The sequence below is a fragment of the Aquirufa echingensis genome, assembly GCF_042714525.1.
In the GTDB taxonomy this organism is placed as follows: Bacteria; Bacteroidota; Bacteroidia; order Cytophagales; family Spirosomataceae; genus Aquirufa; species Aquirufa echingensis.
The window spans coordinates 115,343-230,685 of record NZ_JBBKYA010000002.1; the positions used below are offsets into that span (position 1 = coordinate 115,343).

The following is a 115,343-nucleotide window of genomic DNA, read 5'->3' on the forward strand; positions in this document are numbered from 1 at the left end:
TGATCGTAACCAGATAATTGATTTTTAAGGTAGGCATTCGCGGCTAATGTCGTCGTGAAATCAGCGATTTTTTGCGCATCTACTTGATTCGTTTTCAGCAAATCCCAAACAGCAGGCAAGCCCTTTGCTCCTTGCACATGAAGTTGAGCAATGATTTGTTCCGTTTTGAAATTCGAATTTTGAATAAGCGGTAAAGCCCACGCAGCTTTGTAAGTCCCAACGGAGATAATGAAAGCTTTTTGATGTGCTGCATCCCAGGATTTCAACGTGATATTGATTCGCGGTTTAGCCAATAATTGCTTCAAAATAAAAGCGCTTACTTGTGGTTTTGAATTTGGATACTTCGCCAGCAAGATACTTTCATCTTGTTTGGCTATCAGTCCAATGATTTGACATTGCGTTGCCTCCGGAAGATCTGCACGTAAAAAGGCTTTTAACTCTGTGATGTTTTTGGCATTTGCCAAAATGAAGGCTTCTGTCGCTTGCGTGGGTTCGTAAATTCCTTTGCTAGCATAGGCAGCCGCTTTTAATTCTGAGGTGGCACCCTTTGTGCGGAAATTCAATTGCTGCTCGCGAGTTGATTGCGCGAGGGCTTGCCAACTAACTAATAATAAAACTAAATATTTCATGATGTTTAGAGGATATAAGGTGCGCGCATCGGCTGATTGATCAGGCTATTCGCCTCAGGATCACCGATGAATTCTTGTTTAATGGGATCAAATTTAAGGTTGCGGTGCAAACGCATCGCAATTAAACCCATGTTGATCAGCGTACATGACCGATGGCCATTTTCCTCATTCAAGGCAAATTGCGTCCTATTTTTCACCGAGTCCACAAAGTCCATTTGTTGGGCCGGCGGCTCTGGAAACTCCGCTAATTTGCGTTCTAAATCAGGAATGTCCGACTTGAAATTGCGATATAACTTTCCTTTTGGCCCTTCGATATAGGCTACTTTCTCGTCTTTGGCTTCGCCATCGAGAACGATTTGGCATCCATCTGCATAGGTGTAGGTGATTCGATTGAAAATTCCAACGGCATCTTTGTCTTGAACTGGAGCATCCACTTCGACATACACGGGACTTTCGTTGTCTTTGCCCAACATATATTGAATCGGATCCATGTAATGTTGGCCCATGTCGCCTAAGGCTCCCCCATCGTAATCCCAATAGCCCCGGAAAGTTTGGTGGGTCCGATGAACGTTATAAGGTTTATACGGCGCTGGTCCGAGCCAAGCGTCGTAATCTAATTCAGGAGGTACAGGTTGAGGTGTCAAATCCGTTTTGCCCACCCAGTAAAATTTCCAATCGAAACCCGTGTGTTTGCTTACGGTGAATTTCAAAGGCCATCCCAAAAGTCCCGAATCCACTAATTTTTTCATGGGTTTCACGGGACAATTCAATCCATAAAAATTGCCTTCAAAACGGAACCAGGTGTTTAGTCGGAAAATTCGACCATGCTGCTGAATCGCTTCTTTTAATTTCTGTCCTTCCCCGATGGTCCGAGTCATTGGTTTTTCACACCAAACATCTTTTCCTGCACGTGCTGCATCTGCAGCCATAATGCCATGCCAATGTGGTGGAGTAGCTACGTGAACGATGTCCACTTCGGGGAGCTGAATCATCTCACGGTAATCGGAGAATGCCTTCACCCCTTTCTCTACTTTGTCTAAGCCGAGTTGGAGGTTTTTCTTATCGACATCACATAAGGCGACAACGCGTGTACCCGCATAGGGGATATGACCGCGGCCCATGCCGCCGGTACCGATGATCGCTTTGGTGAGTTGGTCTGAAGGAGCTATAAAGCCCTTCCCGAGTACATGGCGGGGTACGATGCTAAATGCCGCTAAGGATAGGACGGATTGCCCGAGGAATTTTCTTCTGGAAACTGACATAATTGAATAGGTTTTCGTCCCCAAGATAGGAAATTTTTCGGATAGACGCTGCCGGGGTCTGCGACCCCGGCAGCGTCACCTCAAACCACCGTTAAAGTACAGCAAATCAAGCCAAATTATCAGCTTTCACGAAAAAATATCAAGTTCCTGAACGAATAAACGGGTATCTTTCGCTTCGAAAATTTGACGCTGCCAGGGAGTCTACGACCCTGGCAGCGTTCAAATTCTGATAACGACGGTTAAACTTCGCGCACCATGTGCACCAATCACGAGCGATTGCTCAATGTCTGCGGTCTTCGATGGACCGGCTAAAAACAAACCAAACCCCGAATTGACTCCTCCCAAGCGCTCATATGCTGCATGCATCGTAGGAACAATTTCAGAAACATTAATAACTAAATGTTGGCAAATAAACGGCGCTACCCGATGCGGCATCGCCTCTTCGGTCAACCAAATCGCCCCATTTTCCGCGACGCCAAACTCCCCATCAATTTCCAATACTTCCACGTCAGCTAAACTCAAGCCATCCATGGTTTTGTCAAAACGTCTCCGACCAGGAAATAAAACTTCTAATTCCTCAGGACTCACCACGCGTGCTCCCACCACTTCCAAGGAAGCTTTGAAATCAAAATCCGAAGAAGCTCCTTGAAAAGCTTCCGGATGTTTCACGGTTTCCTGAGCACCGATTTTCCCCAATATTTCTTCTCTTGCGCTCATCGTTTTTGGTACCATTCTTGAAAACTCTCCTTCGGCGCAACAGGCATTTCCCGCTGTTTGTACCAAGGATTTAAACGTGTATTTAGGATAGGTGCGAATTTGCGAACTAGTGATCCACCTAACAGATACAAGACAGGATTAGCTAAAACAAAGGCCATCAGCTTCATTCCGATCGTTTTGCTAACCGGCGCTAAACCGGCAGCCATCAAATCCTGCCGCCAAAACCACAATTGCTCATGTATATTAATCTTCACGGGACATACATTCGAACAGGATCCGCAAAGCGTACTCGCAAAAGGCAAATCCGCATTGGCCTTTTTATCGATATTCGGGGCTAAAATGGAGCCAATAGGACCAGCCACCGGTTGGTGATAACTATGTCCCCCACTCCTACGATACACCGGACAGGTATTAAAACAAGCCGCACAGCGGATGCATTTCAAGGAATTCTTGTATTTAGGGTCAGCGAGCTGACGCGTCCTACCGTTATCCAACAACACAATGTGCATTTCCTGGCCCTGACGCGGTTGGTGAAAATGCGAGGAATACGTCGTGATTAATTGACCCGTGGCGCTTCTTGCAAGTAATCGTAAAAACACTGCTAAATCTGCTCGTTTAGGAATAATCTTTTCTATCCCCATGCAGGCAATATGTACTTTCGCCAAATGCGCGCCCATATCTGCATTCCCCTCATTCGTACACACCACGAATTCGCCTGTTTCGGCCACGGCAAAATTCACACCGGTAATCGCCACTTCTGAAGCGAGAAAATGCCCACGAAGATGTTGGCGTGCCGCCTCCGTTAAAAACTGGGGATCTTTATTACCTTTCGGGGTACCTAAATGCTGGTGAAATGTCTCCCCTACATCCTCTTTTTTCAGGTGGATTGCAGGTAATACAATGTGACTTGGAGCTTCTTTTCTGAATTGAACGATGCGTTCCCCTAAATCCGTATCAACGACTTCAATACCATTTTTGGCCAAATAATCGTTCAAATGACATTCTTCGGTCAACATGGACTTACTCTTAACTAGCAATTGTGAACCCTGTGCCGCAATAATTCCATGCACAATGGCATTATGCTCCGCCGCGTCTTTCGCCCAATGTACTTTAATACCATTTGCTTGCGCTTTGGCTTCAAAGGCCTGCAAATAGCTTCCTAAATTCGCTAAGGTATGATCTTTGATTTGTGAAGCGTGTTCACGCAAGGCTTCCCATTCGGGTAAAACTTTCGATGCCTTATCCCGCTTAGCACGCACAAACCACAAGGTTTCATCATGCCAGTCGGTCCGCTCAGCATCCGCAATAAATTTCTCTGAAGCCTCCGCGTGACTATGCATGATTCAATATTTCGACAATGTGTTTCACCTGAACTTTGGAACCTTGTCGGCGCAAAATCCCTTCCAAATGCATCAAACAAGAAGTATCCGCACCTATAATGTATTCCACCCCATTCGCATCATGTTCTCGGATTCGATCCTGTCCCATCTTCACCGAAACGGCTTCTTCCGTCACACAAAACGTTCCGCCAAAACCGCAGCATTCATCTACACGAGTCGGCATCACCACTTCGACACCATCTACAAGACTTAGTAAATCTTGCAATTTGGAAAAGGGTTTTTCATTGCGCTCCGACATCGAACTTAAGCGCAAACCGCGCTGCCCATGGCAACTTTGATGCAATCCTACCCGGTGAGGGAACGACGCATTTAACGAAGAAACATTAAGTACATCCGTCAAAAACTCACAAATCTCGTAAACCGAATTCCTGATTTTCTCTGATGGATGATGCTCCTTCAAATGCAATACGCAAGAACCCGAAGGTCCTACGATGTAATCAAATCCCTCAAAATTATTCGAAAAATTGGTATCACAACCTGCTGTGGACGATGCAAAACCGGAATTGGCCATCGGTTGGCCGCAACAAGTTTGATCTTTGGGAACAACAACTTCGCATCCCAGTTTTTCCAACAATTCTAAACTCGCCACCGCGACTTGGGGGTAGAATTGGTCAATGTAACAAGGAACAAACAGGGCTACGCGCATCCTAATATCGTTTCAATTGAATTAAATCTTTTGGGGTATCACCCGCATAAACCATCAAAGCCGCTCCTAAAGCACTCGCTTGGGCAACTTCCGCGGCATAAACCTCCAGCCCTGGAAAGGCCCGCGCTAATAAGCGCATGTACCATTCGTTCTTGCTAAAACCACCGTCCACAAGCAATTGTTTGACAGGTGCATCTTTCAACAGCAAGTTCAAACTAAAGATTTGTTGGCCTACCAAATCTACCATGAATTGATCATATGCCGAAGCCAAATCTGTAAAATCAGCAAAATTCCGCGAGGCAAAGGCACATTCGAAAACGGATGAAGCACTCGGTTTCAATTCATAAACAGAATCACTGAATCGACAATCCTTGAACGAACCGCCAAAATGCTTTTCCATCCGAGCCACTTGCTCCTCATGAAAATGTCCCCCAAACAAACGAGACGCTTTGACGGGCTTTCCATTTGGCTGTAAATAACACAAGACATCATTCGCTAATTCGTCAGAAGTCAAGGGCGAATCATTGAACGGATGCATGGCAATGCACCAGGTACCCGTCGACAAAAGCACAAATTCCTCCGAAATACTCCGCAAATAGGGAACCAAAGCGGCCGATGAATCATGCAATCCCATACCGTAATGAATACCATCAATTTTGTCAAAAGCTACTTCAGAAATGGGTGCCAAGCGATCCTCGATAGCTGAAACCCAGGGATGATACTGACCTAAATCAAAATCCCAAAGCGCCGTATGGCAACCGATGGACGTGATCTCAGAAAAAAATTTTCCTGTGAATAATGAAGCTAGGTAATTAGGGAAATGTAAGGCCTGGTGAACCTCAGGCCAAAATGCTTTGAATTGAGCAGCATACACCTGCAATCCCGAATTCAAATTCCCCAAGATGGGTGATGCCGTTTTGCGAGCAAACTCCGATTCACCGCCAAAATCCGCATAGGGAAATGGCACAGTTGCAGGTTTCAAATAATTATACAAAGGCGCCACGGGTTCTCCCATGCGATCTACATAAACAAACGACGCACCATAGGCCGAGAAATTCAATCCGATGAGTTCGAATTCGGGCATTTGGCAAATCTCTGTAAATGTCGATATGATCCATTGCTGGAGCGCCGCTAAATCCTCACAGGCAAATCCATCTTCGTCCACAATCTCCGCAAAACTCTGCTGTTTCTCGAACACGATCTCAAATGCAGTATTCCACAGAAAGACCTTTTTATTGGTCTTCCCGATATCAAATACGGCGATTACTGGCGTCCTCAAACTCATTTTACAATCCTGTCGCTACCGTTTTTGCTCCACGTGCCTTGATTAAATGATCACGCAATTTCTCCTGACGGAACAAGGCGATCGGATCCAAAGCTCCACCTAATTCCAAACGTGCTTGCGCCACTAATGCGCGCACATCCGTACGGAAAACGGCCTGCAATATTTCTTGACAACGAACTACATCATTCGCTTCACGAGCTGTTTCTAAGGCTGCGCGGTCCACCAATAAAGCTTGCGCATAGGCAATTTGAATGGCTTCCACCGATTGCAATAAATCTTCCAGAGGATCCTTCACATTGTGTGAAGCGTCGATCATCCAACCTAAATCTTTGGCATGATTCATTCCTTTGGCATCCATTCCGTCTACCAATTCATTGAAGATCAAGAACAATTGATACGGTTTAATCGAACCTGCCGTCAAATCATCATCGCCGTATTTCGAATCATTGAAGTGGAAACCACCCAATTTACCTTCCATCAAGAGAATGGAAACGATTTGCTCGATGTTGGCATTCGGCAAATGGTGCCCTAAATCGACCAAAGTTTTTGCCTGTGGCCCTAATTTATTTACCATCGAATACGATGCACCCCAATCTCCCACAGTAGTTGAATAGAAGTTCGGCTCGTAAGCCTTGTATTCCAAATACAAAGACCAGTCGGCTGGTAGCGCCGCATAAATCTCCCGCAAACTATCCACCGTGCGCTCATAGGCGTGACGGAAGTTTAATTGGCCTGGAAAACAAGAACCATCCGATAACCAAACAGTCAATGCCTTCGATCCAAGCGAGACACCTTGCTTAATCACTTCAATGTTGTGATCAATCGCTTGTTTCCGAGTCGCCGCAGAAACATGTTGCAAAGAGCCAAATTTATACGAATGTGCTTGATCCGTTTGATCCTGAAAAGTATTTGAATTCACGGCATCGAATGCCAAACCGTGTTGGGCAGCCAACGTGCGAATCGCCGCAGGATCCGTAGGAATATCCCAAGGAATGTGCAAAGAAATCGCACCTGAAGACTGATTTAAGGCATGCAATAAACCCACATCCGCGATTTTTTCTTCCAAATTACGCGGTTCGCCTCCGCCAGAAAAGCGGCCAAAACGGGTTCCTCCCGTGCCTAAAGCCCATGAAGGAATCGCGATTTGAAAATCTTTTAATTTCTGCAAAATGCCGGAAGGCAAGTTCACCTCAGATTTCAAGAAATCCAGTCGGCGGGTATGTTGGGCTAAAAGTGCCTCGTTGTGATTTGAAATATTCATGCTTCTTATCTTAAAAATCCTGCAGCTACACCACCATCTACATTTAACGCATTTCCGGTCGACTTATTTAATAAGCCTCCTACGAATGCAAAACATGCGTTGGCAATATCATCTGGCAAAATAGATTCGTTCAAAAGGGTACGTTTCGCGTAATATGCGGGTAATTCAGCTACCGTGATGCCATAGGCTTTTGCACGACCTTCGGCCCAGCCACCAGCCCAGATATTGGAATCTGCGATCACCGCATCTGGGTTAACAGAATTTACACGGATATGATCCGGTCCTAATTCCGCGGCTAACAAACGGGTCATGTGCGCCTGAGCTGCTTTGGCTGAACCATAACCTACATTGTTCGGTCCTGCAACAAAAGCATTCTTCGACACGATGTTCACGATGTCGCCACCCAATCCCTGCTTGCGCATCACAGCAATTGCCGCTTGCGAAACCAAGTATTGTCCCTTCACTAAAATGTCATATAACTTATCCCAGTCGGCCTGCGTATGCTCCAAAATCCCTTTCGAAATCGAGATCCCCGCATTATTCACGATTAAATCCACCCCACCAAAATCCAAGCAAGCCTGCTTCATCGCCGCCTCAATGGATTCCTGATTCGTTACATCAGCAATGACCGTAGATACCACATCTTTCCCGAACAAGCTCACAAACTCTGCTTTCGCCTCTGCTAAACGATCCGCGTTCACGTCATTTAAAATCACGCAAGCACCTTCTTGAGCCATTTTTTTGGCAATCGCCTTACCGATTCCCCCACCCGATCCAGTCACAAATGCGATACGGCCAGATAAAGCTTTGGGCTTCGGCATGCGTTGGAGTTTGGCTTCTTCCAACAACCAATATTCAATATCAAAAGCTTCTTGACGAGGCAAGGAAGTATAAGACGAAATCGCCTCCGCTCCGCGCATTACGTTGATTGCATTCGTATAAAACTCGGCGGCAACGCGAGCCGTTTGTTTGTCTTTGGCAAAGGTAAACATCCCCACACCCGGATATAAAATCACCACTGGATTTGGATCACGCATCGCTGGGGAATTCGCATGTTTGCAAGAATCGTAATAAGATCCGTACATGATGCGGTAATCCTCAAATAAAGGCGTCAAGGCCTCCACGGAAACATCCGAACCTAACACCAATGGCGAAATTTTCGTCCGCAAGAAGTGATCTGGGCAAGAGGTTCCTAAAGGTGCCAAACGATCTAAATCATTCGAATTGATGAATTGCAAGACACGCTCATCGTCGGAGAAATGACCCACCATCTGCACATGTGACGAACAAAATCCACGTAAAATGGGTGCTAACGCTGCTGCCTTAGCGGCTCTTTCTTCAGCAGAAAACGATGACATGCGCGCACCGCCAAAAACCGTTTTGGTTTTCGATTCAATGTATTCCGCACATTTTTCAATGACCTCGAGGGTGTTAACATAACACTCGTAAGAAGTGTCGCCCCAGGTAAATAAACCGTGCGAGCCCAACATGATGCCACGTAATTGGACACCGCGTGAAGCTGCCTCGTCCAAACAAGCTTTTAATTGCAGGCCAAGGTCAAAGCCAGGACGTTGCCAGCCCACCCAGCCAATTAATCCACCGAACAAGTCTTTGGTAATTTGCTCACCATCTTTTGATGCCGCAATCGCAATGGCCGCATCAGGATGCAAGTGATCGATGTGCTTGAAAGGTAAAAATCCGTGCAATGGTGTATCGATGGACGGGGCTTTGGATGACAAATCAAAAATGCAATGATTGAATAATTCAACCATCTCATCTTCGTGTTCCAAACCGCGGTAAACATTTGTCAACGAACGTAAGCGATCCACGTACAAAGCGGCACAGCCTGACTTCTTCAAGGTCCCGATATCGCCACCGGAGCCTTTGATCCACATCACTTCCGTTTCCGAACCTGTCAACGGGTCTTTGTCTTGTAATTTCACCGAGGTATTTCCACCGCCGTAATTCGTGATGCGTAAATCCGCTCCTAAAATGTTCGAACGGTAGATGAATAGGTCGACTTCATTCCCTGCGAGTGCCGCTGCTTTGGCATCATCCCAAAGGTAAGATACGTGTTTGTACATGTTGCTTTTTTATTTTTTCCAAAACTACGCTTGCAAAAGCGCCTAACCGTCCTATCCGTGATAGGGATAGTCAAATTATTTTTGGGTATTTATACTATTCTTTCCGGCTTTTAATGGATATTTTTTCCCTTTCCAAACAAAGGTTCCATTCACTGTTCCCGGCAAGGTGATCGAGGCACTCCCTGATTTGTATTGCACTTGAATTTCCCCCTGCGGATGCGGTACAATGCCTTCCACTTCTTTGAGCTCTCCTAGATGTGGTTCGATCTTAACTTTGGCAAAAGCCGGCGCATCTGAATCTACGCCCAAAACGATGCGGAAGAATTCAATGTTAGGACTTGCGCCCCATGCATGGCAATCCGATCTGGACGTGGAAATATCCGAGGTTTCCGCCCAAGTCGACAAGCCCATATCGATGTTTTCCTTCCATTTATCAAGCCATTTCATATAATCATTGCCTTGACCAGCTTTCGTTAAGGCTAAGTGTAAGTAGTATTTAAAGTAGATAGACGCAGGCGCTAAATCTTTGTCAGTCAAGAGCTTACTTGACACCCCGCCAGCGTCAAAACCCGCCAAAATGGCAAGAGAATTTGCGTGTTGGGAAAATTTATCGTGCACTTCCGTATCTGCATACAAACCCCTAGCAGCATCCCAGTATAAGGCTCTCAACACAGGTTTCAATGCCTTCACTTTCGCCTCATAGCGTGCAGCCAATTCGGGAAAGCCAAAATAACGTTCGATTTCCGCCGCATTTTGCAAGATCCACACATACTGAAAATCGATCACCGCTGAACGACCCGAAGGCCCAACTGGAGCAATTCCCCGTGGCCAAGCATTCACCCAGTCGGAAAATGTCCAATAAGGAATGTTTTGCAAGGTTCCATCGGTTCCTTCGAAACGCGAAAAATAATCCAAAATCCCACGCATGCCGGATAATTTATTTTTCAGGAACGAAGGATCTTTACCATAGCGCAAATAATCATGCAACATCCCGATGTACCACAAAGAGAAGGTCGGAATTTGCTGGTGCAAATCCGTCGGGTATCTGCTCAGCGTAATTCCTTCCGCTATTCTCGAATGATCCATGTGGTCCAGCGCCTGACGAACCAAACGTTCGTCCCCAGCATAATATAAACTTACAAGCGCCTGAATCCGTGCATCGCCAATGTATTGCAATTGCTCATAATAGGGACAATCCATGTAGGTTTCCATCGCACATAAACGGGCTGTGCGAAAGCCCACGTCAAGTAATTGGGGAATCAAGGGATTATCCGTTTTCAACGTAGCCTTCGCCTGAAAAGGAAACCCCGTAAACACACTCTTGAAATCCTGCAAAGTCAAAGCATCTGATTCCGTCTTTACGGTCAAACGCACATAGCGAAACGTGCGATAGGTCATCGTTTCAAACGTATGCGTGGCACCATCGGCAATAAGGCTATCCTTCCGACCAAGCCAGTATTTATCCTCAATATCATTACGATTACCCTTATGATTCCCATTTTTCGTAGTCGTGCTCAAAGGCTTTTTTTCGTATAAACCTTCGGCATAGGTAAGGCCAATTTTAGCATCCTTTCCTCCTGAAAACGTTAATTGCGGGTATGCATTTGTCAATACTCCTTGATCGATCCACAGATCCACCGAAGAATTCGCAGGTACCACGAGCGATTTCCCGTGAATCAAATCACCCTCTCCTTTGCGAATAGCCGCAAATCGTTGCTCCTTTAATTCCATTGCTGGAATCGCAGCTGGATATAACATCCAACCCCTTGAATCGATAGCCGCGCCTTTTGTTAAACCTGGACCTAAGGATTTCGCGGAAATGAAAGGCGACCAGGATTTGGCATATTCCTGCAATTCACCTTGACCCGCCACATAATATCCTGGCACGCGAGGCTGCAATGGGGATACCCCTAGATTTTTAGCCACTTGCCAATTCATATTGGTGTTCAACGCGGCATGAGCCTCCTCATCGGCCTGCAAAATAAATCCCGTCGCATACGAAATTTGGGCTTCCGACTTCCCTTTGCCCTCATTCCAAACCAAGGCCTCCAAGGTATTTTCTCCCACCTTTAAATAAGGCGCGATGTCCAAGGTCTCAAAATTCCAGAAATACAAATCGCCACGAGCTGGTCCAGCCGACACCCACGTGCCATTCACATATAATTTATAGCGATTATCTCCAGAAACGTGAATGAGACATTTGGCAGGTTTTTCGGCAAGATTAACAGTCTTTTGAAATTTAAAAACGCCATAATCTTTCAAGCCCTGTAGTGAATAAATACTATTCGCATTTTCTGAATAGGTAATCCAGGATGCTTTCCAGGGTTTACGCCAAAGTTCAGGTTTAAGATTTTGTGCATAGGCCAAAGGGCCTACTAGCAGGAGGAATAGGAGGAGTTTTTTCATAGGTTTAATGTAGAGACGCGATACTTCGCGTCTAAAAAAAAGAGACGCAAAGTATTGCGTCTCTACATGTTTTTATTTCTTTTTCTTCGGCTGTGCCATATCCATGTAGTCTACGACCAAGCTACTCAAGGCTTTCACCCCCACTTGGAAATGACCTTCATCCAAATGGAAATCTGGAGTATGGTGTCCTGCCACTTCATCGGCTTTTTTGTTATCCGGTCTTGCTCCTAAAAAGAAGAAGAAACCAGGCACTTTTTGTTGGAAGAATGAAAAATCTTCCGCACCTGTATGTGCAGGAACAGTTCTAACGCGATCCTTTCCATTCACTCCTTGCAAAGTTGGCAACATCTTTTCCACCAATTGCGGATTGTTATACGTTACCGGATATCCTGTACCGATCGTCACATCTGCTTTCCCGCCACCACTTTCGGCGATATTCGTTGCGATATCTTTGATGCGTTGGTGAACCAATTGACGTTGTTCTACGCCAAAAGTCCGGATCGTTCCGATCATATGAGAAGATTCTGGAATGATGTTTTGGCGAATACCACTGTGAATGGCGCCAACTGTCACAATCGCAGGATCTTCGGTGATGTTTACGGAACGCGAAACGATGGTTTGTAATCCCATCACGATTTGAGAAGAAATAACAATCGGATCAATTCCTGTCCAAGGAGATGCGCCATGCGCTTGCTTTCCTTTGACCTTGATGTCCAATTGGTCTACTGCCGCCATAGTTGCCCCAGGCTTGTATTCCAAAACACCATTATCTGAACCCGATGCAATATGTAAACCAAAAATCACATCCACTTTCGGATTTTCTAAAACCCCTTCTTTCACCATCAATTCGGCACCAGAAAGGATCATTTCTCCTTTGTCGTCATAAACACCCTCTTCGGCCGGTTGGAATATAAACTTCACTGTTCCCGCTAAATTCGCCTTTTCAGATGCCAAAATTTCCGCAACCGCCATCAAGATGGCCACATGCGAATCGTGTCCGCAAGCGTGCATGACACCTGTTTTCTGACCATTAAATTCAGTGATTACTTTAGATTTGAAGGGCAAATCACCACGCTCTGAAACGGGCAATCCGTCCATGTCAGCGCGTAGAGCAACCACAGGACCCGGCTTAGCACCTTTCAATACACCCACAACACCTGTATACCCTACTTTCTCCTGCACTTCGATGCCCAACGAACGTAAGTGCGCTGCAACAATACCCGCTGTGCGTACCTCTTGGTTGCCTAATTCAGGATGCTCGTGGAAATCGCGACGCCAAGCAATGACCTTGTCTTTCAAAGCATCCGCTTTTTGCGCAATAACGGGTTTTAATGAGGATTGCGCAGACGCGAAAAATGGTGCTGCGAGTAGGGCGATGAAGGTTAGTTTTTTCATTCGTAATTGTTTGTTTTTTTCAAATCCCCAGGCTGAAGCCTGGGGCTATTTTTTAACCTCAAGCTTCAGCCTGAGGACTTGGGCAAACGCCCAAAATCAATCTATTTATACCCCCAACCACGCATGATGGCAATATTCTCCTTCATACAGTCAAGCGGTTGTAATCCTTGATAAGCTTCTTGTTCAATAATAAAGTGCTTCGTTCCGCCCTCTTTGTCGCCTAATTTCACCAAAGCCTGTACATCAATTTGACCTGATCCTTTTCCAAGAATCGTTGATTCAAAATGTTCATGACCTGTTTTGGCTGGCACTTCGTCTTTCACGTGCATGGAAACGAAACGACCTGGGAATTTCTTCATCACTTCGGCAGGAACTCCCCCACCATTGATCATATTACCTATGTCTAATTGTTGGGCTACGAGTTTCGGATCTGTATTGTTCAACATAATATCATATAACAATTCACCTTCCAGTTTCTCCGAAAACTCGAAATCATGGTTATGGTAGCCAAAACGCATACCGAATTTGTTACACAATTCTCCCGATTTATTGAAGATGTCCATGTATTTCAACAACAGGTTTTTATCCTTGCGAATCCCCATGTCGATGGATGGACTTATGACTAATTCCTGTCCCAAAACAGCAGCATCTTCCACAGTATATTTCCACAAATCAGTGAAATCATTTTTTGCGTCGTCCCAATGAAGCTTACCCATTACAGTATGTCCTGAAGGCATTTTCATCCCTAAATCATCGAGACGCTTGCGGAATTCTTTGGCTTCCCAACCGTAAAACTTGCGATTAACGTAATTGGCATGTTCTACATATTTATAGCCCATTTCTGCCAAAGCATTCAAGGTTGCTTGTGGATCCTTACGCATATCGTCGCGTACTGAATACAATTGAACCCCAACTAATTTCTTGTATTTAACGGCTGCCAAACTCTGCAAAGCAGGAGAAGCAAAAGCCAATGCGCCTAGACCAAAGGCCGAATTGCGCAAAAAGGAACGACGTGATGAATTCATATTTTAATAGGTTTATTTAGTTCTCCAAGCTACTAATTCTATTTCTAATTTACAAAATTCCCGTAACTTCGAAGGATGATGCAACCACTCGCAGAACGCATGCGCCCCACTTCCCTTGAAGACTACATTGGCCAAGAAAAGGTCATTGGAGCTCATGCACCCCTGCGCAAGGCAATCGAGGCAGGACATCTACCCTCTTGTATTCTATGGGGTCCTCCCGGGGTAGGAAAAACGACCTTAGCCACCTTATTAGCGGGTGCATTAAAACGTACAATCTACACGCTCTCCGCCGTACAATCTGGCGTAAAAGAAGTCCGTGAAACACTCGAATTAGCGAAGAAAAACCGCATGTTCGAGGCGCAATCACCTATTCTTTTCATCGATGAGATTCACCGTTTCTCCAAGTCACAGCAAGACTCCTTGCTAAATGCGGTCGAAAAAGGAATCGTCACTTTGGTGGGAGCAACAACGGAAAATCCATCTTTCGAAGTTATTTCAGCCCTTTTGTCGCGATGTCAAGTATATGTATTGGAGTCGTTGAATGATGTTCATTTACGCCAACTCATCGACAAGGCCATTTGCACGGATAAATTATTTGCGAATAAAACCATCACGCTCACGGAAACGGACGCACTATTCCATTTTTCGGGTGGAGATGGTCGGAAATTATTGAATTTATTTGAATTGCTAATCACCACCGAAGGGGCAAATGAAATTGAAGTTACCAATGCGCTTGTCACTGAACGTTTACAGAAAAACTTGGCGCAATATGACAAAGATGGGGAACAGCATTACGACATCATTTCTGCCTTCATTAAATCCATTCGCGGTTCTGATCCGGATGCGGCTGTTTACTGGTTGGCCCGCATGCTTGCCGGTGGCGAATCTTTGGAATTCATCGGTCGGCGTTTATTAATTTTAGCCTCAGAAGACATCGGTTTAGCCAATCCGAACGCCTTGCTCCTAGCGCAGTCTTGCTTCGATTCCATCCGCGTCATTGGCAACCCGGAATCCCGCATTATTTTATCCCAAACGGTGATCTATTTGGCAACATCCCCAAAAAGTAATTCGGCCTACAATGCGATTAATAAAGCCATGGCTTTTGTGGAGCAAACGGGAAATTTACCAGTGCCTTTGCATTTACGCAATGCACCTACGCGTCTCATGAAAGATTTGAATTATGGGGCCGATTATAAATACCCGCATGATTATCCGGGAAATTGGGTGGAGCAAAACTACTTCCCGGAGGTTCCTTCGCGCCCTGTGTTCTACAAACCTTCCGAACAAGACAAAATTAATCGTGGCACTCCATCAAAATAAGGGAGCCACTTTCATAGGAAATTTTCACCATCCCATCTTCTCGCGCCTCATTGCTAGAACTTGTCTGAGTCCCAAGCCGTAATACAGGATGGTTCAAATCGTATAATAAACCGGATGATTTTACCTCAAACGCCTCCCCATAAGGCATCAAGGAAATAGGTGTTTTGGCAGGATACCATTTTTCAAACGTAGGGGGTAACAAATATGAGGTTGAATAATCATCGAAGAAGACAATCTTCATTCGCCGACCGTATCGCACCATCGAATGAAAATTATTCAAAGTATGATCCATGCGCTTTCCGGAAGCCCAAACCACATTCACGGCGGGATAACCTTCAGCCAACAAATATTCAAAAGCCTTTTCTAAATCGGTCAAATTTTGATCCGGTGTATGTACTTTTTTCAAGGGATAATCACTGAAATCCGTGATGTGTGTATGATCAAAATCGCCTAACCAAACATCCACTTTGATGCCCAATGATATCACCCGTTCCAAAGCACCATCCAGGACAAGGACCGTAGGAGACCATTCTAATAATTGGTCCAACATATCCATTGAACACGCCTCCCCATTCGCAATAATCAGCGCAGGTTCTTGTTTGTCACGAATGATGTGATGTGAGGACATTAGGCGTTGAAGTCAGATTTACCACCCGATTTTGAAATCAATTTGGTCTCTTTGATGACGATTCCTTTGGAAACCGATTTACACATGTCGTAAACGGTTAAGGCAGCGACTGAGGCGCCAACCAAGGCTTCCATTTCAACACCCGTTTTGGCTTCTAGCCGACAAATGCACGTGATCACAATTTGATCCGCTAATACTTCCGTCTCAAATTTACATGAATCCAAACCAAGTGGATGACACAAGGGAATCAAATCCGAGGTCTTTTTGGCAGCCATGGTACCTGCAATCACGGCCGTTTGTAGGATGCTACCTTTCTTATTTTGCCAACCAGCTGCCTCGAAATGTTTGACGATTTCCTCACCTAAATAGACAATGGATTGCGCTTTTGCTTCGCGCACCGTTTCATTTTTGGAACTAACATCCACCATGCCGGGGGTACCATCGGATTGCAGGTGTGAAAAATCGATCGACATAGCTGATTTGAAATTTAGAAGACAAAAATACGGGAGAATTAGCAAAAAATAGCGAAATTTAACAAATACGTAAAACAACAAACATGATCAGTCCTATTGAAGCAATTGCCCTTTTAAAAAACATCACCATTCCATTTCGGACTGAGAAATTACCCTTAGCAAAAACCTTGGGCATGAATTTGGCTGAAAAAATTGTTGCGGACCGCGATTTTCCACCATTTGACCGTGTCATGATGGATGGTATTGCTGTGAAAGACATCACCGCTCCGACCTGGAAAATTGAAGGCATTCTTTATGCGGGAGAACCCGTAAAAGCGATTAAAAAAATCGATGGTGCCTTGGAAATCATGACAGGTGCAACGGCTCCCAAAGGAACGGAAGCGATCATCAAAATTGAAGATTTAAGCATCGAGAAAAAGATTGCCACCTACATAGGTAAAACACCCTTAACAAAGGGTCAATTCATTCATACGCAAGGAATGGATGCCAAAGAAGGCACAATTTTAGTTAAAAAACGCACAAAAATCGGACCTGTGGAAATTGCCATTGCGGCCACGGTTGGCAAAGCTCACATCGAAGTGGAATCAAAACCACATGTGCACATTTTCTCCACAGGTGATGAAATTGTAGGACTTCATGAAACACCTGCGGTACATCAAATTCGGTCATCGAATGTCATGATGATGAAATCTGTCTTGTTATCAAAAGGTTTCAAAGCAAATTCGAGTCATTTACCCGATTCCGAAGAAAAAATCAAAGCCAATATCGATAAGGTCTTAGAATCCAATGACATTATTTTATTGTCGGGCGGAGTCTCTGCTGGTAAAAAAGATTTGATTCCTGCCGTCTTAACGGAAGCTGGTTTCGAAACGATCTTTCATAAAATTGCTCAGAAACCGGGTAAACCGATGTTGGTAGCCACACGCCCCGACGGCAAAGTGGTCTTCGCATTCCCAGGTAATCCGATCTCAACCTTGACTTGTTTCTGGGTCTATTTCTTACCTTGGGTATCTGGCGATTTCCCTGAATACACAGAGAAAGAAATCAAGTTTTTACCTAAACCATCCGCAGAATTAGATCAGTGGATTCCGGTTGAAAATGGCGAAACCTTGGCTCATAATGGCTCAGGCGATTTGATCAATTGGTCAAAAGCTGATGGATTAGTTTGGCAAAAAGCAGGGCAAAAAGATACCAAATTGCCATATATCCCACTTAAATAATCGTGTATGGAACTCAAGCTTCATCAATTTGACTTACCGCTCAAACACACCTTTACGATCACTCATGAATCGCGTGACGTACAGCCCACACTTATTGTGGAGTTAAGTTGGCACGGCAAAAGCGGATTCGGCGAAGCGACAGAGACCCCCTATTACGGCATCACCATGGAAAAGATGGTGTCACAAGTGGAAAGTATCCGACATTTATTACCTAGCGATATTCTTCCGCACCCGACGGATTTTTGGAAGTTGATTTCCAAAACCTTGTTGGACGACCACCCTTTCGCACTTTGCGCCTTGGATGTAGCTTATTGGGACCTTTGGGGCAAAACACACAATAAAGCGCTACATGAAATTTGGGGATTGGATATCTCCCACAACCCGATTACCGATTATACCATTGGAATTGATACCGTTGATGTCATGGTTTCCAAAATGCGGGAGATGCCATTTCCTTTATATAAAATCAAACTGGGCACGGATCAAGATTTAGAGATTGTAGAAGCCTTGCGCAAAGAAACAAAAGCTGTTTTTCGGGTGGATGCCAATACCGCTTGGACTCCTGAACAGACGATTTATTTCGCACCGGAATTAAAAAAACTGGGCGTTGAATTTATTGAACAACCCTTAAAGGCCGATAACTGGGAAGGCATGAAGCGTGTATATCAAGAATCTACATTGCCCATCATTGCCGATGAGTCTTGTATTTTGGAAGAAGATGTAGCCAAATGCTCTGGATATTTTCATGGAGTTAATATCAAGTTGATGAAATGTGGCGGTCTAACGCCTGCCCTACGAATGATCAAACAAGCGAAAAGTCTTGGCCTGAAAGTCATGGTCGGCTGCATGACCGAATCGACGATCGGTTGTTCAGCCATCGCACAATTATTACCCTTGTTGGATTACGTGGACATGGACGGCTGTTTATTAGTTGACGACCAAATCTCCAAAGGCATTACCATCGATTTTGGCACAGTACATTATGCCAAGGCTCCTGGAACGGGTGCACAATTAATTCGTTAGTATGTCGTATCAAATCCTTCAAAATCAGATCCCAGAACGCCTCGTGTCATTCGAAGGAAAAGAATACCGTTGGCTTGGGGGAACGAATTATTTGAACATTGGCACCCATCCCCTATTCCAAGAAAAACTACAGGTAGGCATTCGCATGTTTAGTCAAAATTGGGGTAGTTCCCGACTGAATAATTACCGCATGAATGTCTGGGAAAACCTGGAACATACTCTCGCAATACGCTTTCAGGTGGAAGCCGCAGCCTTATGCAGTTCAGGTTTAATTGCGGGCCAAATAGCCTTGCAATACATCACGCAAAAATATCCGAATGCAGCTATTTCCTTAGCTCCCAAAACCCATCCAGCCTTGTGGAGGCATCCACATAAACCGGCAGCGGGTTCATTCTCGGAATGGGAAAAAGATGCCCAAATTCTCTGCATGGATGGCATCGGAGCTCCTTGGGTAGAAGAATTCTTAACGGGTTTTGAGCAAAATTTATCGGCCGAGCAGACATTGATTGTGGATGAATCCCATCGTTTAGGAATCGTTTCAACGCAAATTCTAACACCGGCGAATTTGATTCAGACCAGCTCTTTATCGAAAGCCTTTGGGATACCTGCAGGGATTATTTTAGGCAAAAAATCCGACATCCTCGCGATCAAACAAGATCCCTTTTGGGTAGGTGGTTCGCCAGCTAATCCGGCCTATGTATATGCCAGTTTACATGCCCAAGAAGCCTATGATGAGCGGATCGGGCAATCACGATTACTCGCTGAAGCGTTTACAAAAAATGCGATGCAGGTGAATTATGTCAAAGATTATCCAGCATTCAGTTCCGCGGACACGAAGCTTTTTGATCATTTAAAATCCCATGGATTTTTATGTAACCAATTTGCTTATCCTGATCCAAAAGCTGCTCCTATTTGCAAAGCTATTTTACCCGCTTGCCTGCATGTTCAGGATATCGAAGAACTAAGCCAAGCCCTATTAACTTATGAAAAAGTTTAAACTAGTACTCTTTATGGGACTCTTTTCAACGTCACTGCTTCATGCCCAAGAAAATGTGATCGAGCAATTATTAAAGGCTAATCCCACATATTTTAAATCACTCACCGACAACCCATCCAAATACCGTTTGCAAATTTTATACACGCAAATAGATCGGGATGCCCAGAACAAGGCCCAATTCACCACACATGCCTATCGGGTGGATGACAATGAATATTTCTACCCCGCGAGTACAGTAAAATTGGCCGCGAGTGTGCTGGCTTTGGAAAAAATCAACAAACTGAAAATCAATAAATCGACAACATTCCATACCCTGAAAAATCGGCCAACACAGTTGGAGGTCCTAACAGACACCAGCTCCGCGAACGGCAAACCGAGCATTGAGCACTATATTAAGAAGATTTTATTGGTCTCCGACAACGAGGCCTACAACCGTTTATATGAATTTTTAGGCCAAAAAAATTTCAACAAAACCATGGCTTCCAAAGGTTTTGAAGGTGTTCGATTTACGCATCGTTTACAGACAAGCATTCCTTTGCTCGAAAATCAATACACAAACCCGGTGAAATTTGTGGATGAACAAGGCCGACTTATTTGGCAACAAAAAGAGCAGTTCAACAAGAAGCAAATCGTCTCCATGAATCCAATAATTTTAGGAAAGGGAATCATGAACGATTCGGGGCGCATCATTCCACATCCGGTTAATTTTAGCTTTAAGAATGCTTATCCGCTGCAAGCCCAACATAATTTCCTGAAACGCTTGATGTTCCCGGCTTCCTTTGAGAAAAAGGAACAATTCAAACTAAGCGCTGAAGATTATTCGTTTTTATACCGCTACATGTCGGAATACCCAACCGAATCCAAACATCCGAATTACAGCGCAGATACTACAATCGGGCCAGCCTATTGCAAATTCCTGTATTATGGAGGAGATAAAAAGGCGAACATGAATCCGAATGTTCGCATCTTCAACAAAGTAGGCGATGCCTATGGATTTTTGCTAGACAATGCCTATTTCGTTGACTTCCAGAACAAGATTGAATTTATGGTTACCGCAGCGATCTACTGCAATGAAGACGAAATATTCAATGACGACAAATACGATTATGAAACGGTTGGATTTCCCTTTTTTAAGCATTTGGGCGAGGTAATCTACCAACATGAACTTAGCCGACCAAAAACAAATCAACCTAATTTAGACTATTTGAGATTCAATTATGCGGATTAAAATCATTCTTTTATGCTTGTTGGCCCACCTATCTTGGGCACAAAAAACCATCGGAATCGTCAACATATCTGTAGCGAATATTCGGACCGAGGCGCGCGAGGGGGCCGAAATGAGTACACAGGCTTTGTTGGGAACCCCCGTTCAATTGCTTGAAAAAGCGTCAACAAAAAATTGGTATCGCGTTCAATTGCCTGATCATTATCAAGGATGGGTTGAGGGAAGTACGATTATTCGGATGGATAGTGTAGAATTTCAGGCATACCGCAAATCAGGGACGGAACTCATAATTACGGCTCCGTTCAGTAAAGTCTATCAATTCCCGAGTAGCAAATCGGAGATCATCAGCGAATTAGTTCAACATAACCGCTTGATGGCGATACGGAAAAAGATCGGATTTTGGGAAATTCGCATGGCTGATGGTGTCATTGGATATGTTTCCTTGAAAGATGTGGAAGATTATTCGACTTGGAAACAATCGAATTCAGGTCCAACAGAAAATCGAATACTTCAGTCGGCACACCAATTGATGGGCATTCCTTATTTGTGGGGAGGTACATCCATCAAAGGCATGGATTGCAGTGGATTTACGAAATTGGTATTCCAGTCGAATGGCTGGATTATTCCGCGGGATGCGAGCCAACAAGCTCGCGAGGGAATATTAGTAGACAGCCTGAGAAACTGGGAAAATTTAAAACCGGGGGATTTGTTATTCTTTGGCGAAAAGAGACCTGACGGAACTTATAAAGTCGTTCACGTGGGATTATGGGAAGGTCGGAATGCATATATCCATGCCGCCGACCGGACACGCAGAGCAAGTATGGATCCGCAATCCAAGGATTTTGACGCCTACAATTTGAACCGTTATTTATTCACAAAACGAATAAACGCGATTTCAAAAGAGGTACAAAAAATCGACTAAGCTTTTCGGTGCGAATATGCTAGCACAATCACGCCAAACAACACGGCGGGAATCGATAAAATTTGACCCATGTTCAAGGTCAAATCATTCTCAAATGCGCTTTGGTTTTCTTTCAAAAACTCGTAGAAAAAACGAAGAGTAAAGAGCACAATCATGAAATAACCCGTCATTAAACCTTCTTGGGTATCCTTTTTCTTTTTGGACCAGAACCACATCAAGGCAGCAAAAATCAACAAACAAGAAAGGGCTTCGTATAATTGTGATGGATGACGCGCAAGTACTAAATTGGGATCACTATAAGGATTGAATTCCGTATCACGTAAAAATTTAAAGCCCCAAGGCAATTCTGTTGGCTTTCCAATAATTTCCGAATTCATCAAATTCCCCATTCGAATAAAGAAACCACCCAAAGCTACAGCAGGCACAATCCGATCCGTGATGTATAAATAAGACATGCCTGGATTTTTTCGTGAGTACAAGTAAAATGCAATAAATAGACCAATCGAAGCTCCATGTGAAGCTAAACCCGAAAATGGGGGCGTGATCATTTGGATGAAAAAACGTAAGGGGTCCGCTTGCAACAAGGGAAATTCATAGAAAAAATAATGCCCAGCGCGTGCTCCTACGATTGTCGCGACCATCGTGTACATGAGTAATTGGTCCGCCTGTTCTGTTGAACGCCCCTCTTGTTTGAACATGTAGTTCACAACACGAAAACCCGCCAAAAAAGCCATGGCAAAAAAGAAGCCATACCAGCGAATCGGAAATCCAAAAAGGTCAATGATTACGGGATTGGGATCCCAAGAAATAAAAGCTGTGAACATGGGCTTATCGAATGAAACCCAAAATTAAGAGAATTTTTAAGAATTAACGCGATACTTTTCGCACGAGTACTTGAATCGATTTTTTAATGACTTTTGCAGGATAAAGCCTTTGGGGCAACCCTAAACCAAACATGCTCTGCGATGCAAATAGAAATACGACTAGTACCCAAAAGGTTCGTTGGTGATTTTTCATAGCACAAACATACAACTAAAATAGTACTATGCAATACAAGGTACTATAAATTTTAACAAATCTTATGAATTCGTAGACTTGATGTGTCGGTTCGTCGATTGCATCACCCTTATTACAATCCTAGCATACATCTTTGTACAAGATTCGCTTAGAACCTAACGTTAACTCAGTGTTCAACTAAATTTAACAACCATGAAAAAGCTCATTCTATTTGCCTTCGCTAGTACTGTACTTTTAAGCTCATGTAGCAAAGAAGAGGCCATGAATCCACAAGGATTCACAGCAATCAACGCGGCCAATGTACCACAAGCGGTACAATCTACGATCCAACAAAGTTTTCCAACTGCACAAGTAGCCTATTCTGTTATCCAACCGAATGCCTTGTATGTTGCAGATGTTACGACTCCTTCTACGGAAATGCAAATCGTATTATCATCTAAAGGTTCAATAAAAGAAGCTTTCTCTAAAATTGATTCAACGGCATTACCTACGAGTGTATTGACCTATTTATCCACCAATTATCCAGGATACGATTTATTGCATGCATCGCAAAAAACAACGGGTACACCTACGGGTTACCGAGTTGTATTAAAATATAATTCCGAGTTTTATTCTGTATTATTTGACGAAAAAGGTGCCTTTGTTTCCCAAACGACAGGAATGCCTGGTGGCCCTAAAGGTGGTAAGGAAAAAGGGAGCCATGGTCCTACCGTTACGAGTTTGACACTTACAGACCTTCCAGCAGCGGTTCAAACGGCATTAAATGGATATACGTTCCAACGTGCTATGGCAAAAATAAATGACAAAGGAGTGACCATTTACCATGTACATGCAGAGAAAGCAGGTATCGTATATGAATTAGAAATCGCTGCCAGTGGTACCATTTTAGAAAGTGAGGCACAAGAAGTTAAGCCGATTATTACAAAAGTGGACCTAACAACATTACCAGCTGCCATCACAACCTATTTAAATACCAATGCAGTTGGATGGACACTCAAAAATGCAGTGAGTGTTGCGGCTGATAATGTGATCATCCATTACCATGTTGTTGTTTCTGTAGGAGCTACAGTTCAAACGTATATGTTTGACAAAGATTTTAAATTGGTTCAAAATGCAGGAAAAGGTCCTAAAGACAATCAAGAGCTTCCTAATTTCACGGTAGCAGAAATCACTCAAGCCCAAATTCCAGCAGCCGCAATTACCTATTTGAATACGAATTATGCGGGTTGGACATTTACGAAAGCCCAAACGGTTTCAGCTGATACAACAGTGAAAGAATATGAAGTATTTATTGCCGTAGCTGGAAAAAATTACAAAGTTGAATTTGATGGAAATGGGGTTTTCCAAGGAGCCAAGTTAAAGTAAAACAAATTATCTGTGTTCTAGAAAAGGCTTGCTTCGGCAGGCCTTTTCTGTTTATTTTGAGTCGCTATGCAAGAAATCGAACCTTCTTTTCAGTGGGAATCATTATACAATGCGGCTCACGACCGCAAATCCCCATTTTATGGAAGGAGCTATTCACAAACTGAATACGAAAACGATATCTACGGCTATTATATTCATCCACTTTGGGACGAGATCGACTCCGAAACACTCTATTGCAAAATTCTTTATAGCGATTACGCACAAGGCTATTCCATCATCGAATTATTCGGCGAATGGAACGATACGCTGCACAACGACATCATGTTGCTTAAAAGGCAAGTTATCGACCACCTCTTAGCTGTTGGGATTAAACATTTTATTTTAATCGGAGAAAATGTCTTCAACTTTCATGGAAGCTATGAAGACGATTATTATGCCGAATGGTTCGAAGAAGTGGAAGATGGTTGGATCGTAGGATTGCATTTCGCAACTTTTGTTGAACAAGAATGGGCCAAATACCATGTCGATTATTACATCAATTTTGGTGGAAATTTGCAGATTCCCAATTGGCGTACCTTGAAACCGGAGATGATTTTTGCCTATTTACAGCATGTCATGGCGAAGCGACTAGGACCAGCATAAAAAATAAGCGAATCAGGATATTAATCCATTCAAATTCTACTACTTTAGCCCTTAAACTAACATTTCCTATGAAAAATATCTTACTAATTTGCTTGCTTAGCATCTCATTTTTAGGCTTTGCCAAAAAGCCAGATACGCGCTATTTTGAAATGCGCATCTACTATTGCCACCCAGGCCGACTAGACGCATTACTGCAGCGATTTACGAATCATACTACGAAGATTTTCGAAAAACATGGTATGACAAATGTGGGCTATTGGATTCCGAACAACAATACGGAGAATGCCTTGTATTACATTTTAGCTTATCCTTCTCAAGCTGCGCGTGATTCATCTTGGAAACATTTTGGCAGCGATCCTGAGTGGAAAGAAGTGGCAAGAAAATCCGAAGAAAGTGGCAAAATCGTAGCAAAAGTTACGAGCATCTTCATGAATGCAACAGATTTCAGCCCTAAAATCAAGGCATCCCACAGCGATGCAGATCGTACCTTCGAAATGCGCACTTACACGGCAACTCCTGGAAAATTAGAAAACGTTTTGACGCGCTTCCGCGACCACACGGTGAAACTTTTCAAAATGCATGGAATGGACAACATCGCCTATTTTACAACCATTCCAAAAGATGGTTCTCAGAGTAAATTGCTTTATTTCATCGCACACAAAAGTGAAGCTGCAGGCAAGGCAAGTTTTGATGCATTTCGCCTAGATCCTAAGTGGATTTCGGTGAGAGATGCATCCGAAAAAGATGGCAAAATCGTCGAAAAGGTGGAATCAATCTACATGAGCCCGACGAGTTTCTCGACAATTCGATAAATGGTCGTATCTTTGGACGTGGTCTTTCAAACACCACGTCCAATTATATGCAGTGGATAAAAAAAGGGTTAATTTTCGACGATTGTCATGCACAAGTGCCGATTGTAGACACTCAACACAAAGGTTTTTGGAGAGTATATTTTTCAAAACGCATCAATCGAGGACCAAGTCTACCCTACTACATCGATGTAGAAGCGGGAAATCCAAGCAATATTTTATTTAAATCTGATACCCCAGTATTATTGCCAGGGGAACGTGGATCTTTTGATTGGGCAGGCGTAATGCCAACCGAAATATTAACCGTAGGCTCTACTAAATATCTATTTTACATTGGCTGGGCAAATCGATTAGACGTTCCCTATCATAACAATTTGGGATTAGCCCTAAGTACAGATGGCGGAAATACCTGGAAAAAATTCTCTGAAGGTCCTGTTTTAGCCACATCGTACAAAGAACCTGGGTACGTTGGTACAATATCAATTATCAAGGAAAAAGAACTCTATTATGGTTATTATTTATCCTGTCGCAAATGGGAGGAAATTGATAATCGCATTGAGCCCATTTATGATATAAAAATTGCAACTTCTGCCAATTTGATTGATTGGCTACCATTAAATGAAACGGCGATCGGTCTCTCAGCAGATGAAGGGGGAATTTCAAAAGCTTCGATTTTAAAGTTAAAGGGAGTTTATTACATGTGGTATGCTGTTCGTAAATCAACAGATTACCGTGATAATCCACAAAACAGCTACCGAATTAAATGCGCAAAAAGCGATGATTTAATACATTGGGAAAAAATTCAATTCATGGGTCTTGACATTAATGACACACCCTCTTGGGAAGACCAAATGGTCGAATACCCCCATGTCTTTGAATACCAGAATGAAATTTATATGTTCTACAATGGAAATGGATTTGGCGATACAGGCTTTGGCTACGCAGTTTTAAGTTAGTAAAATGAATTTCGACTATTTAAATAAAGACATTTACGGTCAACCAACACTTACTGAACATCCGAAAGTCAGTATTTGTGTGATTTCATATAATCACCAAAACTATGTAAAGACATGTTTAAATAGCATATTAGAACAAAAAGTTGACTTTGCTTTTGAAATCATCTTGGGGGAGGATTGTTCAAAAGATCAAACTGCCGAAATCATCAAACAATATGCTGACCAATATCCTCACCTCATAAAAGCATATATCCGACAAAAAAATGTAGGAGCCAAAACAAACTTTTTACACTGTTTCCTGCAATGCAAGGGTGAATACATCGTTTTTATCGAAGCAGACGACTACTGGACTGACCCGCTCAAACTTCAACGCCAAGTTGATTTTTTAGACCAACATCCCCATGCATCTGCCTGCTTTCACAATGCGCAAATCATTTTTGAAGATGGCAGTAATCGGGAACCCGTTTTGATTAATCCTATTGACCAAAAACCTTGGGTAGAATCCGCCGACTTCCTCGTTGAAAAAGAAACTTGGTTCATGGCAACGGCTGCCGTGATGATGCGAAGAAAATTTGCCCAACCCCTACCAGAATGGTTTTTACACTCGAAAAGTGGTGATATTCCACTCTATGTTATTTTGGCAGAACAAGGCCCCATTGGTTATTTGCCTGAAGTAATGTCTGTTTACCGAAAAAACGAGGGAGGGATCAGCATGACCGACCATGTCCATGCAGATGCCTTTATTAAAAATAGGATTTTCATGTATTCGAGTATCAATGCTCATACAAAATACAAATACAATCACCTCATTAAGCCTATCCTGCAGGCATATTACCTAATGCGCATGGATTGCCACGAAAACAAATCCAATAAGGCCAAACAAGCTTTTTATTTCAGTCGGGCAACACTCCTAAATCCCCCGCGAACCGCGAAGGATTGGAAAAGCTATTTAAAAACGAATTTGTTAAGCCCCAAAAACCTGTTGACCTACCTCAATTTCCGTTCAAAATTGAATAAAATCATCAAAAGATAAATTTGCATTTTTTGCCGAATTAAAAGACCTTTACAACAAAGCGTTTCGCTCAACCTATTTAATTCGCATGAAAAATTCTCTCCGTGGATCTTTGTCCATTTTCGGCTCATTATGCCTTTTAACTTACCTTGGGATCTCTTCATTCCAGAATAATGAACACCGACGCTGGGGACAAGCCCTATTGGATTCCCTTAACGAATCACAAAAACATGAGGCAGTAAATGCTTTGGCAGGTTTGCAGATTGATCCCGAATTGGAAATCACAACTTTTGCGACGGAACCGATGTTGAAAAATCCGACCAACATGGATATCGATTCGCGTGGTCGGGTTTGGATTACAGAGGCATTCAACTACCGACCAGCCATCGCGGGCAATCCCACGAATCCCGCTGGAGATCGCATCATTATCTTGGAAGATACGAACGGAGATGGTAAGGCAGATAACCAAAAAACATTCTATCAATCCCCTGAGCTAAATGCACCGCTTGGCATTGCAGTACTTGACAGCATGGTGATTGTGGCGCAAAGCCCCTACATTTGGCGCTTATACGATGACAATCACGATGATAAAGCCGACCGCAAAGAAATTATGTTTCAAGGTATCGGTGGGGAACAACATGACCATGGTGCACACGCATTTACCTTTGGCCCTGACGGAAAATTATATTTCAACCTAGGTAATGAGGGCAAGCAATTGCTCGATGCCAAAGGAAACCCGGTACTTGATCAGGATGGAGACATCATCGGCCCTAAAAAATACAAACAAGGAATGGTGTTTCGTTGCAATGTCGACGGCTCCCAAGTGGAATGTTTAGGTCAAAACTTTCGGAATAACTTCGAAGTTGCTGTTGACTCTTATGGCGCTTTATGGCAATCAGATAATGACGATGATGGCAACAAAGGAGTTCGCATCAATTCCGTTTTCGAACATGGAAATTATGGCTATACAGATGAAATGACGGGCGAAGGCTGGTCAGTGAACCGCACCAACATCGAATCTGAAATACCTTTGCAACATTGGCATTTAAATGATCCAGGCGTTGTGCCCAATTTATTACAAACAGGTTCAGGTTCACCCACAGGTATTTTGGTCTATGAAGGGCAATTATTGCCTGCCAAATTCCAAAATCAAATCATCCATGCCGACGCAGGCCCGAATGTGGTACGCGCATACCCTACAAAAGCACAAGGTGCTGGTTATTCAGCCAGCATCATTAATCTTGTTGAAGGAATTAAAGATCAATGGTTTCGTCCAGCGGATGTAACGGTGGCACCAGATGGTTCACTTTTCATCGCCGACTGGTATGATCCCGGTGTGGGTGGACACCAAGCTGGTGACCAAAACAAGGGGCGCATCTACCGGATATCACCCAAAAACACGCCTTATTTAGTCAAAAAATTACACCTTGACTCTCCGATGGGAGCAATTACGGCATTATTCAACCCAAATCTTGCCACGCGCTATTTAGGCTATAAAGCATTACTGCGTTTTGGAGAAAAAGCATCTCAAGACATCGCTGCAGTCTATCAAAACGAAAGCAATCCACGTTTAAAAGCCCGCCTATTTTGGTTGTTGGCCCAAAGCCCCAATGGATTAAGCTACATCGATAAAGCACTCATGAATCCATCTGCCGAGTGGCGCATGATGGCCATCCGTGCCATGAAAATGCGCCCATTTGAAACTTGGAAATCGTTGGCTCAGCGGATTATACAAGATTCCGATTATCAAGTGAAACGCGAACTAGCCATCGCATTGCACCATGTAAAGAACCCCGAAGCGGATGCAATGTGGGCGGCCTTAGCTAGCCAACATACCGGTGAGGACCGTTGGTACTTAGAGGCATTGGGCATCGGCGCGGACCGCGCATGGGATTCGCGTGTAGCAGCATATTTGGCATTAAAACCAGCAGATTCACCAGCTTTCCGGGATATCATCTTCCGTTCGAGAACAGCTTTAGCTAATTCCTATTTATTCCAATACTTGAAAGAAGTAAAGCCATTGAACGACAAATTGCGCTATTTCCGCGCCTTGGATTTTATTCCAGGCGAAGAGAAATCGGCCTTATTGGTTCAATTAATCAACACAGAACTTAAAAAAGACGCGGCGGCCACTTTGGTAGCCATCCGTCACCTTTCACAGGAATACATTCAAAAAAATGCTTTGGCTCGCAAAACAGTCATCGGCCTCTTACCTAAAAATGATTTAGATGAATACACCAAATTAATCGAGAAATACAATTTAGGTGAATTAAAACCCGATTTGATGAAAATCATCTTGAGTAATAAAGGGGGCCGACAAGCCGCTAAATCACTCTATGCAATCGGTGGCAATGACCTAATCAAAACAACATTCAATCAGGGAAATAATGCGGTCAAACGTTCCATCATCGACGCGATTCGTTGGCAAGGAAACAAAGAAAGCATCGCTTTACTAAGTCAAGCCATGCTCAATACTAAACTCGATTTAATCGTACGGAAAGATGCGGCCAAAGGAATCGGTAACTCCTACCCTGCTGGCGAAGATTTTGTCTTGCAAGCCTTGAAGCAAAAGCAAATTCCCGCAAACCTGATCCCATCTGTGGTTGAGTCGGTCAGTAAAGCTTGGCGAAAAGGGGTTCGTGTGGAAGCCAATACCTACCTGAGTGGCGCACAGAGCAATTCCAAAACTAAACATCCTGCGTTGAATGAGTTAATTAACTTGAAAGGTGTAGCAAAAAATGGAATTAAAGTATTTGTGGAGCAATGTGCGATGTGTCATCAAATCAATAATGAGGGCATTGATTTTGGGCCAAAACTATCAGAAATAGGCTCAAAATTATCGAAAGAAGGAATGTATCTATCCATCCTTCACCCAAATGCGGGTATTGGATTTGGCTATGAAACCTTTGAGATTACGACCAAAAAAGGAGATGTTTATCAAGGAATCGTTACCTCGAAAAATGAAACCGATATCATCCTAAAATTACCTGGAGGCAGCATTCAAAATTTCAAAACATCCGCATTGAAATCCGTGAAACAATTAGATAACTCGATGATGCCGGATGGTCTCGCAGATGGGATGTCGACGAGCGAATTAACGGATTTGGTGGAATATTTAAGCACTTTAAAGAAGAAATAAACATGAATCGTCGATCGTTTAGCCAATTAATGACAGCGGGAGTTTTAGGCACTCAAACGCTTAAAGCAGGCACAGCTAATGCAAATACATTTAGTTTAAACTATGCGCCGCATTTCGGAATGTTTGAACAACATGCAGGAAAGGATTACATCGACCAATTGAAATTCATGCATGAGATGGGATTTCGTGCGTTGGAAGACAATGAGATGATGGAAAAGCCTGTGGAAGTGCAAGAGAAAATTGGGGCGACACTAGGCCGACTAGGCATGGACATGGGTGTTTTTGTGATCAAATTCCCAGGTTTTTTCGATAAGTCGCACATGACCACGGGGGATAAAACTTGGACCGATATGTTCTTGAAATCCTGCAAAGAAGCTGTTGAAACGTCCAAGCGCGTTAATGCAAAATGGGCGACGGTAGTACCTGGAAATTTCACCCGAAACTTACCGATGGGCATTCAAACAGGAAATGTTATTGAGGTATTAAAACGAGGCGCTGAAATCTTAGAGCCCCATAAGCTCACGATGGTTTTAGAACCACTAAGCGACAACCCCGAACTATTTTTACGCCATTCAGATCAAAGCTACATGATTTGCAAAGCGGTAGATAGCCCATCTTGCAAAATCCTTTTCGACATGTATCACATGCAACGCAACGAAGGAAACATGATCAAGAACATGGATTTATGTTGGTCGGAAATCGCCTACTTACAAATAGGCGACAATCCAGGCCGTAAAGAACCTGGAACGGGCGAAGTCAATTATGCTAATATCTTCGAACACCTGCGGAAGAAAAACTACAAAGGTGTTTTGGGCATGGAACATGGTAATTTCCATCCGGGAAAAGAGGGCGAAGTGAAACTAATCGAAGCCTATCGGAAAGCTGACCATCTGTAAATTTGGAAATGCAAACTTATAATTAGATATTCGCCTAATTATTTAATCAAACATGGAAGCAGCCTTCAAAGCGATTAACGATGTAACCCGAAGAGAGATACTCCAATTTCTCATCCAAGGTCCACAAAATGCGGGACAAATTGCCAAGCAATTTGACATGACCAAGCCAAGCATTTCACATCATTTGGATTTATTGAAACAAGCCCAATTAATCGATGCCGTAAAGAAAGGGCAGTTTATCCATTATAGTTTAAATAAAAAGGGCTTCGAGTCGATCCATCAATGGTTTCAAGGTTTTGCCCAGCACTTTGAATTCCCTAAACCTAAAATCCGACTGTAATTGTTGGTTTGCCATTTTTAAGATAAATTCGTAAAAAATATTCGCATGAGCTCCAATCTGCCTTCTTCGTTTTCATTTCTTTCTAGCCAAACACCACGTGATTTTGTAGGTCTTGGCGTTATCCAATTACCGAAACGTAATTTCTTTCAGTCGATTGGTGATTTTTTTGCAACGAAGTCGGGGAAACAACGCATCTCCTTTCTTTTGCTGGGAGCGCATGAAATCAAAGTCGTACATTATCAAGGAGCTGACCAAATAGGCAACAGCGACATCCCGAAGAATCTGATCGAATCCATCGAAATTCATGCATCCAAAACTTCCGATGGCTTGGTGGTCATTTACAACATCGAAGTGATCGAATGTATCTCGGTGAACGACAAAGGCGTAAAGAAATTAAAAACGCACACATTCAATTTGATGCCTGCATTATTGGGTGAGAATACAAGTCCAGTGAATAAGGTTTCTGATATTGTTTGGGCACAAGAGAGTCGCAATACCATCGTGGAGACCTTAATGGCTTGGAATACGAGTATTCAAGAAAACAAGTAATTAGGCTTCTGACGCTTTCTCAACATCCAGTTCCAATAAATCCTTGGATTTAAATGCCACAATGGTGACTAGAAACAAGGTTACCCCGGCACCAATAAGCACAGAAGGAATTGTACCAAAGAATTTAGCTGCAACACCTGATTCGAAGGCTCCCATTTCATTCGAGGTACTCACAAAAACACCATTAACGGAGGAAACTCGCCCCCGCATCTCATCGGGCGTGAATATGCGCAAGACCGTTTGACGTATCACCACACTGACGGAATCGAAAGCACCGGTAAAAAACAAGGCTGTCACCGACAACCAAAAATTAGATGATAGACCAAATACCAAAGTCGCAATACCAAAACCTGCGATAGCGAGTAGCAAATTTCGCCAAGCATTTTTTAACGGTGGAAAATAGATCAAGCTTAGCATCGTAACGACTGCACCAACAGATGGAGCTGCACGTAGAATCCCAAGACCTTCAGCGCCCACTTTCAGAATATCTTCGGCAAAGATGGGTAGGATTGCGATTACCCCTCCGAACAAGACAGAAAACAAATCAAGTGAAATCGCATACAGAATGATTTTCGTCTTAAATACATACTCGATTCCCTCGCGCAAACTATGCCAAATAGATTCATGAACAACCTTTTTAGGGGGTACAGGCCGACTTTTAATAAAAAACATACAGGACATAACGGCTAAAAGCAGACCGATTACAATCATCAATGAACCCGACAAGCCGGCATAAGCATAAAGAAAACCTGCCATTCCAGGACCTAAGATGGACCCTAATTGCCAGAAGGATGAATTCCAAGTAGCGGCATTCGCAAACACTTCTTTAGGAATTAGAAAAGGATTTAAGGACGAGGCCGCAGGACTAAAAAAACCTTTGGCGAGACCAATCAAAAATATCACGAAGTAGATTAGATACATATGAAAATCCGCATGCTCCGATTTCAATTGAGTTGCCGCATACAACAACAAAACAGAGCCCAAGATAATGACGGACAAAGACCCTTGCATGATCTTTTTCTTATCTCGATTATCCGCAAAATGGCCACCAAACAACACCAAAGAGATATAAGGAACTGCCTCTGCTAATCCAATTAAACCCAATGCTAAGGGATTATGCGTCAAATGATAAATTTCATAGGCCAAAATCACCTCCTGAATCAGCAATGCCATCGTAAACAAGGTATTCCCCGTCACATAGGCCCGAAATTCAGGATAGCGTAGCGCCTGATACGCATCTTTGGTCTTTATAAATTGCATAATATGTAAATCAGTGGACTCGCAAATGCCCATTCGGCCCAAAGGCGCATGTGCATTTGAGCCCTAAAATAATAAATCCCCACATGAATTCCCCATATCATGAGCATTATGCCTACAACGAATAGATTAAATCCCGAAATACCTAAAAGTAAAAGCAAGACTAAACTTACGTAAATCAACAAGGAAACATAATAGCGCTTGCCTCCTATTGAAATCCAAGTAAATATCCATAAGTTCAACAATACCAACAAGAAAAGGGATATCCCAAGCAGAAAAGGAAAATCAGCAAACAAACACGATGGGAGCAAAATGCCCAGACTGTAAATCAGCGAAGTAAATAGTTCTTTCGTCCCCCAATATTTTTCAAACAGGCCCTTAACCCATGCAAACCAATATCCAAATAGAATAGTCAAGAGACTCAGTCCCAAAACGAGTAAATTCAACTCAACTCGGGCTAATAAAATGGCATTCATGACACCCAGAACGAACATAAGACCTAATATAGGTTTTTGATAATGGGCATGAAATCGATGTAAATCATCGCTTGCACTTGCTAATCGATTATCAATTTGCCGATCCATTCCGTAAATCATAAACACCGAAATCGCCAACAATCCCGCATATTCCCACCTTGGCCATTTATGCAACAAAGCATGGAAAAACATCAGATGCAATGATAATGCACCCAAAACCACATCCAAACTCAAAAAATGTATGATTTTAAAAAAGCGCATCTTTCCGTGTTGAAACAATCACTTCATCTCCAACCTGAATCGTACCCAAGGTAATCGGAACCATTTGTTGGCCGAAATACACCTTATTATCCTTTTGCCTAAATGTTGCCAATGCCTTCAACATTCCTCCTTTATCAACTAGACCAGTTGCTGGTTCGACGTTTATTAGTTGGCAGCGCGCACAAGGTTTTGCCCCAAACAATCGAACGGAATTAATCGAAATTTCCTCCCAAGTATCCTCTTCAAAGGAATCAGACCCCTCTAGGATTAAGTTCGCACGAAAACGCAAAGGGTCATAATCTTGCCCATAAACCGTCTCAACCTGTTTGTAGGATGCTTCGGAGGCCAACAATATAGGTAAGGAGTCCGCAAAAGAACTTTGATTGGACCCGCTTGTTTGATATTTTTCTTTGATAATCCGAGGGGATTCGGGTTTTTGCATCACCAAGCGAGCTGGCTCTTGCAACAAATCAGAAAACCATTCCGACCAGCCCTCTCCTACTTCGACCACTTGTAATGAATCATCCCAAAGTTCCGCAGCTAGTGACTCTTTTAGCTTTGGTATCGAAGACAAAACCTTTGATTGACCCGAAATTTGATCTTGAACAAGATAACCACCCTCAACTAAACTTAATTTGAATCGAGTTAAATCCGGACGCGTTCGTTGGGTGATGAATTTACCTTGTGGATCTACCAACATAAATCGGCGATCGCCTACAAAGCCAGCGGCATCAACTAGCACCTGGTCAACAGCAATCGCGGCCAAGGATTTAATCGGGAATAGGTATAATTGCTTAACAAGAATTGAGCTCATACCGCAAATTAGGCAATTCAGCGCAAAATTCCCTACATGGTCTTATCGGTTCAGCCTTTCATTATGTGGGACAAAATCCTTATGTTTGTTGCTTATTATCAAAACCTATTCAATATGAAATCATTTGGCCTAATTAGTTTATTCATACTAACTAGTCTTTCCAGCAAAGCACAAGATATGTTACGCTTGGAAGATGCCATCCAACAAGGTTTACAGAATCAATATTCGATTCAGATTCTCAAGAAAAGAGAGATTCAGGCCGCCAATGACAATAGTTTAGGGAATGCAGGTTTTTTACCAACTATCACAGGTACAGCTACAAAAAACTATACGATTTCAGGTTTAGACCAAGAATTTTTTGGTGGATTACGTGCTCCCTTGGTACAATCAGGGGTCAATTCAAACAATGGAAATGCGGGAATAGCCATGGCGTGGACACTCTACGATGGAAAGGGCATGTTTGTTTTACGCGATCGGTTTAAAGAATTACAAAATTTAGGCACCAAACAAACCGAATCTTCCATTGAAAATTTAATCGCACAAATCAGTAATCTCTATTACGACATCATTCGCCAAGATTTGCGTGTAAATAACTTCCGTAAAGGCCTTGAAATCTCCAATGACCGATTAAAACTTGCCAAAGATCGTTATGAAGTCGGACAAGGTTCAAAAGTCGATTACTACTCGGCACAAGTTGATTACAATGAAGATAAGGCATTATTACTCGCTCAAGAACAATCCTATTTAAATACCAAAATCAGCCTAAACACCCTGTTGGTTCGCCCACATCTGACAACATTCCAAACGCTTGCGGTCATCGACTTGCTCCCTAAATTGAATTTAAATGAATTAAAGGAGATGGCCTTGAAACAAAACCCTACCCTGATGGCGGCGCTTGTTTCGAAAAAAATCAGTGATTTGGATACGCGTAATTTGAAAAGCCAGCAAACCCCACAAGTAGACCTATTAGCGGGTTATGCGGTGAGTAATGTCTATAACGGCGCGGGATTTGGTGTACAGAAAGGATCAAGTGATGTGTTCAATTATGGCCTTCGCGCAACCATCAACATTTTCGATGGCTATAACCAAAAACGCAGAATCCAAAATGCAAAAATCGCCTCCGAAATTGCCCAGTTGCAAATTGAGGATACGAAAAATCAATTGATTGCTGCCATCGAAAGATCCTTTACTGCCTATGAAAATGCGTTGAATTTAATTGCTCTAGAGACGGAAAACTATACGATCGCGAAGCAAAACATTGACATTGCATTTGACCGCTTTAAAATTGGAATTGCAACATCCTATGAATTACGCGAAGTACAACGCAATGCGGTAGCGGCTGAAACGCGCTTAATTGAAGCAAAATATTCAGCTAAATCAGCGGAGATTGAATTGATTCGTTTGAGTGGTAATCTATTATAGCCCTTGCTCTTCGTTTAATTGTTGTTGGTATAAATCATAATACAAGCCCTTCTTGCGCATTAGTTGCGCATGCTTCCCTTGTTCAACAATTGCCCCATCTTGCAAGACAAACACACGATTCGCTAATTTGGCAGATGACACGCGGTGTGAGATAATCAAACTCGTCTTATCTTGCATAATCGACTTCAAATGCGTCAAAATCTTATGTTCGGTATGCGTATCCACGGCTGATAAACAATCGTCTAACACCAACATCATCGGATTTTTTGCCAAGGCACGAGCTAAGGAAACCCGTTGTTTTTGGCCACCTGATAAGGTTACACCACGTTCGCCTAGGATCGTTTCGAATTGATCCGGAAAATCCATGATGTTGTCATAGACATCCGCAAATCGTGCGGCCTGCTTCATCTGCTCTTCACTTAAATCATCCTGACCAAAACGAATATTTTCTGCAATCGTTGTTGAGAACAAAAACACATCTTGAGGCACAAATCCCAAATGCGCGCGAACATGTTGGATGTCCCAATCCCGCAATGGAATATCATCCAACAAAATATCTCCGGCCACCGGATCATAAAAGCGAGCCATCAACAAAGCAATCGTACTTTTTCCAGAACCCGTTGTCCCCAATAAAGCCACAGATTCCCCTGCATTAATTTCTAAGTTAATATCCTTCAGTACTTCGCGATCCGTACCGGGATAGGTAAAATATAAATTCTTGAAAGTCCATTTCCCTAAGATGGCCTGCTTAATTTGTTTACCCGGAATTAATTCCGATTTGATTTCCAAAAATTCATTAATCCGTTTTTGTGAGGCAGCAGCACGCTGAATTTGAGAACTCGTCCAACCTAATGCGGTTACAGGCCAGGTCAACATAAATACATACATGATGAATTCGGTGATATTTCCCAAAGTCATCCGACCTGCCATAACCTCATTTGAACCCACATAAACAACTAAAAGCGTGCTAAAACCGACCAATAAAGAAATCAAGGGAGTAAACAAGGAATCAATTTTAACTAAGTCCAAGGACTTCCGACGGTAATTCGCAGAGGCTTCCGTAAATGCTGCTAATGATTGTTTCTCACGAACAAAAGATTTCAAGACTCGAATCCCAGAAAAGGCTTCCTGCACAAAAGTGGAAATAGTAGATAAACCCGCTTGAATCTCCTCCGACTTTTTGATAATCAAAGAGTTAACATAATAGATACTGAAAGACAAGATCGGCAAAGGCAAAAGCACATACCACATTAGGGTTGTACTCACATGATACATGTAATAAATCACGAGGGCAAAAACCGTGATCAAGTTCAAGCCATACATGATGCTGGGGCCCACATACATACGCACCTTGCTAACATCTTCGGATATGCGCGCCATTAAATCACCTGTATTTTGCTTGCGGTAAAAGGAAAGCGGTAGTGTTTGATAATGCGCATATATCTCTTGCTTCATCTCGTATTCGATGTGGCGCGACATGACAATTAAGGTTTGACGTACCAAAAACAAGAAAACTCCTTTGATAAATGCCATTAAGACAATCAAGGCACCATAATAAAACAAGGTACTCGCAAATACCTCATAAAAAACAGATTGCATCGAAAATCCCTTGAACAGGAAATATACATCTATGGTCTCTGTCACCAAATCCAAAGCAAAACGAACCAACTGCGCGGGTACGACACCAAAAAAATTGGAACAAAAAGTAAACAGCATACCTAAGAGTAACAGCCATTTATATTTCCAGAAGTATTGATTCAGATGACTAAGTGCGCCCATGTATGGAATAAGTTGGCGTAAAGATAGGACCTTTCTAAATTAAAATTTGTAATTTTGTGTTTTACAAATCAAGAACGCTCTTTATTTTCGGATGGTTAACAGAAGACTACTACGGGTCAAAGCATTTCAACAAATGTATGCCTTTTGGACGCAGGAACGCGCGCAATACCAATTAGCCTTTGATGGCTTACAAACAATCTTTCAGCCTGATCTATCGTTGATGGTTGCCAAAGAAGAACAAACACCTCGTCTGGAGGGTTTGCGAAAACTAGCCGAAATTCAATTAAACGAATTTTTTCAGGGTGTACCCACCGAAGAAAGCATTCCCGCAGAAGCGCTAGAAGCAGCACAATCTGTATACCGTGTCTACCAAAATAATGTAGCTAAAATTGCCCGTGACATGCGTAAAAACATGGTCACTGAGGTCGAATCCATCTACAAACAATATTTAAAATTACTTTTCTACTTACAAAATATCCCGTCGATCGGTCAATGGGATGAGCAAAGACGTTTATTGGAAAAGGCGATCAAGACATCACAAATTGCCAACAATAAAGTATTAGCGATTCTTCCAAAATGGAAAGATTTGCAAGCTGCTTTTGCGGAAAATAACATCGGTTGGTCAGAAGATGAAGAAACATTGCTCAAGAAATTATTCTTAGAAGGAATATTACCAGATGAAAGCTTTACATCCTACTTACCGGAGGCGGGAAAAGATTTGAGTAAAGACATTGAAATGGTACAATATCTTTTGAAAAATTATCTGTTAAAACATCCGATTATGACAGCATATTTTGAGGAAAAAGATTTAAATTGGCATGTTAATAAGGATGTAATCAAAAGCCTAAGTACTAAAACTTTTAAAGTTGAGGCATTAGAAGATTTAAGCTTACAAGCGCTTGCAATCCAATGGGATGAGGATAAATTATTCTTTGAAGAATTATTCGACTATTGTGTAGCAGAAGATAAATCCTTAACAACATGGGTGAATGACCAGACGAAAAACTGGGATTCGGAACGTTTGGCAACGTCTGATTTAATCATTTTAAAAATGGCAGTTGCCGAGATGATCAAGTTCCCAAGCATACCCGTCAAAGTGAGCATTAACGAATACATTGAAGTGGCGAAAAACTACTCAACTCCTAAATCTGGACCATTTATTAATGGTATTTTGGATGTCGTGTCAGTTAAGCTAATCGGTGAGAAAATTATACAAAAATCAGGTCGAGGATTAATCGACATAGCTAGTAAATAATTATGAGTAGATCATCAAAATCCTTTTGGGCATTTGTAGTAGGAGCTGCTACAGGAGCCGTACTAGGTATTCTTTATGCACCGGATAAAGGGGAGAATACCCGTAGCAAATTGTATTTCCAATTGAATAAATACCGTGAGCAATTAAAGCAATTGATCAATGACATCGTAGACGGAAAAGAAATCCCAGAAACGATGGCAAAATCTGAAGGCAAAAAAGTCGTGAATGATACGAAAATCAAAGCAGAGAAATTGCTTGAAGACGTAGAGAAAATGATGAGCCAAATCAAAGCAAAATAAGATGCTTCGTTTTTCGATTTGTTTGGGAGCCATGGTTTTGTTGTTGGGATGTACCAACAAACAAAAAGAGTCATTGAGTGATGCTGAAAATGCTATCCCAATCGCTTTGCGCCCCTCGATTGAAAAACGCCCGCAAATGGTTTTTGACCAACCTTTGGTTTATTTAGGTCGAATTACAGAAGGTGACAGCATTTCTTATACCTTCCATTTTCGCAATAAAGGAAACCTTCCTTTGCAAATCAGTTCCGTGAATGCCTCTTGCGGTTGCACAACACCTAAATGGTCAAAGGACCTCGTACAACCCGGGAAAAAAGGTTACATCAAGGTTACCTTTGATTCGCATGGCAAGGAAGGGAAAGTTCAAAAAACAGTTACCGCTTATGCGAATACATTACCAGCCGACAACATGGTTGCGTTAAAAATAGAAGTTTTACCTCAAAAAAAATAGTCCTATGTTATTATTAGAAGCCAACCCACAAATCATGCAAATCGTCCTTTTCGGTGGAATTTTTGTGGTGTTTTATTTCTTCATGATTCGTCCCCAACAAAAAAAGGCGAAAGATGCACAAAAATTCATCTCTGAATTAAAAACGGGAGACAAAGTCGTTACAATTGGAGGTGCGCACGGAAGTGTTGTTTCCATTCGTGAAAAAACGATTGTTGTAGAAGTAGATTCAAGCAAAGGAGTGCGCATGGTTTTTGAAAAATCAGCAATCTCGAAAGACGCTTCTTCTCGCTTAACTGAAGAATAAGATGAACGAACAAGGCCTGAAACCCTTTATTGGCATTACAGGCGGAATAGGATCCGGCAAATCAACGATTTGTCGGATTTTTTCTATCCTAGGAATTCCTGTTTTCGAAGCGGATGCACATGCGCGGAACATTTGCGACAATGACCCAGAAGTGAAAGCCGCCATCCTCGAAGAATTTGGATCTCGTGCATATCTTCCGGATGGAACCTATAATCGCCCCTGGATGAAAGGGCTCTTGCAAAAATACCCAGGGGATATCCAGAAACTCAATGCGATTATCCATCCCGCTGTACGCAAAGCAGCCGTCCATTGGCTTGAAAATGCAGCAGATGCGCCATTTTATTTATACGAGTCGGCATTAATTACCTCGCGAAATAAACCAGAACTGCTCAAGCAACTCATTGCTGTAGCATGTCCTCTGGATGAGCGAATTCAGCACATTCAAAAAAGAAATAAATCATCTTACATGGAAATCATGCAGATGATTGACCTACAACCTCAACCCGAACAATACCTACGTGGCGCTGATTTCGTCATCCAAAATGGCAAAAAAGACCGCGTTTGGCCTCAAATCGAAAGCATTATGAAAACCTTGAGCTGTGTTTTTTTATTCATTTTACTAGGCTTTCAAAGCCATGGACAAATCAAAGCCATGACTTTTAACATTCGCTTAGATACTGAGTCGGATGGCCAAGATCAATGGAAATACCGCGCGAAACATTGTGCGGAATTGATTCAATATCACCAAGCAGATATCATCGGAATGCAAGAAGCATTTGTACACCAAATTAAAGACTTCGCAAAAGCACTCCCTGGTTACGCCTGGTTTGGAAAAGGCCGCGATGACGGAAAAGAAGCGGGTGAGTTCTCTCCCCTATTTTACAACAAAGCCAAATTCAAACTCATACGCGAAAAGACGTTTTGGCTATCCGATTCCTGTGAAAAAGTGGGATTCGGTTGGGACGCTGCCTGTCGCCGCGTAGTTACCTGGGGTGAATTCAAAGAAATCAAATCGGGCAAGAAATTCTTTGTTTTTAATACGCATTTCGACCATTTAGGCAAGGTAGCCCGTAGAGAAAGTGCAAAATTAGTCCTCGCCAAAGTAGCCGAAATCGCCGGAAAATCCCCGGCCATCATCACAGGCGATTTTAATGCAACACCGGATGATGAACCGATTCAAATCATTCTCGACAAAGCCAATTCGAAACACTTGACCGACAGCGAAACGATCAGTTCGAGTGCGCATTATGGCCCTTACAGTTCATTCAATGGCTTTAAACAGGAACAAGAAGGCAAACACATCGACTATATTTTCGTGAAAAATGGGGTTTCTTGTAGTCAACATGCCACGCATTCTGAGACATGGGCGGGACGATTCCCAACCGATCATTTTCCTGTCAGTGCAATCTTGCATTTACCCAACTAGCTTATTGGAATTTGCTCGCGTAAAAGTTAACTTGCAGTATGGAAAATTTCATTGTTTCAGCACGAAAATACCGACCTACCCAATTTGATTCGGTCGTAGGCCAAAGTCACATTACCACCACTTTAAAGAATGCAATTAAGTCAAACCATTTGGCACAAGCTTTCTTGTTCTGTGGCCCTCGTGGAGTAGGTAAAACGACTTGTGCGCGTATTTTAGCGAAAACAATTAATTGCGAAAATATCGGAACCGACGGTGAGGCTTGTGGCACATGCCCATCTTGCCAATCCTTCCAAGACAATACTTCCCTAACGATTCATGAACTTGATGCGGCGTCCAACAACTCGGTGGATGATATCCGTAACTTGATTGATCAAGTGCGCTATCCACCTCAACGCGGTCGTTATAAAATCTACATCATCGATGAGGTTCACATGCTTTCAGCAGCGGCATTCAATGCCTTTTTGAAAACTTTGGAAGAACCTCCGTCCTATGCCATTTTCATTCTAGCCACGACGGAGAAGCATAAAATTTTGCCAACCATCCTTTCTCGTTGCCAGATATTTGATTTCAATCGGATTCAATGGAAAGACATGGCCGATCATCTTGCTAACATCGCCGTAAAGGAAAATATTCAAGCTGAGCCATCAGCTTTGGAATTGATTGCGATTAAGGCCGACGGTGGTTTGCGTGATGCGCTATCGATGTTCGATTTGAACGTTACTTTCTCAACGGACAATGCCTTACGTCATAAAGATGTGTTAGAGAACTTACACATCTTGGATAGCGATTATTATGTGAGCTTGACGAATCATTTGATCCAACAAAACCATGTAGAGACGCTCGTTTTATTAGACGAAATCATGCGCAAAGGTTTTGATGGCCAGCAATTCATCAGCGGTTTCATGGAACACCTTCGTAATTTACTTTTTGCCAAAGATCCACAGACCTTGGCTTTAATGGAGATTTCGGACGAATCCCGCGCGAAGTTCAAGCAACAAGCCGAATTAACGAGTACTTCTTTCTTGCTTTCAGCAATGAACATTTGTTCAACTTGTGAGAGCAATTATAAGTCGGCGAAAAACGCCCGACTCCACCTCGAACTCTGCTTATTAAAAATCAATTATTTACCGTCTGTTTACCAACTCGCCACGGAGGGCAGTAGCGGAAAAAAGCCTGAGCCCCAAGCTAAAAGCGCTGGGGCCACAACACAGCCAACACCTGTTACAGCAGCTCCAGCCATTGAAACAGTCACAGCAGCCGTGATAGAAACGCCTGTTGTCGCAAGCGAGCCTACAGCTCCACAGGTGAAAGATGTACCCAAACCTTCTGCGAAACCGGTTGCGCAAATGCCAGCTGCTGGCCTAGGAGGCTTACGCTCTAGCAAGAGTGTGATCAAGCCTAAAGCACAGGAGAATGAGGTTAAAGAGCAAGCTGTAGCGAGCGATTTCAACAACCAAGACTTTGACCTTCCGAAATTCTTAGGAGTTTGGAATGAGATTGCCAAAAAATACAAGGACGCGAATTTGATTAACAAATTTGTGATGATGGACCGACCGATCGAATTAATCGATACAGTTGCGCACATGAAAGTTGAAAACGAAGTGCAGGTTCAACATTTCAATGAGCAATTGCGCATGGAGGTTTTGGGCACATTGCGTGAACGCTTGCAAAACTATGCCATTGACATTGTCTTAGATGTGACGGCTCAAGAAAATGGAGACAAAAAACTTCTTTATACGCAGTCGGACAAATACGATTTCTTAGTCCAAAAACATCCTTTACTAGGAGAGCTGAAACAAAAATTAGGCTTAGATCACGAATTTTAGGCTAGCGAATCTGACCTGACCCCTGAATCACCCATTTTTCTGTTACTAATTTTTCCAACGCAAAGGGACCACGGGCATGTAGTTTTTGGGTCGAAATACCAATTTCAGCACCTAAATCGAAAACGCCACCGTCGGTGAATCGAGTCGATGCATTCCAATAAACCGCCGCCGCGTCTACCGCCCGCAAGAATAATTGCGCTTTTGCAGTATCCTCGGTCACAATCGCTTCCGAATGACGCGAAGAGAATTGATCGATGTGGTTCAAGGCCTCTGCTAGATCATCGACTACCTTCATCGAACAGGCAAAATCCAAGAATTCCCGACCAAAATCAGCCGATTCAGCACGATGTAAATACGGATATTGAATGGCACTTAAGGCATCGAAAGCAGCCGAGTCGGCAAAAATTTGAACCTTATATTGAATAAAATCAGCTGCAATCTTTTGAACAAAAGCAGTTAATAGAGTCCGATGCACGATAACGGTATCCAATGAATTACACACGGAGGGCCTCGAAACTTTAGCATTCACCACAATAGGAACAGCCATTTCCAGGTTCGCACGCTCCGCCACATAGGTGTGACAAACACCCGCTCCAGTCTCAATCGTAGGAACTAATGATTCCCGACGAACCCGTTGGATCAAGGCATCTGAACCCCGTGGAATAATCACATCGATGTATTTCGTTGCTTGTAGCAAAGTAGTTACATGCGCACGATCCGTGGGCAATAAGCGCACGAGGTCAGAAGATAATTGTTGGGACGCTAAAGCTTGATGAATCAAACTCACCAAAACCTGATTCGTAAACCAAGCATCTGTTCCTCCACGCAATACGGCAGCATTTCCTGAACGAATACATAAGGCGGCCACATCAATCGTCACATTCGGACGAGATTCGTAAATTACCCCCACAACACCTAAAGGCACGGCAATCTTTTGCAGATGCAATCCGTTCGCAATTACCTTATCGATTAGCACCTGACCGGATGGGTCTGGCAATGCAGCTACATCATGAAGACTAGCTGCCAATGCTTCGATTCGAGCTTCTGTCAATAAAAGACGATCGCGCATCGGATTTTCAGGATCAATATTGGCCAAATCTTTCGCATTCTCGCGAATAATGGATACTTGTTCCTCTCTCAACAAATCGGCTAAGCGATGAAGAACCGAAATTTTCGTGGGAGCATCCGCCGAGGCTAATTGGGTAGAAGCTTTGCGCGTAGCGGCTAATAAGGGTAATATATCGACGATCTGAGACATTTGACAAATGTAAGAAAAGCTGACCTTAGTCCAAACTTTTAACAACGGGGAAACGGCAGAGAATATCATCGTCATGTAAGACGAAAAGCACATAACGCCCGGAAGCCAAGCTCGATAAATCCAAGGTAATCACTTGAGGACCCGGCGCTTTGTGCCCGAGTTGTTCTTGTTTGATTGATCGCCCCGATAAATCATATACTTTCACATGAAGATTGGCAGCTTGCTGCAGCGGAAATGTTAAATTTATAACTTGACCCGCAGGATTTGGAAAGGCCCTCACGGGAATTTCTTCCTCCTTTCCTAGCACTAAAGTGGCATCCAAGGCTCCTATCGCTGCATCAAGCCAGGCAATGCGCGCTGAGATCCAGTTTTCCATCCAGAATAATTCATCATTTGCATTATTCCCAACGAAATAATTGGGCCAAACCTTTTTCCCATACAGTGGAAAACGGCCAAAATTACGTTGCATTGGATCTTTCAAAGCCACGGTGGTGGAATCCATGAATTTAAAAATCTTCTGTGGAGTCAACGTCGTTTTACGTAGGCTGCTCCATCTTCGCTTAACCGAATTAACAAAAACAGAATCCCGCATGAGTTTTCCCCACCAAAAGGGTGTTTGAAACCCATCAGCGATGCCTTGTTCCGACATTTCTAATTTATTATACACCCAACCTTGAGGCAAATAACCATCGTAATAATCCGCATTTCCAAAAGCCAAATTATAGTCCCAAGCGGGGCCCATCGTCAATTTACCACCTTTTGAATCCTTGTCTTTATAAAAATAAGTACTCAATCGATAGCCATCCACATTCCGACTAAGCTCATTCAAAAGGAAATAATTCACAAATGATGGCATGTCCATCATGGAGCGATAGGTCGTTAAAGCCTTCAACGGATTTTCTTCCTGTAAGCTTTTTTCGAATGTGTTTACATGATTTTTGATGTAGGTAAATTGCTGCGTCGTGATATTTTCTGCCTTGGGATATTCGATTTGAAAATAGCTTTTAAACGTTCCTTTTCCAGAAACATAGGAACTATTCCAACTCCTAGCAGTGGCCCCACTAGTCTTATCAATTTTCACTAAATACCCTCCTGTCACATCATCCCCCGCATTATCAATGGACTTTAAATCGGCTATATCGAGACGTGCCCCACCCTGCTTTATTTTCTCCATCAAAATATAGATACCTTGATAAACATCATTCAACACCACTTCCACATAGCGTGTATTAGAATGCTGTAATCCCAACTGACCCGCCATTTGTTGGGCCACAACATCCCTCAAAAATGTCCGATCATTATACGAAGCATTCAATACCCAATCGGACTCAGATGGCATCTGCACAATGGGTAATTTCAAGGGCTTCATGGCAACCGAATCCGTCCAAATTTCAAATCCATAGGGTTTCTTGACCAATCCAGGCAAAAAATACCAATCCCCTTGAGAAGTACTTCCTCGATATTCTATTCCAGCCCAAAAACTAAAAGCAGGCTTGTCGGTCATTTGATTTAACTGACCCTTACCTCGATCATATAAAGTGAATTTGGCGGGGATTTTTGGTTCATCAACAATCGTTGCCCCTTTGGTATTAATTACGAGAATGGGCAAATTAGAGACCGAAAGACTTTGGGCGAGTATCTTAAATTGAACAAAAAAGAGGAGAACTAGGAGTCTAAAAGTCATGTCCCAATGTCAAATAGGTAATAGGCGATTTGATTTCATCATTCTCGATGCCATATGCATAATCCAATTTGATAAAATAACCCACGACATTCGCACGAGCACCTAAGCCATAGCCAAATAAGAACGGATTCCGAAAATCAGTCACCGTTGCTTTGAAAGGATTGGTATTCCCTCCATAGATGTTTGTGTTAAATCCATTGCTACGCGTAAATGGCGTAGCCCCAGTCCAAGCAGTTCCCGTATCAAAAAATCCGACCATTTGGAAGGTATTTAAAAACTGTGATTTGGTATAGCTAGCACCCAACAGCGATTTCAAAGGAACGCGCAACTCAATATTGAGTAGCAAGTGACTGTTGCCCGATAACTTATTCATTTTAAAACCGCGAAGCGATGTCGCAAAATCACTCATGAATACATCTCGCTGTGCAATTCCATTGGTCCCCAAGGGATTTTCTTTGTTTCGAGCTTCGCGATCAATAAAGAGCCAATTATCCATGCCGCCCAACAAGGTTTGTGTCGCGGCATTACCTACAGATTGCGAAGCGGAAACACGCGTAGCTAAAAATAGACTATTCGAAATTTTCAGATATTTACGCGCATCCAAAGTAATCCGCGTGAAAGATGTCTGTTTCAATGACTTTTGAAACTCTATGCCAGTCAAAAACCGAAAACCTGTTTGCAAATTTTCAGCCACATGCACCGTATTATCAAAAGTATACGCAAGCCGACCGCCCACATAAGAAGACACATCCTCGGGCGTACTCAGATTGTATTGATCAAAGGCGCGGTTATTCGTGAACATCCCAGAAACACTTAATTTGCTCAACAAATTAATGGGATACACGGCTTTTAGCTCAACTCGATTGTAACGAATTTTCTGAGAGAAAGCCTCCGTTTCTTGATCCAAAATCTTGCGATCAACACGTAAAGTCCAATCAATTTTATTGGCCAAATAATTGTACTCCCCCCAAAGGTCAACATTCTTGATATTAGCCGAAACATATCCACCCACTTTAAACAAATGATTTTCCAATAAATCTTTCATTTTTACATCCATGCTATAGCCCAATCCTCGGATCGGATCTATCTTAAAGTTCCCTTCGGAGCCATTAAGCACAAAGGAATTTTGATAATCCAAAGGCCCCATCAATCGGTTAGAATCCTTCCGTAATCGCAAGGCTTGTTGGCGTTCTATCCGTGATTTTCGAACATCAGTCACCCGTTTATTCTCCTCATTTACCAAAGGCTGCTGCACTGCAGACGAAGTATCGGGCAACATAGGATACCATAAATAGCTAGGAATACTTGCTAAAGATTTGGTATCATAGAGCTGAATTTGATCGGCTAAAATCGACCTATTTTGAACCAATAATTGATCCCCTATCCATCGGAATGCTGACCAATCCCCCGATTTCACAATGGTTTGATACAGTTTTTGATCCTTGGCATGATAAGAAACGAGTTCATTACCCGTGGCATTCTCATTGATAAAATAAATTAACGAATCCGATAAGGGTCGCACGTTTCGAATAACACCCTTATGGACAAACAATTCCTTCGAATTTGCGGGGTCTTCAGCACGCCAATGTTTCAAGGCAAGCATTCCTTTCTCCTTTAGGTAAGTACTATCCGAAATGCGATCTGTCACATAGACAAGATCTCCATCATTTCCCCACCAATGCGCCTCTGTTTCTTGATTAGCATCTTGCGTAATGGGTGTCAAGCGATTCCGACGCACATCATAAATACCGACATCCACCTGACCTTGTTTAAAAGAACGAACCAACATCCGTTGGGCATTGGTATTTAATTCAAAATCTAAGAATCGTACTTCCCCCAAATTGCGTTTGCTCGAAACTTTTAAAGCTTGTTTCGTCCATTGAAAAACATGGAGAAAACTCTTCCCATCCTGATTGGAGACGATATATAAATCTTGATTTGCAGCCCATTGAACCAAGGGAACCACGCTCGTTTCTTTACGCAAGGGATCTTTTAAACCCGTACGAAAAACTTCTTTTGTTACATTTCCTGTTAAAGATTTTAACACCACACGAAAACGACCTGAATCATCCAATAGATATACAAACCATTTTCCATCGGGACTTAGTTGGGCATCACGAAGCTGTTCCCCTTTCGTCATATCAAATGACAAAAGTGATTTTTTAGCGACATCCTGAACATTAACATCGTATTGCTTCGCTTCACTCACATAGAATTCGAACCATTCCTTTAAGAATTTCGCAATGGGCTTGCGCAGGGTACTTGAAATACTCGACTGCTCGTTACGTATAATACGCGTCAGATTCACAATATTACCAATCTGATTAGCCCCATAGGTTTTTGCGATGTATGACCAAATCGATTGACCTATAAATTCTGCTTCAATTCCTCGTGCCAAAACCGGTTTTCTAACCTTATTCGCAACGACTACTTGGTACATATACTGATTCATTTGCGCTGTTTCCCCGGTAGCTAGGTATGCCGACAAGCCCGCGGTAAACCATTCGGGAACAGATAACAGGAGTGAATTTTGTAAGGCATCTTTAATGCTTCCACCATATAAAATATCATGCAGATATACTTGAGATAGCTGCTTTAGCAAATTCTGCTTATACGCCTGATATTGATTTTGATAGGCAATTTCGATTCGAAACTTAGCTCGATTCTCGTCCTCTGCCTCTTGGGCACTTGCATAACTAATACCACTGTTTGATTGTGCTAATTCATTCCCGGAAGGATAAACAAAAATTCGAGTCTTTTGATAAGGCGTGTAAGAGAGTAAATTTGTAATCCGCTGAAAATCAGCATCTAAAATTTGTAGAGTCGTTCTAGCCAAAGGCTCATTTTTGCCAAAATAATAGACCTCGAAATTTTGATTGGCAAGATACTTCCAACTGAACTTTTGATTTTGAATGCGTGTCTTGTCCCAAGTACGTTGGCTCGGATAAAAATCCTGCGCATGCAATTCCTGCATGAACAGGTTTGCCAATAAGCCCAAAAGAAACAAACGGAATAAGCGCATCCGACAGAATTTTACACGAAATCAAATTTAAGGATTTATACCGAAAATAAATGCGAATATCGATGAATTGAAACTTCTGGATCGAGTTCTTTGTCCCCCTTGATTGCTTGTACAAAAGATTGGGCAAAATAAGGGCTCAAAGACACCCCCTTTGACCCGAAACCATTAAAGATTCCCTTGTTATTACCAACAAGCATCCCAACAAAAGGCCTTCGATCTTGTGTTGCAGGCCGAATCCCTACATAGGTTTCCAATAGCTCATATTTAGAAACACCCATACTCGTTAATTTGGACATAAGCTCATCCTGGGAAGATGCCGTAGGAAATGGAGTAAATTCATCCCAACGGTAGGTTGCTCCTACCTTGTAAGCTCCATCAGGCAAGGGAAGGATAAATCCATTTTTGTTTAAAATAGAATCACGAGATGGTTCGTTCGAGTGAAATCGAATTAATTCCCCTTTGGCAGGAAGAAATGGCAGTTTATTCCAAAATGGATTTTGCGTGGCATGAAAACCTTCACAATAAATAATGGCTTCGAAATTGCTTGCATCTTCTTCCTGAAATGTACGTTCTGAAAAGATTCCTAAGCTTTTGAAATAGTTTTTGGAATGACGTAACAAACTGGCTACATCAACCCATCCCGCTTGCTTCACCCATACGCCATCTTCCTCCCAAGTCAAAAAATCATGATTGATTTGAGGCTTACGATCCATTAACCATTGTTTCATCTCAGCATTTGCAAAGGGACGATACAAAGGCATCGGATAAAAAAAAGAAGCTGATAAGGTCTTTTCTAACTGTTGGTAAAAAGAAAATAGGTAATCAAACAACTCGTCCGCCAACCAGGTTTTTTCGAGTTTTCTACCCGTAACCGGATTGAATATACCTCCGGCAGCATAAGACGAATTAAAATGGTTGGGCGAATCCCAAATCTTAAAAGGGATGTTGGCCTGTAAGAAATGATGCGCTAGGACAGTTCCTGCGATACCTTGGCCAACCAGTAAATAGGGTTTATTTGTTTTCACGTTTGACACGTTCAACTTGTGCTAAGACAAAATCCACTTGTTCATCCATACTGCGGAATGAGGTATCTAAATCAATCGCATCATCCGCGCGCTTAAGTGGACCTTCTTCTCGATTGGAGTCAATCTCGTCTCGCATACGTAAATTTTCAATGATATCTTCTAGGGGTAAGTCCTCCCCTTTCTGCAACAATTCCAATTTTCTGCGTTGGGCACGGATATGCGGCTGCGCCGTCATAAAGATTTTCACTTCTGCGTCCGGGAAAACGACTGTTCCTACATCACGACCATCCATGACAATCCCTTTTTTCTTCCCCATCTGTTGTTGTTGGGCAACCATCGCTCTCCGAACAATCGTAATCGCAGCCACTTGACTCACCATTTCCGAGATATACATTTTACGAATTTCAACCTCTACATTCTCGCCATTTAAGATGGTATCTGAAGCTTGTCTTTGTTGGTTAAATTCGAATGTAATATCGATCTGACGCAATGCCTCAGCTACCGCTTCTTTGTTGGAAAGATCAATATGATTGCGATGAAAATACAAAGCTACGGCACGGTACATGGCACCAGTATCGACAAAAGCATAATGTAATTTTGCTGCGACGCGTTTGGCTGTTGTACTTTTCCCACAAGAAGAATAGCCATCTAGGGCCACAATAATCTTAGGCATGAATCTCGAAAATAAATTGATTAATCGCCGCATACGTTTCCTCAGGAGCTTCGTAGCAACCTTGATGCGCAACGGCAGATAAAATTACGTATTTATGTTGGGCTTTCCCTTTCAAAACTTCTACAATCGAATCCGTGGGAATCAACGGATCTTTTTCGCCTAACACAAATAACATGGGGATATTGGTAGACTGCACGAATCCTACTAAATCGGCTCGTACTTTCATGGCCAAAGTTGCAGCAACTAAACCAGCTTGAGAGATCGTAACATAGCGATTAGCCAATTTTTCCATCAAATGACGATGGGCGACCACAAATTCGGGGGCAAACAAATTAGCAACAAAAGATTTAATAAAGGTCTCAGAACCGTGTTCTTGAATGAAAGTTGCCGTTTTATCCCGTTGAGCCTGCTTTTCTATTGAATCAGCGAGCGGAGTGGAATGCAACATCACAACTCCTTGAATTCGTTCTGGAAATTGTTTGGCTATTTCTAAGGCAATGTAGCCACCCATGGAATGCCCCATTAGCACGAAAGTTTCGTTTTGTGGAAGAGCCTCTTCGATTTTTCGAGCATACGCAGCGATGCTTGAGCAATCAGCCCAATCAGCGTAATTCGGAATATGAATGACTTCATCAGAAAATCGACGTTTAATAAAGTCGTCCCATATGCGAGCATCTTCCCCAAAGCCATGTAAAAAAACCAAAGATGGCCTCATCCTAATAGGTAACCAAAAGTCCTACAATGGTGAAACATAATCCGATGAGGGCAGCGAGTCCGCCAACAAAGCCTAAACCGAAAACAGCTAAAACAACGCCGATAGCCAATAAAGTTAAACCAATTTTCAATTGGGGCGCCCAGTTACGCGCGCCACGAGGTGCTGCCTTAATTTTTTTAAAGGATGCCTTATGAATATAAGACTTGACAGAGGCTGCATCTAAAATACGATCAATATGTATAGCTGACGTTTCCTGTTGAGCCTTCGGTGCTACCGGAGCCGCAACAGCAGGCAATGATGCCTCGATGCTATTTTGTTGGACGTGATTCGGAGCAGGTTGATTTTTGTTGTTCGTTGGAGCAAGCTCATTCATCACACGTTGTTTTTCAGCTTCGCTTACGGGTGCTTTTGCGGGTTCGGCAGATACAGCCGAAGGTGCGAAAGCAGCAACAACGGCCTTTTTCGCACATGAACTAGCTATGATAGCTAAAATGAATAACAATACGATCCTTTTCATATTATGCAACAACTTTCATTTGGTGAAACACAGTACGCTCGAACTTCGATTTGGCATAGGTCAAATCGATGGTAAAATCGGTTAATTCCGTCTGCGATGGAATTTCAAACATCGCATCCGTCATGATCGCCTCCATGATGGAACGCAATCCACGCGCACCTAATTTATATTGCATCGCTTGTTCCACAATATAGCTTAACGCTTCAGGTGAAAAATGCAAGGCGACACCTTCCATAGAGAACAATTTTTCGTATTGTTTTACTAAGGCATTCTTAGGTTCTGTCAAGATAGACAACAAAGCTTTCGCATCCAATGGATTCAAGAAAGTAACAACCGGCAAACGACCTAATAATTCAGGAATTAACCCAAAAGACTTCAAATCTTGCGCCGAAACATACTTCATAATTTGATCCTTCTCGAAGGAATCATGGAATGTATCGTCTCCTGAGAAACCAATCGGCCGTGCATTTAAACGCTTCGAAATATGGCGGTCAATGCCATCAAAAGCCCCTCCACAGATAAATAAAATATTCTCCGTGTTAACAGCGATCATTTTTTGATCCGGATGTTTCCGACCACCTTGCGGCGGTACGTTGACAATCGATCCTTCCAATAATTTCAATAAGGCTTGTTGGACCCCTTCCCCCGACACATCACGTGTGATGGAAGGATTATCAGATTTACGTGCAATTTTATCGATCTCATCGATGAAGACAATCCCACATTCCGCTTTCTCCACATCGTAATTCGCCGCTTGAAGCAAACGCGTTAAAATGGTTTCCACATCTTCACCCACGTAACCCGCTTCGGTAATTACCGTGGCATCAGCGATACAAAAGGGCACTTGTAATTTTTGTGCCAGCGTTCGAGCTAAATAAGTTTTACCCGTTCCTGTTTCGCCAACCATCAAGATATTAGACTTTTCAATCTTCACATCATCTACGGAAGCAGGCTGCATCAAACGCTTGTAATGATTATATACCGCAACCGAAAGATGACGCTTTGCCTCTTCTTGTCCGATCACATACTCATCTAAATAGGCTTTCAAGTCTTTCGGTTTCACCAATTCAAATTGGTGATTTGCATTGGTCAAAGCAGGAGCTCCTAACTCCTCCTTGATAACCTCATAGCCTTGTTGAATACAACTGTTACAGATATGTCCTTCTATTCCAGACAATAACATACCATCAGCGTTTTCAATCACCGATTTTGTGCGGCCACAAAAAGAACAACTTATTTTTTTATTTGTCGCCATGAATTATACTGTACGCGTTAAAATCTCATCAATCAGACCATATTCTTTTGCCTCAGCAGCTTTCATCCAATAGTCACGATCTGAATCACGCTCAATTTCTTCAAATGTTTTACCCGAATGTTTGGCTAAAATTTCATACAACTCTTGACGAATTTTAACGATTTCACGAGCTGTAATTTCAATGTCGCGTGATTGACCTTGTGCACCACCCGAAGGCTGGTGAATCATCACACGCGCATGCTCAAGTGCAGAACGCTTTCCAGCAGCACCACCTGCTAATAAAACGGCGCCCATCGAAGCAGCTAACGAAGTACAAACAGTCGCTACTTCCGGACGGATGTAATTCATGGTATCATAAATCCCCAAACCGGCATAAACCGATCCTCCTGGGCTATTGATATACATGACAATGTCTTTTTTAGCATCCGTAGATTCCATGAACAACAATTGAGCCACGATGATATTGGCCATGTAATCATCCACAGGAACTCCCATGAAAATGATACGGTCCATGATCAAACGTGAGAATACATCGATTTGAGCGAAACGCATCGGGCGCTCCTCAATGATGTATTGTGTCATGTCTTCAATTTGGTGCATCGGACGATCGCCGATGTGGTTCATATATTGGTCTACAGCTAAACCGTTTAATCCACGGTGATGAACTGCATATTTACGAAACTCTTCTCCTGATAATTCTTTTGGATACATAGGATTCAATGTTTAAAAATCAAATTTAAAATATTTTGGCATTAAATACGCAAAACACAAATGTACGAACCTTAGTTCACAGAAAACCCCGCAAAGAGCGGGGTTTTCAAAAATAGTGTGACAAATCGAAAATTAAAGCGCCGCTGCGATTTCTTTAAATTTCTCAACATCAATTTTAGTCGTTTTGTTTGGAATATTTTCCACAATCGCATTCGCTACTTTGTCTGAGAATGCTTGATTGTACAAGTTCATGAAGTTATCTCCTTTCGACTTGTCGCTCAAATAACCCATCGCGATTTTCTCAATCATCTCTTCGATTCCCGGTTGGTCAGAAGATAAATAACCGCCAAACTGCTGACGAACCATATCTTTAGCCTTCTCAACTACCTCTGGGTAATCAACTTTCACTTCGAATTTCTCAGCGATTTCATTTTTGATTAAGTTCCAACGGATATCGCGCTTCACATTATCAAAATCTTGATCAATTTGCTCCGGTGTAAATTTACCTTCGTTGATACGGATCAACCAAGTACGTAAGAATTCTTCTGGCAAATCAATTTTCACTGATTCTAAAATCGCTTTCTCAGCATCGATACGCAACAAGTATTTCGCTTCGCGTGCATAATTTTCACCTACAATGGTTTCAACCTCTGCACGGAATGATTTCTCATCAGTCGCTTTTCCTGGTCCTAAAACCTTATCAAAAAACGCTACGTTTAATTCCGCAGGCACTTGACGAGTAATGTCTTCTACTACGTAAGAAACTTCACCTTTCAATTCTGCAACTTCTTCTTCTTTCTTTCCTGTCGCTAATGCCAAAGCTTTCGCATCAACAAATACTTTATCGATCGCAAATTTCAAGGTATCTCCTTTCTTTGCGCCAATGAATACTTTCTTTGATTTATCTTGAATCGCGTGCATTGGGATCGCCGATTTCTCAACCCAGTCACCTTGCGTAAACGTTCCAAAAACTAAATCACGGTCCTCTACTGTCTCAGGGTGCGTTTGCTCTCCAAATTGCTTCTTCAAGTTTTCAATCGTCTCATCGATTTCTTTCTTGTCGGCCTTAATTTCATAGGATTGAATCGCTTTCATCTTAGCTAAATCCACAGTGAAATCCCCGTGAAAACCTAAATCATAATGAAAAGTAAATTCTGTATCTTTTTCCCAGTCGATCGCATCTGCCTCTTCTACAGCTGGCAATGGCTCACCTACTAAGTTTAATTTGTTTTCTTTGATGTAATCACTTACCGCATGGCCTAATTCGTGATTGATTTCATCCACTAAGGCTGATTGACCGTACAATTTCTTAATTAATGTTGCAGGAACCATACCTGGACGAAAACCCTTGATCGACGCCTTTTTGCGGTAGTCTTTCAATTTAGCCTCTACTTTTTCTTTGTAATCGGCCTCCGTTACAACAACAGTCAAACGACCTTGTAAATCACTTGCTTTATTGAGTGAAATGTTCATATAGAATTGTTTATTTAATCAATTAAAAAAAGCCCTCAAAAACCTATCGGTGTTGAGGGCTTGCCTTGGTACGGGTGGAGGGACTCGAACCCCCATGCCTCGCGGCGCCAGATCCTAAGTCTGGTATGTCTACCAATTCCACCACACCCGCGTAATTTGGACTGCAAAGGTAAGAAGCAAAATGTATTATTCCAATAGGCTTTCCAAAATAATCAAGGATTTATATGTAATTTCAAAGCTCTAAACCTAAGTCATGGAAACGGAATCGAAACAAGAGGTCCCCAATTGGTCAATTTGGTACATTTCGCTGGGCATTTTCTTGCTTGGCTTAATCGCATTCTTTTTAATTTTCAGCGCTATCTATCAATAAATCATGAATATAGTTGACTGGATTGTCATGTTAGGTACTATTGGCGGGATTGTCATGTATGGCATTTACCGCGGAAAGCAATCCAAACATTCCTTGCAAGGATTTCTACTCGCCGACCGCGAATTACCCTGGTATCATGTATTGCTTTCTGTCATGGCGACTCAAGCGTCTGCTATTACGTTTTTATCAGCACCAGGTCAGGCATACACAGATGGCATGCGCTTTGTGCAATTCTATTTGGGATTACCCATCGCAATGATTATTCTTTCGGTTACGTTTATACCCAATTACTACCGACTGAAAGTTTATACGGCTTATCAATTTCTCGAACAACGTTTTGATTCGAAAACCCGTATACTAACTAGTTTATTGTTCTTGATTCCGCGTGCATTATCTACAGGTGTAACCATTGCTGCCCCATCCATTATTTTGTCCACTTTATTAGGTTGGAATTTATCCTGGACCAATGCACTTACGGCAACACTCGTGACAACTTATTGTATGTTGGGAGGTTCCAAAGCCATTTCATACACACAAATGTTACAGATGTCGGTTGTACTTGCCGGCATGTTCCTCGCCGCAGTCCTCATCATCCACCAATTACCTGAGGAAATCGGCGTTCATGAATCGTTGCTTATTGCAGGGAAAATGGGTAAGATCAACTTGATTGACTGGAAATTCGACATCAATAATCGCTATAATATTTGGTCGGGAATCATAGGAGGCTTCTTTCTGCAGCTTTCGTATTTTGGTACAGACCAAAGTCAAGTGGGCCGATATCTTTCCGGCCAATCAGCCACCGCGAGCAAGAAAGGCCTATTATTGAATGGTTTCCTAAAAATCCCGATGCAATTCTTGATTTTATTGGTGGGTATTTTCGTGTACATCTTTTATCAGTTTCAAGAGGCTCCGATATTTTTTAATAAGAATTCGGAGCGATTATGGAGCCAACAAGCGAGTTACAAGCAAGTTAATACCCAACACCACCAAGTATTCGAGGCAAAAAAACAGCAGGAAATTGAATTGGTACGGGCGATTAAATCGAATGATGCTATCAAGACGCACCAACTGCAAACATCCATTCAAGATTTGCAAGGAAAGCAAAAGGAATTGAGAAGTCAGGCGGTGACGGAAATCAAAAAGTCGCATGCAGAATTCGAGGAGCAGGACACGAATTATGTCTTTTTACGATTTATTACGGACCATCTTCCTGTGGGAATTGTCGGCTTTTTAATCGCCATGATTTTGTTGGCCTCCATGGGATCTATGGCCTCGGCTTTTGGTTCGCTTACTTCCACGAGTATGGTGGACATTTACCAGCGCTTTATGCATACGGATGGGTCGAATCAGCATTATTGGTGGGTATCCAAGTTGATTACACTCGGCTGGGGAATTCTGTGTCTGATCGTAGCTCAATTTGCAGTCAATATGGGAAGCTTAATCGAGGTGGTGAATATCTTGGGATCCTGGTTTTACGGGACGATTTTGGGCGTATTTTTATGTGCCTTTTATTTGCCTAGGACTTCAGGGAATCAGGTATTTTGGGCAGCATTGGTTGCAGAAGCACTCGTTATTTATGCCTGGTACATTGATTTGATGGCCTTTTTGTGGCTAAATGTGTTGGGTTGTTTGTTGGTAATGACCTTCGCCGGCATCGCGAGCCTTATTCGTCCTTCAACAAAGACAGCGTAAACTTGACGGGAATCACCGGTTTTTCATCAAAAGAGCGTTGTTTTTGTATCGAATCGATGACAGCCAAGCCTTTCGTAATCTTGCCAAAAACGACATATTGCTTGTAAAATCGGGCTGCTTGTTCCGTATTCGTTACGATAAAAAATTCCGTAGGGGATGACTCCTTTTCAGGATTACCTTCATCGTATCGCGCCATGGCAATCGTCCCGCGTTCAGGTTTCAGATGATCAGGATATTCCGCCGGAACTAAATAGGCCAAACGATCAGCAAACTCTCCCCCACCCTGCATGCCTATTTCATAGACATTCCGATAAAAATAGCGGTCGGTGAAATAACCCATCTTAACCAAGCGGACAAAATTAATGCGATGTAAAGGGGTTTCTTTTTCAAGGGTTATTTCAAAATTCCCAAGTCGGGTTTCGCCTAAAATCTTAGTTTCGGGATATTCTTTTTCTTGAGCGCGTAATGCTTTTTCCACCTGGGATGGATCAACGTTGTAATTGGGTTTACAGGCAATCAAGAAAAGGCAAAAAAACAAATACCGCATAACTTAGCTTTGGCAAACCTTGGAGGATTGCCAAAGCTATAGGGAATTTGGGACAAAAAAAAGGGAGCCGAAGCTCCCTTTTCAAAATTATCAAGGAATCGATTAAGCATGCTTTGCTTTCTTTCCGAAGAAATACAAACCAGCAAATGCTACGATCAAAATCGCCGGAAACAAGACCATTTGTGCCATTGTCGCTTGGCCAGCAGCTAATGCAACTGCATCACCTGTCAAAGTTTTTGACGCTTCAGCTGTATTGGAATCTAACCACTTACCGATGATCGGTTGGAAAATTGACGTTGCAAACATTCCCATACCACCCATGATCGAAAGACCAAAAGCACCTGTCAACGGAATATTTTCAGCTACATATCCAATCATCGTTGGCCAGAAATAACATACACCTAAAGCAAAGATAATTGCCGAGATATACACCATATTACCCGTTGCAGAGCTCATCAAATAAACACCGATCGCAGTCAAAATAGCCGATACCAAAAGTACTCCACCAGCATCTAATTTATGCACGATAGGTCCTGCAAAATAACGACCCACGGCCATTAAGCCCGTAACAATCGCTAAAATAATCATTGGGCTTGCACCCGCTTGGCCCATGATTGGTCCAATCCATTGCTCAGGACCGAATTCAGAAATCGCAGTCAAGGCCATGCAAGCCAACATAAATAAATACAAAGGAGAAAGCATTGCTTTGAAGTTTTCGCCTGTCGAAGCACCACCTTCTACTTTTGCTGCAGGGAACGCTTGACCGAAGAATAAATACGCATAGATAACCGCAGGAACTAAAATAGCTGCGATTTGCAATTGCCAGCCCATATTAGCACCCGTCATGTATTGCGATAAAAGCGTTGCAATCACAATACCTCCAGGGAACCACATGTGGAAACGATTCAACATTTTAGTCTTCTCTTTTCCTTCAAACATATCCGAAATCATCGGATTACAAGCTGCTTCTACAGTTCCGTTACCGAAACCAACAAAGAATGTTGACAATAACAATGACCAAAAACCTCCTGCGAAAATGGTCATCACAAGACCGATAACATGTGTAAAGAATGCTACCCAAATAATTTTCTTTGGCCCTAAGACATTGTAAAGCGGACCACCAATGATCATGGCGATAGGGAAACCTAAAAACGCCATTTGGTTCACGTAACCTAATTGTTCGTTGTCCAACTGAAAGTCGACACCCAATTGAGTTAAAACCCCAGCACGTATTCCAAAAGCCATGGAAGTCGTGATGAGTGCAAAACAGGACGCCAAAAATAAACGATTGGCATTAACAGTTTGATTCATAATAGATTAGTTTTAGTTAAATGTTTAGAGAATTAGTAATCTTAAAAAAATTAAATTCAACATTGGAAAAATCGTACCAAAAAAACGAAAAGATTTTTGAATTCCACCGACAAACCCGATTTATTTTGAAAATATTTCAAAAATCTGAGCCCTTTAAAGGGTAATTTAATCAAATTAAGCCCTATTTTTGTAACAATCTAAATCTATCAATATATGATCCAAGGTGGAACGTCCACAACCGCAGCGAGTCGGCGAGGAAGAAAATTAAAAATGGGCATGATCGGTGGTAGCACCGAAGCCTTTATCGGAGCCGTTCACCGCAGAGGTGCTCAATTAGACGGCGAAATTGAACTAGTTTGTGGGGCATTCAGCTCCAATCCCGAAAAATCCAAAGCGACTGGCGAAGCCTTATATCTTCCAGAGAACCGCGTTTATGGTTCTTACGAGGAGATGATTCTAAAGGAAAAAGAACTTCCTGAAGGCGAACGCATGGATTTCGTTTCGATTGTTACGCCCAATCACGTGCATTTCCCGGCTGCTAAAATGGCTTTGGAAAATGGATTTCATGTCGTTTGCGATAAGCCAGCTACATTGAATTTAGCCGAGGCAAAAGAATTGAAAAAAATCATCGAAAAATCAGGAATGATTTTCGCATTGACACATAATTATACGGCTTACCCGATGGTTAAGGAGGCGAAACACCTCGTAGATTCGGGCCAATTAGGAGATATTCGCAAGATTATTGTGGAGTATCCGCAAGGTTGGTTAATCGACTTGGTGGAAGCTACCGGTCAAAAACAAGCTGCATGGCGTACCGACCCGGAACGTTGCGGAGCTGCTGGAGCAATCGGGGATATCGGAACACATTGCGAGAATTTAATTGAATACATCACGGGATTGCACATCACGGAACTTTGTGCCGACTTGACGATTTTCGTTGAGGGCCGCTTATTGGATGATGATGGCAACATTTTGTTACATTATAATAACGGCGCGAAAGGTGTTCTACATTGCTCGCAAATCTGCAATGGCGAAGAAAATGACTTCAACTTCCGTATCTATGGAAGTAAAGCAGGCATTACTTGGCATCAAATGGAACCGAATACCTTGACATTCCGCACACGTGATGACGGTGCACGCACGATTCGCACGGCGGTTGGGAATTTATCAGCGGCTACAAATGCACACTCCCGCCAACCGGCTGGACACCCAGAAGGTTATGTAGAAACGTTTGCGAATATCTACCGCAACTTTGCTTTCGCAGTTAGAGCACGCTGGGCAGGCAAGCCACAAGATCCGATGTATGATTTCCCAGGCATAGACGAGGGAATTATGGGGATGGCATTCATTGAGAACGTGGTTCGTTCAGCCAAAGACAACCAAAATAAATGGACAAAATTCGAAATTTAATAGATCATGACTAAAATTAAAGTAGGTATCGTAGGTACCGGATTTATCGGACCCGCACACATCGAAGCGCTTCGTCGCTTACCCAACATCGACGTTGCTGCATTGTGTGAAGTAAACATCGAGTTGGCAGAAGCCAAAGCAAAACAATTGGGCATCGGCCGTTGGTACACTTTCGAAGACTTATTAAAACAAGAAGATATTCAGTGTGTACACATTTGTACACCAAACTTCTTGCACTACTCGCAATCCAAAGCCGCTTTATTAGCTGGCAAGCACGTGGTTTGTGAAAAACCTTTGGCCAAAGATTTACATGAAGCTGAAGAATTAGTCGAATTAGCTGCGAAAACGGGCCTTGTGAATGCCGTTCACTTCAACTTGCGTTATTATCCTTTGGTACGTCAAATGAAAACCATGCGCGAGAAAGGCGATTTGGGTGAAATTTATTCGATCATGGGTAGCTATTTGCAAGATTGGTTGTTCTACAACACGGATTACAACTGGCGTTTAGAACCTGATAAATCAGGAGATTCTCGTGCGATTGCCGATATCGGATCTCACTTATTGGATGTCATTGAATACATCACAGGCTTGAAAACAGTCGAAGTAATGGCTGATTTCAACACCGTTCACAAGGTGCGCAAAAAGCCTTTGAAGCCCGTAGAAACCTATTCAGGCAAAATGTTGCAACCGGAAGATTATGCGGATGTACATATTAACACGGAAGATCATGCGAACGTATTATTGCGTTTCGACAATGGAAACCGTGGTTGTGTAACAGTATCGCAAGTTTCAGCGGGCCGTAAAAACCAATTAAAATTAGAGATTTCGGGATCCAACAAAACGTTTGCTTTCAACTCGGAGGCGCCAAATGAAATTTGGATTGGTAACCGTGATCAAGCGAACCAAGTCTTGATGCGCGATCCATCGTTGGCATATCCAGAAGCATCTGCTTTAATGACATTCCCAGGAGGTCACAACGAAGGATTCTCAGATACATCGAAGCAATTATTCAAGGAAGTTTACGCGGCTGTTGAGGCAGGTAAGCAACCTGAAAATCCTAAGTACCCTACGTTTGCCGACGGATACCGCGAGTTATTGATTTGCGAGCGCATCTTGGATTCGACACGTGCACAAAAGTGGGTTAAAATCTAAACCATTAACAATATGAATACGATCAAAGGGCCAGCGATATTTTTGGCACAATTTATGGGGGATGAAGCTCCTTTTAATTCGTTAGATAGCATCACAACATGGGTTGCATCTTTGGGATACAAAGGCGTGCAAATTCCATCATGGGATTCACGCTGCATCGATTTGCAAAAAGCGGCAGAATCTAAAACCTATTGCGATGAAATCGTGGGAATGCTAGCTGCCAAAGGCTTACAAATCACGGAATTATCCACACACTTACAAGGACAATTAGTAGCTGTTAATCCAGCATACGATTTAGGATTCGACGGTTTTGCACCGGATTCTGTCAAAGGAAATCCAAAGGCGCGGACGGAATGGGCAGTCCAACAATTGAAATATGCGGCTAAAGCATCTCAAAACTTGGGATTGAATGCACATGCGACATTCTCGGGAGCCTTGATGTGGCACACTGTTTATCCATGGCCTCAACGTCCTGCAGGATTGGTGGAGCAAGGATTTAAGGAATTAGGTCGCCGGTGGTTGCCAATTTTGAATACATTCGACGAGTGTGGCGTAGATTTATGTTATGAGATTCACCCAGGTGAAGATTTGCATGATGGCGTGACATTTGAGATGTTTTTGGATGAGGTGAAAGGCCACAAGCGTGCCAACTTGTTGTATGATCCATCGCACTTTGTGTTACAGGCTTTGGACTACAAACAATACATTGATTTCTACCACGAGCGGATCAAAATGTTCCACGTCAAAGATGCGGAATTTAACCCAACAGGTAAGCAAGGCGTTTATGGTGGTTACCAATCTTGGATAAACCGTGCGGGACGTTTCCGTTCGTTAGGTGATGGCCAAGTGGATTTCAAGAGCATCTTCTCGAAATTAACGCAATACGGCTATGATGGTTGGGCTGTGTTAGAATGGGAATGCTGCATCAAGGATCCGGTTCAAGGAGCGACAGAAGGAGCACCATTTATCGCGAGCCATATCATCAAGGCAACAGAAAAAGTGTTCGATGATTTCGCGGGAACAGGAGCTGACGAAGAGCTGAATAAGAAGATTCTAGGTCTATAGTCAAAAATCGAATTATTCGAAATTCAAATAAAAACCCCTTATTCGAACGAATAAGGGGTTTTTTGATGCTTTAAAATGGAAAAAAGCGTAACGCTGCCGGGGTTTTTAACCCCGGCAGCGTTTACCCCCTCCCTTAATTTTCAGAAAAAACATAAATAAACCAAGCCGCCGAACACAATACCACATTCTTGATAATGTATTGCCCCGTCAGCGTCAAAGCAAAAAAGGACTGCCATGTTTCATTTGGAAGAAACAATACAGGCAAGAAAGTCGTAAACAAATGCCCCATCATGATCCAAAATGCCCATTTGCTAATGCGTGGAAATAACCACGCCAAGCCAATGGCACTTTCTACAAGCCCCAGCAAAATCAAGAATTGCTGGATACTCATAAATGGTGATAAAGTAATATCAAACAGCTTTGTCACGAGACCCTCTGCCGGGGACAGCCCAAAAATCTTTAAAGACCCAAACCAAACATAGACAATCGCAATCATCGCGCGATTCATCCATGCCGCTGTAACAAGAGATTGAAATCTATTTTTAGTAATTGTTATCATCGCATAAAAATATTCAAGTGATTATTAAACAAAAATGACTTAAGTCATTCTATTGCGCTCCATCCGCATTAGCACGCTTCACAGCAAAATCACCTATCAAGCGGCCATGTTGGCCACCCACCGTACAATCAATCCTAAAGTGAATCAAGCCATATACTCGCGAATCCGATGCATCTTGCGCATAACCATAATATTTAGCTGAATTCTCCGGAAAAAATGAGCTTAATACCGTCGCGGCCGCATAAGAAAACGTCGAATGACCGGATGTGTAACTCGGGAAGTTTGGAAGACCCACCGATGTTTTCAAACCAAATTGCTGAGGTCTTGGACTGTAGTAATAGTATTTTGTTTCCCAACAAGCGATGCCGGCGTCCATCAAGGCAGAACCCACATACGCAAGCATACGAGCCATGCGTAATTCGGAGTACTTAGCAGCAACCCCTGCATCACAAGCATAACGATGCCAGTGCCCTGGAGGCGTATAAGACCCTGGACCATCCGCCCAGTAGTTGGCAATCGCAGCTTGTTCACGCGTTTGATTTTTTTGAATATCGTTCAATTCTGCCAAATCTTTCTTAAACTCAGCCGTGTTTTCCAAATAAGGGATAACCGGACGAATGGACTCTAAGGTCTTGCGATCAAAATTAATCATACTCACGGCACCATAATTGGGTAACATGGGAGGACGAGCCGGAGATTCCTGACTTTTCCACGGATTTACAAATCCCAATGAAGTTGAGCGTGCAATTAAATCGGGTACTATCGCCTGATTATTTGCCGCACTCATGCCATCCGTTTTCGCACGCGCCATCACTTTGGCAGCAACTCCAGCACCTAAAGCGGCTCCAGCATCCACATCACTTCCTACATTTTTAGCTGCCCAAATCACAGAATTTTTAGCCTCTGCTAATTTTTCCTTCAAAAATGGACCCTCGCCAGGAAACATGGCAAACAAAATTACATAGCTCGCTTGTGCGACTACTGCCTCTTCAGAAGGATAGGCAGGTATTCCTGTTGAAGGCAACAAAGGTTTTATCGCTGCATCAACATCGGATGGCGCTTTACGGTTATATTGATATTTATACTTCCATGCCGCCACCAAAGCATCATATTGCGCAATACTCAAATAAGCTAATGCACGAGCCGTGTAAGGGGGATTAGCAAATGGGAACTTAGGATCTGCCAAAGGATCCGCGGCATTCGGTACCGGATAAACACCCGCGGCATTCGATGCAGGCGGAACATTGTAACGTGCCGCTAATTCCCGACCAATCTCATTCCAACGAAGAACCGCTCCTGCTCCCCAAAAATCAACTGATTTTTTTTGCGCGGCAGTCAAGCCTGGAATCACAATCGTTTTCAAGGAATCAATTTCCTTTAAATAAGCAGCGTCAGTCACCAACTTAGGAACCGAAATGGCAACATCCGTAGGTGAAGCCAAAATAAATGACTTCCAAGTTCCCCCATTCACATCTATTTTAGCCGGCGAATAAGCCTTATATAAGGTATCATCCACTTCCTTGCTACAAGAAAGCAGTGTGAAAAATGCTAGTATACTATATAAATATTTCATCGAATTATAAGTTAATAATGTACAATAGCCCCAGCGAGAGCCCTAAGCTTTGGCCCACATTTTGACCATCCACCACGTAGCTCAAGCGGGCATTCACACCCAGATGTTTCGGTTGGTATTTCCCATAAACCCCCACCGTCGTCATCGTCATATCATTGGTCATAAAAGGCATGTCGTTCCGACGAATATCATCGCCTTTCGTACATGAAAATGTCTCCGCAAATAATTCCAATTGATTGTCCTTCTTCAAATAACCAATGCGCAAAGCCGCATCAAATGCATCTGGAACCGCTACTTGATTCGTTTGATACATTTTACCACCGCTTAGATAAGCATCGCGATCCGCTTTCACATGAGAGCGCATTTGGTAAGCGATTGACCCATTTACATACAAATGTTTGGGCAAATCATAGGTAATGATTCCGCGTGTAATCAAGGATTTAGCTCCCAAACCAATCGACATAGGCATGAAATCTAGCACATAATTTGAAATAGGCGTACTAAAACCTACTACCCCGTGCAAACTTAATCCGTGTTTAGAATAGGCTTTGGCCTTCAACCAAATTGAAGCATCCTGAAAACCTTTTTGACCCAGTAAATTACCTTGCGACGCATTCGTACGCACATACGGAACTACCGCGATCACATTAATTTTCTTCGTAATCCCGTAAGCTAACATCGCCGTCATCGATTCTGTCGTCAAGCGACCGATGTTCTGATTCTCCCGAAACAATTGATTTTCCCAATAATTCGTCCAGGACGAATTTCCATAAATCAATGCTCCACAAGCTAATTTTTTATTCATGTAAATGCCATCATGTGGCATTTGGCCCTTGGCAACAGGCAGAACAAAACAAAATGCCAATAATAGTATAATGAGGTATTTCATAGGACGATTAGAAACGATGAGTTAATGTCGCCGAAATGAAGTAATCCGCAAAAGCAGCATCTCCATGCTTGCCTGTTACCCAATCATTCGCACTCTTAATACGATTACGTTGTGTCGCTACTGGCACAGAAACGAATAACGTATTCTTTGCTGTTGAGTAACTCAAGCCTGGTTCTACTGAGAAAATATAGCCCGGCCGACGGAATCCATCACTTCCTCCAATCAAATCATAAGCAGGAATCCCTTCAATACGAGCACCCAATGACGCGCCAATTCCCGCTTTGGCAGAAACGATGTAATTCAAACCTAAACGACCTGCATACTGATCAGCCACCGACATGTAATGAACCATTTCATCCGTAACCGTTTTATCCGGCGCTACGTTAGAAGCCGTATTCACGTTCTGTGGATTCGACATGTAGAAACCGTTGTAGTAAAGTGATGTACGGCTGAAAAGTTGTTGGTACCCCTGAACCTCCAAATTGATACCTACTCCCCCATCACCTAATTGAATCGATTGATCCACGGCTTTCGTAATGGTATAATCCGTTCCATCCGATTTGCGACGATGAAATTGATCTTGAACATTCCAATCACCCGTTGGCAATTTAAGCCCCAATCCCAAAGAGAAATTCCCTTTCATGTGTTTGATGGGGTCCAACATCCAATAAGACGCCGTGATACGCGCATCACCGATTCCATTCGCTTTGGTCTTAAAACGCTTTTGTTCTGGGTTTCCTGAAACGGCATTTCCATAATGCTCATACATGGATGAACGATCATTGAATGCAAGTGGTAAATTCAATGCCACTGATAAGCGATCCGTGATCGAATAAGTCACGCCAAAATCAAATGCTTGCTGGTCATTAATTACATTCGTTCCCGCTGCTTCACGCTGAGGTTGATAATCAGCACCTACAAAGTGCTTGTAAGAATGTAAGCTACGGAAACCCATAGAAACTTGCCATTGGCCTGGGTGCATCATGGAATTTGAGTTAGCACCAGTTCCAACTGAACAACTCATGTGACGAACAGCGACACAACCTTGACCTAATACAACAGATGAGATTACTCCTACGAATAGAAGTGATAATATAATTTTTTTCATTTTGCTTAAATTTTTAAATACATGTACGTTTCCCTTTGATAAAGTTATCAAGGGTAAATAATCGAGTATCGAGAAAATTTAAGCTTGCCGTGGAGGCGAAAAGAAATCGGCAGAAAATGCCAAAGTAGGTAATGTTTCGTGAGATGGCGATTGCTGAGTAGCAGGCCATTCCATAATATAAAGAACCCATGCAGATGCATGCGCACAATATTCTTTTACAAGGGTATTAATTAATTTAGATTTGGCAGGAGCTTTATCAGGTTGGTCCGACATGTGTTCATTCACTTGTTCTGCCAAATCAAAGAAACGATCACGGGCATTTTGATCCGCAACCAACGTTGTAACGATTTTACCATCAATGACCTGTTGGTCTTTCATTTGGTAAAAATTATCCCCTTGACGAATCTCTCCTGATACAGCTTGTGGCGCATCCCAATCTGTTTGATAGGGCAAAGAGATGGGCATTTCAACTACAATTGTTTCCCCAGCTTCAAATGTATTCGTATCCTGCGCAATAAAGCGCAATGCAAATCCACCTGCCTGATACAGGAGTACGAACAATAGCATTATGGAGAGGATTCTTTTCATTTTAACGTGGGCGAAAATACGCTATTTTTCAATAACTGTCCCCAATTCCTGCGAAATATTTTTCTGAATTTCCTTTAAATGAATGAATTCAAGCAATAAATCATTCATTTCATTCGGATCTCCTACATATTGATCCATGCGTTCCATGACATCTTTAATATGCTGATCGTTGTAAACCTTTCGCAAACGCAAAATATTTTTGTAAGCGAAATCTTCTAAAAGTTCCTCATCCTTCTTCACTTTAATCTCATGTCGGTCTCGCCAAACGGTCGACAAAACATGTTTATCGGATGAAGCATCAATAGCAAAACGCTGCACCTCTTCTTCCGGGTGATGCAGATAAAAGGATGGCTCTGGGATAATACCACGGCCAAATTCCGTACGACAGGTATCCATGATGCCTTTGAATAAAGGTGTTTGAAAATGTACCTCCTCTAATTCATGCAACAGATATTGCAACAAACTCACACCAGGCGCTTTTTCAGGACTTATTTCCAAATGGCCATAATTGACCAATAATCGCATGCATTCCAATTCTTGGTAATAAGCCAAATTTTGAACTTCCACCGGTGCATCGACCTCAGGGCCCGGCTCAAACAAAGCCTGTAACTCGGCCTCATTCTGAGGCGACAAAGTTGGAATCGATTTTTGTTGCACTTTCTTCAAATGCAACTTATTCATTTCTGCCAAGAGTACATCCTCCTCCAAACGCATCAATTGCGAGGTCTTTTGGATAAACAAGCTCCGCTGGATGGCATCCGGTATCTTCGAGATACTTTGCACCATTTCCTTAATCAATTCGGATTTCTTGAAGGGATCATCCCCCGCTTCCTTCATGAATAGATTCGCTTGGAACGAGATAACATCCCGAGCTTCTTTCTGAATATATTCAATAAATGCCTCACTGCCGATGGAACGCACAAACGAATCGGGATCCTGCCCTTCCGGAAAGACAACCAAATTCACTTGTAAACCTTCTTCTAAGATCAAATCCATTCCACGCAGAGCCGCTTTGATCCCTGCGGAATCTCCATCATACAGGACCGTGACGTGGTTGGTAAAACGGCCGATCAACTTAATCTGCTCGATTGTCAATGAAGTACCTGAAGAAGCAACTACGTTTTTAATTCCAGCCTGATGCAAGGAAATTACATCAGTATATCCTTCTACGAGGTAACAAACATCTTTTTGTCGGATTTCATTCTTAGCCTGCGCGATGCCATAAAGGGTCGCCGACTTATGATATACAACGGTTTCAGGCGAGTTGAGGTATTTGGCTTGATTCTTCGCATCCGATTTAAGAATACGCGCACCAAAGGCAATGACCTTGCCTGCAACACTATGAATAGGGAAAATAACGCGATTCCGGAAACGATCATATACTTTTCCTTCGTCGTTTTTATTCGTCACCAAACCCGCTTTCTCGATAATATCTTGACTGAAACCATGCTTGAGCGCTGTTTTCAAAAAGACATCCCAGCCTTCGGGGCTATAGCCTAGATCAAAGGCTTGGATCGTAGCATCCGAGAAACCCCGCTCCTTAAAATAAGGCAAAGCAATGGACTTCCCTTCGTCGGATTCTGTTAATTGTTTTTTGAAAAATTCTTTGGCATACTCTAAGATGATCAACAAACTCTCCCGCTCATTTTGGCGCAAGAGTTGGTCATCTGTCATCTCCTCTTCCTGAATATCGATGCCATATTTTTTGGCTAGATGACGCAAAGCTTCGCCGTAGCCTAAGCCTTCAATATCCATGATAAAACGAACCGAATCACCCGCCTTACCACAACCAAAACATTTGTAAATACCTTTGCTAGGTGAAATGGAAAAAGAAGGCGTCTTCTCTCCATGAAATGGGCAACAAGCCCAATAATTAGCCCCTTTTTTCTTTACTGTTACATAATCCCCGATCACGTCTGCCACGGCAGCCGTTTGCTTTATTCGCTCGACGGTTTCGGGATCAATACGCATATTACAATAATAAACCGGCTAATGTTGCTGATAAATACGAAGCTAAGGTTCCTGCAATCAAGGCTTTGAAACCTAATTTTGCCAAATCGGAACGACGAGTTGGCGCTAATTCACCAATCCCACCAATTTGAATGGCCACTGAAGAAAAATTGGCAAATCCACACAAAGCAAAACTTGTAATGGCAATTGTCTTCGGATCTAATGTTGCTTTCAAATGCACCATATCTAAGTAGGCGACAAACTCATTCACTACCATTTTTTTACCCATCAAAGCTCCCGCCACTTCGACATCCTGAGCAGGAACACCCATTGCAAAAGCGAATACAGAAAATACCTTACCTAAAATCAAATTCATGGAAAGGGATGGCATGTTGATCCAAGAACCTATTTGTCCCAAACCTAAATCGACCAATGCAATTAAGGCAATAAAACCAATCAACATCGCAATCACATTCAAACCTACTTTCAAGCCTTCGCTAGCACCTGCTGCAATTGCATCCACTAAATTCGCATGTGTTTTGATGATGTCCATTTTAACCATGCCTTCGGTCTCCGACTTCTCTGTTTCCGGGAACATAATTTTTGAAATCACCAAAGCACCCGGCGCAGCCATTAAACTCGCGGCTAATAAATAAGCGGCTGGAACTCCTAAGGAAATATAAACGGCCATAACACCCCCAGCGATACAGGCGAAAGAACCTGTCATGGATGCCATCAACTCCGAATTCGTCATGTTTTTCAAATAAGGCTTAATCATGATTTGAGCCTCAACTTGACCTACGAAGGTCGAAGCTACATTGGATAAAGCCTCAGCTCCGCTCACACCCATCAACCAGTGTACACCCTTTCCCATCGTGGATACGACACGCTGAAGCACGCCCAAGTGATAAAACATATTCACAAGAACAGCTACAAAAATGATAGTAGGAACGACTTTGAAGAAGAATATATAATCATTGCCTGCCCCAAAAGCCTGTGACATCAATTTACGATCAACCAAAGATCCAAAAACAAATTGAGCTCCTTTATCTGCTTGCCCTAATAGCGTATTAATCGAATCGCCTAACCATTGGAAAGTTGCTTGCCCGACTTCCGTTTTCAAAATAAATACGGCTAAGCCTACTTGTATTAATAGCCCCACACCTACAGTACGGTAATTAATTGCTTTGCGGTTATTGGACATTAAAAAGGAAACGCCTAAAATCAAGACAATCCCCAGTAAGCCTGTAAATCTTTCCATTCGTTTGTTGTTGGTGTAAATTAGTTTTCAGATTGCGTCAAATTGACGGTATATTTTTCAAAGGTAAGCTGTTCAATCAAATCTTCCTCAGTAATTTCATAAAATGCTTGGTGAATATTAAATGGCTCACTACTTTCTACCTTCCAATAATTCCCATCTTCCTGCATTTCATAGGAGTTCACGGTATCACGCAAATTCCAGTCTAAAATGGTAATTGCCATGTTCTTAGCACGTGGGTTCACCATTTCAAAAAGGGATTCTATCCGACGATCAAAGCTTCGCACCATCACATCCGCCGAACCGCCATAAACTTTTGGTTCACCTCCCCGATGGAAATAATATAGACGCGTATGCTCCAAATAATTTCCTACGATCGATTTGATGTAAATATTATCTGACAATCCCGAACGTTGCGGACGAATGCAGCAAATACCACGAATAATCAATAATACAGGCACACCTGCTTTGGAAGCTTTATATAGTGCTTCCATCGTTTCTAAATCTTGTAAGGAATTAATTTTCCAACAAATACCTGCCGGAACACCTTGCTTATGGTTTTCAATTTCTTCATCGATCATCTCGATAAGTCGGTTACGCATATCGCGCGGAGCCGTAATTAAATGCTCATAGTGCGTAGGCATCGAATGCCCTGTAATTACATTGAAAAACTCCGAGATATCTTGCGTAATCCTCGAATCCGTCGTCAATAAGCCTAAATCGGTATAAAGTTTCGCCGTATCTTCATTGTAATTACCAGATGATAAATGTGCATAACTCATGACATGAGATCCTTCATTTCGAATAACCTGCAGTAATTTGGTATGCGTTTTTAAACCCGGAATTCCGTAAATCACAAAACAACCCGCTTTTTGTAAACGTGTCGCCTCCCGAATATTATTCTCCTCATCAAAGCGCGCTTTTACCTCAAACAACACGGAAACGTGCTTCCCTTGTTCTGCAGCACGTAACAAAGCAGACGCAATCCGAGAATTTTTCGAAATACGATAGAGCGTAATTTTGATGGCCAAAACATTGGGATCATCAGCTGCTTGTTCCAATAACTGAATAACCGGCTCAAAATTATTGTATGGGTGATGCAAGAGGATATCCCCGCGCTTCATCGTCTCAAAAATATCACTTATGTGAATCGATTTCAACCCCAAAGGAGGAACCACAGCAGGATTCGCGGCGAGCTTTGATTTAAATTCAGGGTGTTTAAGTATTTGCCAAAATGCCGTAAAATCAAGAATGGATTTCTTGATGAAGATATCCGCTAACTCTAAATTCCAGCGTTTCAACATTTCACTCAATAGAAAATCCGAATGATTTTCCTCTACCTCAACACGAGTTACTCGCCCTAAACGACGATCTTTAATTTTCTTTTTGATCTCATCCACAAAATCCGTTTCCGCATCTTCGTGTTCTACCACATCGAAATCTCCATTTCGCGTAATACGGAACAAGGTTGTCGACTCGATTTCAACATTCCGATAAAGAACTTGTAAATAATGACGAATAATTTGCTCAATGGGTAAAAACAAGACTTTATCATCCCGCTCAATCACATATAAACGCGTCAAATTCAAAGGTATTTGAACAAACGAAATCTTGCGATCCTTTTCATATTTGCCTTTGGAATTTTTCTTATCAGCAATTCCAACCGTAACGACTCCAAAAATGAGCGTTTTGGCTAACAAACTAGGGAATGTATGCGTATGGTCAAAAACCATGGGAGTTAACATCGGGTAAATCGTCCGATGAAAATAAGCCTCCGCGTCTGCAAGTTCGTCGGCCGACAAATCATCTAATGTAGCCAACATCAAACCATTATCCGGAAACAATGGTAGAATTTCTTCGATGAAGAGTCGGTGTTTTTCTTGGCTGAATTCTTGTGCTGACGCAATCAGTGTTTGCTTGAAGGGAACCTCACGCAAGCCAGAATAATCCGTGCGTTCTTTCCCAAAATCGATGTAATTATATAGAGACCCAATACGAATCGTAAAGAATTCATCGAGGTTGGAAGCCGTAATCGCTAAGAACTTCAATCGGTCGAAAAGACTTTTCTCTGCATCTCTTGCTTGATCCAAAACTCGCTCATCGAACTTCAACCACGATAAATCCCGTGAGATAAATCGGGCTTTAGCTATGGTATCCTGCGCCTTTTGCATGGACTTTTCCACCTTGCGCTTTGCTTCACGAGGAGCCATCAAATTAATCTTCCAATTCTTGGGTTGTAGGAACGACAAAAGATTCCCCTGGGAGGAATCTTCTGTTTCGTTAATAATTTGATCTAATTTTGAATCACTCATGATTAGGCTTCTGGAATTTGGTTTTTGATCGCTTCATAATCAGAACCAAGGCGACCCATTTCAGTGGCCAAGAATTTCTGAAGCTCCAAATTAAATATTCGTTTATCAGCTTCTGTTAAGGAATCATAAAGATCTTTCAGCTCTTGATTGATCTGTTGTTTTTCCTCCGCAGTGCTTGCGTGAATGCCACGCAAATGATAGGCTTTAAAATCAACCTCCATGGGACTAAACGTCTACTTTCGCGTATTTCGCATTCTTCTCAATGAAATCACGACGTGGTGCAACTTCATCACCCATCAACATCGAGAATAACAAATCAGCTTCAATGGCAGAATCTACTGTTACTTGCTTCAGTGTACGCGACTCTGGATTCATCGTAGTTTCCCACAATTGCTCCGCGTTCATCTCTCCAAGACCCTTATAACGCTGAACACCCACACTTTCCTCTTTTCCTCCAGCTGCTAATTCTTGAATTGCAAGTGTCCGTTGGTCTTCTGTCCAAACGTAACGAACCTGCTGACCTTTCTTCACTTGATACAACGGTGGTTGTGCAATGTAAATACATCCACGATCCACTAATTCACGCATGTAACGGAAGAAGAAAGTTAAAATCAACGTACGAATGTGACTACCGTCAACGTCCGCATCGGTCATGATGATTACCTTGTGATAACGTAATTTATCCATGTTCAAAGCACGCTCGTCTCCATCTTTTCCAAAGGAAACGCCCAATGCTGTAATCATGTTTTTAATCTCTTCGTTTTCGTAAATACGATATTCTTGCGCTTTCTCTACGTTCAAAATCTTACCACGCAAAGGCAAAATCGCTTGGAAAGCACGGTTACGACCTTGTTTAGCCGTTCCACCTGCTGAGTCCCCTTCGACTAAGTAAATCTCACATGTTTCTGGATCAGAATCTGAGCAATCGGCCAATTTACCAGGAAGTGAGTTAGAACCCAACACCGTTTTACGTTGAACCATCTCGCGCGCCTTACGGGCTGCATGACGTGCTTGCGCTGCCAAGATTACTTTCGCAACGATTTGACGTGCTTCTTTTGGATGCTCTTCTAACCAAGACTCCAACATATCCGACATCGCTGCCGAAACCGCACCAGAAACTTCACCATTACCTAATTTGGTTTTGGTCTGTCCTTCAAATTGCGGCTCAGCTACTTTCACCGAAATAACGGCTGTCAATCCTTCACGGAAGTCATCTCCCGCAATATCAATCTTCAATTTCTCTAATGCACCCGACTTATCCGCATAGTTCTTCAACGTACGTGTCAAAGCACCACGGAAACCCGCAACGTGGGTACCGCCTTCAATGGTGTTAATATTATTTACATACGAAACTACGTTTTCCGTGTAAGACGTATTGTACATCATCGCCACTTGAACCGGAACCCCGTTCTTATCACCTTCCATGTAGATTGGCTCTGTCAACAAAGGCTCACGAGTAGAATCCAAGAATGTCACAAACTCACGCAAACCACCTTCAGAGAAAAACTCCTCCGTACGTGCATTGCCTTCTTCATCTAATTCACGTAAATCCGTCAATTGAACACGAATACCCGCGTTCAAGAATGACAATTCACGCAAACGACCCGCTACGGTGTCATATTTATATTCAGTAACCGTAAAAATGGTCTCATCCGGCTTAAACAATACCGATGTTCCTGTACGATCTGTGTCCCCCACTTCCTTAACTGGATATTGCGGAACACCAATTTTATATTCTTGTTGGAAAATCTTTCCCTCACGATGAACCGTCACTTTCAAGTCTGTCGACAAGGCATTCACACAAGAAACCCCCACACCGTGAAGACCCCCAGAAACTTTGTAAGTATCTTTATCAAACTTACCCCCAGCGTGAAGCACCGTCATTACAACCTCTAGCGCAGAACGTTTCTCTTTGGTATGCATACCAGTAGGAATACCCCGACCGTTATCTTCAACCAAAATCGAATTGTCCGTATTGATCGTCACTTTAATTTTATCACAATGCCCAGCAAGCGCCTCATCGATTGAGTTATCGACAACCTCCCAAATCAAGTGATGAAGACCTTTAAATCCTGTATCACCAATGTACATGGAAGGACGCTTACGAACCGCCTCTAATCCCTCTAAAACTTGAATATTATCTGCACCATAATTTGCCCGATCTTGAGCTGATGTATCTTGTGCTTCTGACATAATGTAATTTAAATGAGTTGAACGAGCTCATTGCTTTGCCCGATTTTAATTGTTGAATCCTAGCCTTAAAAATACAAATTTTTGCCGAATAATCCTAATGCTTAAAGTGGCGAATTCCAGTCATCACCATGGCGATATCATTCGCATCACAATAGGCAATTGAATCCTGGTCTTTAATCGAACCACCAGGCTGCGTCACCGCAACAATCCCCGCATTTCCTGCAATCTCTACACAATCTGGGAATGGGAAAAATGCATCGGATGCCATCACCGCTCCATTCAAATCAAAACCGAATTCTTTCGCTTTATCAATTGCCTGCTTCAAAGCATCCACGCGTGAGGTTTGACCTACACCTGAAGCTAATAACTGACCATCATTGGCTAATACAATCGTATTCGATTTCGTATGCTTACAGATCTTTAATGCAAATGCCAAAGCACGCTTTTGCTCTTCCGTAGGAACGCGTTTAGTCACCGTTTTGAAATCGGCCACACCTTCCATCACTAAATCTTTATCTTGCTCTAACACACCGTTCAACAAAGTCTTGAACATTTTCTTTGGAAACTCAACCGCATTACGCTTCAATAAAATGCGATTCTTTTTCGTTTTCAAAATCTCCAAAGCCTCCTCCGTAAACGAAGGTGCAATCAAGATCTCGCAGAACAAAGGATTAATCGACTCTGCCGCTGCTTTATCTACTTCGTTATTTGTTGCCAACACGCCACCAAATGCCGAAACAGGATCACAAGACAATGCCTTATCGTAAGCCTCTTTCACCGTTTGACCTGTAGCAACTCCACATGCATTCATGTGCTTAATAATCACAAATGCCGTTTCATCAAATTCATCTAATAAGGTAATGCAAGCATCTACGTCTACTAAGTTGTTGTAAGACAATTCTTTGCCATGTAATTTATCGAACAGGGCCGACAAATCTCCGTAGAAAGTACCTTGTTGGTGCGGGTTTTCTCCATAACGCAAACCGTTCGCAGGTAAGCTTGTATAATTAGCCAAATCAGCCATTTCCCCAGCAAAATAACGTTGGATTGCTCCATCGTAATGCGATGAAACAGCAAATGCTTTTTGAGCAAAGCTTCTACGTTCTGCTAAGGTTGTTGAAGTCGTACCATTTGCAGCAAAAATCGCTGAAACCTCCGCGTATTGATCACGTGAAGAAACGATTAGCACATCGTTAAAGTTTTTGGCACCACCACGAATCAAGGAAATACCCCCGATATCAATTTTCTCTATAATATCCTCATCTGAAGCGCCTGATGCCACCGTTTCTTCAAAGGGATATAAATCCACCATCACTAAATCCAACGCAGGGATATCGTATTGTTTTGCAACTTCCACGTCGGAAGCCAAATCACGACGATGTAAAATTCCTCCAAAAACCTTCGGATGTAAGGTTTTTACACGACCACCAAAGATGGAAGGATAACCCGTTAGATCCTCCACAGCAATCACAGGAATACCTAATTCTTCAATGAAAGACTGCGTCCCTCCTGTTGAATAAAGCGTTACGCCATTTTTATGAAGTTCTTGGATAATCGGTGCTAAACCGTCTTTGTAATAAACCGAAATTAAGGCTGATTGGATTTTTTTTACTGACATGGGGCTTAATAAAAAATGAAGCCACAAATGTACGCATTTTGCTTAGCTTGAGCAAGCCCATTCCCTTAGCTTTGGCAATCCTTAAAGGTTTGCCAAAGCTGAACGGGGAATGCTATTTTTTATTGTAACGCTCGTATCGCAACAATCCTTCCAAATAGTAGTAATCTGCATAAATCAAAGGAACATCAATCTCCGAATTCAAGGATTTAGCACCTACGCAATGTTTTATCAAGAAGTTGTTATTTTCTCCCAAAGCGGCACGATATGCAGGACTTGATAAAGACTCCAACATCTTCACAGCATCCGCGTAATAGCGCTTACCTTTTTCGCCTGAATAGGTACTTAACTCCAACAAAGCCGATGCGGCAATCGCACCAGCAGATGCATCACGCTCCTCGTTGGGAATATTAGGCGCATAAAAATCCCAATACGGAATTTTATCCGCAGGTAAATTCGGGTGATTTAAATAGTAATCGGAGATCTTTTGAGCAAAATCTAAATACTTTTTATCCTTTGTATTGCGGTACATTTCTACATAACCATACATCGCCCAAGCGTGTCCACGCGTCCAGCAAGACTCATCTAGATAACCTTGATGTTGTTTTTTGGCCAAAACCTTTCCATCTACATCGTATAAAATCACATGATAACTTGAATTATCCGGACGGAAATGATGCTTCATGGTATTATCTGCATGCGTGATGGCAATTTGACGATAGCGATTATCCCCTGTCTCCCGCGAAGCCCAAAACAACAATTCCAAATTCATCATGTTGTCGATAATTACCGGGTATTTATAGCCTCCCTTGAAGCTATTCCATGATTTGATCAAACCAATCGCTGGATCAAATCGAGTGGCTAAAGACTTCGCCGATTGAATCAATACTTGCTTAGCATGCGGATCTTTGGTCAAACGTAATTCTTGCCCGAAAGAATCATACATCATGAATCCCAAATCGTGTGTTCCTGTATTGAATTGTTCTTTCTCAACAGCCGCGGTCCACAAGCGTGCTGCTTTTTCCCATTGCGCATCATGCGAGCGTTCGTACAATTGCCACAAACCTCCTGGGAAAAATCCAGAACACCACCATTTGGAAGGCATATTCCGATAAGTTCCATCGTGGTTCGCAGAATGTACCGTCACCGAAGTATCTGGATGATCCGCCAACATACGTTGATACTGCTGTTCGGCTAATTTAAATTGCTTGTTGACATCGATTTTTTGCGCAAAAACTGACAGCGGTGCCAATAATGCGAGGAGGATAAGTTTTTTCATAGGTTTGTCTGTAATCAGTCGCTAGTAGTCAGTCGCTAGTTGTCTGTCTTATATTTTAAGTCTTAATTCTTAGTTCTTAACTCTTAGTTCTTAACTCTTAATTCTTCACTCTTAGTTCTTAACTCTTAGTTCTTAACTCTTAATTCTTAACTCTTAATTCTTCACTCTTAGTTCTTAATTAAATAGACGCGAAGTATCGCGTCTCTACAAATACAAGGTCTAAAGTCCAAGGTCTATCTCCCCATCCATCCGCCATCAACGGTCAAAATAGTCCCATGCACATACTTCGAGGCATCCGAAGCTAAGAAAACCACAGGGCCTTTGAAATCAGCAGGTTCGCCCCATCGATTCGCTGGAATACGACCTAAGATTGAAGCACTTCGCTCTTTATCTTCGCGCAATGCCGTTGTATTGTCCGTTGAAATATAGCCCGGCGCAATCGCATTGACATTAATTCCCTTACTCGCCCATTCGTTGGCCAATGCCATCGTCAAACGCGCAATTCCTCCTTTACTAGCTGCATAACCGGGAACATTGATTCCACCCTGAAAACTCAATAATGATGCGGTAAAAATAATTTTTCCGGAACCATGGGCCAGCATCGACCGACCTATTTCCCGACTTAAAATAAATTGGGAGGAAAGATTCACTTCTAGAACCTCATCCCAATATTCGTCGGAATGTTCCGCTGCAGGATCACGTAAGATTGTTCCCGCATTATTCACCAAAATATCAATCCGAGGATAGTCACGCAACACGGCTTTGATAAATTCATACAAAGATTCCCGATCAGAAAAATCCGCTTGGTAGGCCTTAAATTTTCGCCCTAAGGCTGTAACCGCCTTTTCAATGTCAGAGCCATTTAATTCGAGTGTAGCCGAAACACCAATAATATCAGCTCCCGCCTCCGCAAGTCCAATCGCCATGGCCATGCCTATCCCCTTCTTACATCCTGTCACCAACGCGACTTTTCCGCTTAAATCAAATGTATTTTGCATAAACTTAATTTATATTTAAAGGCTTATTAATATCATCTTTACTCAAAGAACATCTCACAAATAAGCTGCTTATTTCAAATGAACCGCAGAATCATTGATTTGATAATTCTTAGTTTTCACCAATTCCATGATCGCAGATCCTGCTAATAATACCGGTCCATAGCCATGCGCCGCAAATGGGGAAATCGGTCGATAGTAGTAGAATGCCGGATCCCAAGCCAAGCCCGTTCCCACACAAGTGCCTTCTACATGTCCTTTTTCGTTCACTTTAGAAGCGACAGCATTCCAGCCTAATAAAGCCGCAGGGCCATAAATTTTCGGATCTAACCAACCCATGTTGATGCCCTTGGCAATCACATAGGTATAAATGGCTGTTGCAGATGTCTCTAAATAAGAATCGTTTTTATCAATTAACTGATGCCAAAAACCCGTTCCATCTTGATAAGACATCAAACCTTTTAAATGAAGCTTCAACTGCTTTAAGATCTCGGGGCGGGCAGGATGATTCGCCGGTAAAAACTCCAACATTTCACATGTCGTTAAGAGAGCCCAGCCATTGGCACGGGCCCAATGAAACTCCGGATGTTCTTCGGCATCCACTAAATAGCCATGCATGTAAATATTCAAATTCGGATTGAACATACGTTTGCGGTAAGCATTGAATTGGAAAACCGCTTCTTCGTATTCGCCCAACTGTAAAAGTCCAGGAATTGCCATGTACATATCATCCAACCACATCGTGTGATGCAAAGGACGAATACGAACCAAAGTACGATCCGGTAAACGATGCTCTTCCTTTAAAATAAAATCGGATGCACGCTTAGTCACAAAAGACATATCGGTCGGAAAACCGGCCTTCTTCGCTTTAACAACTGCCATACCCATCGCCCCAATGTCATCCAAGGCACGCGGGTGAATCAGGCCATGCAAAACATGTTTCGATTCATTTTTTTGTGCCGCGGGAATGGCCGAGGCGATTAAATTCAAGCGATTGAAAACATAATCCTTGTATTTGGCAGAACCTGTAATGCGGCTCAGTTCCAACATACCCGAATAGGTTACGCCCCATTCATACGAAATAGGCCGAAAATCTCCTTTTGAGAATACCGTCTGATCTTCAAAGGCTTGTCCAGGTGACCAAACTGCACCCGTCGTTTTATTCACAAAATGATTGGGGGTTGCAACTTCAAGGTAATTAAAAACACGATCGATTACTGACTGCACCTCTTCCGGTTTTGCCGCACCATAATGCGAAGGATAATCAGGCTGCAAAGCGTGCAATGGAGCCGTAGCATCGGAAGCTGCTGTAATATTTTTCTGAGCGAATAGGCTCGAAGAAAGAAAAAGAAGGACTAATGTATATCGCATAAAAAAGGGCTTACTCATCATAAAGACAAGCAAGCCCCAATTTTACTTTTTGAAATTTTATTTTTTCATTTCAATTCCTTGAATCTGAACAACAATTTGTTGGTCTGTCGCCTTCGGATTCACCGCAACAAAATACACATCATGCTCACCTGCAGTAGCTTGAATTGCCACTTTCTGAGCTGAAGGCCCTGAAGGACGACGAGGAGCTTGTTGGGCCGGTGCCGGAGCTCCTGCTGTTCCTGTAGCTGGTGCTGCTGTACCTGCTGCCGCTGGCGTTCCTAGCGGCGCACCTTTACCAGGAGTTGCTGCAGGTGCTGGACCACCAAATCCCCCTTGAGAAACCTCAATTGGATTCGTTTTGCCAATCACCGGACCTGTTGGAGAATCCAAGTGAATTTCAATCACACCACCCGCTGCATTCGTACGAGCTTGCGCAGATGCTGAAATATCAATGGTCGAAATTCCAGTTAAATCTAAGCCTTTGTAACCTAAATAAGGATTTTGTCCCACCATATTCGTTGAACGACCTGGCGTAATCAATTGCAAAATACCTTTAGTTACATCCGCCTTTTCCACATCCAATTGTGGAGCACGTAAGAATACCCACTTCTCAGACTGTACGGGAGCAATTTTCTTGTTTCCCTTGTCTACATAGGTTGCACGAACAACAAACACCCCTTTTGATGCTTTTTGTCCTTCTGGCTTAACCAAAGCTAATTCTCCTTTCAAGGCAATTTTATTTGAAGCTTTTGGCTCACTTAGGCTCATGATGTATGCCACCATTTGCTTCGCATCAGCTTTAGAAATCGCAGGGTGTGCCGACATCGCATGCTCACCCCAAACACCCATACCACCGGCAATCACTTTATCGGCTAATTGGTCGATGACATTTTGGCCTTTGTATTTCACAGAAACCTCATTGTAGCTTGGTCCCACAGAACGAACGTTCAACTGGTGACACGATTTACAATCGCTCTTATTAATCAAACGCAAACCTGCAGAAGCAAACAAATCTGAATCTGCCTTGCGGTGACTTTGCGACATTTCAATCGGATCATAACCAAATGGAATGTAATCCAACGTAGCCGCAACCGTTTCTGGCGCGATGCCTTTTTCTAATTCGCCATCTTCCTTATCAGTAACCTTCACCTTGTACTTCGGTGCTGAATCAGCGAAGTAAAAAGATTTGTTGGCTCCTTCGAAATCGATATCAACAACCGGCGCTTCGTTACCCACTAAGATTTCCAAAGCAGCCGTATTACTCGCACCTTTTGAATCGGTTGCCTTCAAGCTCACCGCATATTTACCCGCTTCTTTCAGACTCAAAGAAGCCTTTTCGCCGGATAAATTTTTCACGAATTTGCCTGCTTTTTTCACAGTCCAGGTATAGGCCAACTTATCTCCATCGGCATCTTTAGTACCTTCAGCAGAAAGTGTTGTATTGAATGGAGCTGCACCCGCTTTGCTTGCAGCGGAGGCCACCACCTCTGGTTTACGATTGCCACCTTGGTATTCGATCTTCACCAAACGCGCATTTTCATTCCCTCTAAACCAAGCAGAACCATATTCCAATACATATAAATCTCCCTCAGGGCTGAAATCCATATCGATCGCAGATCCAAAAGTCGTATTTGGCATAAAGCGTTCCATCGATTTGTAATTGCCATTTTCATCTAAAGTAACAGCCATAATCCAACCGCGCATAAATTCAACGATCAACCATTTGCCTTCATAATAAGAAGGAAATACGCGTTTCGCGCCTGGGAAATCAGATCGATGAAATACCGGACCACCCGTTGCCGAACGTCCTGAAGAACCAACTAATGGGAATTCCTCTGAGGTTCCGTAAGGATACCAAATCATGGCTTTTGTTGCCGGTGGCAATTCACGCAAACCTGTATTGTTAGGAGACTCATTCACGGGAGCAGCTGGATTGAATTTGGGTCCAATCGCTAATGTTTCAAAATTCACATCCGCATAGGCTTGGTTATTTCCGATGAAATAAGGCCAACCATAATAACCAGGTCCTTTGGCTTGATTAAACTCATCGTAACCACGAGGACCTTTTTCCGAATCAACGGATGCATCAGGTCCTACTTCACCCCAATACAAAAATCCTGTTTTTGAATCGATGCTTGGTCTCCAAGGATTACGGTGTCCCATCGTATAAATCTCAGGACGTGTTTTAGCTGTACCAGGCGCAAATAAATTGCCTTTCGGAATGGTATAGGTACCGTCCTTTTCTGGGTGAATACGTAAAATTTTACCACGTAAATCATTTGTGTTCGAAGCGCCACGTTGGTCATCCCAATATGCCTGCCCCGGACGTTCGTCGATAGGCGCATAGCCATCCGAATTACTGTTACTTGTGTTATTTCCCACAGTCAAGAATAAATTCCCAGCTTTATCAAACACCATTCCTCCACCAGTATGGCAGCATTCTTCGCGTTGTGTAGGTACTTCCAAGATGATTTTTTGTTGGTCCACCAACAATTCTTCATCCTTCAATTCCATACGAGCCAAGACATGTTTCGTCTCTTTCGGATGTGCATAATAGATGTATAACCAATGATTTTCTTTGAATTTAGGATCGACAACTACGCCCATCACACCTTCTTCGGCTTCGCGCACTTGTCCAGCGCGGTTCGTATATTTAGTATTTGTTACGATTTTACCAATTGACTTGGTAATTCCAGTTGCTGGATCATATTGTTTTACTTCTCCTTTACGCTCTACGAAAACAATGCGTCCGTCGGGTAAGAAGGTAAATTCCATCGGCTCATCGAGTTTATCTACGAGTACCGACTTAACAAACCGATTTTCATCGGGGGCTTGTGCAAAAGCTGCGAGCGAGGTACATGCTAGCGAAAGAGCTAGTAAAAATTGCTTCATAGTTAGTCTAGATTTATTATTTTACAAAAATGATACAATAATCCGTAATTAAAAATCCCACATTTGAATTTGATACGAAATTCGAACATGTGTCGACAAAAAATCATTTACTTTATAAAAAATATCGAACTATGAAATTGATTGCCTTTATCCTTTTAAGTCTCCCCATTTTTGCACAATCAAATAAAGACGATTCTGATATCCATTCTGTCCTGCACACACAGGAGAAACTTTGGAATGAGGGAAAGATTGAAGACTTTATGGAATATTATGCCAAAACCGAAGATTTGAAATTCATCGGTAAATCGGGGGTTACCCAAGGTTGGGCTGCAACGCTAAAACGCTACCAGACGAGTTACCCGAATCGGGAAACGATGGGAACGCTCTCCTTTGATATTCAGGAAGTGGATGTAACAGCTGGCCAAACAGCCTGGGTACTCGGACGCTGGAATCTAAAACGACCTAGCCTAGGAGATGTGGGAGGTTATTTTACGCTATTGCTCAAGAAAATTGACGGTCGCTGGTTGGTCGTCCGTGACCATACCAGCTAGACGCGAGAAAACACATAGAACATTTCACTCGCAATTTGGCGAGAGCGTTTATCGTACATCGCTGCTTCTAAATCCGTGTCATCAAAGGCTTTAGGATCTTCGTAACGCACCGGAATGCGCACTTCAGCACCTGGGATAAACGGGCAATTCTCGTCGGCATGCGAGCAAGTCATCACCGTAGCAAAAATGCGGTGTGGATTAATGACATCATCATACAATTTTGAGAATGCGATGATGGGACGAGAGTCCTCAGTATGTAATACAAAGTAAATCGGATTGGAATGTCCGTGTTTCGAAACGATGAAACCCATGCGTTCTAAGGATGCAACTGTTCGTTCATTGCATGCTGTTACCTCGACCCCACCGGAATAACATTGTGCGGCCAACTGAAAATAATCTGCGGCTGTTTGGGCCCAAATTTGCGCGAATTGTGAACGGCGCGAATTATGCGTACAGATGAAATTCAGAAGAATCGGTTGCTCCTTTTCGCGTTTAGACTTGATGTATTCGATCAAAGGCTGAAGAACAGCTTTACGTTCATCAGAAATTTCAAGCGCTAAAATGGATTCGAGGTTTTCGTTTAGGGTATTGTTCATACGATGAGATGGACTTCTTTCTTCTTCAGCTTTGGCAATCCTTTGAGGTTTGCCAAAGCTAAGGGTTTATGACGATATAAAAGATTCAAAAACTGATAATTCCTAGCAACATCCCGAACCTGGAGCACATGAATTAGCTGATTGAATTTCAGCAATTTTGAGTTTGGGTTTTTCGGCTACGGGTGGCATGCAACAAGCCGATGCATCCTGCGCTGCATAATGCGGGTCATTAAACTCCGCATCCTCATGGAAATAATAAACTTCCCATTGAACACCATCCGGATCCGTCGTCCAGAATTTATCTTGAACGGCATAACAACATGAGGTACCGATTTCTTCTTTGGAAACAATCCCTTGCGCTCTCGCCTGCACAAGCCGATTCGTCATTTCCTCCACCGTTTCCACCTGAAAACCTAAGTGTCCAAAATTCGCTTGAACGCGCTCCGGGTTTTCGATAAACGAAATGATTAACGAGGGAGAATCTAATACGTATTTAGCATAACCCGGTTTGATCTTCGTAGCCGGCTGGCCAAAAAACGTTGAATAAAAATTCACTGATGCCGCCAAATTGCTGACATAAAGTGATACGTGCATACGTGGAAAGCTCATAATTAACAGCAGTTAGATTGTTGAGAAACAAAATAATTTTCAAAAAACGACCCGAACAATTGACTAAATTCCGCCCATTTATCCGGATTAATGCAATAACAAACGGAAACCCCTTCAATAGTCCCTTGAATAAAACCGATTTCCTTCAATTCCCGAAGGTGCTGCGAAACTGTTGCTTGCGCTAAACCCAATTCCGAAATCAATTCTCCATTGATACAAGTTTTCGATTTCACCAAATACTGCAAAATGGCCACTCGAGCCGGATGGCCCAACACTTTTGCCATTTGCGCGATCGCATTTTGCTCTTCGGTAAACAAATCGGTTTTGGTAATTCCCATGCTAATATTATTACATTGCAATATTACGATGAATCAAGTAAATAAAAAAGGCCGAAGCCTATTTTATTTTAATACTCATGGAGATACTATGACCGATCATTCCGTTGGAACGCGAATAATAGCCATAACGTACTTCTAAGGAATTCCAATTGATAAGACTCGCGATCCCGCCCGGAGGGGACAAACGCAATCCAACGCCCATGAATTGACTCGTGAAACTCGACAAGTCATAATCAGAGGTATAGTAAGATTCTGTTGTAGCGTGCTGGCCGTAAGCTTTGAAATAATCCACTTTCCCTTGAATGTTAAATCGATAGAATGGACTAATCGAGAAGAAAGGAGATATTTTATACGGTACTTCTAAGTTGGCCGTATGTGCCGCCATGCCCCAATCATCAATATAGGCCCGGTAAAATGCGCGAATAATTGTATTATCCCCCATGAAATAACTGAGGCGGAAACCTACTGGCAATTTAAAACGAGTACCAGGCAACTTTTCAACGGTTTCATTCCCATTCGTGAAATATACGCGATGAAAAGGCGTACTCAATAATCCCTCTTGAAAACTAGGCTCAATAATCGCCATTACCTGCAAACGCTGATTGATGACTTGAGAAACAGCAAAAGACGCATTAAATGAATTTCTTGGCTTGTAATCAATACCTTTTTGATCCCCATGCGCTCCCGAGGGATAGGTCGAAGGTCTTAATTCCGATGGCAAAATGGCCATATACGTATCCAAAAACGCACCACCTTTGAATGACCATTCGGTATTTTTGTTTTTCGATAATTTCGCAAAACTTGCCGTAAATCCATGCGATTTATAGTCGTATTCGGTTGAATAGGAATATGCCAAACCTTGTGTGGTTCCTAATAAATCATCTTTGACTGACCACGCTATGCTCGGATAAATATGCGTATCCTTACGGGAAGCGGATGAAATAGTTAATGGGTCAATCTTATCGGAAGAGGCTGAGGTATATTGATCAATATTAAAATCTGCGGTAAAGGAATGCGTCCGATTATAGCGATCCAATTTGGAAAATCGCAACTCCAAGGAATTAGCCAAATCCGTTAATTTCTCCGTACCAATACCTCCCGTAATGGCCGAATTATTCCCGTCTTGATCATAATAACCGGTGACAATGTTTGCTTCCTCAAACTTCAGTTTGCGTTTGGAGTATTCAGTCGAATCGTTCAAAAATTCTTGCGCATGGCTCCGACTATAAAACACCTGCTGAGCCTTTAAACCGTGCAAAAGTGAACAATAAATTCCGATTGCTAGGATAACTTTTTTCATATCTTATCTTAGTTACAACCGCAGCCCCCACCGCTTTTTCCACCATTTGCGCCTGAAGCACCTTCTCGGTATAAATAAAATGCCTGCTCAAATTTCTCACTTTTGCGTGAGGACAATTCCATTTCTGAATCGTTAATGCGACTCTTTTGGTATTCCTTCACCGCCGTACAGGAAGATAGGCTGGCCACCAGGGCAATCAATAATATGATTTTTTTCATCGTATTAAGCTATGCGTGTTGTAATGTTATTCGATTGAAAAATCCGATTTGCGTCATCAATTATCACGCAAAACACACCATTCAATTGGTTCACTAAATCTAATCCTACTTCTATCCCCATAACTGCAATGGGCGTTGTCAATGCATCTGCTAATTCCGCAACCGGAGCAAATACCGAAACACTCTTTATGCCATGAATCGGATAACCTGTCCTTGGATTTATCGTATGCGAATACTTCTTTCCACCGATCCAAACAAACTTCTCATAATTCCCAGATGTAGCTACGGCTGCATCCTTTAAATCAAAATCAGCAATTGTTTGACTTGGATTATCCGGATCAACAATCGCTACTTTCCAGGGCATTCCTTGTTCATTCATCCCCCAAGCACTCATATCGCCTGATGCATTTACGACTCCGTTTTGAAATCCCAACTGCTTTAATCGCTTTTTCGCTTGGTCCGCAGCATAGCCTTTTCCTATCCCTCCAAATCCAATGCGCATGCCTTTATTTCTTAAAAATACTGTTCGATTTTCGGGATCCAGTTCGATGGCTTGATAATCAATCAATCGAACCGATTCTGCCAATTTTTCTGGACTCGGCAATTCGGTCATTTGTTGGTCAAAATTCCAAAACCGTTTATCCAAGGACCCATAACTTAAATCAAAAGCACCTTGGGTCAAGCGGGATATTTTTTGCGCCCGAGCAATCAAATCAAATACATCTTGATCCACTTCCACGGGAGAAATTCCGGCGTTTTCGTTGATCAGAAAGGTCTGACTTGACTCATTAAATGTCGTTAACAAACCTTCAATCCGTTTAATTTCTAGCACAGCTTCTACGAGCCCTTCCTTCGCCTCCGCCGCATTTTCAGCGACAACACCTAGGTCGAATCGGTTACCCATCAACAAATCGGTCCGCTGAAATAAAGGCATTACTGAAAAGCAGAAATTTCCGTGATAAACTTCTGAACCGATGGTTGATAACCCTCCCATTCTTTTAGAACTTTACCTTGGCTATTGACCAAAACCGTCAGCGGAAACTTTCCATTTGGATTGTATCGTTCCGCCATTTGATCATTGCGAGCTTGTTGGTCTGCAGGCAATTGATTCTTTTTCAAACGCGGAAAATCAGCCCGAACAAGCACTAATTTATCTTGCGCATATTGGCCAAAAGCCTCGCTTTCAAACACGTCATGTTTTAATTTAATACAAGGTCCGCACCAATCTGAACCTGAAAAGTTCAATAATATCAGCTTTTTCTGTGTCGATGCGTCTTTTTGCGCTTGCGAAAAGTCTCCCATCCAGGAGAGCAAGCTAAAGAATAAAATACTTAGTAGTTTCATCATGATTAGGCATAAACAATGAGGGTTTTCCCGTCATTGGCAGTTTTATAAACGGTTAGTGGTGACCGGGCAACCGTATTTAAATTGGCCCCCGTTAACGAAAATCGCGCGCCATGGTCTGTACAGAAATATTCCGTTTTATTGAAAATAACCCTGCGCTTTGGTTCGTGCGTACACAAATTCGATGCAGCTACATAATCACCAGAAGCAGTCCGACCGATAACAATGGCATTATTTACGGTGATATAACCACCCGTGCTCGCTAATGCTGATGAACTTGAAATTGTCAGATCTAGTTTAACCAAAGGGCTTTTTACATTCGCTAGCTCAGCAGTGCTCACTTTTCCGAGTGGCAAGGTGGAAGATGATGTTGAACCACCTGCGGTTGTCCCTCCACTTGGGGCGCTTGGTGTACTAGCTGCACTATTTTTTGTACTATCGACCGCAGCAACCGTCTCGCCATTTTTATTGACAATCAAGGATTCCAAAACCGAATCTTCTTGTTGAGTACATGAAGCCAAAACGGCCATCAAAGCACCACCCTGAAAGCCCATTTTTTTAAAAAATTCGTAACGATTGTATTTCTCTTGTTTCATACTTAAAAGGCAAAGAGCTTGTGATGTTCGAAATTACCGAATTATTGATGGCGAAAAAATGACAATTGTCTTTTTGACAAATTCCATCGATGAAATCCCAAACGAAGGAGACGACCCTGCTGCCTACCTTTGGCAATCCTTGAAGGTTTGCCAAAGGTGAAAAAGGGCAGCAAAAAGCTACGGTTTATTCAGGACAATTTGCCTTAAAAAACTGATAATCTAATCACGGTAATTCAAGGCAGGCTTACGTTCCCCCAATAAACTCTTATATTGAAACTCCGTACCTCGCTTGTTCAACCATTCTAAACGTGCATCTTCAATCAACACAGGTTTCTTGAATAAATCAATGGCTGTTAGAGCGAGCGTTTTGGCTGCAACCAACATTCCTTTTCGGCCAATCGACATGCCGCCTGCGGCTACCGCTTGCCAACTATGCGCAGCGGTTCCAGGCACCCAAGTTGCCGTTCCTAAACCCACGGTAGGCACCACCCATGAGACATCGCCTACATCCGTTGAGCCACCACCACTTGGATCTGGATGGTTTAAGAAAATCTGATTCGTTGTAGCTAAATCAACCGTTTGCATCCCAGGCGTTTGTTGGATTTGTTTCGCAAAAGCCTGTTCAGAGGACGTAAGTGCATATCCGCCGACAGATTTCAAATTCGAACCCATTACGGAGACCAAATGTTCGTTTGGCAAAACCTCATAAACGCCGCCAATTAATTCCACTTCATAACGAGTCCCTGTTCCCAGAGCAGCACCCTCTGCCGCTTTTTCAATCCGATTCCAGACATCCATCACCACATCGCGCTGCGGAGAACGAACATAATAATAAACCTCTGCATAATCAGGTACGATATTCGGAGCCTTGCCACCGTTTGTAATCACATAGTGAATGCGAGTAGAAGAAGGAACATGTTCACGCATCATGTTGGCCATGTGATCCATCGCCTCCACAGCATCCAAAGCTGAACGCCCTCGTTCAGGGGACGCAGCCGCATGTGACGACAAGCCATAAAAACGGAACTTACCCGCTTTATTCGCTAAGGAAGATGATGCCGAAACGGTATTCTCATCATTCGGATGCCAGTGCAACATCACATCCGCCTGATTAAACAAACCCGCCCTTACCATATATACTTTTCCAGATCCACCCTCTTCGGCTGGGCAACCATATAATTTAATCGTTCCTTTTTGACCTGTTTCTTTCATCCATTCCTTCACTGCAATAGCCGCTGCGACAGAACCTGTCCCAAACAAATGATGCCCACATGCATGACCTGAATTTCCTCCGAGTGTTCGTTTTGTTGGAATTGAATCCTGCGACAAACCTGGCAAAGCATCGTATTCTGCCATGATACCTATCACAGGTTTCCCTTGCCCAAAGGTCGCGACAAAGGCTGTTGGAATATCTGCGACACCCGCCTCCACTTGAAATCCTGCTTGGCGTAAAGTCTCCTGCAATAGCAAAGAACTTTGTTTTTCCTTATATCCCACCTCAGCTAAATTCCAGATTTTTTGAGCGATTTGTCCATATTGCTCGGAGCGATTTTGGATGGATTGAATGACTTTTTTCTTGTCGGCCTCCTGACCTAAAACAGCAAAGGAGAATATGACGAAGGCTGAAACAGCCCATAATTGAATACGCATATTTTATAGTTTAACAGGTACAATAAACTTAAATTTAGCAGGAAGAATCGTAAAATCAAACGTATCCGATTCCAAAACCTCTCCATCTACTTGCGCCTTAAGTACGCGATCACACACAATCTGCATCGACGAAATTTTGGAAAAATGCACAAAGGGAAGATTGATGTGTTTTCCGGATTGAATAATCGGCATGTAAAACAATCGCTTCCAAATCGGCAATGGATCACAAACCAACATATCCAATAATCCATCTTGCACGGACGCCATCGGAAAGAAATGAAAACCACCACCCGCTCGAGAACTGTTAAAAACCATACACAAAAAAACCGGACGCGTTTTTAAAATGGTATATGATTTAAACCGAAACAAGGCTGGAATCGCGGCTAAATAATAACCTATGGCGCCACCAATCCAACGAATCGCATCCATGGCAGCCAATACCTCCCCTTCAATACCGATTCCCACTCCATTTAAAAATAACATTTCATTGACACGTCCGGCATCTATTGCTTCCACATGCGCATCCAAAACAACCTTTAAATGCATTTCCCGTGACATATTTCCAAAAAGTTTCCAATAGAAATCATTTCCTGTCCCCCCTTTGAATAAGGCGATTGGTTTGTCGCAAGCAGGATAAGCATTCACAAAATAATTGAACGTTCCATCGCCCCCCATCACCCAAACTTCATCAAACTCGTCTATGCTAGCCGGCCATTGCTCATCAAAAATAAAAAGCTCACAAGAAACACACGACTTCACCCACTGAACATAAGCATTCAAACGAACACGCTTAGATGGGTTGATCAAAAAGGCAACCCGTTTACGCATGTATGTAATTTTTCAAGTGCTCAATGGTTTCCAAATGATCTTGAATGGTCGCCTTAATCAAATCATTGCTGGAAATAATGCCGATCATTTCCCCATTTTCGACAACGGGTAAGTAGCGAATATTGCGCTCCGACATCAATATCATGCAGACTTCGATAGAACTCCCTAATTCAACTCCGGGCAAGTCGGTGGACATGATTTCCGCCACAGAAGTATCTGAAGAGTTTTTATCCAATAAAATTACCTTGCGCGCATAATCTCGCTCGGTCAAAATGCCTCGGTATTGGCCATGGTCCATAACCACCACCGAACCTACATTACAATCTTGCATTAATTGCAAAGCCTCGATAATCTTTGCATCAGAAGGAATTGAAATCACCGTCGCCCCCTTCTTGGTTAAAATGTCTTTGACCTTTTTCATAGCTTATTGAGATTAGAATTGTATAAAATAATACAAAAATAATTCAATAAACAAGTCTATTAAACGGCAATATTAATTGTATGAATCAAATCATAACCACCTGAAACCTGATTTGCATTTACGGTAGCTAGTTCATTCGACAAGGAATCACGAATAATACTATCCGTTGTATTCTTTGTGGAGTTTTGCCCATGCGCTTTGTACAAATCCGTATTGTATACTGCGGTATTCAAATCTTCTGGAAAAGCGATTTGGGTGGTTAATTTCAACTGGCCACCCACATAAATTTGGGCATGGATATGCGTAACTCGCCCTTGATACCATCCTGGATATATCGTTTGAAAACGCGCAACTCCTGAGGCATCTGCTGTTGCAATTCCCCGACAAAAAGTCTTGGCTGTATTATCTTGATTTCCCAAATAACCTTGATTAACATAACCCGAATAATAGCCGTCCTTATCACAATGCCAAACATCTACTCGAGCGTTTGGAACGACATCGCAGTTATTGTTTATGTTGCGAATGGTTATAGCCATGCTTAAAGGCAAACCTGTTTTTCCTTCGGTTATATCTGTATGTGTAATACTGGCATCCCGTTTATTATACAAAGGATAAGGGCCATCCGTTTCTGTATCGCCTACTTTACATGTACCTGAAGTTGAGGCTGTGGAAGGTGTGATGGCTTGATCATCTGATTTTTTTATGCAAGATAAGGCTACAAAAGGCCCAAGGAGGACTGAACCCGTTTTTTTAATAAATGTTTGACGCTTCATGTTTCAAAAATAAACAAGCTTTTTTCCTAAAAAACCGAATATCGAAGTATTCAAGAAATTCGTAGGCAAAATCGCTACCCAGGTAGACCAAATATTGTGTATGTTTGAATTATGAACAACAGCTACCCTACCGCAATCATCACCGGTGCCTCCCGAGGTATCGGAAGAGCATTAGCCATCTTACTCGCTAAGCACAATTTTCAAGTTAGTTTAATCGCCCGAAATGTAGGCGAATTAAAAGACCTAGCCGCCGAAATAACCGAAATGGGACATCGCCCTTTGTATTTCGCTGGGGATGTTTCGGATGCAACCTTTGTTCAAAATGCCGTCGAAAAAACGGCACATACGTTTGGGAAAATTGATTTCATGATTAATAATGCGGGCGTGGGAGCCTTTGGCCCAACAGATTCTTACACAGAAGAAAAATGGGATCAGGTTTTTGATACGAACGTGAAAGGCACATTTCTTTTCTCCCAACGTGTATTGCCTCACATGCGCCAAGCCAAAAAAGGACATATCATTGCTATTGCTTCGGATGTTGCTAAACGTGTTTTCGATGGCGGATCTTTGTATTGTGCTTCCAAATATGCCCAACATGCATTCAATGAGGCATTGCGCAAAGAAGTAAGAAAAGATGGCATCAAGGTGTCAACCATCTATTCAGGTCTAGTCGACTCACATTTCCATGCGGAACCCCAAGGCGATGCAAGTCATCAGACTTGGTTAAGCCCTGAAGACATGGCAAATAGTATCTTTTATGTAATGAATCAGCCGGCACATGTGGTCATTGATGAGTTAATGATTCACCCACTTTCGCAAGAATATTAGGCCGACAGTATAGAACAGTTTGTGCTATTAGATTGAATTATTTAAATTTAATCTGAAAATAAACCTATTTAAATGTCGCTTAAAAAACCTTCGCTTAGCTTCAGTCAAATCATCAACATGAACGTTGGTTTTTTTGGCATTCAATACAGCTTTGGACTTCAACAAAGTGCTGTAAATCCCATCTATGATTTTTTGGGTGCGAGTCCTGATGAAATTCCCTTATTGAATTTAGCAGGTCCCGTGACAGGCTTATTAATTCAACCCTTCATAGGGGCGCTTTCGGATAGCACTTGGCATCCACGTTGGGGTCGTAGAAAACCCTTTTTCTTCATCGGTGCGCTACTTTGCAGTATCTGTCTTTTGCTATACCCCTTTAGCTCCTCTTTATGGATGGCAGCGGGATTGTTATGGATTTTAGATGCGGGAAATAATACCGCGATGGAGCCTTACCGGGCATTTGTGGCAGACAAATTGAATGAGGAGCAACAACCCACGGGCTTTCAGATGCAAAGTTTTTTCACGGGTTTTGGCCAAACCTTAGCGAATCTTTCGCTCTTCATCTTCCCTTTAATTTTCATTGGAAAAACAGGCTCCTTACCTACTTGGGTGTACGCATCCTTCTTTTTAGGCGCTGTTTGTTCCATTGGATCTATTTGGTGGAGTATGCGAACAACTTCTGAGATAGAGCCTACGGCAGAAGAGTTAGCACAAATTCGGGCGAAAAAAGTGAGTGTTGGCGAATCTATTGCAGAGATATTTCATGCGATCGGAGAAATGCCAAAAGTCATGTGGCAATTAGCCTTAGTCTATTTATTTCAATGGTATGCACTTTTTTGCTACTGGCAAAATTCATCTAAAAGTATAGCCTTATCCGTTTGGAATGCGACACCAAAAGACAATCCAGAACTCTATGAAAAAGCCGTTTCCTGGACAGGATTAGTCAATGGCTGGTACAATATTGTAACCTTCTTATCTGCTTTAGCCTTGGCTGGTTTTGCCAAAAAATATGGTGCAAAATCCGTTCACATGACCTGTCTACTTTTGGCAGCTGCCGGTTTTTTCGCCTTCCCAAATATTGAAAACAAGAACTTATTATTCTTAGCGATTTCTGGCTTTGGAATTGGCTGGGCAAGCATGATGGGAATCCCATATTTATTGGTCGTAAGTGACATTCCCAAAGAACGTTACGGTGTTTACATGGGCATCATCAACATGATGATTGTGATCCCGATGATCCTTCAAAATATATCGTTTGGATATATTTTAAAGCACTTTTTGGATAATGATCCAAGAAATGCGATTACCTTTGCGGGCGCGTTGTTGGCCATTGCAGCCCTGGCAACCGCTTTTATTAAACCATCCCCAACCAAAGCCTAATGAGTGTATTGTGTATTGGCGAAGCCTTAATCGACATGATTTGTACCGATAAAGGTAGTAGCTTATCTGACGGACAAAATTTCTTAAAAAAACCAGGTGGAGCACCTACGAATGTTGCTGCTGCGATTGGAGCCCTAGGCGGTTCCGTTGCTTTATCAGCTAAAGTGGGAAATGACCCTTTTGGTAAACAATTAAATCAAGTCATGTCGGAGTTTAAGGTGGACACGAAACATGTTCACTTGGATTCCAATCACTTTACAACGTTTGCTTTCGTGTCTTTGATGCTCGATGGCGAACGCGATTTCGTGTTTAATCGGGGTGCTGATGCACAATTAACGGTCGATGAAGTTGCGGCCATTGATTTAACAGAAACGCACATTATTCATTTTGGCTCGGCAACCGCTTTCTTGGATGGACCATTGAATGCAGCCTATTATTTTTTATTAGAAAGTGCCAAAAACCAAGGCAAAACAATCAGTTTTGACCCAAATTACCGCCATTTATTATTCGGCGACAAGCAAGAAAGTTTCATCAAGCAATCTTGGATATACTTAAAACAAGCGCATTTCACAAAGTTGAGCGATGAAGAAGCCATGTTGATCACTGGGGAAAAAACCTTGGAAGCTGCAGCGGCTGATTTATTGGCTAATATCCCCGGAGTATTCACCATTACACTTGGAAAAGATGGAACGCTTTTGGGACTTGATGGCAAAACCTATATTATTCCAAGCATCCAAATTAAGCCAACCGATACAACAGGAGCTGGAGATGCTTTTGTGGGAGCCGTATTATACCAATTAGACGATGCTTCTTTGAATCCAGCGGAATTGGGCTTTGAAGATTGGAATAAAATCATTCAGAATGCCAACAAAGCTGGCGCCCGCACCTGTGAATACATGGGAGCAATGGAAGCATTTAAACATTTGAACAACAGCATTTTTAATTAATATCCGTGTACAATCCAGCCCTACAACATAAGCTCCATGAGCTTGTCAAATCGCATAAAATCAAAGACGCTAAATTCGTAGAACGCTTTACGGCGAACATCGATGATATCCAATCGCATTTTAACGCGATCTATGGTAATCATCCGCATGCTGCGAATTTATTCCAAAGCTTGTTGAACTCCATTTGCCAAGCCTATGTGGATCGTTCTGATGATCTAAAGAAACGTGATGCACAAAAGGAGAAGAAAGGTCAATGGTTTTTAAGCCAAGATTTGGTGGGCATGAGCTTGTATGTTGACCGTTTCGCCGGCCAAATCAATGACCTTCCCAGCAAATTACCCTATTTACAAAAGCTCGGTGTCAATTTTTTACACCTCATGCCTTTGTTCAAAAGTCCAGAAGGAGAGAGTGATGGCGGTTATGCTGTTGAGGATTTTCGCGTCGTAGAGGATCGCTTAGGGACTATCGAAGATTTACGTAAATTCCAGTCGGCACTTCAAAAAGAGGACATGTATCTTATGATTGACATCGTCCTGAATCATACTTCTCACCACCATGAATGGGCGAAGTTGGCAAAATCGGGTATCAAAGAATACCAAGAGTATTTCTACATGTACGATGATCGCCGGATTCCTGATCAAATGGAGGAAACGATGCCGGAAATTTTCCCAGAAAGTTCTCCGGGAAGTTTTACCTATGAAGAGAAGTTAGACAAATGGGTCATGACTGTTTTCCATCATTACCAATGGGATTTGAATTATACGAATCCGAAAGTGTTTATTGAGATGTTGGGTAATGTGTTTTTCTATGCCAATTTGGGGGTAGATGTGGTCCGTATCGATGCGCCAGCATTCATTTGGAAACAAGTGGGGACTTCCTGCCAAAACCTACCAGAGGCTCATCAATTGTTGCAATTGATCAAAATGTGTACGGAAGTAGCTACTCCTGGAATGGCTATTCTAGGTGAAGCCATTGTAGCTCCCGCACAAATCATGGAATATTTTGGTACGGGCCGCTATGCAACACATGAATGTGATTTTGCCTATAATGCGACGCAAATGGCGGTTCAATGGGATGCTTTGGCGACCGGCGATGTCCGTATTATGCAGAATGCCCAACACGAATTGCTTCGCAAGCCTTTGGGCGCGACTTGGTTGACCTATACTCGTTGCCACGATGACATTGGCCTAGGATATGATGACTACATGATTGAGCAAGCAGGATTCACTCCCTATGATCATCGTTCATATATCAAAAATTATTACAGCGGCGCGCAGCCGGGTTCCCCAGCAAAAGGCGCCTTATTTGCCGTTAATCCGAAGACGCAAGATGCCCGACTTTCGGGATCATTAGCTTCTTTATGCGGATTGGAGTCGGCGATTGAAAAGAACGATAAGGCGGCGATTCAAACATCGATTGATAAAATCATCTTGATGCAAGCAATGAGTATGTTCGTAGGCGGAGTTCCCATGTTGTTTTATGGGGATGAGGCGGGCTATACGAATGATTATAGCTATCTGAATGACTCAGGCAAAAGTTACGATAATCGCTGGATGCACCGACCAATTATCGATTGGGATCGCAATAAATCCGTAGGCAAAAAAGGCACAACGGAAAATCAAGTTTATTCAGCCTTGCAACAATTGATCAAATTAAGACGCTCACTACCGATCGTAGCAGATTTGAAAAATATACAGTGGTTGGAAAATCACAATAATTCCATTGCTGGTTTTGTTCGTTACATCGGCGAGGAGAAAATCACTTGCTTGTTTAATTTTAGCTCGGCACCACAAGAAATCACTTGGTTTATTATGGATTCGAATGGTCAACGACCAGCACAAGTGAAAGATTTATGGTCGGGAGAAACATTAAACGTGGGCATGGATCATGACCATTTGAGATTGGAGCCGTATCAGTTTAGGATACTTAGGTAAGAGGTAAGAGTGAAGAGTGAAGAGCGAAGTGGTAGAGATATTATAAAACCCCGGGCTTTAGCCTGGGGTCCTAGGTTTTAACCTAGGGATAAAAAAAACGCGAGACATACATCTCGCGCTTTCAAAGAATCAATCATTAATCTTATTTACTTATAATAAAGGTCCAATATTCTTTTTACCGATTGTTAGACTTTCGATCGCGTCTTTTGGCATATCATGCTCAATGAAGAAATGCTTCATACCCGCAATGGAAGATGCATCCAAAATACGTTTGAAATTAACAATACCAGAACCTGCTGGAACAATGTTTTTAAATCCTTCGTCAAAATCCTTGATGTGACATAATGGGAAACGACCTGGTTGAGCTTTGAACAAAGCAACAGGATCTACACCTGCTTTTGTCGCCCAGCCTAAGTCCAATTCAAATTTCAATAAGTCGGCAGGAATCTCCTTTGAAAATACATCAAAAGCTTTTTGACCATCAACAAGCTCAAATTCACGATCATGGTTATGGTAACATAAAGTCAATCCAGCTGCATTCGCAATCTTGCCCGCTTTGGTCAATACTTGAACTGCCTCAGCTACTTCTTCTTTCGAATTCACAGGGATGTTCGCACAAACTAAATACTTCACCGTTGTGCCTTTCAATGAATCCACAATCGCTTGTGCATCATCACGCAAATTATTCATGCGTGGCATTTTCGATGTATCAAATCCTGGACGAGGCTTGAATGGTGCTCCCATCACATGATGCGAAACCCAATTCATTCCTAAAGACTTGTTTAAATCAGAAAACTCCATGGCCGACATGCCATAAAATCCACCGATACGGCTAAATGCCGACTCGATATCCTTATACCCCAAATCCGCAATTTTCTGCATATTACCCTTCACATCTTGATCTAAAGTCATGAAAAGCGTAAACAATTGTACGCCCATCGGACGCGAAGTAGCCTTAAAAATGGAAGGTAAAAAAAGCGAGCCCGCAAGATATGCACTCGATTGCTTAAGGAAATGTCTTCTTTCCATGTGAATAATAATAGGTTTAGAGGTTTGACACAAATTAATGTATTTTTTTGATACAATAAAAATTTATTTCCATTTATCTCCAAAAACCCAGACGAAATTGATGTCCTCCGACTTGTAATTCGTATTGTTTTGATGCCAGGTAAAGTCCCCTCCCTCGCGGTGGCAGTTGGCATAATACACCCGATGCCCCCACACTAATTTCCGATCGCCCGACTGGTAAATAGGCGCATCGGCCATGTTTTTGTCGAACGTACAATTGAATAAAAACAATTGAGCTTCGCGGTGGTAACGCCCTAATTTATAGCCCGAATCACCCACAAATCGGCAATTTTTCAAGACCGACTTGGCCCCTTCTTCTCCAGATCCATCATGCCAAATCGCCGCACTCATGTTATGACAAATGAAGGTACAATTCTCCGCCAAAGCATAACCCCGTGGACAATATAAATCGACACCACCTTCAACCTCGCAATCGTTCAAATAATACATACCCGCATTCACATCCCAGGGACTCATCGTATCTCCGCCGCCTGAACGAAAGGTGCAATGTTCGAAGCGCAAACGTGTGGCCCCCGGCATGGTCCGAACTGCAAATTGGTGACCATCTACACGTACAATTTTCTCACCATCCTTTTCGCCTGATTCTCTGGGCAAAGCATATTTTTGAACCGTAGACTGTGTTGTTTTACCCGCCTCATTCAGGCAAGGAATCGTAACATCTTGCTTCGTAAGCAGTCCATAATCATTAATCACCGTCAGATTCTCAAAACTCAAATCATGCCCTTTAATATTCAGCACACCCGCACCGTAATCATCCGGATTTGAGCAGCGCCAAATATCACGCGCCTGTGTAAACTTTAAGACAACGCCAGCACGCGATTGGCCGATGAATCGTAAATCATGTCGGAGCGAATCAATAAACACTTTCTCTTGATACAGGCCATTTTTGATGTAAATCGTTTGATTATTCCCACTTTTATTGATTGCTTCTTGAATCGTACGAACATCCCCTGTTCCGTCTTTAGCCACCGTAATCTGCTGCATGAATTGGTCCACTAATTGGACCGTTTTATCAAACCATTGGGTAAATAACAAGAAAGTATGCGGCGAACTTTCGTGCGTATAGACATCCGTCAAAATACCGTAATTCGTCATTTTTTGTCGGAAATCATCCCTTCCCGCATGCATGCGCGCGTTCCCAGAATTAATAAACAATACAGGTGGGTCTTGCTTAGAAACATGGTGCAAAGCAGATGCTTGGTTCCAAAGCGCAGGATTCTCCATTTTGGCATAGCCAAAATAAGCGGTCGCCGCAGAAGTCCGAACGCGATCATCCCCTTCCCCCGATTCAGGATGTATATAGGCTAAAATCCCATCAAGGTCGATTACCCCTTTTATTTTCTGACCTTTTCCAAAGAGGTTTTCATCCTGAACGGCTCCTAATAAAGCAGCCATTTGCCCCCCCGCAGAATAGCCCGCCACAAAGATTTGTTTTGAGTCGACATGAAGTTTCGCTGCATACTGATATAAATAACTAAGCGCCGACTGCGCATCTTGCATCGCAGCTGGATAGAGCGATTCGGTCGACAAACGATATTCGGCCAAGAAAACGCGGTAGCCTTTGGCAGCTAAGGCTTGTGCTAGAGCAGCATGTTGGGAACGATGCCCCGTTCGCCAGCCACCTCCGTGAAAAAACAATAAAGTCTTTCGAGGTTTGGAATCTTGAGGACTATAAATGTCCAAGACCAATTTCCGAGACCCGATTTGCTTATAGACAATCGATTTAGCTTTCGGCACTGTCCCGGAGGTATATTCTGCTAAACGCAACGAAGGGACCGATTGTAAAGCCGATTTCCAGGCTGAATAATTGGCAAACGAGCTGTCGGGAATACCCGTAAGCCCTTTGGTATTTTGAGCCAACAAACCCTGACAAATAAACAGTAGTATGATTCCTATCTTGCGCATATTTTATAAAGACGAGAAATCGAATTTTATAATCATTCTTGTTAACTTGGACATTCAAACCTGAAATTATGAAAACAGTTCGCGTACTCGTTGTGGGTTGTGGAAACATGGGAGCTTCGCATGCAACAGCCTATCACCATTCTCCTGACTTTGAAATTTGTGGCCTTGTGTCACCGGGCAAAAGCAAGGAAACCTTGAACAATAAAATTGGGGGAAAATATCCCCTATTCAATGAATATTCGGCCGCATTAGCGGAGACAAAACCTGATGCGGTATGTATTTCCACGTATCCGGACACACACGAAGCTTATGCCATCGAAGCGATGGAAGCGGGTTGTCATGTATTTATCGAAAAACCGATTGCTGATAGTTTAGCCGGTGCCATTCGCGTGGCGGAAGTGGCGAAGAAAACAGGCAAAAAACTGGTTGTCGGATATATTTTACGCCATCATCCCTCATGGATCAAGTTCATTGAGGTTGCCAAAGAAATGGGGAAACCCTTGGTGATGCGCATGAATTTGAACCAACAATCCCATGGTTATATGTGGGATGTGCATCGTAATTTGATGAACAGTTTAAGTCCCATCGTAGATTGTGGCGTGCATTACATTGATGTCATGTGCCAAATGACTCGCTCGAAACCACTTCGTGTTTCGGCAATCGGCGCACGTATGACAGAAGATATTCCAGCTGGAAATTACAATTATGGGCAATTGCAAATTCATTTTGAAGATGGTTCCGTAGGTTGGTATGAAGCCGGTTGGGGCCCTATGATTTCCCAAACAGCTTATTTTGTCAAAGACGTTTTTGGTCCGAAAGGTTCCGTTTCCATTGTTGCCCAAAATGCCAGTGGAGAAGGAAAATCCGACTCGGTCGAATCTCATACGAAAACCGAATCACTGCGTGTCCATCATGCAGACATTAATTCGGAGAATGAATTCACACGAGCTGATGAATGGATTAACCTGACGGATGAGCCAGATCATCAAGGTTTATGCGATCGAGAGCAGGCTTATTTCCTACATGCCATTCAGGCGGATGTTGATTTAACAGATCACGTAGAAGACGCGGTGAACAGTTTGAGAATCGCCTTTGCTTGTGATGAATCGGTGAGAACGGGGAAGATGGTGGTGCTTTAACAGTGGTCAGTAGTCAGTAATCAGTGGTCAGAAGACGGTGGATAATATGAATAAGTTCATATAGATTTTACAGATTCCTGACTACTGACTACTGACCACTGATTACTGACCACTGACTACTGACCACCGACTACTGACTACTTCAAATACTCCCCTAACCAGTTCCTCACCTCCTGATAATGAAACTTCGAATTATCCGGATTTAAGATCCAGTGATTCTCACCAGGAAATACAATCAATTTACTCGGAATCTGTAAACGCTGGTGAATGCTCCAGTTTTCCAAGGTATTGTTGATCGGTACGCGGAAGTCATTCTCTCCTACCGTCAATAACATGGGTGTCTTGAAATTAGCCGCAAAGCGCATCGGATTCTGCTCTTTCCATGTTTTGGTAGGCACCCAAGGTGCACCGCCGTTCATCAATTCCCTACCCCAAATCACGTCAGAAGTTCCCCACTGCGCCTCGGAATTTACCAAGCCCGCATGTGCAATTAAACATTTAAAGTGCGATGTTGTGGCTTGCATCCAGTTGGCCAAATGCCCCCCATAAGACGCGCCTCCAGCTGCTTGTCGGGAAGCATCAATAAACGAATAACGCTTAATCGCATCAGCTGCCGCCTCTAAAATTTCATTCCCCGGACCTTTGAATGGATCAAATTGAATATCCTGAGCGAATTTTTCACCATAGCCTACGGATCCTGTATAATCTGTCATGACGATAACATATTGCGTGGACCCTATAACATAAGGGTTCCAACGGAAATTAAAGGCATCTTTAAACGATATGGCGGGTCCACCATGCATCAACACAAAGAGTGGATATTTTTTAGAGGCATCAAAACCTGCAGGACGCAAAATAACACTGCGAATCATTTTGCCGCGTGACGATTTGGTCCAAAAAACCTCTGGCTTTGGCAGATCCAATTTCGCCAATGAAGCATCGTTGGCCTCTGAAATCGGAATTGATTTTCCTGCATTCCAAACATAGACTTCAGCTGGTGCAGCAAGGTGCTGGTATGTGTAAGCAATCGTATTTCCAGCCACCGATAAACCCGTTACGGATCCCGCATCTCCTCCAATTAAATAAGCATATCCACCTTTTTCAATCGAAATTTGAATTGCACGATCAACCCCTTGATCCTCAATACTCGCAAAAATGGAATTCCCAGAAACTTCCCAATCGTTAATCGGCCGATCAAGACCTGTTGCAATCTCAGTGCGAGCCTCCATACTAGGCCATGTAAAACGATATAAATGTTCTGAGTAGTAGATTTTATTGCCATTCAAGTGTCCAGCAGCAATTAGATACTTACCGTCTTCAGAAAATTGCAATGAAGAATAATCCGTAGGATCTTGACTTAATAATTTTTCTGTACCTCCCGAAATAGAAACAGCATAAAGATGTGAATTCGCCGACTGGTATGCAGTCGTATTGTATTCCGTTGTAGCCGTAAAGACAATTTGTGAAGCATCCGGGCTAAAAGCAAAAGAACCCAATTGGAAACCTTTAGATTCCACTAAACCTATTTTGGAAAATACATTAACCGGATTCGGTTTTTCAACTGACAAATCCATCACATAAATATGCGATTGCTTTTCATCCAACCAGCTGTCCCAATAGCGAATGGGAAATGAGGTATAGACACGCGCTTTGGTTTTGATTTTCTTTTTTTCCTCCGCTAATTTCTTACTGGTTGAATCCGTAAATGCGGTTGCAAAAACGCGCGAAGTGAATGCGATCAAACGACCATCAGAACTTATTTTGGGTGTAGAAATTCCAGGTGACAAACTAGTCAAGCGTTGGGCTTCACCCCCTAAATCCAAATTCAATCGGTACAATTGAGCGACTTCATCCCCCTCTCTTTTGGCAGTAAAAAAAATCTGATTAGCTGAGGGGTGCCAAAAATAATTTTCCTCTCCCCCTTTAGAATTCGTGATTTTACGAGGTTCCGCGGACCCATCCGTAGCTGCGAGCCACAAATCTGTTGTTTGCTCCTCGGTAATATAAGAAGTTTCCGTTCTACTATAAACTACCCATTTCCCGGAAGGGCTAATTGCGGGTGTACCTATTTTTTTCAACATCCACATGCTTTCATGTGACATGGCTGGTTTCTGAGCGAGCGTTGCGTGACCCATGACAAGCAACACAAAGAGTAAGATTTTTTTCATAGAAAACATTTAGCTTCGTAAATTAGTTATTTAAACTTCATCTATTATAAACTTATGAGAAAAAAATACGCCTTGCTTGGCCTAGCATTAATGCTTGGCTCTCTTTCATTAAAAGCACAAAATCCTTCAAAATTTATTGATCGAGCAAACATGAACCTGAGTGTCAAACCAGGGGATGATTTTGTTACTTATTCCAATGGCAACTGGGTCAAAAACAACCCAATTCCTGCAAAAGAAACGCGCTGGGGAAGTTTTAACCAATTGCGCGATTTCAATATCAATGCAGTTAAAACAATCTTAGAAAGTACGCAAGGCACAAAGGCTTTGGCAGGATCTGTAGAAAAACGCGTAGCGGATTTTTATGCTGCGGCCATGGATAGTTTGGCGATTGAAAAATTAGGATTCACGCCTATTCAATCCGATTTAAACCAAATCCAATCTTTACAATTTAAGTCGCAAATCGTAACTGAAATTGCACGCTTACGTAAATCAGGAGCGGCATCTCCCCTATTCAGTTTTTATGTAGGTCAAGATCGCAAACAAGTAGAAAAGATGGTTCCACAATTAGGCCAAGGAGGAACTTCACTGCCTGATCGAGACTATTATTTAAAATCAGATGCCCGTAGCCTTAAAATACAGGAGGCTTTCAAAAACTATGTGAGCACTCTTTTCCAACTGATTGGCACCAGTGAAGCACAGGCTAAGTTGAATGCTGAATCAATTTTCCAATTGGAAAAAAAATTAGCGGAAGCACAGATGTCACGTGTGGAAATGCGCGATCCATACAAGACTTATAATAAATTTGCGTTTGCTGATTTCAATCAAAAAACTCCTGCATTTAATTGGGCGATGACCTTCCAAGATTATGGTACGAACGCTCCAGATTCTATGTTGGTATCCGCACCAAAATTCTTCGAATCTGCGAATAAACTTTTGATCGAAACTCCAATAGAAACTTGGAAGACCTACTTAACTTGGAATGTATTGAAAAGTTCAGCGGCCTATTTGAGTTCTCCTTTTGTCAAAGCAAACTTCGCATTTAGCCAAGTTTTGAGCGGACAGAAGGTACAAACGCCTCGTTGGCAGCGTATGTCATCCTTGACAGATGGTACCATTGGTGAATTATTAGGCCAATTATACGTGGCAAAATATTTCAAACCTGAAGCAAAAGCGCGCATGGTAGAATTGGTAGCTAATTTACGTAAGGCATTTGAAATCCGTATCAATCAATTGGATTGGATGAGTGCTGAAACAAAGCAAAAAGCAAAGGATAAATTACATGCATTTACACCGAAAATTGGTTATCCTGATAAATGGAAAAACTATGATGGCTTAGAGATTTCGTCCACTGAATTCTACAAAAATGTACGAAATGCAGGCGCATGGGGTTTCCAAGAGAATATTAGTCAAATTGGCAAACCTGTCGACCGCAGCAAATGGGGCATGACTCCACCAACAGTGAATGCCTATTACAGCCCAGTAATGAATGAAATTGTATTCCCAGCGGGTATTTTACAATTCCCTTTCTTTGATGCCAAAGCAGATGATGCCATTAACTATGGTGGAATTGGCGCTGTGATTGGTCACGAAATGTCACATGGATTTGATGATTCAGGAAGTCAATATGACAAAGACGGAACTTTACGCAACTGGTGGTCGAAGGAGGATTTAGCAAAATTTAAGGCTAAGACTGAATTATTAGGGAAACAATTTGATGCCTATACCATTTTGGACACCTTGCACGTGAATGGCAAATTGACCATGGGAGAGAACATTGGTGATTTGGGTGGCTTGAATATGGCTTATGAGGCATTCAAAATGACCAAGCAAGGAAAATCAAAAACGAAATTGGATGGATTTACGCCAGACCAACGCTTTTTCTTGGCTTGGGCACAAGTTTGGAGAGGAACCACATTGCCAGAAACCGCAGCACAATTAGTTCAAACAGATCCACATTCACCGAATGAATTCCGGACAATTGGAACGCCTGTCAACATGGATGCTTGGTATAAGGCATTTGATGTAAAACCGGGAGATAAATTGTACAAGAAACCGGAGGATCGGATTAAAATATGGTAAAAAAGTAGAGACGCGATACCTCGCGTCTTTAATTGAATATAAGACGCGAAGTATCGCGTCTCTACAATAATAAAATGGCGACCGAAGGGTCGCCATTTTAATTTATTTCAAATACTTTTCTAACCACTGAAACTGTTCCCACAGCAAGTGTAAGACATTCTCCCGACCGCGGTAACTATGCGCTTCATAGGGTAAATACACAAAACGCGTAGTTCCTCCATTACCTTTCAGAGCTGCATAGAGGCGCTCACTGTTGATCGGATAAGTACCTGTATTATCATCTTGCTCGCCATGCACTAATAAAATCGGCTCTTTGATTTTATCCGCAAAACTAAATGGGCTCATCTCATAATATAATTGAGGAGCTTGCCAGTAAGTTCGATCTTCATTTTGGAAACCAAATGGCGTCAGCGTACGATTATATGCACCACTCCTAGCAATTCCCGCCTTAAACAAGTCGGTATGAGCCAATAAATTAGCCGTCATAAATGCACCATAACTATGCCCACCTACGGCCATTCGTTTACGATCGCCCACCCCTAATTGAACCAAATGATCAATCGCAGCAGATGCATTCAATTTCAATTGTTCAACAAAATTATCATTGGGTTTCTTTGTTGCATCTGTTGAAACTATCGGCATTTCTGCATTATCCAAGATTGCATAGCCTTGCGTAGCATAGTAAATTGGAGAAGCCCAACTCAACGTAGTAAAACGATCTTTGCTACCTCTGACCTGTGCAGCATCAGCAGCTGAATTAAATTCACGTGGATATGCCCAGATTAATACAGGCAATGGTCCATCCTTTTCTTTATTGTACCCTTTTGGCAAGTATAAATCACCTGTTAGATCGACTCCATCGGCACGCTTATATTTGATTTTCTCCTTGGTTATACCAACTAAATTAGGATAGGGATTTTCAAATTGCGTCAAAGCCTTATCTTGACCTTGATTAAACAGATTCTTTATGAAATAGTTCGGAACCTCCGTTTGTGATTCCTTTCTACTCAAAACGATTCCCTTTTCTTCATCAATCACCTCTTCGACCTGTTCAAAATTACCCGGTTTCGCTCTCCAGATAATCTCATTATTCTTCGTTGATAAATCAAACTTCGCGATAAAAGGAAGATCCCCTTGATCAGATGAACCAACAGGGTTATTCATCAAAATTTTTGTTCCGCCATCTGTCAACTGGATTACCTCACGTCCAAAGGAGTTTTTTGCGCGAACAGGGCTCCCAGGATTTCGATAAGCATCCGTTAAGTTCCGCTCATACAAAGTTTCCATCGTACCCTTAGCAGGAGAATAAAGGCTCACTTTAGAAGCCTGCTTTCCACGTAATACTTCAGTAACCAAAGCCACTTGATTATTTCCCCAAGTTACATCGGCAAAACGCATTTGGGTTTTAAATAACACTTTCGCCTCTTGCGTAAATGGTGACGCTAAGCCATAAACAGCATCGTGAAATTCAACTTGTTTTTTAATGATACCGCTATCTAGCGGCATCGCGTACACAATCGTAGCAGGCTCATCATCACGCCATTCAAATCTCCTAGGCACATTTTGCACATTATCATTCCCTGCGGGAGCGCTCTCCGAAGAAGGAAGTTTGGCCAATTCTTTTATGACTTTCCCTTCCAAATTCAAAACTGAAACCATCGAAGTAAACCCATACGCAGGTACCGCATACGAGAATGGCTTCGTTAAAGTTGTCGTTAAAAGATACTGACGATCAGGAGACAGTTGAAAGGAATTGGTTAATTCCGGTTTTCCAATTTTCTGATTCACTCCATTTTTATACAATACCAGTTGGCTTTCAGCATAATATGCGAATAAATTTTCGTCATAAGGCGACTTAATCAAATCCTGAAAGGTAGGTCTTGGAGCAGACTTACCCACAGTTTGTTGGATCGTAGGTCCCTTCGGTGTAATCGGACGCTTGGGAGCTCCTGCGGCATCATGCGTCGTAGCTTTGTAAAGAATAGTCTGGTCATCCACCCAAACGAAAGCATTACCTAGTACGAGATTAAGGGGTGTAGAATTTACACGAGTTGCTTTCTTTGTGGCTATATCAATAACATATAGATCAATTCGATTTACCTCGGTTTGAGTAAAGGCAATTTTCGTCTCAGATGGATTCCATGCAATAGCTCCAGCCGCTAGATTTTGAGGTAAACCCGTAATCGCCGTTTTCGCACCTGACTTAATCGACTGCAAGGTGATGCTGCTAATGGGGCTTTGTCTACTCGGTGAAAAATTTAAAGGATTCAATCGTAATCCTGCGATTTTCATTTCCGGTTGGCCTAATTCCTCTACCGAAGGATAAGAATTTCGGCCCAATAATAAAAGATATTCTGCTTTAGAATCAATACGAACTAAGGGAGTTGGCTTAGCTAAAAGTAAATCAGCAATCACCTTAGGTGGCACTTGATACGAATCAGTGTCCTGAGCAAATCCAACCGACTGATTAAATAGTATTGCGCTCAGCGATAAAAAAAGGGCTATTTTTTTCATAAGAATAGGTTAAAAAAAGGTGGCTGAAATTTCAGCCACCTTTTTATTTTATAATGGATTTTGAACAATCGCAGGATTCGCATTGATCTCACGACGTGGGATTAAAAATTCCCAACGAACATCACCGGGAGCTACATCATATAATAATGCAACGGAAGCAATTGCATTCGTACCATTACGGTTTAATGCTGCATTCATACGCTTCAAGTCTAAGAAACGATGTCCCTCACCCCACAATTCGATACGGCGATGAATCAAAATTTCGTCTAACAAAGCTTGACCCGTATTGGTCGATTTTACATAAGAAGCATCTCTTGTTTTGATTAATTCAAACAATACTTGAGATGCGCCAGCTGCATCATTTAAGCGAGCTTTCGCCTCCGCTTCAATCAAATACATTTCTGCTGCACGCATGTAGGGTACATCACCCATAGCGGATGTTGAAGGAACACCTGGCAATCTGAATTTTTGATTCAAGAACTTAGGACGAACACCTCCTGGAGGTACGACAGAGTTTGCAGCAGTTGGCGTCTCCACCCACATCTTAGAACGAATATCCGTTGCAGGAATTTTACTAAAAAGTAAGCTGTTAATTACCTTAGGATACGTACGAATTACGGTCGAGTTGTAGTTACAAGAAATGTATGAGTGATATCCACCGAAATATTCAGTTTGATCTTCTAGGTGATCAAAACCCCACATCCATTCTGAATTTGCAATATCTTGAAAACCATCCACATATTGGGTAGCAGACATCGGCTGATATCCAGCACGTGCTTCAGCTGCAAATTTTGCAGCGTTCGCCCAATTTTGCTGAACAAGTGCCACACGAGCTTGCAAACCTTTCACAACGCTTAAATTAATGTGAGACTTATTGGCACGTGAAGTAGTCAATAAGGCTGCAGCATCAGCTAAGTCTTTATTGATTTGAGTATAAACTTCTTCCACTGTATTTCTTGGTAGCCCCGTAGTCATAGGCTCTAGAACCAAGGGAACTCCTAACTGAGCGTTTGGTTTAGATAAAGCATCGTAACGTTTTCCGTACAATTGAACCAAATTAAAATACCCAAATGCACGTAAAGCCAAAGCTTCACCCTTTAGTGTATTTTTATCTGCAGCTGGACCAACCGCCTTATCGATATTTGCAATACCTATATTGGCATTACCAATGATTCGATAATACATTTCCCAAGGAAACTGAGCCATTGTGTTAACATCGGAGCGGTGAGCAGTCCAACGAGTTTCCCCCACGTGCCAAGAAGCTGCTGTGGTACCAATAATCATATCCTCTCCCATGTGATCTAAAATGATCATCATCGCTGGGTGACCAGAATGGCCCTGAGAACTCAAATAACGTACAATAAAAGAACGGTATATACCGTTGACTGCTGCAGCCGCGTTTTTGGTTGTTGCATAAGCAGAACCTGCATCGATACTTGCCGTAGGCGTCGTATCTAAATAAACGTTCTCACATGAAATCGAAATCATGCCGAACATAAATGCTAAAATTATTACTAATTTATTTTTCATGATTCAAAATTATAAAGAGAATGAAATACCTAATACCAATGATTTCGCTGGGCTATAAACGTTACTTGTCGTTCCACCAAAGTTTTGTTGGACGTTCATACCGCTACGACGAGACAACATCAAGAAATTCTCCCCACTTACGTAAACCTGTGCATTGTCGATTTTCAATTTTGACATGAACGATTTTGGAATACGATAAGACAATGTAACCGTACGGATATTCATAAAACTACCGTCGATTAACCAACGATCAGAGGCTGCATCAAAATCCGCAGTACGTCCATTATCCATTCGTGGTACTTCCGTGATATCGCCTGGATTAACCCAACGCTTTAAGATATCAACGTGCTTCGCACTGTGGTATCCTGCACTCATTAAGCTAGCATACGCGCCATCATAAATCTTACCACCTAATTGATAAACCATTAACGCAGAAAGCGAGAACCCTTTATAAGTCAATGAGGTATTTACTGACCCAGTCAAGTCCGCAATGGATGTACCATTGTACCAGTAACGCGCATTCGCAATATTATTTGTCAAGGTATCACCCGATGCTGTAATTCTTGAGTTAGAAGGAACATACGAAACCGCACGATACTCAGCCACACCCGTTTCTGGGTTTACTCCTTTGTACTCACGCAACCAATAATCATATAAAGAACTTCCTTCTTTTAACTTTTTCGTTCCATCGATGATCTCCTTACTTTCGTCAGGCATCTTCGTGATCTTGTTTTCTAATTTGGTCGCATTTAAATCAATGTGCCAGTTAAAATCTTTCGAACGAACCACATCAGCTCCCAACTGAAGCTCAATACCACGGTTGTACATTGAACCAATATTTCTAGTCTCCGTTGCAATACCTACTGACAATGGCAAAGGCACAGCAAAAATCAAGTTGGTCGACTTACGATCAAAATATTCAATTGTACCCGAAATGCGATTCTTGAACAAACCGAATTCTAAAGCCACATCAAAAGCGGTATTTGTTTCCCACTCTAATGATTTACTTCCCAAAGAAGATTGTAAAATACCTGGCTCAGTCGCATTATTCCAGCCTAAAGCGTATAATGGCTGCCAAGCATAGTTGCTAATTCCACCATCATTACCTGTTTGGCCCCAAGAACTTCTCAATTTCAAATTATCGATAAATGTCAATTCTTTGATAAAATCTTCTTGATCTAAACGCCAAGCAGCAGAGGCTGAGTAGAATGTTCCCCAACGCTTATCTTGATAGAATTTAGATGATCCATCACGACGAGCTGAGAATGAAACAAAATACTTCGAATCATAATCATAATTCAAACGAGAGAAGAAACCTTCCACGCGACGAATGTCATATTGGGAGGTTAAATTCGTCGTTGTAGTAAAGTTGATCAACTCATAATTACCATCCAAAATTTGCTGCGAACGAGATCCATCTAAGCTATTGCTTACCAAGTTGTAATTCTCGTGACCAACAAGTGCATCAACATTGTGCTTGCCAAATGAATGATTGTAAGTCAACAATTGAGACAAGTTATAATTCGTAATGTTCTCAAATGTGTTGGACGCACGACCCGCAGGAGCCCCATCACCAATCTCTGGATTACCAAATACAACGGTATTGGCATTGGTAATATCTAAACCAACATTATTGGTAAACTTGAAATCTTTTAAGAAAGTAATTTCTCCAAAAGCACGACCTCCTAGTAAGTTTCTACGGAAGAAGTTTTCGTTCAATTCCGTTTCAGCTACAACGTGACGACCCCCATATTGAGGACGATTCGATAGACCTAATGCACTTAAGTTACCATAATCATAGCGACGTCTTCCATTTTCTAATGTTAAGAAAGTACCCGGGCTTGCAGGATTGTATGCATAAACAGGATAAATAGGTGCCATTCCACGAGTAAAGAAGAACGGGTTAACGAACGATGTACCCCCATCAGCAGTTGATTGATTCGACGTAGTCATTGTTGTATTCATGTTGGCTCCTACTTTGAACCAATCGTTCATTTGGCTATTCAAATTTAAACGAGCTGTAAAACGATCGTAGTCAGATTTGATTTGATATCCTTTATCATTCAAATAAGAAACAGATAAAAAGTAATCCGACTTACCATTTGAACCTGAGAAGTTCGCACTCACTTCATCACGCACACCTTGACGCATCACGGCCTTTTCCCAGTTTAAATCGTCAGCATTATAAATCAATTGGGCAGATGGATTTAATTTACCATCAGTTCCTACCAATTGAGCAAACGGAACGTTATATACGTTATAGCCTGTTCCAACAATAGCACCTAATCCAGCTGATGCAGTTGAATTCGCAGTAGCAATGGCAACCGGGCTTGTAGCACGGTAAGCTAAGTTATTACGGTTTGCCTCCCACATTAAAGGATAATAATCTGCAGGTCCTACACGATCATACTCAGGCAAGGCTCTTGTATTGAAACCTTTCGTGTACTTAATATTAATCGAATTTTTGCCTTTGGCACCTTTTTTAGTTGTAACCATCACAACCCCGTTAGCCGCACGAGCACCATACAAAGCAGTAGATGCTGCATCTTTTAACACCGTGATGGACTCAATATCATCATTGTTCAAGTTGGCAATACTCGCCGAATACGGCACACCATCAACAACATACAAGGGATCATTCGAAGATGAAATCGAACCAAAACCACGAATACGAACCGCGGGAGATGAACCTGGCTGGCCGTTCGTTGATGTGGTAGTAACCCCCGCTGCAATTCCTTCTAGGGCCTGTCCAATATTGGTAATAGGACGAACAGCTAATTTATCCGCCCCAATCTTTGCCGATGAACCTGTAAATGAAGATTTTTTAGCTGTACCAAATGTTGTTACAACAACCTCGTCCAACGTTGAAGCTTCCGATTGAAGTGAAATGTTAATAACTGATCGATTACCAACACGAATTTCTTGTGTACCAAAACCGACTGAACTTACCTGAAGTACGGTTGAGGGAGAAACTGTCAACTTAAATGCACCATCACCATCCGTAGTAGTACCTTTGCTTGTACCCTTGATGGCAATGTTTACACCTGGCAAAGAAGAACCGTCTTCGGTTGTTACTTTACCCGTGATTGTTCTATCTTGAGCGAGCAATGGCACCATTGCTAACAACCACAAGAAGATACTTAATAGTAGTGTTTTTTTCATAATGTCTTAGTTTAAACAATTGATGATAAGTGAATTGGCAAAAATAGTTGTCAATAAATTTCCAAACAATCAAATAATATAAATTGTTTTTATTACCTGTATAAATAAATAAAAAAAGGCAACCATTACAGTTGCCTTTTTAAAAAATCATCTCGGAAATTTTATTTACCGATGCTCGGGTTCGTTTGAACCTCTACTAATGGAATACCGTAGATATAACGAGGATCTGTAGGCTGAATTGTTGCTCCAGCACCAAACGATACCATCGGCTCACCACGGCGTGTCACATCATTCGCACGGAAACCTTCCGCTAAGAATTCGATACGACGTTCCGTTAAGATAGCTTTTATTACGTCAGCTTTGGTATCCAATACCGGGAATACGTAAGACGCATCCGAACGACCGTGTACTGCTTTCAATAAAGCAACTGCACGCGTCAAACTTCCAGCTTCTGCTTCAGCTTCTGCTAAGTTTAACAATACTTCAGCATAACGAATGTTAGGTACGTAATCTACAAAAGGAGATACCCCACTAAACTTCGTTGAAGAAGGGAATTTCGCCACAGAAGTCGTAGCAACTGTCAACTTTGTCTTACGATCATCTGTTGCGGCAAACTGAGGATTATTGTAAATACCGATAGAACCTGTATTTAAATAATATTCCACGTTACCAGCATTGAAGTAGTATCCCAATTGATTTTGCGTTCCCGGAGCATTTGTTGCATCCATTGGGAAAGAGAAAATCGATTCCGTTGTTGTATACGGCGCTTTGAAAA

97 protein-coding genes and 1 tRNA gene (2 of these 98 running past the window's edge) are annotated in these 115,343 nt (G+C 42.4%); 33 read left to right on the plus strand and 65 right to left on the minus strand.

Annotated elements, in window-relative coordinates:
• The 11 genes from SKC38_RS03195 to SKC38_RS03245 all read right to left on the minus strand — a co-directional run.
• Positions 1–629 carry the 5' portion of a 3-keto-disaccharide hydrolase gene (locus tag SKC38_RS03195; RefSeq protein ID WP_377975028.1) on the minus strand. Its footprint begins 1,930 nt before the window's first position, so only the first 629 of its 2,559 coding nucleotides appear in the window; it begins with the start codon at positions 627–629; its stop codon lies beyond the left edge, outside the window.
• Between the two features lie 5 nt (positions 630–634).
• Positions 635–1,891 (minus strand): Gfo/Idh/MocA family oxidoreductase, encoded by a 1,257-nt coding sequence (locus SKC38_RS03200; protein ID WP_377975030.1) that lies wholly within the window; start codon positions 1,889–1,891, stop codon positions 635–637.
• 219 nt (positions 1,892–2,110) lie between these two features.
• The gene (locus SKC38_RS03205; protein ID WP_377975032.1) at positions 2,111–2,608 is read right to left on the minus strand and encodes a LutC/YkgG family protein; all 498 of its coding nucleotides are present in this window, start codon (positions 2,606–2,608) and stop codon (positions 2,111–2,113) included.
• The gene (locus tag SKC38_RS03210) at positions 2,605–3,948 is read right to left on the minus strand and encodes a lactate utilization protein B (protein WP_377975034.1); all 1,344 of its coding nucleotides are present in this window, start codon (positions 3,946–3,948) and stop codon (positions 2,605–2,607) included. The genes SKC38_RS03205 and SKC38_RS03210 overlap by 4 nt, the downstream gene beginning before the upstream one ends.
• Entirely contained in the window at positions 3,941–4,654 is a 714-nt protein-coding gene (locus tag SKC38_RS03215; protein ID WP_377975035.1) for a (Fe-S)-binding protein, read from the minus strand. Before SKC38_RS03215 ends, SKC38_RS03210 begins: the two co-directional genes overlap by 8 nt.
• A gap of 1 nt (position 4,655) precedes the next feature.
• Positions 4,656–5,939 (minus strand): FGGY-family carbohydrate kinase, encoded by a 1,284-nt coding sequence (locus SKC38_RS03220; protein ID WP_377975037.1) that lies wholly within the window; start codon positions 5,937–5,939, stop codon positions 4,656–4,658.
• 1 nt (position 5,940) lies between these two features.
• Positions 5,941–7,200 (minus strand): sugar isomerase, encoded by a 1,260-nt coding sequence (locus SKC38_RS03225; protein ID WP_377975039.1) that lies wholly within the window; start codon positions 7,198–7,200, stop codon positions 5,941–5,943.
• A 5-nt stretch (positions 7,201–7,205) separates the two neighbouring features.
• Positions 7,206–9,284: a bifunctional aldolase/short-chain dehydrogenase gene (locus SKC38_RS03230; protein ID WP_377975040.1), complete on the minus strand. Its 2,079-nt coding sequence runs from the start codon at positions 9,282–9,284 to the stop codon at positions 7,206–7,208.
• 75 nt (positions 9,285–9,359) lie between these two features.
• Positions 9,360–11,690 carry an alpha-L-rhamnosidase-related protein gene (locus SKC38_RS03235; protein ID WP_377975042.1) on the minus strand — a complete coding sequence of 777 codons (2,331 nt, stop codon included), beginning with the start codon at positions 11,688–11,690 and terminating at the stop codon, positions 9,360–9,362.
• Between the two features lie 72 nt (positions 11,691–11,762).
• Complete coding sequence (locus SKC38_RS03240; RefSeq protein ID WP_377975044.1) at positions 11,763–13,085, minus strand: amidohydrolase; 1,323 nt, start codon at positions 13,083–13,085, stop codon at positions 11,763–11,765.
• 101 nt (positions 13,086–13,186) lie between these two features.
• Entirely contained in the window at positions 13,187–14,110 is a 924-nt protein-coding gene (locus SKC38_RS03245) for a sugar phosphate isomerase/epimerase family protein (RefSeq protein ID WP_377975046.1), read from the minus strand.
• Positions 14,111–14,185: 75 nt separating this feature from the next.
• Between SKC38_RS03245 and SKC38_RS03250 the strand changes: the two genes are divergently transcribed.
• Positions 14,186–15,430: a replication-associated recombination protein A gene (locus tag SKC38_RS03250; protein ID WP_377975048.1), complete on the plus strand. Its 1,245-nt coding sequence runs from the start codon at positions 14,186–14,188 to the stop codon at positions 15,428–15,430.
• Here SKC38_RS03250 and SKC38_RS03255 read toward each other — a convergent pair.
• Both SKC38_RS03255 and moaC read right to left on the minus strand, forming a co-directional pair.
• On the minus strand, positions 15,405–16,058 hold the full coding sequence (locus SKC38_RS03255; RefSeq protein WP_377975049.1) for a thiamine diphosphokinase: 654 nt from the start codon (positions 16,056–16,058) through the stop codon (positions 15,405–15,407). The genes SKC38_RS03250 and SKC38_RS03255 overlap by 26 nt on opposite strands.
• The gene (gene moaC, locus SKC38_RS03260; protein WP_377975051.1) at positions 16,058–16,531 is read right to left on the minus strand and encodes a cyclic pyranopterin monophosphate synthase MoaC; all 474 of its coding nucleotides are present in this window, start codon (positions 16,529–16,531) and stop codon (positions 16,058–16,060) included. Before moaC ends, SKC38_RS03255 begins: the two co-directional genes overlap by 1 nt.
• Positions 16,532–16,614: 83 nt before the next feature.
• Here moaC and SKC38_RS03265 point away from each other — a divergent pair, with 83 nt between their 5' ends.
• Genes SKC38_RS03265 through SKC38_RS03285 form a run of 5 tightly spaced genes read left to right on the plus strand, consistent with a single transcriptional unit; the run spans position 16,615 to position 21,918 of the window.
• Complete coding sequence (locus SKC38_RS03265) at positions 16,615–17,751, plus strand: molybdopterin molybdotransferase MoeA (protein ID WP_377975053.1); 1,137 nt, start codon at positions 16,615–16,617, stop codon at positions 17,749–17,751.
• 6 nt (positions 17,752–17,757) lie between these two features.
• Entirely contained in the window at positions 17,758–18,774 is a 1,017-nt protein-coding gene (locus SKC38_RS03270; protein ID WP_377975055.1) for a dipeptide epimerase, read from the plus strand.
• A 1-nt stretch (position 18,775) separates the two neighbouring features.
• Positions 18,776–19,771: a PLP-dependent aminotransferase family protein gene (locus tag SKC38_RS03275; protein ID WP_377975056.1), complete on the plus strand. Its 996-nt coding sequence runs from the start codon at positions 18,776–18,778 to the stop codon at positions 19,769–19,771.
• On the plus strand, positions 19,758–20,999 hold the full coding sequence (locus SKC38_RS03280; protein WP_377975058.1) for a serine hydrolase: 1,242 nt from the start codon (positions 19,758–19,760) through the stop codon (positions 20,997–20,999). Before SKC38_RS03275 ends, SKC38_RS03280 begins: the two co-directional genes overlap by 14 nt.
• Complete coding sequence (locus tag SKC38_RS03285; RefSeq protein ID WP_377975060.1) at positions 20,989–21,918, plus strand: C40 family peptidase; 930 nt, start codon at positions 20,989–20,991, stop codon at positions 21,916–21,918. Before SKC38_RS03280 ends, SKC38_RS03285 begins: the two co-directional genes overlap by 11 nt.
• Here the strand turns inward: SKC38_RS03285 and lgt are convergent.
• Positions 21,915–22,742, minus strand: a complete 828-nt coding sequence (gene lgt / locus SKC38_RS03290; protein ID WP_377975062.1) for a prolipoprotein diacylglyceryl transferase — start codon at positions 22,740–22,742, stop codon at positions 21,915–21,917. The genes SKC38_RS03285 and lgt overlap by 4 nt on opposite strands.
• 385 nt (positions 22,743–23,127) lie before the next feature.
• On the opposite strand from lgt, the gene SKC38_RS03295 reads away from it, so the two are divergent.
• The 9 genes from SKC38_RS03295 to SKC38_RS03335 all read left to right on the plus strand — a co-directional run bounded on the left by SKC38_RS03295 (position 23,128) and on the right by SKC38_RS03335 (position 32,643).
• On the plus strand, positions 23,128–24,300 hold the full coding sequence (locus SKC38_RS03295) for a PepSY-like domain-containing protein (protein WP_377975063.1): 1,173 nt from the start codon (positions 23,128–23,130) through the stop codon (positions 24,298–24,300).
• A gap of 66 nt (positions 24,301–24,366) precedes the next feature.
• Positions 24,367–24,942, plus strand: a complete 576-nt coding sequence (locus SKC38_RS03300) for an FHA domain-containing protein (protein WP_377975065.1) — start codon at positions 24,367–24,369, stop codon at positions 24,940–24,942.
• Positions 24,943–25,010: 68 nt separating this feature from the next.
• Positions 25,011–25,754 (plus strand): NIPSNAP family protein, encoded by a 744-nt coding sequence (locus SKC38_RS03305; RefSeq protein ID WP_377975067.1) that lies wholly within the window; start codon positions 25,011–25,013, stop codon positions 25,752–25,754.
• 47 nt (positions 25,755–25,801) lie between these two features.
• Complete coding sequence (locus tag SKC38_RS03310; RefSeq protein ID WP_377975068.1) at positions 25,802–26,707, plus strand: glycoside hydrolase family protein; 906 nt, start codon at positions 25,802–25,804, stop codon at positions 26,705–26,707.
• A gap of 4 nt (positions 26,708–26,711) precedes the next feature.
• Positions 26,712–27,740 (plus strand): glycosyltransferase family 2 protein, encoded by a 1,029-nt coding sequence (locus tag SKC38_RS03315; RefSeq protein WP_377975070.1) that lies wholly within the window; start codon positions 26,712–26,714, stop codon positions 27,738–27,740.
• Between the two features lie 67 nt (positions 27,741–27,807).
• Positions 27,808–30,858: a PVC-type heme-binding CxxCH protein gene (locus SKC38_RS03320; RefSeq protein ID WP_377975072.1), complete on the plus strand. Its 3,051-nt coding sequence runs from the start codon at positions 27,808–27,810 to the stop codon at positions 30,856–30,858.
• Between the two features lie 2 nt (positions 30,859–30,860).
• Complete coding sequence (locus SKC38_RS03325) at positions 30,861–31,754, plus strand: hydroxypyruvate isomerase family protein (protein ID WP_377975074.1); 894 nt, start codon at positions 30,861–30,863, stop codon at positions 31,752–31,754.
• Between the two features lie 52 nt (positions 31,755–31,806).
• Positions 31,807–32,094 (plus strand): autorepressor SdpR family transcription factor, encoded by a 288-nt coding sequence (locus SKC38_RS03330; RefSeq protein ID WP_377975076.1) that lies wholly within the window; start codon positions 31,807–31,809, stop codon positions 32,092–32,094.
• A gap of 45 nt (positions 32,095–32,139) precedes the next feature.
• Positions 32,140–32,643 carry a hypothetical protein gene (locus tag SKC38_RS03335; RefSeq protein ID WP_377975078.1) on the plus strand — a complete coding sequence of 168 codons (504 nt, stop codon included), beginning with the start codon at positions 32,140–32,142 and terminating at the stop codon, positions 32,641–32,643.
• Here SKC38_RS03335 and SKC38_RS03340 read toward each other — a convergent pair whose 3' ends face one another.
• From SKC38_RS03340 to SKC38_RS03350, 3 genes are read right to left on the minus strand one after another with little or no spacing between them, the layout of a single operon-like run.
• Positions 32,644–33,903, minus strand: coding sequence for an MFS transporter (locus tag SKC38_RS03340; RefSeq protein WP_377975079.1), 1,260 nt, complete (start codon positions 33,901–33,903; stop codon positions 32,644–32,646).
• A complete protein-coding gene (locus SKC38_RS03345) occupies positions 33,891–34,637 on the minus strand; it encodes a hypothetical protein (protein WP_377975081.1) in 747 nt (248 codons plus the stop codon). Before SKC38_RS03345 ends, SKC38_RS03340 begins: the two co-directional genes overlap by 13 nt.
• Positions 34,624–35,451: an MOSC domain-containing protein gene (locus tag SKC38_RS03350; protein ID WP_377975083.1), complete on the minus strand. Its 828-nt coding sequence runs from the start codon at positions 35,449–35,451 to the stop codon at positions 34,624–34,626. Before SKC38_RS03350 ends, SKC38_RS03345 begins: the two co-directional genes overlap by 14 nt.
• Positions 35,452–35,565: 114 nt before the next feature.
• Here SKC38_RS03350 and SKC38_RS03355 point away from each other — a divergent pair, with 114 nt between their 5' ends.
• Positions 35,566–36,873, plus strand: coding sequence for a TolC family protein (locus SKC38_RS03355; RefSeq protein ID WP_377975084.1), 1,308 nt, complete (start codon positions 35,566–35,568; stop codon positions 36,871–36,873).
• On the opposite strand, the gene SKC38_RS03360 is transcribed toward SKC38_RS03355, so the two are convergent.
• Entirely contained in the window at positions 36,868–38,652 is a 1,785-nt protein-coding gene (locus SKC38_RS03360; protein ID WP_377975086.1) for an ABC transporter ATP-binding protein, read from the minus strand. The genes SKC38_RS03355 and SKC38_RS03360 overlap by 6 nt on opposite strands.
• Positions 38,653–38,743: 91 nt before the next feature.
• Here SKC38_RS03360 and nusB point away from each other — a divergent pair, with 91 nt between their 5' ends.
• The 6 genes from nusB to SKC38_RS03390 are packed head-to-tail and all read left to right on the plus strand — an operon-like array spanning position 38,744 to position 44,210.
• Positions 38,744–39,907, plus strand: a complete 1,164-nt coding sequence (gene nusB / locus SKC38_RS03365) for a transcription antitermination factor NusB (RefSeq protein ID WP_377975088.1) — start codon at positions 38,744–38,746, stop codon at positions 39,905–39,907.
• A gap of 2 nt (positions 39,908–39,909) precedes the next feature.
• A complete protein-coding gene (locus SKC38_RS03370; protein WP_377975090.1) occupies positions 39,910–40,206 on the plus strand; it encodes a YtxH domain-containing protein in 297 nt (98 codons plus the stop codon).
• Position 40,207: 1 nt separating this feature from the next.
• Positions 40,208–40,654, plus strand: coding sequence for a DUF1573 domain-containing protein (locus SKC38_RS03375; RefSeq protein ID WP_377975092.1), 447 nt, complete (start codon positions 40,208–40,210; stop codon positions 40,652–40,654).
• Between the two features lie 4 nt (positions 40,655–40,658).
• A complete protein-coding gene (gene yajC / locus SKC38_RS03380) occupies positions 40,659–40,958 on the plus strand; it encodes a preprotein translocase subunit YajC (protein ID WP_377975094.1) in 300 nt (99 codons plus the stop codon).
• A gap of 1 nt (position 40,959) precedes the next feature.
• Positions 40,960–42,384 carry a dephospho-CoA kinase gene (gene coaE, locus SKC38_RS03385; protein ID WP_377975096.1) on the plus strand — a complete coding sequence of 475 codons (1,425 nt, stop codon included), beginning with the start codon at positions 40,960–40,962 and terminating at the stop codon, positions 42,382–42,384.
• Positions 42,385–42,422: 38 nt separating this feature from the next.
• Positions 42,423–44,210, plus strand: a complete 1,788-nt coding sequence (locus SKC38_RS03390) for a DNA polymerase III subunit gamma/tau (RefSeq protein WP_377975098.1) — start codon at positions 42,423–42,425, stop codon at positions 44,208–44,210.
• A 1-nt stretch (position 44,211) separates the two neighbouring features.
• Here SKC38_RS03390 and SKC38_RS03395 read toward each other — a convergent pair whose 3' ends face one another.
• From SKC38_RS03395 to SKC38_RS03445, 11 genes are all read right to left on the minus strand, one after another.
• Positions 44,212–45,459, minus strand: a complete 1,248-nt coding sequence (locus SKC38_RS03395) for a glutamate-5-semialdehyde dehydrogenase (RefSeq protein ID WP_377975727.1) — start codon at positions 45,457–45,459, stop codon at positions 44,212–44,214.
• Between the two features lie 34 nt (positions 45,460–45,493).
• A complete protein-coding gene (locus SKC38_RS03400) occupies positions 45,494–47,152 on the minus strand; it encodes a CotH kinase family protein (protein ID WP_377975100.1) in 1,659 nt (552 codons plus the stop codon).
• Complete coding sequence (locus SKC38_RS03405) at positions 47,142–50,174, minus strand: BamA/TamA family outer membrane protein (RefSeq protein ID WP_377975102.1); 3,033 nt, start codon at positions 50,172–50,174, stop codon at positions 47,142–47,144. Before SKC38_RS03405 ends, SKC38_RS03400 begins: the two co-directional genes overlap by 11 nt.
• Before the next feature lie 35 nt (positions 50,175–50,209).
• On the minus strand, positions 50,210–51,199 hold the full coding sequence (locus SKC38_RS03410; protein ID WP_377975103.1) for an NAD(P)/FAD-dependent oxidoreductase: 990 nt from the start codon (positions 51,197–51,199) through the stop codon (positions 50,210–50,212).
• Positions 51,186–51,872, minus strand: a complete 687-nt coding sequence (gene cmk / locus SKC38_RS03415; protein WP_377975105.1) for a (d)CMP kinase — start codon at positions 51,870–51,872, stop codon at positions 51,186–51,188. Before cmk ends, SKC38_RS03410 begins: the two co-directional genes overlap by 14 nt.
• Entirely contained in the window at positions 51,865–52,587 is a 723-nt protein-coding gene (locus SKC38_RS03420) for an alpha/beta fold hydrolase (protein WP_377975107.1), read from the minus strand. The genes cmk and SKC38_RS03420 overlap by 8 nt, the downstream gene beginning before the upstream one ends.
• 1 nt (position 52,588) lies before the next feature.
• On the minus strand, positions 52,589–53,104 hold the full coding sequence (locus SKC38_RS03425; protein WP_377975109.1) for a hypothetical protein: 516 nt from the start codon (positions 53,102–53,104) through the stop codon (positions 52,589–52,591).
• A 1-nt stretch (position 53,105) separates the two neighbouring features.
• Positions 53,106–54,359, minus strand: a complete 1,254-nt coding sequence (clpX, locus tag SKC38_RS03430; RefSeq protein ID WP_377975111.1) for an ATP-dependent Clp protease ATP-binding subunit ClpX — start codon at positions 54,357–54,359, stop codon at positions 53,106–53,108.
• Positions 54,360–54,362: 3 nt separating this feature from the next.
• Complete coding sequence (locus SKC38_RS03435) at positions 54,363–55,070, minus strand: ClpP family protease (protein ID WP_377975112.1); 708 nt, start codon at positions 55,068–55,070, stop codon at positions 54,363–54,365.
• Positions 55,071–55,202: 132 nt separating this feature from the next.
• The gene (locus SKC38_RS03440) at positions 55,203–56,543 is read right to left on the minus strand and encodes a trigger factor (protein ID WP_377975114.1); all 1,341 of its coding nucleotides are present in this window, start codon (positions 56,541–56,543) and stop codon (positions 55,203–55,205) included.
• Positions 56,544–56,609: 66 nt separating this feature from the next.
• Positions 56,610–56,694, minus strand: a tRNA-Leu gene (locus SKC38_RS03445).
• Positions 56,695–56,916: 222 nt separating this feature from the next.
• Between SKC38_RS03445 and SKC38_RS03450 the strand changes: the two genes are divergently transcribed.
• Positions 56,917–58,605 carry a sodium:solute symporter family protein gene (locus SKC38_RS03450; protein ID WP_377975116.1) on the plus strand — a complete coding sequence of 563 codons (1,689 nt, stop codon included), beginning with the start codon at positions 56,917–56,919 and terminating at the stop codon, positions 58,603–58,605.
• On the opposite strand, the gene SKC38_RS03455 is transcribed toward SKC38_RS03450, so the two are convergent.
• Together SKC38_RS03455 and SKC38_RS03460 are read right to left on the minus strand one after the other, a co-directional pair.
• A complete protein-coding gene (locus SKC38_RS03455) occupies positions 58,577–59,152 on the minus strand; it encodes a peptidylprolyl isomerase (protein ID WP_377975118.1) in 576 nt (191 codons plus the stop codon). The genes SKC38_RS03450 and SKC38_RS03455 overlap by 29 nt on opposite strands.
• Positions 59,153–59,254: 102 nt before the next feature.
• Positions 59,255–60,463: an MFS transporter gene (locus SKC38_RS03460; protein ID WP_377975119.1), complete on the minus strand. Its 1,209-nt coding sequence runs from the start codon at positions 60,461–60,463 to the stop codon at positions 59,255–59,257.
• Between the two features lie 270 nt (positions 60,464–60,733).
• Between SKC38_RS03460 and SKC38_RS03465 the strand changes: the two genes are divergently transcribed.
• The 3 genes from SKC38_RS03465 to SKC38_RS03475 are packed head-to-tail and all read left to right on the plus strand — an operon-like array spanning position 60,734 to position 64,090.
• Positions 60,734–61,873: a Gfo/Idh/MocA family protein gene (locus SKC38_RS03465; protein WP_377975729.1), complete on the plus strand. Its 1,140-nt coding sequence runs from the start codon at positions 60,734–60,736 to the stop codon at positions 61,871–61,873.
• Between the two features lie 6 nt (positions 61,874–61,879).
• The gene (locus SKC38_RS03470) at positions 61,880–63,025 is read left to right on the plus strand and encodes a Gfo/Idh/MocA family protein (protein ID WP_377975121.1); all 1,146 of its coding nucleotides are present in this window, start codon (positions 61,880–61,882) and stop codon (positions 63,023–63,025) included.
• Between the two features lie 12 nt (positions 63,026–63,037).
• Positions 63,038–64,090, plus strand: a complete 1,053-nt coding sequence (locus SKC38_RS03475; RefSeq protein WP_377975123.1) for a sugar phosphate isomerase/epimerase family protein — start codon at positions 63,038–63,040, stop codon at positions 64,088–64,090.
• A gap of 133 nt (positions 64,091–64,223) precedes the next feature.
• Here the strand turns inward: SKC38_RS03475 and SKC38_RS03480 are convergent, their stop codons facing one another.
• From SKC38_RS03480 to SKC38_RS03550, 15 genes are all read right to left on the minus strand, one after another.
• A complete protein-coding gene (locus tag SKC38_RS03480) occupies positions 64,224–64,649 on the minus strand; it encodes a hypothetical protein (RefSeq protein WP_377975124.1) in 426 nt (141 codons plus the stop codon).
• Between the two features lie 49 nt (positions 64,650–64,698).
• Positions 64,699–66,222 (minus strand): vanadium-dependent haloperoxidase, encoded by a 1,524-nt coding sequence (locus SKC38_RS03485; protein ID WP_377975126.1) that lies wholly within the window; start codon positions 66,220–66,222, stop codon positions 64,699–64,701.
• Positions 66,223–66,226: 4 nt separating this feature from the next.
• Complete coding sequence (locus SKC38_RS03490; RefSeq protein ID WP_377975127.1) at positions 66,227–67,111, minus strand: hypothetical protein; 885 nt, start codon at positions 67,109–67,111, stop codon at positions 66,227–66,229.
• A gap of 7 nt (positions 67,112–67,118) precedes the next feature.
• The gene (locus SKC38_RS03495) at positions 67,119–68,219 is read right to left on the minus strand and encodes a hypothetical protein (RefSeq protein WP_377975129.1); all 1,101 of its coding nucleotides are present in this window, start codon (positions 68,217–68,219) and stop codon (positions 67,119–67,121) included.
• A 78-nt stretch (positions 68,220–68,297) separates the two neighbouring features.
• Complete coding sequence (locus SKC38_RS03500) at positions 68,298–68,786, minus strand: hypothetical protein (protein ID WP_377975131.1); 489 nt, start codon at positions 68,784–68,786, stop codon at positions 68,298–68,300.
• Between the two features lie 42 nt (positions 68,787–68,828).
• A complete protein-coding gene (gene dnaG, locus SKC38_RS03505; protein WP_377975133.1) occupies positions 68,829–70,778 on the minus strand; it encodes a DNA primase in 1,950 nt (649 codons plus the stop codon).
• Between the two features lies 1 nt (position 70,779).
• Positions 70,780–72,018 (minus strand): NupC/NupG family nucleoside CNT transporter, encoded by a 1,239-nt coding sequence (locus tag SKC38_RS03510; RefSeq protein ID WP_377975135.1) that lies wholly within the window; start codon positions 72,016–72,018, stop codon positions 70,780–70,782.
• A gap of 20 nt (positions 72,019–72,038) precedes the next feature.
• Positions 72,039–74,327, minus strand: coding sequence for a polyphosphate kinase 1 (ppk1, locus tag SKC38_RS03515; protein ID WP_377975137.1), 2,289 nt, complete (start codon positions 74,325–74,327; stop codon positions 72,039–72,041).
• Between the two features lie 2 nt (positions 74,328–74,329).
• The gene (locus SKC38_RS03520) at positions 74,330–74,548 is read right to left on the minus strand and encodes a hypothetical protein (RefSeq protein ID WP_377975139.1); all 219 of its coding nucleotides are present in this window, start codon (positions 74,546–74,548) and stop codon (positions 74,330–74,332) included.
• Between the two features lie 4 nt (positions 74,549–74,552).
• Entirely contained in the window at positions 74,553–76,520 is a 1,968-nt protein-coding gene (gene gyrB / locus SKC38_RS03525; RefSeq protein ID WP_377975140.1) for a DNA topoisomerase (ATP-hydrolyzing) subunit B, read from the minus strand.
• Between the two features lie 94 nt (positions 76,521–76,614).
• Positions 76,615–78,138, minus strand: coding sequence for a bifunctional phosphoribosylaminoimidazolecarboxamide formyltransferase/IMP cyclohydrolase (purH, locus tag SKC38_RS03530; RefSeq protein ID WP_377975142.1), 1,524 nt, complete (start codon positions 78,136–78,138; stop codon positions 76,615–76,617).
• 112 nt (positions 78,139–78,250) lie between these two features.
• On the minus strand, positions 78,251–79,414 hold the full coding sequence (locus tag SKC38_RS03535) for a glycoside hydrolase family 88 protein (RefSeq protein WP_377975144.1): 1,164 nt from the start codon (positions 79,412–79,414) through the stop codon (positions 78,251–78,253).
• A 233-nt stretch (positions 79,415–79,647) separates the two neighbouring features.
• Positions 79,648–80,412 (minus strand): SDR family oxidoreductase, encoded by a 765-nt coding sequence (locus SKC38_RS03540; protein ID WP_377975146.1) that lies wholly within the window; start codon positions 80,410–80,412, stop codon positions 79,648–79,650.
• 69 nt (positions 80,413–80,481) lie between these two features.
• Positions 80,482–81,780, minus strand: a complete 1,299-nt coding sequence (locus SKC38_RS03545) for a glycoside hydrolase family 88/105 protein (protein ID WP_377975148.1) — start codon at positions 81,778–81,780, stop codon at positions 80,482–80,484.
• Positions 81,781–81,837: 57 nt separating this feature from the next.
• Entirely contained in the window at positions 81,838–84,672 is a 2,835-nt protein-coding gene (locus tag SKC38_RS03550) for a PQQ-dependent sugar dehydrogenase (RefSeq protein ID WP_377975149.1), read from the minus strand.
• Positions 84,673–84,803: 131 nt separating this feature from the next.
• Between SKC38_RS03550 and SKC38_RS03555 the strand changes: the two genes are divergently transcribed.
• Positions 84,804–85,223, plus strand: a complete 420-nt coding sequence (locus SKC38_RS03555) for a YybH family protein (protein WP_377975151.1) — start codon at positions 84,804–84,806, stop codon at positions 85,221–85,223.
• Here the strand turns inward: SKC38_RS03555 and SKC38_RS03560 are convergent.
• From SKC38_RS03560 to SKC38_RS03615, 12 genes are all read right to left on the minus strand, one after another.
• Complete coding sequence (locus tag SKC38_RS03560) at positions 85,220–85,819, minus strand: low molecular weight phosphatase family protein (RefSeq protein WP_377975153.1); 600 nt, start codon at positions 85,817–85,819, stop codon at positions 85,220–85,222. The genes SKC38_RS03555 and SKC38_RS03560 overlap by 4 nt on opposite strands.
• Positions 85,820–85,921: 102 nt before the next feature.
• Positions 85,922–86,428 (minus strand): ArsI/CadI family heavy metal resistance metalloenzyme, encoded by a 507-nt coding sequence (locus SKC38_RS03565; protein WP_377975154.1) that lies wholly within the window; start codon positions 86,426–86,428, stop codon positions 85,922–85,924.
• A gap of 2 nt (positions 86,429–86,430) precedes the next feature.
• Complete coding sequence (locus SKC38_RS03570; RefSeq protein WP_377975156.1) at positions 86,431–86,766, minus strand: ArsR/SmtB family transcription factor; 336 nt, start codon at positions 86,764–86,766, stop codon at positions 86,431–86,433.
• A 58-nt stretch (positions 86,767–86,824) separates the two neighbouring features.
• On the minus strand, positions 86,825–88,066 hold the full coding sequence (locus SKC38_RS03575) for a DUF3570 domain-containing protein (protein ID WP_377975158.1): 1,242 nt from the start codon (positions 88,064–88,066) through the stop codon (positions 86,825–86,827).
• A gap of 8 nt (positions 88,067–88,074) precedes the next feature.
• Positions 88,075–88,284, minus strand: coding sequence for a DUF4266 domain-containing protein (locus SKC38_RS03580; RefSeq protein ID WP_377975160.1), 210 nt, complete (start codon positions 88,282–88,284; stop codon positions 88,075–88,077).
• A gap of 4 nt (positions 88,285–88,288) precedes the next feature.
• The gene (locus SKC38_RS03585) at positions 88,289–89,278 is read right to left on the minus strand and encodes an FAD:protein FMN transferase (protein WP_377975162.1); all 990 of its coding nucleotides are present in this window, start codon (positions 89,276–89,278) and stop codon (positions 88,289–88,291) included.
• On the minus strand, positions 89,218–89,631 hold the full coding sequence (locus tag SKC38_RS03590) for a thioredoxin family protein (protein WP_377975163.1): 414 nt from the start codon (positions 89,629–89,631) through the stop codon (positions 89,218–89,220). The genes SKC38_RS03585 and SKC38_RS03590 overlap by 61 nt, the downstream gene beginning before the upstream one ends.
• A 2-nt stretch (positions 89,632–89,633) precedes the next feature.
• A complete protein-coding gene (locus SKC38_RS03595; RefSeq protein WP_377975165.1) occupies positions 89,634–90,224 on the minus strand; it encodes a Rieske 2Fe-2S domain-containing protein in 591 nt (196 codons plus the stop codon).
• Positions 90,225–90,443: 219 nt separating this feature from the next.
• Positions 90,444–91,874 (minus strand): amidohydrolase, encoded by a 1,431-nt coding sequence (locus SKC38_RS03600; RefSeq protein ID WP_377975167.1) that lies wholly within the window; start codon positions 91,872–91,874, stop codon positions 90,444–90,446.
• Positions 91,875–91,877: 3 nt separating this feature from the next.
• Positions 91,878–92,702, minus strand: coding sequence for a diacylglycerol/lipid kinase family protein (locus SKC38_RS03605; RefSeq protein WP_377975168.1), 825 nt, complete (start codon positions 92,700–92,702; stop codon positions 91,878–91,880).
• Complete coding sequence (locus SKC38_RS03610; RefSeq protein ID WP_377975170.1) at positions 92,695–93,123, minus strand: CBS domain-containing protein; 429 nt, start codon at positions 93,121–93,123, stop codon at positions 92,695–92,697. The genes SKC38_RS03605 and SKC38_RS03610 overlap by 8 nt, the downstream gene beginning before the upstream one ends.
• Before the next feature lie 59 nt (positions 93,124–93,182).
• Positions 93,183–93,896, minus strand: coding sequence for a dioxygenase family protein (locus SKC38_RS03615; protein ID WP_377975172.1), 714 nt, complete (start codon positions 93,894–93,896; stop codon positions 93,183–93,185).
• A 111-nt stretch (positions 93,897–94,007) separates the two neighbouring features.
• On the opposite strand from SKC38_RS03615, the gene SKC38_RS03620 reads away from it, so the two are divergent.
• The 4 genes from SKC38_RS03620 (at position 94,008) to SKC38_RS03635 (ending at position 98,982) form a co-directional block, all read left to right on the plus strand.
• The gene (locus SKC38_RS03620) at positions 94,008–94,724 is read left to right on the plus strand and encodes an SDR family oxidoreductase (protein WP_377975173.1); all 717 of its coding nucleotides are present in this window, start codon (positions 94,008–94,010) and stop codon (positions 94,722–94,724) included.
• A gap of 72 nt (positions 94,725–94,796) precedes the next feature.
• Entirely contained in the window at positions 94,797–96,101 is a 1,305-nt protein-coding gene (locus SKC38_RS03625) for an MFS transporter (protein WP_377975175.1), read from the plus strand.
• Positions 96,101–97,048: a carbohydrate kinase family protein gene (locus SKC38_RS03630; protein ID WP_377975177.1), complete on the plus strand. Its 948-nt coding sequence runs from the start codon at positions 96,101–96,103 to the stop codon at positions 97,046–97,048. The genes SKC38_RS03625 and SKC38_RS03630 overlap by 1 nt, the downstream gene beginning before the upstream one ends.
• A 5-nt stretch (positions 97,049–97,053) precedes the next feature.
• Positions 97,054–98,982 (plus strand): alpha-amylase family glycosyl hydrolase, encoded by a 1,929-nt coding sequence (locus SKC38_RS03635; protein WP_377975179.1) that lies wholly within the window; start codon positions 97,054–97,056, stop codon positions 98,980–98,982.
• A gap of 150 nt (positions 98,983–99,132) precedes the next feature.
• Here SKC38_RS03635 and SKC38_RS03640 read toward each other — a convergent pair whose 3' ends face one another.
• Positions 99,133–100,011, minus strand: coding sequence for a sugar phosphate isomerase/epimerase family protein (locus SKC38_RS03640; RefSeq protein WP_377975180.1), 879 nt, complete (start codon positions 100,009–100,011; stop codon positions 99,133–99,135).
• 63 nt (positions 100,012–100,074) lie between these two features.
• Positions 100,075–101,976 carry a pectinesterase family protein gene (locus SKC38_RS03645; RefSeq protein ID WP_377975182.1) on the minus strand — a complete coding sequence of 634 codons (1,902 nt, stop codon included), beginning with the start codon at positions 101,974–101,976 and terminating at the stop codon, positions 100,075–100,077.
• A gap of 68 nt (positions 101,977–102,044) precedes the next feature.
• Between SKC38_RS03645 and SKC38_RS03650 the strand changes: the two genes are divergently transcribed.
• Positions 102,045–103,115: a Gfo/Idh/MocA family protein gene (locus SKC38_RS03650; protein WP_377975184.1), complete on the plus strand. Its 1,071-nt coding sequence runs from the start codon at positions 102,045–102,047 to the stop codon at positions 103,113–103,115.
• A 137-nt stretch (positions 103,116–103,252) separates the two neighbouring features.
• Here SKC38_RS03650 and SKC38_RS03655 read toward each other — a convergent pair whose 3' ends face one another.
• Positions 103,253–105,283 (minus strand): S9 family peptidase, encoded by a 2,031-nt coding sequence (locus tag SKC38_RS03655; protein WP_377975186.1) that lies wholly within the window; start codon positions 105,281–105,283, stop codon positions 103,253–103,255.
• A 54-nt stretch (positions 105,284–105,337) separates the two neighbouring features.
• Here SKC38_RS03655 and SKC38_RS03660 point away from each other — a divergent pair, with 54 nt between their 5' ends.
• Positions 105,338–107,362 (plus strand): M13 family metallopeptidase, encoded by a 2,025-nt coding sequence (locus tag SKC38_RS03660; RefSeq protein WP_377975188.1) that lies wholly within the window; start codon positions 105,338–105,340, stop codon positions 107,360–107,362.
• A gap of 102 nt (positions 107,363–107,464) precedes the next feature.
• Here SKC38_RS03660 and SKC38_RS03665 read toward each other — a convergent pair whose 3' ends face one another.
• From SKC38_RS03665 to SKC38_RS03680, 4 genes are all read right to left on the minus strand, one after another.
• A complete protein-coding gene (locus SKC38_RS03665) occupies positions 107,465–109,876 on the minus strand; it encodes a S9 family peptidase (protein WP_377975189.1) in 2,412 nt (803 codons plus the stop codon).
• Positions 109,877–109,924: 48 nt separating this feature from the next.
• Entirely contained in the window at positions 109,925–111,406 is a 1,482-nt protein-coding gene (locus tag SKC38_RS03670) for a RagB/SusD family nutrient uptake outer membrane protein (protein ID WP_377975191.1), read from the minus strand.
• Between the two features lie 9 nt (positions 111,407–111,415).
• Positions 111,416–114,568, minus strand: a complete 3,153-nt coding sequence (locus tag SKC38_RS03675; protein WP_377975193.1) for a SusC/RagA family TonB-linked outer membrane protein — start codon at positions 114,566–114,568, stop codon at positions 111,416–111,418.
• A gap of 161 nt (positions 114,569–114,729) precedes the next feature.
• Positions 114,730–115,343, minus strand: the 3' end of a protein-coding gene (locus SKC38_RS03680) for a RagB/SusD family nutrient uptake outer membrane protein (protein ID WP_377975195.1). The gene runs 832 nt beyond the window's last position; only the last 614 of its 1,446 coding nucleotides appear in the window; its start codon lies beyond the right edge, outside the window; it ends in the stop codon at positions 114,730–114,732.

Excerpts from the sequence above, each read along its gene's own strand:
- SKC38_RS03240 (WP_377975044.1), bottom strand. The coding sequence starts at position 13,085 with ATGAAAAAACTAACCTTCATCGCCCTACTCGCAGCACCATTTTTCGCG.
- SKC38_RS03545 (WP_377975148.1), bottom strand. The coding sequence starts at position 81,780 with ATGCGATATACATTAGTCCTTCTTTTTCTTTCTTCGAGCCTATTCGCT.
- SKC38_RS03550 (WP_377975149.1), bottom strand. The coding sequence starts at position 84,672 with ATGAAGCAATTTTTACTAGCTCTTTCGCTAGCATGTACCTCGCTCGCA.
- SKC38_RS03265 (WP_377975053.1), top strand. The coding sequence starts at position 16,615 with ATGATCAGTCCTATTGAAGCAATTGCCCTTTTAAAAAACATCACCATT.
- SKC38_RS03565 (WP_377975154.1), bottom strand. The coding sequence starts at position 86,428 with ATGAGCTTTCCACGTATGCACGTATCACTTTATGTCAGCAATTTGGCG.
- SKC38_RS03650 (WP_377975184.1), top strand. The coding sequence starts at position 102,045 with ATGAAAACAGTTCGCGTACTCGTTGTGGGTTGTGGAAACATGGGAGCT.
- SKC38_RS03520 (WP_377975139.1), bottom strand. The coding sequence starts at position 74,548 with ATGGAGGTTGATTTTAAAGCCTATCATTTGCGTGGCATTCACGCAAGC.
- SKC38_RS03495 (WP_377975129.1), bottom strand. The coding sequence starts at position 68,219 with ATGAAAAAAATTATATTATCACTTCTATTCGTAGGAGTAATCTCATCT.
- SKC38_RS03605 (WP_377975168.1), bottom strand. The coding sequence starts at position 92,702 with ATGCGTAAACGGGTTGCCTTTTTGATCAACCCATCTAAGCGTGTTCGT.
- SKC38_RS03245 (WP_377975046.1), bottom strand. The coding sequence starts at position 14,110 with ATGAATTCATCACGTCGTTCCTTTTTGCGCAATTCGGCCTTTGGTCTA.
- SKC38_RS03610 (WP_377975170.1), bottom strand. The coding sequence starts at position 93,123 with ATGAAAAAGGTCAAAGACATTTTAACCAAGAAGGGGGCGACGGTGATT.
- SKC38_RS03335 (WP_377975078.1), top strand. The coding sequence starts at position 32,140 with ATGAGCTCCAATCTGCCTTCTTCGTTTTCATTTCTTTCTAGCCAAACA.
- SKC38_RS03255 (WP_377975049.1), bottom strand. The coding sequence starts at position 16,058 with ATGTCCTCACATCACATCATTCGTGACAAACAAGAACCTGCGCTGATT.
- SKC38_RS03645 (WP_377975182.1), bottom strand. The coding sequence starts at position 101,976 with ATGCGCAAGATAGGAATCATACTACTGTTTATTTGTCAGGGTTTGTTG.
- SKC38_RS03475 (WP_377975123.1), top strand. The coding sequence starts at position 63,038 with ATGAATACGATCAAAGGGCCAGCGATATTTTTGGCACAATTTATGGGG.
- nusB (WP_377975088.1), top strand. The coding sequence starts at position 38,744 with ATGGTTAACAGAAGACTACTACGGGTCAAAGCATTTCAACAAATGTAT.
- SKC38_RS03540 (WP_377975146.1), bottom strand. The coding sequence starts at position 80,412 with ATGCAAAATACATTTGATTTAAGCGGAAAAGTCGCGTTGGTGACAGGA.
- SKC38_RS03560 (WP_377975153.1), bottom strand. The coding sequence starts at position 85,819 with ATGAACAATACCCTAAACGAAAACCTCGAATCCATTTTAGCGCTTGAA.
- SKC38_RS03300 (WP_377975065.1), top strand. The coding sequence starts at position 24,367 with ATGCAAGAAATCGAACCTTCTTTTCAGTGGGAATCATTATACAATGCG.
- coaE (WP_377975096.1), top strand. The coding sequence starts at position 40,960 with ATGAACGAACAAGGCCTGAAACCCTTTATTGGCATTACAGGCGGAATA.
- SKC38_RS03295 (WP_377975063.1), top strand. The coding sequence starts at position 23,128 with ATGAAAAAGCTCATTCTATTTGCCTTCGCTAGTACTGTACTTTTAAGC.
- SKC38_RS03625 (WP_377975175.1), top strand. The coding sequence starts at position 94,797 with ATGTCGCTTAAAAAACCTTCGCTTAGCTTCAGTCAAATCATCAACATG.
- SKC38_RS03330 (WP_377975076.1), top strand. The coding sequence starts at position 31,807 with ATGGAAGCAGCCTTCAAAGCGATTAACGATGTAACCCGAAGAGAGATA.
- SKC38_RS03580 (WP_377975160.1), bottom strand. The coding sequence starts at position 88,284 with ATGAAAAAAATCATATTATTGATTGCCCTGGTGGCCAGCCTATCTTCC.
- SKC38_RS03660 (WP_377975188.1), top strand. The coding sequence starts at position 105,338 with ATGAGAAAAAAATACGCCTTGCTTGGCCTAGCATTAATGCTTGGCTCT.
- SKC38_RS03370 (WP_377975090.1), top strand. The coding sequence starts at position 39,910 with ATGAGTAGATCATCAAAATCCTTTTGGGCATTTGTAGTAGGAGCTGCT.
- SKC38_RS03620 (WP_377975173.1), top strand. The coding sequence starts at position 94,008 with ATGAACAACAGCTACCCTACCGCAATCATCACCGGTGCCTCCCGAGGT.
- SKC38_RS03585 (WP_377975162.1), bottom strand. The coding sequence starts at position 89,278 with ATGGGAGGGTTATCAACCATCGGTTCAGAAGTTTATCACGGAAATTTC.
- SKC38_RS03575 (WP_377975158.1), bottom strand. The coding sequence starts at position 88,066 with ATGAAAAAAGTTATCCTAGCAATCGGAATTTATTGTTCACTTTTGCAC.
- dnaG (WP_377975133.1), bottom strand. The coding sequence starts at position 70,778 with ATGCGTATTGATCCCGAAACCGTCGAGCGAATAAAGCAAACGGCTGCC.
- SKC38_RS03405 (WP_377975102.1), bottom strand. The coding sequence starts at position 50,174 with ATGCGCTTATTCCGTTTGTTTCTTTTGGGCTTATTGGCAAACCTGTTC.
- SKC38_RS03510 (WP_377975135.1), bottom strand. The coding sequence starts at position 72,018 with ATGGAAAGATTTACAGGCTTACTGGGGATTGTCTTGATTTTAGGCGTT.
- SKC38_RS03630 (WP_377975177.1), top strand. The coding sequence starts at position 96,101 with ATGAGTGTATTGTGTATTGGCGAAGCCTTAATCGACATGATTTGTACC.
- SKC38_RS03280 (WP_377975058.1), top strand. The coding sequence starts at position 19,758 with ATGAAAAAGTTTAAACTAGTACTCTTTATGGGACTCTTTTCAACGTCA.
- SKC38_RS03315 (WP_377975070.1), top strand. The coding sequence starts at position 26,712 with ATGAATTTCGACTATTTAAATAAAGACATTTACGGTCAACCAACACTT.
- SKC38_RS03225 (WP_377975039.1), bottom strand. The coding sequence starts at position 7,200 with ATGAATATTTCAAATCACAACGAGGCACTTTTAGCCCAACATACCCGC.
- lgt (WP_377975062.1), bottom strand. The coding sequence starts at position 22,742 with ATGTTCACAGCTTTTATTTCTTGGGATCCCAATCCCGTAATCATTGAC.
- SKC38_RS03615 (WP_377975172.1), bottom strand. The coding sequence starts at position 93,896 with ATGAAGCGTCAAACATTTATTAAAAAAACGGGTTCAGTCCTCCTTGGG.
- SKC38_RS03420 (WP_377975107.1), bottom strand. The coding sequence starts at position 52,587 with ATGAGGCCATCTTTGGTTTTTTTACATGGCTTTGGGGAAGATGCTCGC.
- SKC38_RS03310 (WP_377975068.1), top strand. The coding sequence starts at position 25,802 with ATGCAGTGGATAAAAAAAGGGTTAATTTTCGACGATTGTCATGCACAA.
- SKC38_RS03490 (WP_377975127.1), bottom strand. The coding sequence starts at position 67,111 with ATGAAATACCTCATTATACTATTATTGGCATTTTGTTTTGTTCTGCCT.
- SKC38_RS03640 (WP_377975180.1), bottom strand. The coding sequence starts at position 100,011 with ATGGAAAGAAGACATTTCCTTAAGCAATCGAGTGCATATCTTGCGGGC.
- SKC38_RS03460 (WP_377975119.1), bottom strand. The coding sequence starts at position 60,463 with ATGAATCAAACTGTTAATGCCAATCGTTTATTTTTGGCGTCCTGTTTT.
- moaC (WP_377975051.1), bottom strand. The coding sequence starts at position 16,531 with ATGTCGATCGATTTTTCACACCTGCAATCCGATGGTACCCCCGGCATG.
- SKC38_RS03390 (WP_377975098.1), top strand. The coding sequence starts at position 42,423 with ATGGAAAATTTCATTGTTTCAGCACGAAAATACCGACCTACCCAATTT.
- SKC38_RS03325 (WP_377975074.1), top strand. The coding sequence starts at position 30,861 with ATGAATCGTCGATCGTTTAGCCAATTAATGACAGCGGGAGTTTTAGGC.
- SKC38_RS03500 (WP_377975131.1), bottom strand. The coding sequence starts at position 68,786 with ATGCTATTGTTCGTACTCCTGTATCAGGCAGGTGGATTTGCATTGCGC.
- SKC38_RS03360 (WP_377975086.1), bottom strand. The coding sequence starts at position 38,652 with ATGGGCGCACTTAGTCATCTGAATCAATACTTCTGGAAATATAAATGG.
- SKC38_RS03340 (WP_377975079.1), bottom strand. The coding sequence starts at position 33,903 with ATGCAATTTATAAAGACCAAAGATGCGTATCAGGCGCTACGCTATCCT.
- SKC38_RS03235 (WP_377975042.1), bottom strand. The coding sequence starts at position 11,690 with ATGAAAAAACTCCTCCTATTCCTCCTGCTAGTAGGCCCTTTGGCCTAT.
- SKC38_RS03555 (WP_377975151.1), top strand. The coding sequence starts at position 84,804 with ATGAAATTGATTGCCTTTATCCTTTTAAGTCTCCCCATTTTTGCACAA.
- SKC38_RS03400 (WP_377975100.1), bottom strand. The coding sequence starts at position 47,152 with ATGACTTTTAGACTCCTAGTTCTCCTCTTTTTTGTTCAATTTAAGATA.
- SKC38_RS03655 (WP_377975186.1), bottom strand. The coding sequence starts at position 105,283 with ATGAAAAAAATCTTACTCTTTGTGTTGCTTGTCATGGGTCACGCAACG.
- SKC38_RS03480 (WP_377975124.1), bottom strand. The coding sequence starts at position 64,649 with ATGATAACAATTACTAAAAATAGATTTCAATCTCTTGTTACAGCGGCA.
- SKC38_RS03220 (WP_377975037.1), bottom strand. The coding sequence starts at position 5,939 with ATGAGTTTGAGGACGCCAGTAATCGCCGTATTTGATATCGGGAAGACC.
- SKC38_RS03425 (WP_377975109.1), bottom strand. The coding sequence starts at position 53,104 with ATGAAAAGGATCGTATTGTTATTCATTTTAGCTATCATAGCTAGTTCA.
- SKC38_RS03250 (WP_377975048.1), top strand. The coding sequence starts at position 14,186 with ATGATGCAACCACTCGCAGAACGCATGCGCCCCACTTCCCTTGAAGAC.
- SKC38_RS03455 (WP_377975118.1), bottom strand. The coding sequence starts at position 59,152 with ATGCGGTATTTGTTTTTTTGCCTTTTCTTGATTGCCTGTAAACCCAAT.
- SKC38_RS03670 (WP_377975191.1), bottom strand. The coding sequence starts at position 111,406 with ATGAAAAATAAATTAGTAATAATTTTAGCATTTATGTTCGGCATGATT.
- SKC38_RS03350 (WP_377975083.1), bottom strand. The coding sequence starts at position 35,451 with ATGAGCTCAATTCTTGTTAAGCAATTATACCTATTCCCGATTAAATCC.
- clpX (WP_377975111.1), bottom strand. The coding sequence starts at position 54,359 with ATGGCGACAAATAAAAAAATAAGTTGTTCTTTTTGTGGCCGCACAAAA.
- SKC38_RS03205 (WP_377975032.1), bottom strand. The coding sequence starts at position 2,608 with ATGAGCGCAAGAGAAGAAATATTGGGGAAAATCGGTGCTCAGGAAACC.
- SKC38_RS03320 (WP_377975072.1), top strand. The coding sequence starts at position 27,808 with ATGAAAAATTCTCTCCGTGGATCTTTGTCCATTTTCGGCTCATTATGC.
- SKC38_RS03470 (WP_377975121.1), top strand. The coding sequence starts at position 61,880 with ATGACTAAAATTAAAGTAGGTATCGTAGGTACCGGATTTATCGGACCC.
- cmk (WP_377975105.1), bottom strand. The coding sequence starts at position 51,872 with ATGCCTAAGATTATTGTGGCCCTAGATGGCTATTCTTCTTGTGGGAAA.
- SKC38_RS03665 (WP_377975189.1), bottom strand. The coding sequence starts at position 109,876 with ATGAAAAAAATAGCCCTTTTTTTATCGCTGAGCGCAATACTATTTAAT.
- SKC38_RS03590 (WP_377975163.1), bottom strand. The coding sequence starts at position 89,631 with ATGATGAAACTACTAAGTATTTTATTCTTTAGCTTGCTCTCCTGGATG.
- SKC38_RS03215 (WP_377975035.1), bottom strand. The coding sequence starts at position 4,654 with ATGCGCGTAGCCCTGTTTGTTCCTTGTTACATTGACCAATTCTACCCC.
- SKC38_RS03345 (WP_377975081.1), bottom strand. The coding sequence starts at position 34,637 with ATGCGCTTTTTTAAAATCATACATTTTTTGAGTTTGGATGTGGTTTTG.
- SKC38_RS03285 (WP_377975060.1), top strand. The coding sequence starts at position 20,989 with ATGCGGATTAAAATCATTCTTTTATGCTTGTTGGCCCACCTATCTTGG.
- SKC38_RS03375 (WP_377975092.1), top strand. The coding sequence starts at position 40,208 with ATGCTTCGTTTTTCGATTTGTTTGGGAGCCATGGTTTTGTTGTTGGGA.
- ppk1 (WP_377975137.1), bottom strand. The coding sequence starts at position 74,327 with ATGAGTGATTCAAAATTAGATCAAATTATTAACGAAACAGAAGATTCC.
- SKC38_RS03355 (WP_377975084.1), top strand. The coding sequence starts at position 35,566 with ATGAAATCATTTGGCCTAATTAGTTTATTCATACTAACTAGTCTTTCC.
- SKC38_RS03450 (WP_377975116.1), top strand. The coding sequence starts at position 56,917 with ATGAATATAGTTGACTGGATTGTCATGTTAGGTACTATTGGCGGGATT.
- SKC38_RS03440 (WP_377975114.1), bottom strand. The coding sequence starts at position 56,543 with ATGAACATTTCACTCAATAAAGCAAGTGATTTACAAGGTCGTTTGACT.
- purH (WP_377975142.1), bottom strand. The coding sequence starts at position 78,138 with ATGTCAGTAAAAAAAATCCAATCAGCCTTAATTTCGGTTTATTACAAA.
- SKC38_RS03595 (WP_377975165.1), bottom strand. The coding sequence starts at position 90,224 with ATGAAACAAGAGAAATACAATCGTTACGAATTTTTTAAAAAAATGGGC.
- SKC38_RS03465 (WP_377975729.1), top strand. The coding sequence starts at position 60,734 with ATGGGCATGATCGGTGGTAGCACCGAAGCCTTTATCGGAGCCGTTCAC.
- SKC38_RS03270 (WP_377975055.1), top strand. The coding sequence starts at position 17,758 with ATGGAACTCAAGCTTCATCAATTTGACTTACCGCTCAAACACACCTTT.
- SKC38_RS03275 (WP_377975056.1), top strand. The coding sequence starts at position 18,776 with ATGTCGTATCAAATCCTTCAAAATCAGATCCCAGAACGCCTCGTGTCA.
- SKC38_RS03210 (WP_377975034.1), bottom strand. The coding sequence starts at position 3,948 with ATGCATAGTCACGCGGAGGCTTCAGAGAAATTTATTGCGGATGCTGAG.
- SKC38_RS03200 (WP_377975030.1), bottom strand. The coding sequence starts at position 1,891 with ATGTCAGTTTCCAGAAGAAAATTCCTCGGGCAATCCGTCCTATCCTTA.
- SKC38_RS03570 (WP_377975156.1), bottom strand. The coding sequence starts at position 86,766 with ATGGGAATTACCAAAACCGATTTGTTTACCGAAGAGCAAAATGCGATC.
- SKC38_RS03485 (WP_377975126.1), bottom strand. The coding sequence starts at position 66,222 with ATGAAATATTTATATAGTATACTAGCATTTTTCACACTGCTTTCTTGT.
- SKC38_RS03230 (WP_377975040.1), bottom strand. The coding sequence starts at position 9,284 with ATGTACAAACACGTATCTTACCTTTGGGATGATGCCAAAGCAGCGGCA.
- SKC38_RS03535 (WP_377975144.1), bottom strand. The coding sequence starts at position 79,414 with ATGAAAAAACTTATCCTCCTCGCATTATTGGCACCGCTGTCAGTTTTT.
- yajC (WP_377975094.1), top strand. The coding sequence starts at position 40,659 with ATGTTATTATTAGAAGCCAACCCACAAATCATGCAAATCGTCCTTTTC.
- gyrB (WP_377975140.1), bottom strand. The coding sequence starts at position 76,520 with ATGTCAGAAGCACAAGATACATCAGCTCAAGATCGGGCAAATTATGGT.
- SKC38_RS03600 (WP_377975167.1), bottom strand. The coding sequence starts at position 91,874 with ATGCGTATTCAATTATGGGCTGTTTCAGCCTTCGTCATATTCTCCTTT.
- SKC38_RS03305 (WP_377975067.1), top strand. The coding sequence starts at position 25,011 with ATGAAAAATATCTTACTAATTTGCTTGCTTAGCATCTCATTTTTAGGC.
- SKC38_RS03675 (WP_377975193.1), bottom strand. The coding sequence starts at position 114,568 with ATGAAAAAAACACTACTATTAAGTATCTTCTTGTGGTTGTTAGCAATG.
- SKC38_RS03435 (WP_377975112.1), bottom strand. The coding sequence starts at position 55,070 with ATGTATCCAAAAGAATTATCAGGAGAAGAGTTTCGTAAATATGCAGTT.